At 74.9% G+C, this 81,555-nt stretch carries 75 protein-coding genes and 1 riboswitch (1 of these 76 running past the window's edge); of the genes, 42 read left to right on the top strand and 33 right to left on the bottom strand.

The window, feature by feature from the left end; translation table 11 throughout:
* Together ACI79L_RS12070 and ppgK are read right to left on the bottom strand one after the other, a co-directional pair.
* Positions 1-974, bottom strand: partial view of an RNA polymerase sigma factor gene (locus ACI79L_RS12070; RefSeq protein WP_456937019.1) — the 5' portion only. It extends 403 nt beyond the left edge of the window; the window shows 974 of its 1,377 coding nt (coding positions 1-974); the start codon lies at positions 972-974; its stop codon lies off the left edge, out of view.
* Between the two features lie 248 nt (positions 975-1,222).
* Entirely contained in the window at positions 1,223-1,975 is a 753-nt protein-coding gene (gene ppgK, locus ACI79L_RS12075) for a polyphosphate--glucose phosphotransferase (RefSeq protein WP_456937020.1), read from the bottom strand.
* A 51-nt stretch (positions 1,976-2,026) separates the two neighbouring features.
* Here ppgK and ACI79L_RS12080 point away from each other — a divergent pair, with 51 nt between their 5' ends.
* Positions 2,027-2,839, top strand: coding sequence for an inositol monophosphatase family protein (locus tag ACI79L_RS12080; protein WP_456937021.1), 813 nt, complete (start codon positions 2,027-2,029; stop codon positions 2,837-2,839).
* 64 nt (positions 2,840-2,903) lie between these two features.
* Here the strand turns inward: ACI79L_RS12080 and ACI79L_RS12085 are convergent, their stop codons facing one another.
* Together ACI79L_RS12085 and ACI79L_RS12090 are read right to left on the bottom strand one after the other, a co-directional pair.
* The gene (locus tag ACI79L_RS12085; protein ID WP_456937022.1) at positions 2,904-3,440 is read right to left on the bottom strand and encodes a LytR C-terminal domain-containing protein; all 537 of its coding nucleotides are present in this window, start codon (positions 3,438-3,440) and stop codon (positions 2,904-2,906) included.
* An 85-nt stretch (positions 3,441-3,525) separates the two neighbouring features.
* Complete coding sequence (locus ACI79L_RS12090) at positions 3,526-4,569, bottom strand: phosphotransferase family protein (protein ID WP_456937023.1); 1,044 nt, start codon at positions 4,567-4,569, stop codon at positions 3,526-3,528.
* Between the two features lie 310 nt (positions 4,570-4,879).
* Between ACI79L_RS12090 and ACI79L_RS12095 the strand changes: the two genes are divergently transcribed.
* The 7 genes from ACI79L_RS12095 to ACI79L_RS12125 are packed head-to-tail and all read left to right on the top strand — an operon-like array spanning position 4,880 to position 9,491.
* Positions 4,880-5,182 (top strand): DUF4193 domain-containing protein, encoded by a 303-nt coding sequence (locus tag ACI79L_RS12095; protein ID WP_204693870.1) that lies wholly within the window; start codon positions 4,880-4,882, stop codon positions 5,180-5,182.
* Between the two features lie 40 nt (positions 5,183-5,222).
* Positions 5,223-6,149: a hypothetical protein gene (locus tag ACI79L_RS12100; protein WP_456937024.1), complete on the top strand. Its 927-nt coding sequence runs from the start codon at positions 5,223-5,225 to the stop codon at positions 6,147-6,149.
* Between the two features lie 50 nt (positions 6,150-6,199).
* Positions 6,200-6,655, top strand: coding sequence for a dUTP diphosphatase (gene dut, locus ACI79L_RS12105; protein WP_456937025.1), 456 nt, complete (start codon positions 6,200-6,202; stop codon positions 6,653-6,655).
* Position 6,656: 1 nt separating this feature from the next.
* Positions 6,657-7,376: a DUF3710 domain-containing protein gene (locus tag ACI79L_RS12110; protein WP_456937026.1), complete on the top strand. Its 720-nt coding sequence runs from the start codon at positions 6,657-6,659 to the stop codon at positions 7,374-7,376.
* The gene (locus ACI79L_RS12115) at positions 7,373-8,194 is read left to right on the top strand and encodes an alpha/beta hydrolase family protein (RefSeq protein ID WP_456937027.1); all 822 of its coding nucleotides are present in this window, start codon (positions 7,373-7,375) and stop codon (positions 8,192-8,194) included. The genes ACI79L_RS12110 and ACI79L_RS12115 overlap by 4 nt, the downstream gene beginning before the upstream one ends.
* On the top strand, positions 8,191-8,568 hold the full coding sequence (locus tag ACI79L_RS12120) for an OB-fold nucleic acid binding domain-containing protein (RefSeq protein ID WP_456928660.1): 378 nt from the start codon (positions 8,191-8,193) through the stop codon (positions 8,566-8,568). Before ACI79L_RS12115 ends, ACI79L_RS12120 begins: the two co-directional genes overlap by 4 nt.
* On the top strand, positions 8,565-9,491 hold the full coding sequence (locus tag ACI79L_RS12125; RefSeq protein ID WP_456937028.1) for a DUF3159 domain-containing protein: 927 nt from the start codon (positions 8,565-8,567) through the stop codon (positions 9,489-9,491). The genes ACI79L_RS12120 and ACI79L_RS12125 overlap by 4 nt, the downstream gene beginning before the upstream one ends.
* On the opposite strand, the gene ACI79L_RS12130 is transcribed toward ACI79L_RS12125, so the two are convergent.
* Together ACI79L_RS12130 and ACI79L_RS12135 are read right to left on the bottom strand one after the other, a co-directional pair.
* Complete coding sequence (locus ACI79L_RS12130) at positions 9,488-10,153, bottom strand: potassium channel family protein (protein ID WP_387990860.1); 666 nt, start codon at positions 10,151-10,153, stop codon at positions 9,488-9,490. The genes ACI79L_RS12125 and ACI79L_RS12130 overlap by 4 nt on opposite strands.
* The gene (locus ACI79L_RS12135; protein ID WP_456937029.1) at positions 10,153-10,833 is read right to left on the bottom strand and encodes a potassium channel family protein; all 681 of its coding nucleotides are present in this window, start codon (positions 10,831-10,833) and stop codon (positions 10,153-10,155) included. The genes ACI79L_RS12130 and ACI79L_RS12135 overlap by 1 nt, the downstream gene beginning before the upstream one ends.
* A 154-nt stretch (positions 10,834-10,987) precedes the next feature.
* Here ACI79L_RS12135 and ACI79L_RS12140 point away from each other — a divergent pair, with 154 nt between their 5' ends.
* The 4 genes from ACI79L_RS12140 to ACI79L_RS12155 all read left to right on the top strand — a co-directional run bounded on the left by ACI79L_RS12140 (position 10,988) and on the right by ACI79L_RS12155 (position 15,183).
* Positions 10,988-13,033, top strand: a complete 2,046-nt coding sequence (locus tag ACI79L_RS12140; protein ID WP_456937030.1) for an APC family permease — start codon at positions 10,988-10,990, stop codon at positions 13,031-13,033.
* On the top strand, positions 13,026-14,342 hold the full coding sequence (locus ACI79L_RS12145) for a class I SAM-dependent RNA methyltransferase (protein ID WP_456937031.1): 1,317 nt from the start codon (positions 13,026-13,028) through the stop codon (positions 14,340-14,342). The genes ACI79L_RS12140 and ACI79L_RS12145 overlap by 8 nt, the downstream gene beginning before the upstream one ends.
* Before the next feature lie 47 nt (positions 14,343-14,389).
* Positions 14,390-14,617, top strand: coding sequence for a DUF4177 domain-containing protein (locus ACI79L_RS12150; protein ID WP_387990871.1), 228 nt, complete (start codon positions 14,390-14,392; stop codon positions 14,615-14,617).
* Positions 14,618-14,805: 188 nt separating this feature from the next.
* A complete protein-coding gene (locus ACI79L_RS12155) occupies positions 14,806-15,183 on the top strand; it encodes a hypothetical protein (protein ID WP_456937032.1) in 378 nt (125 codons plus the stop codon).
* 46 nt (positions 15,184-15,229) lie between these two features.
* Here the strand turns inward: ACI79L_RS12155 and ACI79L_RS12160 are convergent, their stop codons facing one another.
* Positions 15,230-16,414, bottom strand: a complete 1,185-nt coding sequence (locus ACI79L_RS12160; protein WP_456937033.1) for an ROK family protein — start codon at positions 16,412-16,414, stop codon at positions 15,230-15,232.
* A 215-nt stretch (positions 16,415-16,629) separates the two neighbouring features.
* Between ACI79L_RS12160 and dxs the strand changes: the two genes are divergently transcribed.
* Both dxs and ACI79L_RS12170 read left to right on the top strand, forming a co-directional pair.
* Positions 16,630-18,549 carry a 1-deoxy-D-xylulose-5-phosphate synthase gene (dxs, locus tag ACI79L_RS12165; RefSeq protein WP_456937034.1) on the top strand — a complete coding sequence of 640 codons (1,920 nt, stop codon included), beginning with the start codon at positions 16,630-16,632 and terminating at the stop codon, positions 18,547-18,549.
* 84 nt (positions 18,550-18,633) lie between these two features.
* A complete protein-coding gene (locus ACI79L_RS12170) occupies positions 18,634-18,939 on the top strand; it encodes a thiamine-binding protein (protein WP_456937035.1) in 306 nt (101 codons plus the stop codon).
* A gap of 78 nt (positions 18,940-19,017) precedes the next feature.
* On the opposite strand, the gene ACI79L_RS12175 is transcribed toward ACI79L_RS12170, so the two are convergent.
* Both ACI79L_RS12175 and ACI79L_RS12180 read right to left on the bottom strand, forming a co-directional pair.
* On the bottom strand, positions 19,018-21,102 hold the full coding sequence (locus ACI79L_RS12175) for a 3-hydroxyacyl-CoA dehydrogenase NAD-binding domain-containing protein (RefSeq protein ID WP_456937036.1): 2,085 nt from the start codon (positions 21,100-21,102) through the stop codon (positions 19,018-19,020).
* 73 nt (positions 21,103-21,175) lie between these two features.
* A complete protein-coding gene (locus ACI79L_RS12180; protein WP_456937037.1) occupies positions 21,176-22,381 on the bottom strand; it encodes a thiolase family protein in 1,206 nt (401 codons plus the stop codon).
* Between the two features lie 242 nt (positions 22,382-22,623).
* Here ACI79L_RS12180 and ACI79L_RS12185 point away from each other — a divergent pair, with 242 nt between their 5' ends.
* From ACI79L_RS12185 to ACI79L_RS12195, 3 genes are all read left to right on the top strand, one after another.
* A complete protein-coding gene (locus ACI79L_RS12185) occupies positions 22,624-23,721 on the top strand; it encodes a sugar ABC transporter substrate-binding protein (RefSeq protein WP_456937038.1) in 1,098 nt (365 codons plus the stop codon).
* Between the two features lie 83 nt (positions 23,722-23,804).
* Positions 23,805-24,611, top strand: a complete 807-nt coding sequence (locus ACI79L_RS12190; RefSeq protein ID WP_456937039.1) for an ATP-binding cassette domain-containing protein — start codon at positions 23,805-23,807, stop codon at positions 24,609-24,611.
* A gap of 3 nt (positions 24,612-24,614) precedes the next feature.
* Positions 24,615-25,901, top strand: coding sequence for a sugar ABC transporter permease (locus ACI79L_RS12195; protein WP_456937040.1), 1,287 nt, complete (start codon positions 24,615-24,617; stop codon positions 25,899-25,901).
* Between the two features lie 65 nt (positions 25,902-25,966).
* Here ACI79L_RS12195 and ACI79L_RS12200 read toward each other — a convergent pair whose 3' ends face one another.
* On the bottom strand, positions 25,967-27,154 hold the full coding sequence (locus tag ACI79L_RS12200; RefSeq protein ID WP_456937041.1) for an HRDC domain-containing protein: 1,188 nt from the start codon (positions 27,152-27,154) through the stop codon (positions 25,967-25,969).
* A gap of 225 nt (positions 27,155-27,379) precedes the next feature.
* A complete protein-coding gene (locus ACI79L_RS12205; protein WP_456937042.1) occupies positions 27,380-28,012 on the bottom strand; it encodes a DUF3000 domain-containing protein in 633 nt (210 codons plus the stop codon).
* Between the two features lie 76 nt (positions 28,013-28,088).
* On the opposite strand from ACI79L_RS12205, the gene hemE reads away from it, so the two are divergent.
* The 4 genes from hemE to hemQ are packed head-to-tail and all read left to right on the top strand — an operon-like array spanning position 28,089 to position 31,704.
* On the top strand, positions 28,089-29,144 hold the full coding sequence (gene hemE, locus ACI79L_RS12210) for a uroporphyrinogen decarboxylase (RefSeq protein ID WP_456937043.1): 1,056 nt from the start codon (positions 28,089-28,091) through the stop codon (positions 29,142-29,144).
* On the top strand, positions 29,141-30,508 hold the full coding sequence (gene hemG / locus ACI79L_RS12215) for a protoporphyrinogen oxidase (RefSeq protein ID WP_456937044.1): 1,368 nt from the start codon (positions 29,141-29,143) through the stop codon (positions 30,506-30,508). Before hemE ends, hemG begins: the two co-directional genes overlap by 4 nt.
* A 22-nt stretch (positions 30,509-30,530) precedes the next feature.
* Positions 30,531-30,965: a hypothetical protein gene (locus ACI79L_RS12220; RefSeq protein WP_456937045.1), complete on the top strand. Its 435-nt coding sequence runs from the start codon at positions 30,531-30,533 to the stop codon at positions 30,963-30,965.
* A gap of 22 nt (positions 30,966-30,987) precedes the next feature.
* Positions 30,988-31,704 (top strand): hydrogen peroxide-dependent heme synthase, encoded by a 717-nt coding sequence (hemQ, locus tag ACI79L_RS12225; RefSeq protein ID WP_456937046.1) that lies wholly within the window; start codon positions 30,988-30,990, stop codon positions 31,702-31,704.
* Between the two features lie 106 nt (positions 31,705-31,810).
* On the opposite strand, the gene msrB is transcribed toward hemQ, so the two are convergent.
* The 3 genes from msrB to ACI79L_RS12240 are packed head-to-tail and all read right to left on the bottom strand — an operon-like array spanning position 31,811 to position 35,055.
* Positions 31,811-32,230: a peptide-methionine (R)-S-oxide reductase MsrB gene (gene msrB, locus ACI79L_RS12230; RefSeq protein ID WP_456937047.1), complete on the bottom strand. Its 420-nt coding sequence runs from the start codon at positions 32,228-32,230 to the stop codon at positions 31,811-31,813.
* Between the two features lie 40 nt (positions 32,231-32,270).
* Positions 32,271-32,927, bottom strand: a complete 657-nt coding sequence (locus ACI79L_RS12235) for a response regulator (protein WP_456937048.1) — start codon at positions 32,925-32,927, stop codon at positions 32,271-32,273.
* Positions 32,911-35,055: a histidine kinase gene (locus tag ACI79L_RS12240; protein ID WP_456937049.1), complete on the bottom strand. Its 2,145-nt coding sequence runs from the start codon at positions 35,053-35,055 to the stop codon at positions 32,911-32,913. The genes ACI79L_RS12235 and ACI79L_RS12240 overlap by 17 nt, the downstream gene beginning before the upstream one ends.
* 174 nt (positions 35,056-35,229) lie before the next feature.
* On the opposite strand from ACI79L_RS12240, the gene ACI79L_RS12245 reads away from it, so the two are divergent.
* Both ACI79L_RS12245 and ACI79L_RS12250 read left to right on the top strand, forming a co-directional pair.
* Positions 35,230-35,868: a hypothetical protein gene (locus tag ACI79L_RS12245; RefSeq protein WP_456937050.1), complete on the top strand. Its 639-nt coding sequence runs from the start codon at positions 35,230-35,232 to the stop codon at positions 35,866-35,868.
* Positions 35,869-35,942: 74 nt separating this feature from the next.
* The gene (locus tag ACI79L_RS12250) at positions 35,943-36,422 is read left to right on the top strand and encodes a hypothetical protein (protein ID WP_456928635.1); all 480 of its coding nucleotides are present in this window, start codon (positions 35,943-35,945) and stop codon (positions 36,420-36,422) included.
* Positions 36,423-36,491: 69 nt separating this feature from the next.
* Here ACI79L_RS12250 and ACI79L_RS12255 read toward each other — a convergent pair whose 3' ends face one another.
* Entirely contained in the window at positions 36,492-36,695 is a 204-nt protein-coding gene (locus ACI79L_RS12255) for a cold-shock protein (RefSeq protein ID WP_387990932.1), read from the bottom strand.
* A 242-nt stretch (positions 36,696-36,937) separates the two neighbouring features.
* On the opposite strand from ACI79L_RS12255, the gene ACI79L_RS12260 reads away from it, so the two are divergent.
* Positions 36,938-37,147 carry a hypothetical protein gene (locus ACI79L_RS12260; protein WP_456937051.1) on the top strand — a complete coding sequence of 70 codons (210 nt, stop codon included), beginning with the start codon at positions 36,938-36,940 and terminating at the stop codon, positions 37,145-37,147.
* A gap of 58 nt (positions 37,148-37,205) precedes the next feature.
* Here ACI79L_RS12260 and ACI79L_RS12265 read toward each other — a convergent pair whose 3' ends face one another.
* Positions 37,206-38,921, bottom strand: coding sequence for a GmrSD restriction endonuclease domain-containing protein (locus ACI79L_RS12265; protein WP_456937052.1), 1,716 nt, complete (start codon positions 38,919-38,921; stop codon positions 37,206-37,208).
* A 100-nt stretch (positions 38,922-39,021) separates the two neighbouring features.
* Positions 39,022-40,134: a methyltransferase domain-containing protein gene (locus tag ACI79L_RS12270; protein ID WP_456937053.1), complete on the bottom strand. Its 1,113-nt coding sequence runs from the start codon at positions 40,132-40,134 to the stop codon at positions 39,022-39,024.
* Between the two features lie 187 nt (positions 40,135-40,321).
* On the opposite strand from ACI79L_RS12270, the gene ACI79L_RS12275 reads away from it, so the two are divergent.
* The 4 genes from ACI79L_RS12275 (at position 40,322) to ACI79L_RS12290 (ending at position 45,753) form a co-directional block, all read left to right on the top strand.
* Positions 40,322-40,933: a hypothetical protein gene (locus ACI79L_RS12275; RefSeq protein WP_456937054.1), complete on the top strand. Its 612-nt coding sequence runs from the start codon at positions 40,322-40,324 to the stop codon at positions 40,931-40,933.
* A gap of 107 nt (positions 40,934-41,040) precedes the next feature.
* Positions 41,041-42,297, top strand: a complete 1,257-nt coding sequence (locus ACI79L_RS12280) for an NAD(P)/FAD-dependent oxidoreductase (RefSeq protein ID WP_456937055.1) — start codon at positions 41,041-41,043, stop codon at positions 42,295-42,297.
* A gap of 484 nt (positions 42,298-42,781) precedes the next feature.
* Positions 42,782-43,561: an enoyl-CoA hydratase/isomerase family protein gene (locus tag ACI79L_RS12285; protein ID WP_456937056.1), complete on the top strand. Its 780-nt coding sequence runs from the start codon at positions 42,782-42,784 to the stop codon at positions 43,559-43,561.
* Between the two features lie 350 nt (positions 43,562-43,911).
* The gene (locus ACI79L_RS12290) at positions 43,912-45,753 is read left to right on the top strand and encodes a BCCT family transporter (RefSeq protein WP_456937057.1); all 1,842 of its coding nucleotides are present in this window, start codon (positions 43,912-43,914) and stop codon (positions 45,751-45,753) included.
* Between the two features lie 119 nt (positions 45,754-45,872).
* Here ACI79L_RS12290 and ACI79L_RS12295 read toward each other — a convergent pair whose 3' ends face one another.
* The gene (locus ACI79L_RS12295; RefSeq protein ID WP_456937058.1) at positions 45,873-47,045 is read right to left on the bottom strand and encodes an NAD(P)/FAD-dependent oxidoreductase; all 1,173 of its coding nucleotides are present in this window, start codon (positions 47,043-47,045) and stop codon (positions 45,873-45,875) included.
* Complete coding sequence (locus ACI79L_RS12300; protein ID WP_456937059.1) at positions 47,042-47,365, bottom strand: bifunctional 3-phenylpropionate/cinnamic acid dioxygenase ferredoxin subunit; 324 nt, start codon at positions 47,363-47,365, stop codon at positions 47,042-47,044. The genes ACI79L_RS12295 and ACI79L_RS12300 overlap by 4 nt, the downstream gene beginning before the upstream one ends.
* Before the next feature lie 125 nt (positions 47,366-47,490).
* On the opposite strand from ACI79L_RS12300, the gene ACI79L_RS12305 reads away from it, so the two are divergent.
* The 8 genes from ACI79L_RS12305 (at position 47,491) to ACI79L_RS12340 (ending at position 58,616) form a co-directional block, all read left to right on the top strand.
* Entirely contained in the window at positions 47,491-48,291 is an 801-nt protein-coding gene (locus tag ACI79L_RS12305; protein ID WP_456937060.1) for an IclR family transcriptional regulator, read from the top strand.
* Between the two features lie 194 nt (positions 48,292-48,485).
* A complete protein-coding gene (locus ACI79L_RS12310) occupies positions 48,486-49,607 on the top strand; it encodes an aromatic ring-hydroxylating oxygenase subunit alpha (protein WP_456937061.1) in 1,122 nt (373 codons plus the stop codon).
* A gap of 217 nt (positions 49,608-49,824) precedes the next feature.
* On the top strand, positions 49,825-51,141 hold the full coding sequence (glyA, locus tag ACI79L_RS12315; protein ID WP_456937062.1) for a serine hydroxymethyltransferase: 1,317 nt from the start codon (positions 49,825-49,827) through the stop codon (positions 51,139-51,141).
* The gene (locus tag ACI79L_RS12320) at positions 51,138-52,370 is read left to right on the top strand and encodes a sarcosine oxidase subunit beta family protein (protein WP_456937063.1); all 1,233 of its coding nucleotides are present in this window, start codon (positions 51,138-51,140) and stop codon (positions 52,368-52,370) included. The genes glyA and ACI79L_RS12320 overlap by 4 nt, the downstream gene beginning before the upstream one ends.
* A 44-nt stretch (positions 52,371-52,414) precedes the next feature.
* Positions 52,415-52,693 (top strand): sarcosine oxidase subunit delta, encoded by a 279-nt coding sequence (locus ACI79L_RS12325; protein ID WP_456937064.1) that lies wholly within the window; start codon positions 52,415-52,417, stop codon positions 52,691-52,693.
* Complete coding sequence (locus ACI79L_RS12330) at positions 52,690-55,560, top strand: 2Fe-2S iron-sulfur cluster-binding protein (protein WP_456937065.1); 2,871 nt, start codon at positions 52,690-52,692, stop codon at positions 55,558-55,560. The genes ACI79L_RS12325 and ACI79L_RS12330 overlap by 4 nt, the downstream gene beginning before the upstream one ends.
* Positions 55,553-56,143 carry a sarcosine oxidase subunit gamma gene (locus ACI79L_RS12335; RefSeq protein WP_456937066.1) on the top strand — a complete coding sequence of 197 codons (591 nt, stop codon included), beginning with the start codon at positions 55,553-55,555 and terminating at the stop codon, positions 56,141-56,143. Before ACI79L_RS12330 ends, ACI79L_RS12335 begins: the two co-directional genes overlap by 8 nt.
* A 4-nt stretch (positions 56,144-56,147) precedes the next feature.
* Positions 56,148-58,616 carry a GcvT family protein gene (locus ACI79L_RS12340; protein ID WP_456937067.1) on the top strand — a complete coding sequence of 823 codons (2,469 nt, stop codon included), beginning with the start codon at positions 56,148-56,150 and terminating at the stop codon, positions 58,614-58,616.
* Positions 58,617-58,667: 51 nt separating this feature from the next.
* Here the strand turns inward: ACI79L_RS12340 and ACI79L_RS12345 are convergent, their stop codons facing one another.
* On the bottom strand, positions 58,668-59,336 hold the full coding sequence (locus tag ACI79L_RS12345) for a GntR family transcriptional regulator (protein ID WP_456928597.1): 669 nt from the start codon (positions 59,334-59,336) through the stop codon (positions 58,668-58,670).
* 139 nt (positions 59,337-59,475) lie between these two features.
* On the opposite strand from ACI79L_RS12345, the gene ACI79L_RS12350 reads away from it, so the two are divergent.
* Together ACI79L_RS12350 and purU are read left to right on the top strand one after the other, a co-directional pair.
* Complete coding sequence (locus ACI79L_RS12350) at positions 59,476-60,849, top strand: L-serine ammonia-lyase (RefSeq protein ID WP_456937068.1); 1,374 nt, start codon at positions 59,476-59,478, stop codon at positions 60,847-60,849.
* A 10-nt stretch (positions 60,850-60,859) separates the two neighbouring features.
* Complete coding sequence (gene purU, locus ACI79L_RS12355) at positions 60,860-61,708, top strand: formyltetrahydrofolate deformylase (protein WP_456928595.1); 849 nt, start codon at positions 60,860-60,862, stop codon at positions 61,706-61,708.
* A 294-nt stretch (positions 61,709-62,002) separates the two neighbouring features.
* On the opposite strand, the gene ACI79L_RS12360 is transcribed toward purU, so the two are convergent.
* The 4 genes from ACI79L_RS12360 to ACI79L_RS12375 form a co-directional block, all read right to left on the bottom strand.
* Positions 62,003-62,278 carry a type II toxin-antitoxin system RelE family toxin gene (locus tag ACI79L_RS12360; RefSeq protein ID WP_456937069.1) on the bottom strand — a complete coding sequence of 92 codons (276 nt, stop codon included), beginning with the start codon at positions 62,276-62,278 and terminating at the stop codon, positions 62,003-62,005.
* Positions 62,275-62,550, bottom strand: a complete 276-nt coding sequence (locus ACI79L_RS12365; protein ID WP_456937070.1) for a type II toxin-antitoxin system Phd/YefM family antitoxin — start codon at positions 62,548-62,550, stop codon at positions 62,275-62,277. The genes ACI79L_RS12360 and ACI79L_RS12365 overlap by 4 nt, the downstream gene beginning before the upstream one ends.
* Before the next feature lie 32 nt (positions 62,551-62,582).
* Positions 62,583-63,155, bottom strand: a complete 573-nt coding sequence (locus ACI79L_RS12370; RefSeq protein WP_456937071.1) for a hypothetical protein — start codon at positions 63,153-63,155, stop codon at positions 62,583-62,585.
* A gap of 134 nt (positions 63,156-63,289) precedes the next feature.
* The gene (locus ACI79L_RS12375; RefSeq protein ID WP_456937072.1) at positions 63,290-63,814 is read right to left on the bottom strand and encodes a ferritin; all 525 of its coding nucleotides are present in this window, start codon (positions 63,812-63,814) and stop codon (positions 63,290-63,292) included.
* Between the two features lie 98 nt (positions 63,815-63,912).
* Here ACI79L_RS12375 and ACI79L_RS12380 point away from each other — a divergent pair, with 98 nt between their 5' ends.
* Positions 63,913-64,098 carry a hypothetical protein gene (locus ACI79L_RS12380; protein WP_456937073.1) on the top strand — a complete coding sequence of 62 codons (186 nt, stop codon included), beginning with the start codon at positions 63,913-63,915 and terminating at the stop codon, positions 64,096-64,098.
* 51 nt (positions 64,099-64,149) lie between these two features.
* On the opposite strand, the gene ACI79L_RS12385 is transcribed toward ACI79L_RS12380, so the two are convergent.
* The 9 genes from ACI79L_RS12385 to glgX all read right to left on the bottom strand — a co-directional run bounded on the left by ACI79L_RS12385 (position 64,150) and on the right by glgX (position 76,573).
* The gene (locus tag ACI79L_RS12385) at positions 64,150-64,368 is read right to left on the bottom strand and encodes a hypothetical protein (RefSeq protein ID WP_387993576.1); all 219 of its coding nucleotides are present in this window, start codon (positions 64,366-64,368) and stop codon (positions 64,150-64,152) included.
* A gap of 307 nt (positions 64,369-64,675) precedes the next feature.
* Positions 64,676-65,743, bottom strand: coding sequence for a DNA polymerase domain-containing protein (locus ACI79L_RS12390; RefSeq protein ID WP_456937074.1), 1,068 nt, complete (start codon positions 65,741-65,743; stop codon positions 64,676-64,678).
* A 27-nt stretch (positions 65,744-65,770) separates the two neighbouring features.
* Positions 65,771-67,339, bottom strand: coding sequence for an alpha/beta hydrolase (locus tag ACI79L_RS12395; RefSeq protein WP_456937075.1), 1,569 nt, complete (start codon positions 67,337-67,339; stop codon positions 65,771-65,773).
* A gap of 49 nt (positions 67,340-67,388) precedes the next feature.
* On the bottom strand, positions 67,389-68,459 hold the full coding sequence (locus ACI79L_RS12400; RefSeq protein WP_456937076.1) for an ATP-dependent DNA ligase: 1,071 nt from the start codon (positions 68,457-68,459) through the stop codon (positions 67,389-67,391).
* A 9-nt stretch (positions 68,460-68,468) separates the two neighbouring features.
* Positions 68,469-69,251: a dihydrofolate reductase family protein gene (locus ACI79L_RS12405; RefSeq protein WP_456937077.1), complete on the bottom strand. Its 783-nt coding sequence runs from the start codon at positions 69,249-69,251 to the stop codon at positions 68,469-68,471.
* Entirely contained in the window at positions 69,251-71,002 is a 1,752-nt protein-coding gene (treZ, locus tag ACI79L_RS12410; protein WP_456937078.1) for a malto-oligosyltrehalose trehalohydrolase, read from the bottom strand. Before treZ ends, ACI79L_RS12405 begins: the two co-directional genes overlap by 1 nt.
* A 110-nt stretch (positions 71,003-71,112) precedes the next feature.
* Positions 71,113-71,712, bottom strand: coding sequence for a transglycosylase family protein (locus ACI79L_RS12415; RefSeq protein ID WP_456937079.1), 600 nt, complete (start codon positions 71,710-71,712; stop codon positions 71,113-71,115).
* A 3-nt stretch (positions 71,713-71,715) separates the two neighbouring features.
* A riboswitch (cyclic di-AMP (ydaO/yuaA leader) is annotated at positions 71,716-71,850 on the bottom strand.
* A 248-nt stretch (positions 71,851-72,098) separates the two neighbouring features.
* Entirely contained in the window at positions 72,099-74,471 is a 2,373-nt protein-coding gene (gene treY / locus ACI79L_RS12420) for a malto-oligosyltrehalose synthase (protein WP_456937080.1), read from the bottom strand.
* Positions 74,468-76,573, bottom strand: a complete 2,106-nt coding sequence (gene glgX, locus ACI79L_RS12425) for a glycogen debranching protein GlgX (RefSeq protein ID WP_456937081.1) — start codon at positions 76,571-76,573, stop codon at positions 74,468-74,470. The genes treY and glgX overlap by 4 nt, the downstream gene beginning before the upstream one ends.
* 506 nt (positions 76,574-77,079) lie before the next feature.
* Between glgX and uvrB the strand changes: the two genes are divergently transcribed.
* The 3 genes from uvrB (at position 77,080) to ACI79L_RS12440 (ending at position 81,397) form a co-directional block, all read left to right on the top strand.
* Positions 77,080-79,197 (top strand): excinuclease ABC subunit UvrB, encoded by a 2,118-nt coding sequence (gene uvrB, locus ACI79L_RS12430; RefSeq protein ID WP_456937082.1) that lies wholly within the window; start codon positions 77,080-77,082, stop codon positions 79,195-79,197.
* Positions 79,198-79,463: 266 nt separating this feature from the next.
* Positions 79,464-80,573 (top strand): TerC family protein, encoded by a 1,110-nt coding sequence (locus ACI79L_RS12435; RefSeq protein ID WP_456937083.1) that lies wholly within the window; start codon positions 79,464-79,466, stop codon positions 80,571-80,573.
* 230 nt (positions 80,574-80,803) lie between these two features.
* Positions 80,804-81,397: a TerD family protein gene (locus ACI79L_RS12440; RefSeq protein ID WP_456937084.1), complete on the top strand. Its 594-nt coding sequence runs from the start codon at positions 80,804-80,806 to the stop codon at positions 81,395-81,397.
* Positions 81,398-81,555: the final 158 nt, after the last annotated feature.

Here is an 81,555-nt window from a genome sequence, read left to right on the forward strand (position 1 = left end):
GTGGGCTCGCGGCCCAGGTCCTGGAGCAGCTCGCGCTGGATGCGGCCGAGCTTGTTGATGACCTCGACCATGTGCACCGGGATGCGGATGGTGCGGGCCTGGTCGGCCATCGCGCGGGTGATCGCCTGCCGGATCCACCAGGTGGCGTACGTGGAGAACTTGTAGCCCTTGGTGTAGTCGAACTTCTCGACGGCGCGGATCAGGCCGAGGTTGCCCTCCTGGATGAGGTCCAGGAACGCCATGCCGCGGCCGGTGTAGCGCTTGGCGAGGGAGACCACCAGGCGGAGGTTGGCCTCCAGCAGGTGGTTCTTGGCGCGCTCGCCGTCGCGGATGATCCAGTTGAGGTCGCGGCGCATCTGCGGGGAGAGCTTCTGGCCCTCCTCCTCGACCTGGCGCATGCGCTCGGCGGCGTACAGGCCGGCCTCGATGCGCTTGGCCAGGTCGACCTCCTCCTCGGCGTTGAGGAGGGCGACCTTGCCGATCTGCTTGAGGTAGGCGCGGACCGAGTCGGCCGAGGCGGTGAGCTCGGCGTCCTTGCGGGCCTGCCGCAGCGCCTCGGACTCCTCCTCGTCGTCCCACTCGAAGTCGCCGCCCTCGGCGGTGGCCTCCTCGGCGGCGGGCGCCTCGGCCTCCGCGCCGTCGGGGCCGGCGACCACGGTCTCGTCGATCGACAGGCCCTCGGCGCCGGCGTCGACCACGGCCACGGCGGCGTCCCCGGAGGCGACGGCGGTCAGCACGGTGCCCTCACCGGTACCGGGGGAGGGGCTGATGCTCGGCTTGGCGGCTCCCTTCGGCGCGGCCGGCTTGGCCGTCTTCGCCGAGGCGGCCCGCTTGCGTGCGGCGGGCTTGGCCGGCGCGTCGTCGGCGACCCCGACGGTGGCGCTGGCCCGGGGAGACCGGGTGCTCGCGGCGACCGTCTTCGAGCGGGTGCTGCTCGCGGCGGCGTCGTCCGGTGCAGGCTTGTCGGCGGGCACTCAGGATCCTTCCCGTGCTGGGTGCGTTCCCCGGGGGCGGTGTGACTCCCGGGCAGCGGCCCCTGCCGTCGGCCGCGGAGCGGGGAGGGCCCCAGTGTCCGGCACGGTGTTTCGCCGCTGTTCGGACGGGGGATGACTCCCGGCTGGGTGGTGACGGGCTGGGGCTCTTCCATTGTAGCGACGGGAGCCGGTGTGACCACCGCCTCGAACGGCGCGGGATCGCCCGGAAGGGCGGGGCCGTGCCCCGGTCAGGGCTCGAGCCGCTCCGCGGCGGCCAGCGCGGCCCCGACGATGCCGGCGTCGTTCTGCAGCTGGGCGGGCACCACCGGCGTCCGCGTGCTCAGCAGCGGCACCCACTTGTGCGCCTTCTTGCTCACCCCGCCGCCGACGATGATCAGGTCGACCCAGAGCCCCGCCTCGAGCACGTCGAGGTAGCGGTCGACCCGCTTGGCCCACTGGGGGTAGCTGAGGTCCTCGCGCTCGCGGGCGGCCGCCGACGCGCGCTTCTCGCCGTCCTCGCCGTCGACCTGGATGTGCCCGAACTCGGTGTTGGGCACCAGCCGCCCGTCGACGAACAGCGCGCTGCCGATGCCGGTGCCGAAGGTGAGCATGAGGACGACGCCGTCCTGGCCCCGGCCGGCGCCGTAGCGCATCTCGGCCAGCCCGGCGGCGTCGGCGTCGTTGAGGGTCTCGACGGTCCCGGGCACCAGCGCGCTCAGCCCCGCGTCGACGTCGGTGCCGATCCAGGCCTTGTCCATGTTGGCGGCGGTGTGCGCGACCCCCCGCTTCATGACCCCGGGGTAGGTGACGCCGATGCGGCCGGTCCAGCCGAAGGACGACACGATGCCCGCGACGACCTCGTAGACCGCCTCCGGCGTCGACGGCTGGGGCGTCTCCACCCGCACCCGCTCGCCCACGAGGGCACCGGCCTCGAGGTCGACCAGGCACCCCTTGATGCCGCTGCCGCCGATGTCCACGCCGAACCCCTGCACGGCGGTCACCCTAGTGACCGGGACCGCACCCCGGGTGGCGGCTCGGGCAGGATCGCCCGGGTGAGTGCCCCGCCGCCCCCCGCCGAGCTGCTCGACCTCGCCGTCGCGACCGCCCGGGAGGCGGCCGACCTGGTCGCCCGCGAGCGCGGGTCGGCCGCGGCCGCCGTCGACGTCAAGAGCAGCCCCACCGACGTCGTCACCGCCGTCGACACCGCCTCCGAGCGGCTGATCACCGGCCGGCTGCTCGCCGCCCGGCCCGACGACGGCCTGCTCGGCGAGGAGGGCGCCTCCCGCGGGGGCACCAGCGGCGTGCGGTGGGTGGTCGACCCCATCGACGGCACCGTCAACTTCCTCTACGGGCTGCGCGGGTACGCCGTGTCGATCGCCGCCCAGGTCGACGGCGTCACGGTGGCCGGCGCGGTGCTCGACGTCCCCACCGGGGAGCTGTTCACCGCCACCGCCGGCGGCGGGGCGTTCCTCTCCACCCCGGCGCGGCCGGAGCCGGTGCGGCTGGCCGGCAACCGGCCGGCGTCCCTGGGGCAGACGCTGGTGGCCACCGGGTTCGGCTACCGGGTGGAGCAGCGGCGGGCCCAGGGCGCCGTCGTCGCCCAGCTGCTCCCCGAGGTCCGTGACATCCGCCGGCAGGGCTGCGCGTCGCTGGACCTGTGCTCGGTGGCCGCCGGGCGGGTGGACGCCTACTACGAGCTGGACCTCGAGCCCTGGGACCACGCCGCCGGCGCGCTGGTCGCCGCCGAGGCCGGGCTGGTGGTCACCGGCCTGCCCGGCCGGCCGTTCGCCGAGCCGATGGCGGTCGCGGTCCCGGAGACGGTGGCCGGGCCGCTGCTCGCGCTGCTCGACCGCCTCCACCCGTGAGAGGAAGGACCCTCCTGCCCCCCCACCGCTCGCACGCTCGCGGCGGGACCCTGCAGGAGGGCCACTAACAGGCGGCCTCGGCGCTGGCGATCGGGGTGAGCGTGGCCGCGACCTGGTCGGCCGTGGCCAGCCCGGTGAACTGCGGGCCGATCACCAGGTCGACGCGGGCGTCGGCGCGGGTGTCCTGGTAGGCGCCGGCGTCCGGGAGGAACAGCGACAGGTACCGGGCGGCGTCGGTGCCGCGCGCGCCGTGCCGGATCTCGCCCGGGCCGGTCACCTCGCGGTCGGTCGGGTCGTTGGCGACCTCCTCGACGACGAAGCCGCGCGCGGTCAGCTCGCCGGCGACCTCCTGCGCCTTGCCCGCGAGGTCCGAGGCGTTGTAGACGCGCACCGTGACCGTGCTGGGGTCCAGCGACGGCGGCGCCGCCTCGGCGGTCTCGCACGCCGCGGCCTGCGCCGCGTCGCGGACGCCCTCGTCGGAGAAGACCTTCCACCACACCCCGAGCGCGCCCAGGGCCAGCACCAGCAGGAAGACCAGCGGCGGCAGGTAGCGACGGTCCTTGCGGGGACGCACCGGCGGGGTGGCGGTGCTGGTGCTCACGGTCGTCCTCCTCGGCGGCGACCCGGAGGGGTCCGGCGGGCCGCGCCAGGTCGGGTCGCGCGGAGTCTAGGCGGGCCCTCCGGCCTCAGAGGGCACCGTCCTCCAGCGCGGCGCGTCCCAGCTCGACGCACGGGTCGATGCGGTCGGCGTAGCCGGAGGTGTCCTTGCCGGCCATCGCGCCGGCGGCCGAGCGGGCCACGATGCCGGCGACGATCGCGGCGAACTTGAAGAAGGCGAACCCGACGTACCAGTCGAGGTCGGAGAGGTCCACGCCGCTGCGCTGCGCGTAGCGCTCGGCGATCTCGCGGCGGGTGGGGAAGCCGGGCAGCGTCGTCACCGGGCTGAGGACCGGGCGGGTCTCCCCGGCCTCGGGCCAGTAGACGAACAGCATGCCGATGTCGGTGAGCGGGTCGCCGAGGGTCGACATCTCCCAGTCGAGGACGGCGCGGATGACGCCGGGGCGCTCGGGGTCGAGCAGGCAGTTGTCCAGCCGGTAGTCGCCGTGCACGATCCCGCTCCGCTGGGTGGCGGGCACGGTCTCGGCCAGCCGCTCGGCGAGGGCGTCCATCTGCGGGCGGTCGCGGTCGCGCGTGGCGTCCCACTGCTTGGTCCACCGGCGCACCTGCCGGGCGAGGAAGCCCTCGGGCCGGCCGAAGTCGCCCAGGCCCACGGCCTCGGCGTCGACGGCGTGCAGGTCGGCCAGGACGTCGATCAGCCCGTCGCCGATCCGCCGCCGCAGCTCCGGGGTGTCGGCGTAGCCGGCCGGGATCTCGTTCACCACGTGCAGGCCGACGACCCGCTCCATGACGTAGAACGGCGCGCCCAGCACCCCGGTGTCGGTGCACAGGTGCAGCGTCCGCGGCACCGGGACCGACGTCGGCCCGAGCGCGGAGACGACCTTGTGCTCGCGGACCATGTCGTGGGCGGTGGCCAGCACGGCGCCCGTCGGGGGCCGCCGCAGGATCACCGCGTCGTCGGCCGTGCCCCCGGCCGGGGTCACGACGTAGGTGAGGTTGGACATGCCCGCCGCGATCAGTTCGACGGTCACCTCCCGCCAGCGCTCGTCGTTGAGCACGGAGGCGAGATACGGACCGACGACGGCGGGGTCAGCTCCCACGGGACTCGACACGGGCGGCAGGGTAACCTCCGGCACTCCGCCTCCCGACCGCCCGCCCGGGCGGGTCCCGGCGCCCCGGACGGGCCGTCGTCCGTCCTCGTGTGTCCCGCGCGGACAGGCGGGCACAAACCGGGGCCGCACGGCGTTGGGGGGCTGCCGGTCCCGCACTCAGCCGACCCCGTGGTCGGCCGGGAACAGGTCCGGTCCCGTGACCAGCGGCCGCCCCCGGGCGGCCGGCCAGGCCGACGGCGGACCCCGCCGCCGTCGGACGAGGCGGGCGCCCCGCGCGTCCGCGAACTACCCCGGAGGAGGGGCACACCCCATGGCCACCGACTACGACGCCCCGCGCCGCAACGAGGCCGACGAGCTCGGCGAGGACTCCCTCGAGGAGCTCAAGGCCCGTCGGGCGGAGGCCCAGTCGGCCTCGGTCGACGTCGACGAGACCGACTTCAACGAGAGCCTCGAGCTGCCCGGCGCGGACCTGTCCAACGAGGAGCTGACCGTCCGCGTGCTCCCGAAGCAGGAGGACGAGTTCACCTGCTCGCGGTGCTTCCTCGTGCAGCACCGCAGCCGGCTCGCCGCCACCCGCGGCGACCAGATGTACTGCCGCGACTGCGCCGCATAAGCAGCACCGCCGCGATGGCCGGACACGGGGGGAGCAGCCGATGACCGATCCGAGGGAGCGCCTCGGCGCGCCCCGCGACGTCCCGCCGCCCCGGCCCGTGCAGGACGCGGCGCGGCCGGGGCCGGACCGGTCGGGGGACGGTCCGGCCTGGCTGTCCGAGGACACCGGCCTGGGGCGGGCGGCCCGCACGGTCGCCGACGCCGTGACCCGGCTGCTCGGCGGGGGCGCCGACGAGGCGCCCGCCCCCGGGCAGCCGGACACCCGGCGGTCGGCCGCCGGCGTCCTCCGCGACGTCATCACCGCCCTGGGCGCCGCCGCGGCCGGCGCCGCCCGCCGTCCGGGGTCACCCGGCGAGGGCGGGCCGGACGACGACGAGGCGGGCCGGGGACCGATCGGCGTGCTCGGCGAGCTGCTCGCCGCCGCCGCTCCCCGGCTGCCCATCCGCGACGCCGCCCGGCTGCGCGCCGCCTACCCCGGGAGGTCGGACGAGGAGATCGCCGACGCCCTCGTCACCCGCTCGGCGCGGCTCACCGCCGCGGTCGGCGCGGCCACCGGCGGACTCTCCGCGGCCCACTGGTTCATGCCCGGGTCGCTGGTGGCCCTGCCCCTGGAGCTCGGCGCCGAGACCCTGCTCACCGCCGGCGTCGAGGTCGTCCTCCTCGGCGAGCTGCACGAGCTCGCGGGCCGGCCGGCCGGCGGCACCGCCGCCGAGCGCGCCGCCGCCTACCTCTCCAGCTGGACCCAGCAGCGCGCCGTCGAGACCGGCGCGCGGGAGGGGCTGGGCGTCGTCCTCGGCACCGCCGGGTTCCGCGCCCTGCGCCGCCGGCTGTCCCGCCGGATGGCCCGCGGCCTCGGCTCGGCCGCGCCGCTGTTCGTCGGCGCGGCGCTCGGCGGCCGCGGCAACCTCAAGGCCACCGAGACCCTGGCCCGCCGGGTCCGCGCCGACCTGCGCCGCGGTCCGGCCTGAGGTCCCGGCCGGTCCGCCGACCCCGCCCCGGCGCGGTTAGGGTCGCCGTCGTGGCCGACCCCCTCGAGGTCCCCGTCCGGCTGACCGCGGCGGGGGCGACACCCCCGCGCTACGCGCTGCCCGGCGACGCGGGCGCCGACCTCACCGTCACCGAGGACGTGCACCTGGCGCCGTTCGAGCGCGCGCTCGTGGGCACCGGCGTGGCCGTGGCCATCCCCGAGGGCTACGCCGGGTTCGTGCACCCGCGCTCGGGCCTCGCCGCCCGGCACGGCCTGAGCCTGGTCAACGCCCCGGGCACCATCGACGCCGGCTACCGCGGCGAGATCAAGGTGAACCTCGTCAACCTCGACCCGGCCACCCCGCTGACGCTGCGCGCCGGTGACCGGGTCGCCCAGCTGGTGGTGCAGCCGGTCGTCACCGCCCGCTTCGTGCCGGTCGAGACGCTGCCGGAGAGCGTCCGCGGTGAGGGTGGGCACGGGTCCACCGGCGCGGGACAGGAGGCCTGAGATGCCCTTCGGACGACGGCGCAACCGGATCGACCGCAGCCTGCGCGAGCGCGGCGTCCCGCCCGAGCCCCAGCACCGCGAGCGCGACGTCGAGGAGACCACCGGCCCCTACGACGAGGCCGACGCCCCCGACGACGGGGCGCCCCGCGTCGACCTGGGCGCGCTGCGGCTGCCCGCCGTCCCCGGGACCGAGCTGCGGGTGGACCTCAACCAGCAGCAGAAGGTCATCGGCGCGACCCTGCGCTACGGCGACTCGCTGCTGCAGCTGTCGGCCTTCGCCGCGCCCCGCGCCGCCGGCATCTGGGACGACGTCCGCGCCGAGCTCGCCCGCAGCGCCTCCGGGCAGGGCGGGCGGCTGCACGAGACCGAGGGCCCGTTCGGCCCCGAGCTGGCCGGCACCGTCGTGGTGACCCCGCCGGCCCAGCCCGGCGGCCCCCCGCCGAAGCCGGTGCGCCGCGCCGCGCGCTTCCTCGGCGTCGACGGTCCCCGCTGGTTCCTCCGCGGGATGATCAGCGGCCCGGCCGCCGAGTCGCCCGAGGCGGCGGCGGTGCTCGAGGACGTCTTCCGCAAGGTCGTCGTCGTCCGGGGCACCTCGCCGATGCCGGTGCGCGAGCAGCTGCCGCTCACCCTCCCGCCGCAGGCCGCCGCGCAGCTGGCCCGCCAGCAGCAGGCGGGGCAGCAGCCGGGCCGCCCGCCGGCCCCGCCGCGGCCGACCGCGTGACCCCCGCCGTCGTCGCCTACGGCCCGCACCCCGACCAGTTCCTCGAGCTGACCCTGCCGGAGCGGCAGGACCCGGCGCCTGTCGTCGTCGCGCAGGACCCGGCGCCCGTCGTCGTCGTGCTGCACGGCGGGTTCTGGCGGACCGCGTACGGCATCGAGCTGGCCCGACCGCTGGCCGCCGACCTCGCCGCGGCCGGGTACGCCGCCGTCGCCGTGGAGTACCGGCGGGTCGGCAGCGGCGGCGGGTGGCCGGCCACCCTGGAGGACGTCGCCGCGGCGCTCGACGCGCTCCCGGACCTCGCGGACGCCGGCCGGCTGGACCTCGGCTCGCTCACCGTCGTCGGGCACTCCGCCGGCGGGCACCTGGCCGCGTGGGCCGCCGGGCGGGGGCGGCTGCCGGCCGGCGTGCCCGGCGCCGCACCGCGGGTGCGGGTGACCGCGGCGGTCCTGCAGGCCGGCGTCGTGGACCTGGGCCGGGCGGCGGAGCAGCGCCTGGGCCGCAGCGCCGTCCAGGAGTTCCTCGGCGGGGAGCCGGGGGAGGTGCCCGGCCGCTACGCGGTCGCCGACCCGGTCGGGCTGCTGCCCACCGGCGCCGACGTGCTGTGCGTGCACGGCACCGACGACGACGTCGTGCCGCCCGAGCAGTCCCAGCGGTACGCGGCGGCGGCCGCGGACGCCGGCGACCGGGTGACGGTGCGCACCGTCCCGGGCGGTCACCGGGTGCCCATCGACCCGGCGGGGGAGGCCTGGGCGGTGGTCCGCGCGTGGCTGGGGGAACGCGCCGCCGGCCGGGTGCGCAGCACTACCCTGGAACCGTGACACAGACCCGTCCCGGCGGCTGGCTCGCACGCACCCTGCAGCGGCTGACCGCCGACGACTCCACCATCGACGCGCAGGAGCTGCGCGAGGAGTCCGACCGCGCCGGCTGCGAGCCGGTGAGCGCCTGCCGCAAGGGGGCGGTGGTGACCGTGACCGGCCGGCTCAAGTCGGTCGTCTACACCCCGCGCGAGACGGTCCCCACCCTGGAGGCGGAGCTGTTCGACGGCTCCGGCTCGGTCACCCTGGTCTGGCTGGGCCGCCGGCGCATCCCGGGCATCGAGCCCGGCCGGACGCTGACCGCCCGCGGCCGGTTCGCCAACTTCGACGGCCGCAAGGTCATCTACAACCCCTGGTACGAGCTGAGCGCGGGGTGATCCCGGCGGCCGACGACGACGGCCGGCGCGATCCCGGGGGAGCAGCACCGCACCAGGAGCCCACGCACGCGGACGGCACCACGACCGAGGACACGGGCCGAGGGGTCACCTTCGACCGGCACATGGTGCTGGAGCAGCTCGGCGGCTGGCGCGGCATGGTCGACGCGACCCTGCCTACGCTGGCCTTCATCGTCGCCAACGCGATCGGCGACCTGCGCACCGGGATCTGGGCCGCGATCGGCGCCGCCGTCCTGATCCTGCTCGTCCGGCTGGTCCGCCGGGAGAGCGTGCAGCAGGCGTTCAGCGGCCTGTTCGGCGTCGCGGTGGCGGTCGCCATCGCCGCCGCCTCGGGGCAGGCGCGCAACTACTTCGTGCCGGGCATCATCCGCAACGCCGTCATCGGCGTCGTGCTGCTGGGCTCGGTGCCGCTGCGCCGGCCGCTGGTCGGCGTGGTGGCCGAGTGGCTCGCGCCGAGCCACCTGGGGTCGATGGCCGCACACTCGATGCCCGGCCTGCGCCGCCGCGTCGACAGCGCCCGCGCCCGGCTGCACCACCAGCCGCCCCCGCCCCCGCCCCCGCCGGAGCCGGCGCCCGCGCCGTCGGGGCGCCCGGTGGACCCGGAGCCCGAGCGGCACTGGCGCGACGACCCGCGGATGGTTCGCGCCTACGGCTGGCTGACCGTCGTCTGGGCGCTGACGTTCCTGCTGCGCGTCGCCGTGCAGACGCCGCTCTACCTCGCCGACGAGGAGGACCTGCTCGGCGTCGCCTCGCTCGTCCTCGGCCTGCCGGTGACCGCCGCCGCCCTCGCGCTCACCCTCTGGGTCGTCACCCGCCTGCACCGCCACCGCGTGGAGACGGTGGAAGGACCTCGTCCTCCCCACCCTTCGCAGGCTCGGGGCGGGCCCCGGGACGAGGCCGGTTAGAGGGCGGTCGGCGAGAGGACCTGCTGCAGCTGCTCCTCGACGTCGGCGTGCGTGACGAACAGCAGCTCGTCGCCCACCTCGAGCGGCTCGTCGGGGGTGGGCGTGATGACCCGGTCGCCGCGCAGCATCGCCGTCAGCACCGTCTCCCGCGGCAGCGGCACCTCGCGCAGCGGCCGGCCGGCCCACGGGGTGTTCTCGGCGAGGGTGATCTCGACCAGGTTGGCCGCGCCCTTGCGGAAGCTCATCAGCCGGACGACGTCGCCGACGGTCACCGCCTCCTCGACCAGCGCGGCGAGCACCCGCGGGGTGGAGACGGCGACGTCGACGCCCCACGCCTCGGTGTAGAGCCACTCGTTGCGCGGGTCCTTGACCCGGGCGACGACGCGGTTGACCGCGAACTCGGTCTTGGCCAGCAGCGAGACGACGAGGTTGGCCTTGTCGTCGCCGGTGGCCGCGACGACGACGTCGCAGGTGGCGAGCTGGGCCTCCTCGAGGGAGGAGACCTCGCAGGCGTCGGCCTGCACCCACTCCGCGCCCGGCACCGCGCGGGTGCGGACCTTGCGGCCGTCCTTCTCGATGAGCATCACGGTGTGCCCGTTGTTGAGCAGCTCCCCGGCGATGGAGCGGCCGACCGCCCCGGCGCCCACGATGGCCACGCGCATCAGGCCCTGCTCCCCTCGGGGTGCTCGACCGTCTGGTGCACGCGGTCGGAGATCTCGTCGGTGGCCGCGACGACGAGCTGGTCGCCGTCCTGCAGCACGGTGGAGGGGGTGGGCAGCTGCGCCTCCCCGAAGCGGACCAGCCAGGCGGCCCGGGCGCCGGAGGCGGCCTCGAGCTCGGAGAGCTTGCGGCCCACCCAGCCGTCGGTGACGGTCACCCGCATCAGCAGCACCCGGCCGGTGGGCTCCCGCCAGATCTCGCTGACCTTCACCGACAGCAGCTCCCGCAGCAGCCGGTTCACCGTCCACGGCACGGTCGCGACGCTCGGGATGCCCATCCGCTCGAACACCTCGGCGCGCTTGGAGTCGTAGATCCGGGCAACCACGTGCTGGACGCCGAAGGTCTCCCGCGCCACGCGCGCGCTGATGATGTTCGAGTTGTCGCCGCTGCTGACCGCGGCGAACGCGCCGGCGGAGTCGATGCCGGCGTCGAGCAGCACCTGCCGGTCGAAGCCCAGGCCGGTCACCTGCCGGCCGGTGAACTCGGGCCCCAGCCGGCGGAAGGCCTCCGGGTCCTGGTCGATCACCGCGACGCTGTGGCCGATCTGCTCCAGCCGCCGCGCGATGGCCGAGCCGACACGGCCGCAGCCCATGACGACCACGTGCACGTGTCGCTCCCGCATGCCTCGCACGGGCGCCGTCCGCCCGCGGTCCAGGGCGCGAAGCTACACCCGTCCGCGGGCGGTCCGGGGGTGCGCCCGGATCACGTGCCCCCTCCGGGCGGGGCGCCCGGCGCGGGGCGGCACCGGGTGCCCCCGCGTCCGTACCATCGCCGCCGTGCCCAAGCTGTCCGACCTCGGACAACTCCCCAAACGGCTCGTCGTGGGCCGGCCGGTCCGCAGCGACCGCGCAGGGGAGTCCCTGCTCCCGAAGTCCCTGGCCCTGCCGATCTTCGCCAGCGACCCGCTCTCCTCCGTGGCCTACGCCACCCAGGAGATCCTCATCGTCCTGACGCTGGCCGGCACCGCGTTCCTGTTCCTCGCGCCGTGGCTGGCCGTCGTCGTCGTGCTGCTGCTGGCGACCGTCGTGCTGTCCTACCGCCAGGTGGTGCACGCCTACCCCTCGGGCGGCGGCGACTACGAGGTCGCGATGAAGAACCACGGCCAGTTCGCCGGGCTCACCGTCGCCAGCGCGCTGCTGGTCGACTACGTGCTCACCGTGGCCGTGTCCGTGTCGGCGGGCACCGACAACATCATCTCGGCGTTCCCCGCGCTCAACGAGCACCGCGTGCTCATCGCCGTCGGGCTGGTGGCGCTGCTGGCGGCGACCAACCTGCGCGGGGTGCGGGAGTCGGGCAAGACGTTCGCCGTCCCGACGTACCTGTTCGTCGCCGGGATCATGGTCATGATCGTCACCGGGCTGATCCGCGACTTCTTCACCGACTCCCCGGTCATCGCCGAGAGCGCCGGCTGGTCGGTCGTGCCCGAGGCGGGCTACGACGACCTGGGCGGCGTCGCGCTGGTGTTCTTCGCGCTGCGCGCCTTCGCCTCCGGGTGCACCGCGCTGACCGGGGTCGAGGCCATCGCCAACGGCGTCCCCGCGTTCCGCCCGCCGAAGTCGAAGAACGCCGCGACGACGCTGGCGCTCATGGGCGGGATCGCCGCGACGATGTTCGCCGGCGTCACGGCGCTCGCCCTCTTCGGCGACGTCCGCTACGCCGAGAACACCTGCGACCTCGTCGGCTTCCCGGGCGACTGCGAGACCGACCCCCAGCGCACGGTCATCGCCCAGCTCGCCGCGGCCACCTTCGGCGGCGACCAGTCGGTCGGCTTCTTCTACATCCAGGCGGCCACCGCGCTGGTCCTCATCCTCGCCGCCAACACCGCCTTCAACGGGTTCCCGCTGCTGGGCTCGGTGCTCGCGCAGGACCGGTTCCTGCCCCGCCAGCTGCACACCCGCGGCGACAAGCTGGTCTACAGCAACGGCATCCTGCTGCTGGCCGGCTTCGCGGCGCTGCTCATCCTGGCGTTCGACGCCGACCCGAACCGGCTGATCCAGATGTACATCGTCGGGGTCTTCACCAGCTTCTCGATCGGCCAGTGGGGCATGGTCCGGCACTGGAACCGGGAGATCCGGCTGTCGAACGACGCGGCCGAGAAGCGGCGGATGCGCCGCTCGCAGGTGATCAACACCATCGGCGGCAGCCTGACCACCGTCGTGCTGCTGATCATCGTGATCACGAAGTTCACCCGCGGCGCCTACCTGGTCATCCTCGTGATGCCGGTGCTGTTCGTGCTCATGAAGGCGATCAACCGGCACTACTCGCACGTGGCCGAGCAGCTGGTGCCCGACACCGACGCCCGCCTGCTGCCCAGCAAGGTGCACGCGATCGTGCTGGTGTCCAAGGTGCACAAGCCGACGCTGCGGGCGCTGGCCTTCGCCCGCGCCACCCGGCCCGACGTGCTGACCGCGCTGACGGTCAACGTGGACCCGGGCGACACCCGCTCGCTGCAGGCGGACTGGGAGCGCTACGACGTCCCGGTCCCGCTGACGGTGCTGGAGTCGCCGTACCGGGAGATCACCCGGCCGGTCGTCGACTACGTCAAGGGCATCCGGCGGGACAGCCCGCGGGAGCTGGTCATCGTGTTCGTGCCGCAGTACGTCGTCGGCCACTGGTGGGAGAACGTTCTGCACAACCAGAGCGCGCTGCGGCTGCGCGCCCGGCTGCAGTTCCAGCCCGGCGTCATGATCACCACGGTGCCGTGGCAGCTGGAGAGCTCCATCGGCCGCGGCGACGAGGACGACCGGCGTGCCGGCCCCATGCCCGGCGACCTGCGCCGCGGCCTCACCGACGACCAGGTCGAGGCCACCCCCTATGGCTGACCGGCGGCGCCGTCCGGCGGCCCGCTCGGCGCGGCCGCCCCGGCCCGACCGGGGGGCGGGGTGGACCGGCCGGGAGTTCGAGGTGACCGTCGGCCCGGTGGCGCACGGCGGGCACTGCGTGGCCCGGCACGAGGGCCGGGTGGTGTTCGTCCGGCACGCGCTGCCCGGGGAGCGGGTGGTCGTCCGGGTCACCGAGGACCGCCAGCCCGGCTACTGCCGCGCCGACGCCGTCGAGGTGCTCGAGGCGGCGCCCGACCGGGTGGAGCGGCCCTGCCCGCACAGCGGCCCGGGGCGCTGCGGCGGCTGCGACTGGCAGCACGTCTCCTGGGAGGGGCAGCGGCGGCTCAAGGCCGACGTCGTCCGGGAGCAGCTCACCCGGCTCGGCGGGGTGGACGCCGCCGACCCGGTGCTGGCCGGTCTCGCCGTCGAGGCGCTGCCCGGCGGGCCGCTGCGCTGGCGGTCGCGGGCGCGGTTCGCGGTCGGCCGGGACGGGGTGCCCGGGCTGCGCCGGCACCGCTCGCACGACGTGCACGTCCTCGACGACTGCCCGATCACCGTGGAGCCCGCCGCGCGGGCGGTGCTGGCGCGGCGCTGGCCCGGCGCCGGTGCGGTGGACGTCGCCGTCGACTCCGCGGGCACGGTGACCACCACGCGGCTGGACCGCCGCGGCGTGCCGACGTCGACCCGCGTGCTGCGGGCCGGCGACGACGTCCCCGCCGAGCCGGCCGGGCGGGCCGGGCGCCACGCCGCCGGGCGGGACTGGGAGGTCGAGGGCACCGGTTTCTGGCAGGTGCACGAGTCGGCCGCCGACGCGCTCGTGGGCGCGGTGTCCGCGCTGGCCGGCGTGCGGCCGGGGGAGACCGTGCTCGACCTGTACGCCGGCGCCGGTCTGTTCGGCGGCGCGCTGGCGCCCGGGGTGGGGGAGTCCGGCCGGGTGGTGTGCGTGGAGGCCGACGCCGCCGCGTGCGCCGCCGCGGAGGTCAACCTGGGGGACCTGCCGCAGGCCGAGGTGTGGCAGGGCGAGGTGGACGCCGAGGGGCTGACCGGGCTGCTGGAGGAGCTCGGCGGCGCGCCCGACGTCGTGGTGCTCGACCCGCCGCGCGCCGGGGCGGGCGCCGCGGTGAGCCGGGTGCTGGCCGGCACCGGGGCGCGCGCCGTCGTCTACGTCGCCTGCGACCCGGCGTCGCTGGGCCGCGACGTCGCCGCCTTCACCGGCGCCGGGTACCGCCTGGCCGCCCTGCGCGCCTTCGACGCCTTCCCGATGACGGCGCACGTGGAGTGCGTCGCCCTGCTGGTGCCCACCGCCTGACCGGCTGACCGGGCACCCGGTCCGGGGCCTTCGTTACGGTGCTCTCCGTGACCACCTGGGAGTACGCCTCGGTCATCACGGCCAACGACACCGAGTCGCAGCGCGCGGGGGTGAGCGTCAAGCTGCCCGGCGGCTCGCTGGAGCGGCAGCAGGGGGACACCAGCTCGGTGCTCAACCGGCTCGGTGGCGAGGGCTGGGAGCTGGTCAGCTACCACTCGAGCGGCGCGGGCACCTGGGGCTTCGAGCAGTTCTGGCTCAAGCGCCAGAGGGACTGAGCGCGCCCTCCTCGAGTCGATCACCGGCTGCGTGCACGCGACCCGCGCCGACACTCCGGTGCGGGCGGCACGCAGCCGATGATCGACGGAGGGGGCCACCCAGGTACACCGGTCGCGCCGGCGTCGGTGATCACGACCGGGTGACGACGGCGCGCCTGCGGTCGAACACGTGTTCGACCTGCGGCAGGATGCCGGACGTGGCTGCGAGCGTGCCTCCGGGCTGGCCGGAGCAGGTGCGGCCCCCGGGCGCCCCCGACTGGGAGCACACCGCGGTGGCCTGGCTGTTCGACCTCGTCCCGCCCGACTACCGCGCCCACGAGGTGCTGCGCCGCTACCCGCTGCTGCTCGCCCGGTTCGCCGGCGACCACGTCGCGGCCGGCCTCGAGGCGGCGCGGGCGGGCTGGCGCACGGTCCGCGTCGAGCTGGCCGACCACCTGCCGCCGGACGCCATCGAGGCCGCCGTCACCGCCTACGAGCGGGAGGGCGCGCGGCTGGCCGCGGCGGCGCGCGGCGTCGAGGTGGTCGCCGGGGCGCTGCGCGGCGAGGTCTGGGTCCCCCGCCTGTAGTAGTGGCACCCGGGGGCCCGGTCGTCGTCCGCGGGCCCCCGGGGCCCTAGCCGGTCAGCCGGTCGGCCTCCCGGAGTGCGACCGCCAGCGCGCCGAGCACCTCCGCGCGGGCCCCGAGCGAGCCGGGGACCACGGTCAGCTGCTCGGCCGCGGCGGGGATGGCGGACTGCTCGAGCGCCCGCCGCAGCGGGTCGACGAGCAGGTCGCCGGCGGTGCCCAGCTCGCCGCCGACGACGATGCGGTCGGGGTTGAGCACGTTGACCAGGCCGCCGAGGACGAAGCCGACCGAGGCCCCGGCGTCGGCGATCAGCCGCCGGCAGGCCTGGTCGCCCTCCTGGGCGCCGGCCACCAGCGACCGCAGGTCGGTGTGGTGCGGGGCGGCGGTCCGGATGGCCCGCAGCAGGGCGGTGCCGCCGGCGGTGAGCTCCAGGCAGCCGCGGTTGCCGCAGCGGCACAGCGGGCCGGCCGGGTCCAGGCTCACGTGGCCCATCTCGCCGGCGGTGCCGGAGACGCCGCGCAGCAGGTCGCCGTCGATGACCAGCGCCCCGCCGACGCCGGTGGCCATCTTCAGGTAGAGGGTGGCGCGCGAGCCGCGGCCGGCGCCCCAGCGGACCTCGGCGACGGCGCCCAGGTTCGCGTCGTTCTCCACGATCACCGGGACGCCGAGCCGCTCCTGGAGTGCCGGCGCCGGCGTCCGGCCCGACCAGGTCGGCAGGATGTTGGACCGCGCCACGGTGCCGCGCGCGCTCGCCGCCCGGCCGACCACCGGCGTCGGCAGGCCGACCACCGCGCCGACGACGTCCTCGGTGCAGGCGCCGGCCCGCCGCAGCTCGGCCCGCACCTGCCCGGCCACGGTGTCGAGGACCGCGTCGGAGTCCAGGTCGGCGACCGGCAGCGTGGTCGTCTCCTCGCCGACGATCTCGTGCGAGAGGTCGGCCACCGCGACCCGGACGTGGGTGCGCCCGATGTCGACCCCGACGACGACGCCGGCCCGGCGGGTCAGGTGCACCAGCCGCGCGGGCCGGCCGCCGGTCTCGACCGCGCCCGCGTCGTCGCCGGGTGCCACCAGCCCGCGGTCGACGAGGTCGGCCACGTAGCCGGACACCGTGGCGCGGGACAGCCCGGTCCGCTCCACCAGCTGCGCCCGCGTCGAGGGCCCGCTCATCCGCAGCGCCTCGACCAGCCGCCGCGAGGGGCCCGAGAGGTCGGGCAGCCACGGGCGGGGGTCCATGGCGGGCATCGTCCGAGCGCGTCCGTGTTCTGTCAATCACCGACGGAAGGGAGGGGCAACGGTCGGGTGGGCGGGCTGCGGGGCGTCGGGAGTGACGGAACCGTCCCGTCTCGGCCCCGGCTCGGCAGGAGGTCCGCGCCGCCGCGCGACTACAGTGGGTCGGCGGCCGTCGGAGGGCCGTGCCCCGCCGCCGACAGAGAGGACACCTCCTCCCCGTGTCGCTCCTGCGCTCGCTCCGCGACCCCGCAGACCTCCGGGCCCTGCCCCCCGAGCAGCTGCCCGCGCTGGCCGCGGAGATCCGTGACGCACTGGTCACCAGCGTCGCCCGCACCGGCGGGCACCTCGGGCCGAACCTCGGCGCCGTCGAGCTCACCATCGCGCTGCACCGGGTCTTCGAGTCCCCGCACGAGCCGATCGTCTTCGACACCGGCCACCAGGCCTACGTGCACAAGATGCTCACCGGCCGGATCGAGGGCTTCGACCGGCTGCGCCAGCGCGGCGGGCTGTCGGGCTACCCGAGCCGCACCGAGAGCGAGCACGACTGGGTCGAGAACAGCCACGCCTCGACCGCGCTGTCCTACGCGGACGGGCTGGCCAAGGCCTTCGCCGTCCGCGGGGACCAGCGCCCCGTCGTCGCCGTCGTCGGCGACGGCGCGCTGACCGGCGGCATGGCCTGGGAGGCGCTGAACAACATCGCCGCCGCCCAGGACCGGCCGGTGGTGATCGTCGTCAACGACAACGGCCGCTCCTACTCGCCGACCATCGGCGGCGTCGCGGACGCGCTGGCGACGCTGCGGCTGCGGCCCGGCTACGAGCAGGCGCTGCTGGCCATCCGTCAGGCGCTGCACAAGGCCCCGGTCGTCGGGTCGGCGCTCTACGACGCGCTGCACGGCCTGAAGAAGGGCGTCAAGGACGTCCTGGCGCCGCAGGGGATGTTCGAGGACCTCGGCCTCAAGTACGTCGGCCCGGTCGACGGCCACGACGTCGAGGTGCTGGAGTCCGCGCTGCGCCGGGCGCGGTCGTTCGGCCGCCCGGTGATCGTGCACGCGGTCACCACCAAGGGCTTCGGCTACCCGCCGGCCGAGACCGACCAGATCGACGCCTGGCACGCCACCGGCGTCTTCGACCCCGACAGCGGCACCAGCCCCGCGGTCGCGCGCGACTGGACGACGGCGTTCTCCGACGAGCTGGTGCGCATCGGCGCCGAGCGGGCCGACGTCGTCGCCGTCACCGCGGCGATGCTGCACCCGACCGGCCTGGCCGCCTTCGCCGAGCGCTACCCCGAGCGGACCTACGACGTCGGCATCGCCGAGCAGCACGCGCTCACCAGCGCGGCCGGCATGGCGATGGGCGGGCTGCACCCGGTCGTCGCGGTCTACTCGACCTTCCTCAACCGGGCCTTCGACCAGCTGCTCATGGACGTCGCGCTGCACCGCCAGCCGGTCACCGTCGTCCTCGACCGCGCCGGGGTCACCGGCACCGACGGCGCCTCGCACAACGGCATGTGGGACATGTCGATCTGCTCGGTCGTGCCGGGGCTGCACCTGGCCGCGCCGCGCGACGAGCCGACCCTGCGCGAGGCGCTGCGCGAGGCGGTCGCCGTCACCGACGCGCCGAGCGTCGTCCGCTTCCCCAAGGGCCCGCCGCCGCTGGACATCCCGGCGCTGGAGCGGCGCGGCCCGGTCGACGTGCTGCGGCGCGGCGAGCGCGAGGAGGTGCTGCTGGTCGCCGTCGGCGCGATGGTGCCGATGTGCCTGGCCGCCGCCGAGCGGGCCGCCGACCACGGCATCGAGGTGACCGTCGTCGACCCGCGCTGGGTGCTGCCGGTCTCCGACGCGCTCGTCGAGATGGCCGCCGCGCACCGGCTGGTCGTCACCGTGGAGGACGGCGGCCGGGCCGGCGGCGTCGGGACGACGCTCTCTCAGGCGCTGCAGGACCGCCAGCACGACGTCCCGGTGCGCGCGCTGGGCCTGCCGCAGGCGTTCCTCGAGCACGGCAGCCGCGGCCAGGTGCTGGCCGACTGCGGCCTGACCGAGCAGGACGTCGCCCGCCGGATCACCGAGTGGACCGCGGTGCTCACCGAGCGGGCCGAGCAGCAGCCGGCCGCCGAGCCCGTGGACGGCGCCCAGCAGTAGTCGAAGGACCCCGTCCCCCTCACCCCTCGCACGCTCGGGGCGAGCCTCCGGACGGGGCCGTTCCAGGGCTGCAGGAGGGCCGACATGCCAGGGAACGGAGTGCTCGTGCAGGTCATCGCGGAGATCCAGGTCGCGCCCACGCCGGCCGGGACGCCGGAGGACCCGCACGCCTTCGTCGAGGCCGCCGTCCGGGTGATCCGCGCTTCCGGGCTGCGGCACGAGGTCGGCGCCCTCGGCACGACGCTCGAGGGCGACGCCGACGCGGTGTGGGCCACCCTGCGGGCGGCGCACGAGGCGATGCTGGCCGCGGGCGCCACCAGCGGCATCTCGCACGTGAAGGTCGCCTCGGTCGACCGGACGATGGAGTCGCTCACCCGCAAGTTCCGCTGAGACGGCGAACGGCCCGGGCCCCTTGCGGGGACCCGGGCCGTCGTCGTCCGGTGTGCACTTCCGCGGAAGTGCACGGGATCAGGCGGGGAGGCCGGCCACGCCCCTCGGCAGGAACCGCGAGCCGGTGACCGCCTCGGAGACGCCGGTGCGGTCGAGGTAGGCGGAGATGCCGCCCAGCCAGAACGGCCAGCCGGCGCCCAGCACCATGCACAGGTCGATGTCCTGCACGGCCTGGACGACGCCCTCGTCGAGCATCAGCCGGATCTCCTGGGCCAGTGCCCGCACCGCGCGGTCGCGGACCTCGTCCTCGGTCAGCGGGGAGTCGCCCTCGTCGATGCCGGCGAGGTCGGGGTCGACGACGCCGGGCTCGGAGTAGACGCTGGTCTTGCCCAGCTCGACCATCTTCCGCAGCCCCTCGCCGACGGCGAACCGGTCGGGGAAGGCCTCGTGCATCCGCTCGGCCACGTGCAGCGCGACCGGCGGGCCGACCAGCGTGAGCAGCTCGAACGGCGACATGGGCAGGCCCAGCGGGTCCAGCGCCCGGTCGGCGACGGCCACCGGCGTCCCCTGCTCGACGGCCGAGGTGACCTCGCCGAGGAAGCGGGTGAGCAGCCGGTTGACGACGAACGCCGGGGCGTCGGCGACCAGCACGCAGGACTTCTTCAGCGCCTTGCCGACGGCGAAGGCGGTGGCCAGCGCGGCGTCGTCGGTCTGCTCGGCGCGCACGACCTCCAGCAGCGGCAGGACCGCCACCGGGTTGAAGAAGTGCAGGCCCACGACCCGCTCGGGGTGCTCGAGCTTGGAGGCCATCTCGGTCACCGACAGCGCCGAGGTGTTGGTGGCCAGCACGCACTCGGGGGAGACCACGGCCTCCACCTCGGCGAACACCTGCTGCTTGACCGACATCTCCTCGAACACGGCCTCGATGACCAGGTCGGCGTCGGCGAAGACGGCCTTGTCCAGCGCCCCGGTGACCAGGCCCTTGAGCCGGTTCAGCTTGTCCGCCGAGAGCCGGCCGCGGCCGGCGAGCTTGTCCAGCTCCCCGTGCACGTAGCCGACGCCCTTGTCCACGCGCGCCTGGTCGACGTCGGTGAGGACGACGGGCACCTCGAGCCGGCGCACGAACAGCAGCGCCAGCTGCGAGGCCATGAGCCCGGCGCCGACGACGCCGACCTTGGTGACCTTCCGCGCCAGCGACCTGTCCGGCGCGCCGGCCGGCCGCTTGGCCCGCTTGTTCACCAGGTCGAACGCGTAGAGCGAGGCGCGGAGCTCGTCGCTCATCAGCAGGTCGGTGAGCGCCTGGTCCTCGGCGGCGGTGCCGGCGGTGAACGCCTCGCCGTCGACGCCGTCGCGGGCCAGGTCGAGCAGCTCGACGGCGCGCAGCGCGCCGGGGGAGGCGTTGCGCGTGCGGGCGGCGACGATGCCGCGGGCCCGCTCGATCGCGGCGTCCCAGCCCGACCGGTCGGCCTCGGGGCGGGGAACCGTGACGTCCCCGGTGAGGACGGCGGCGGCCCACTCCAGCGACCGCTCGAGGAAGTCGGCGGGCTCGAACAGCGCGTCCGCGATCCCCAGCTTCGCGGCCCGCGGGCCGGAGGTGACCTTGTTCTGCGCCAGCGCGTTCTCGACGATCACGGTGACCGCTAGGTCGATCCCGATCAGGTCCGGCAGCAGCTGCGTGCCGCCCCAGCCGGGCACCAGCCCGAGGAAGACCTCGGGGAAGGCGACGACGGCGGTGCTGGCGATCGTCCGGTAGGTGCAGTGCAGCGCCAGCTCCAGGCCGCCGCCGAGCGCCGCGCCGTTGACGAACGCGAACGTGGGGACGCCGGCGTCCTTGAGCCGCCGGAACACCCGGTGGCCGGTCGCGGCGATCTCGCGGGCGGCCTCGGCGGAGGTCACGGCCGGGACGCCGGAGAGGTCCGCGCCGACGGCGAAGACGAACGGCTTGCCCGTGACGGCGATGGCCGCCGGCGCCGGGGTGTGCGCCGCGATCTCGTCGAGCGCGGCGTCCAGCGAGGCGAGCCCGCCGGGGCCGAAGGTGGACGGGCGGGTGTGGTCGTGCCCGTTGTCCAGCGTGATCAGCGCGATCTCCCCGGCCAGGCCGGGCACCCGCAGGTACCGCACCTTGGCGGCGGTGACGACCTCGTTCTCGAAGACGGCGGTCACTTGCACTCCTCGCTGGCGCTCGTCGGCTGCGTGACCGCAGGTGCTGTGCTCATCGGTTCGCTCGCGAGCTCGCTCACGCGGCCGCACCCTCCCAGTTGGTGTTCTCCCAGATGACGGTGGCGCCCATGCCCAGGCCCACGCACATGGCGGTCAGGCCGTAGCGGACGTCGGGGCGCTCGGCGAACTGCCGCGACAGCTGGGTCATCAGGCGGACGCCGGAGGAGGCCAGCGGGTGGCCGACGGCGATGGCGCCGCCCCAGGGGTTGACCCGCTCGTCGTCGTCGGCGATGCCGAAGTGGTCGAGGAAGGCCAGCACCTGGACGGCGAAGGCCTCGTTCAGCTCGAACAGGCCGATGTCGTCGATGGTCAGGCCGGTGCGGGCGAGGGCGCGCTCGGTCGAGGGGACCGGGCCGACGCCCATGACCTCGGGCTCGACGCCCGCGAAGCCGTAGCCGACCAGCCGCATGCCGGCGGTCAGGCCCAGCTCCTGCGCGACCTCCTCGGCGGCGAGGATGCAGCCGGTGGCGCCGTCGTTGAGGCCCGCGGCGTTGCCGGCGGTCACGTGCCCGTGCGGGCGGAACGGCGTCTTGAGCGTGCCCAGGCCCTCGAGGGTGGTGTTCGGCCGCGGCGGCTCGTCGGCGGTGGCCAGGCCCCAGCCGTGCTCGGCCGAGCGGGTGGCGACGGGCACCAGCTCGGGGCCGATCTGCCCGTTGGCGACGGCCTTGGCGTACTTCTGCTGGCTGGCCAGCGCGAACGCGTCGGCGCGCTCCTTGGTCAGGTGCGGGAAGCGGTCGTGCAGGTTCTCCGCGGTGGAGCCCATGACCAGCGCCGAACCGTCGACGAGCTTCTCGCTGAAGAACCGCGGGTTGGGGTCGGCCCCCTCGCCCATCGGGTGGCGGCCCATGTGCTCGACCCCGCCGGCGATGGCGACGTCGTAGGCCCCGAAGGCGATGCCGCTCGCGGTGGTGGTGACGGCGGTCATCGCGCCGGCGCACATGCGGTCGATCGCGTAGCCGGGCACCGACTTCGGCAGCCCGGCGAGCAGCGCGGCGGTGCGGCCGATGGTCAGGCCCTGGTCACCGATCTGGGTGGTGGCGGCGATGGCCACCTCGTCGACCCGGTCGGCCGGCAGCGCCGGGTTGCGGCGCAGCAGCTCGCGGATCACGCGCACGACCAGGTCGTCGGCGCGCGTCTCCGCGTAGATGCCCTTCGGGCCGGCCTTGCCGAAGGGGGTGCGTACGCCGTCGACGAAGACGACCTCACGCAGCGAGCGGGACATGGGACCTCCGCAGCAGGGGGAGCCGGCCCGGGCACGGGGACGGCGCAGGTGAAGTTACCCGTCGGTAACAGCGGCTCCAAGCACGACCCGACCCGGGCGGGGCACCCGGGCCCGCGTCACCTCACCCGGACGGAGGTCACGGTCCGGCAACGCCACCGACCCGGGCTTGCAACCCGTGTGACCAGGGGCGCATATTGGCCGCCGCACTTCTGCAGATTCCCGACGGAACGGTGGACCCATCCATGGCGCGACGGCGCACCACGATGACGGCCCTGGCGGCCGCCCTGGTCTTCAGCCTCGCTGCGTGTGGCAGCGACAGCGGCGGCGACAGCGGCGGCGGCGGCGGTGGCGGCGAGGCCGCCGGCAAGGTCGGCGTGATCCTCCCCGACACCGAGTCCTCGGTGCGGTGGGAGAACTTCGACCGCCCCTACCTCGAGGCGGCCTTCGAGGAGGCCGGTGTCGAGTACGACATCCAGAACGCCGAGGGCGACGCCCAGCGGCAGGCGACCATCGCCGAGCAGATGATCACCGAGGGCGCGACCGTCCTCGCGATCGTCAACCTCGACTCGGCCTCCGGTGCGCAGATCCAGGAGCAGGCCGCCCAGGAGGGCGTCCAGACGATCGACTACGACCGGCTCACCCTCGGTGGCTCGGCCGAGTACTACGTCTCCTTCGACAACACCGAGGTCGGCCGGCTGCAGGGCCAGGGCCTGCAGCAGTGCCTCGAGGCCAACGGCGTCACCCAGGGCAACATCGCGTTCCTCAACGGCTCGCCGGACGACAACAACGCGACGCTGTTCTCCTCGGGCGCGCACGAGGTCCTCGACCCGCTGACCCAGTACACCCAGGTCGCCGAGCAGGCCGTGCCGGAGTGGGACAACCAGCAGGCCGCGACGATCTTCGAGCAGATGTACACCCAGGCCAACGGCAACATCCAGGGTGTGCTGGCCGCCAACGACGGCCTCGCCAACTCGGTCATCCAGATCCTCGGCCGCAACAACGCCGCCGGGGCGAACAACGTGACCGGCCAGGACGCCACCGTCGAGGGCCTGCAGAACATCCTCAACGGTGACCAGTGCATGACGGTCTACAAGTCGGTCCGCGACGAGGCGAACGCGCTGGCCGAGCTGGCCGTCTCGCTGATCAACGGCGAGGAGGGCGAGACCACCGGCACCGTCGAGGACACCGAGGGCGGCCGCGACGTCCCGTCGGTCCTGCTCACCCCGCAGGCGATCTTCCGCGACAACGTCAAGGACGTCGTGGACGACGAGTTCGTGACCGCCGAGGAGCTGTGCACGGGCGACTTCGCCGCCGCGTGCCAGGAGCTCGGGATCTCCTAGTGGTCTCCAGCCGCCGGGGCGCCCATCATGGACGCCCCGGCGGCTGCTGCCGTAGCCCCACCAGCTCGACCGAGAGGCCCGGTGTGTCCGCTCCCACCGACCGTCCCCAGGACGGCACCCCCACCCTGGAACTCCGCGGCGTCAACAAGAGCTTCGGCGCCATCCAGGTCCTGCACGACGTGCACATGAAGGTCTACCCCGGCCAGGTCACCGCGCTCGTCGGCGACAACGGGGCGGGCAAGAGCACCCTCATCAAGTCCATCGCCGGCATCCACCCCATCGACTCCGGCGAGATCGTCTTCGAGGGCCGGCCGGTCACGATCGGCGGCCCGCGTGACTCCGCCGCCCTCGGCATCGAGGTCGTCTACCAGGACCTCGCCCTGGCCGACAACCTCGACGTCGTCCAGAACATGTTCCTCGGGCGCGAGCGCAAGAGCGGCATCCTCCTCGACGAGACGTCCATGGAGGTGGCCGCCCGGGAGACGCTCGCCAAGCTCTCCGTCCGGACCCTGAAGTCCGTGCGCCAGCTGGTGGCCAGCCTCTCCGGTGGCCAGCGCCAGACGGTCGCCATCGCCAAGGCCGTGCTCTGGGAGTCCAAGCTCGTCATCCTCGACGAGCCGACCGCCGCCCTCGGCGTCGCGCAGACCCGGCAGGTGCTCGACCTGGTCCGGCGGCTGGCCGACACCGGCCACGCCGTGGTCTTCATCAGCCACAACATGGTCGACGTCTTCGAGGTGGCCGACCGCGTCGCCGCCCTGTACCTGGGCCGGATGGCGGCCGACGTGCCGATCTCGCAGGTCGACCGCCCCCAGGTGATCGAGCTCATCACGGCGGGCCGGTCGGGCAACCTGGGCATCGCACCCGCCGACGCCGCGGCCGTGGAGGTCTGACCCGTGTCCAGCACCATCTCCACGCCGACCAGCTCGCAGGAGCCGGGCGGCGCCCCGTCGGGCTTCGAGGCCGACCGCAGCGCGGACACCCTCGGCGCGACCGTCCGGGCCTACCTCGACCGGGTCCGCGGCGGTGACCTCGGCGCGCTGCCGGCCATCCTCGGCATCGTCGTCCTCGGGCTGCTGTTCTTCGCGCTGCGGCCCGAGACCTTCCTGACCCCGCGGAACATGGCCAACCTGGCCGACCAGGCAGCGCCGATCATCATCCTGGCGATGGGGCTGGTCTTCATCCTGCTGCTGGGCGAGATCGACCTGTCCGCCGGCGTGGTCAGCGGCGTCTGCGCCGCGGTCATGGCCAAGCTGCTCGCCGACGCCGGCTCACCGTGGTGGATCGCGGTCCTGGCGGCCATCGCCACCGGCGTGGTCATCGGCCTGTTCACCGGCAGCCTCGTCGGGATGGTCGGCATCCCGTCGTTCGTCGTGACCCTCGCGCTGTTCCTGGGCTGGCAGGGCTTCACCCTGCGGCTCATCGGCGAGGGTGGCACGGTGCCGGTGCGCGACCCGGTGATCTCGGCGATCAGCGACAAGAACGTGCCGGTCGCGCTCGGCTGGGTCCTCGCCCTGCTGACCATCGCCGCCTACGCCGCGCTGCAGCTCAACCGGTTCCGCGTGCAGAAGGCCAAGGGCCTGGCGCACGCCCCGCTCGCGGTGGTGCTCGTCCGGATCGGCGTGATCGCCGCGGTCGTCGTCCTGGTGACGGCGGTCCTGAGCGTCGACCGCGCCCCGGCTCCCGGCGTGGTGCTGGCCGGCATCCCGTACGCGATCCCGCTCGTGGTCATCCTGCTGCTGTTCCTGACCTTCGTGCTCGGCCGGACGGGCTTCGGCCGGCACGTCTACGCGGTCGGCGGTAACGCGGAGGCCTCCCGGCGCGCCGGCATCAACGTCACGAGGATCCGCGTGAGCGTCTTCGTGATCGGCTCGACGCTGGCCGCGATCAGCGGCATCGTCGCGGCGGCCCGCCTCGGCTCCGTGGCGCCGGGCTCCGGCGGCGGAAACACGCTGCTCTACGCCGTCGGCGCCGCGGTCATCGGTGGCACGAGCCTCTTCGGTGGCCGGGGCCGGGTGCGTGACGCCGTCCTCGGTGGCCTGGTCGTGGCGATCATCGCCAACGGCCTGGGCCTGCTGGGCACCGAGGCCTACCTGAACTTCATCATCACCGGTGGAGTCCTCCTGCTGGCCGCCAGCGTCGACGCGCTGGCCCGGCGGCGGGCCGCGGCCACGGGGCACTAACTCCGCGAACGCACGACGAGGGGCGGTCCCGGCTCAGGCCGGGGCCGCCCCTCCGTCGTCGCGGGTCAGGCGCGGGAGAGGGCGTCGGTGAGCAGGTCGCGGGTGAGCCCGACCTGCCACTCGCGGGCGCCGCCGGCGCGCAGGGCCGCGGCCACCGTCCCGGCGTCGCGCGGCTCGGGCGGGGTCCACATCAGCCGGCGCACCAGGTCGGGGGAGAGGACGTTCTCCACCGGCACGCTGAGCTCCTCGGACAGGGCCGCGAGGGCCTTGCGCGCGGTCTGCAGCCGGGTGGCCGCCGCGGGGTCGCGGTCGGCCCAGCGGTTGACCGGCGGCGGCCCGTCACCGGGGCGGCTGTGCGGCGGGAGCTCCGCCTCCGGCAGCGCCCGGCCGCGGGCCAGCGCGCCGAACCAGGTGCCCACCAGCCGCCGGTTGGCCCGGCCGCGGAAGACCGGCAGCTCCAGCAGCGCGGCCTCGGTCTGCGGATCGGCCTGGACGGCGGCGACCATCGCGGCGTCGGGCAGCACCCGGCCGGGGGCGACGTCGCGGCGGCGGGCCAGGTCGTCGCGCGCCTGCCACAGCGAGCGGAGCATGCCGAGCTGACGGCGGTTGCGCAGCCCGTGCACGCCGGACGTGCGCCGCCACGGGTCCTGCCGCGGCGCCGGCGGGCCGGCGGCGAGGATGGCGGCGAACTCCTGCCGCGCCCACTCGGTCTTGCCCTGCTCCTCGAGCAGCGCGGCGAGTGCGTCGCGGAGGTCGACGAGCACCTCGACGTCGAGGGCGGCGTAGACCAGCCACTCCTCGGGCAGCGGGCGGGTGCTCCAGTCGGCCGCCGAGTGCCCCTTGACCAGCGAGTACCCGAGCAGCGACTCGACGACGGCGGCCAGCCCCACCCGCGGCAGCCCGGCGAGGCGGGCGGCCAGCTCGGTGTCGAAGACCCGGCCCGGGACCATGCCGATCTCGGCCAGGCACGGCAGGTCCTGGTTGGCGGCGTGCAGCACCCACTCGGCGTCGGCGATCGCGTCCTGCACGACCGAGAGGCCCCCGAGCGGGACGGGGTCGACCAGCCCGGTGCCCGCGCCGGCGCGGCGCAGCTGCACCAGGTAGGCGCGCTGGCCGTACCGGTAGCCGGAGGCGCGCTCGGCGTCGACGGCGACCGGGCCGGTGCCCGCCCGCAGGGCGTCGGCGTAGCGCGCGAGCGCGTCGGGGGTGTCGACGACCGGCGGCAGGCCGTCGCGCGGGGCGAGCAGGGGCACCGGGGCGGGCGCCTCCGGAGCGGACTCCGGGGCGGTCTCCAGGCCGTCGAGGGGGAGGGGCTCGGTGCTCAGTTGCCGTCCACCTACCCGCCGTCCCGTCCGTACGCGCCACCGGTCCCGCCGGCTCCCGGGGTGTGCGGGCCGAGCGGCGCGGACCCGGGGGAGTGCGTCCCGTCACCACCGATGGTAGTGACCGCGGCGGACCGGCCGGTCAGGGGGCGGTGGTCAGGGCGTGCCGGGGACCGGACCGGACGGGCCCAGCAGCGCGACGCCCGGCGGCGGCAGCCCGGCCGCGTGGGCGAGCACCTGCAGCCAGGCGTCGAGGTGGCGGCCGAGCGCGGTGTCCTCGGCGGTCCACGAGGCGCGGAGCTCGACGTCGACGGTGTGCTCGGGACCGGCGAGGTCGCCGAAGCGGGTCGAGGCGGTGCGGGTGACCGTGCCGCCGAGCGCGTGCGAGGCCGCGCCGCACTCCTGCAGGGCGTCGGTCAGCCAGCTCCAGGCGACCTCGGAGAACATCGCGTCGTCGACCATGTGCTCGTCGGTGCTCGCCGACAGGTACCCGACGCAGCGGGTGGTGCCGTCCCAGGCCTCGTGGCCGTCGGGGTCGTGCAGCACGATGAACCGGGCGACGGCCACCTCGACCTCGTCGTCGCCCTCTCCCTCGACGACCCGCGCGGCCAGCGCGTGCGCGTAGGGCGCCAGGCGCTGCGGCGGCGGGATCGTCTCGAGGACGACCTCGGGGCGCACCCGCACCGCGGCCAGGGACTCCAGGCCCGCGACGAAGGCGGCCGGACGGTCGTCGGAGCCCGCACGCGCACCGGACCCGTCCCGGGACCCGGCCAGGCTGTGTGGCTCCACGCTCGCAGGGTAGGGGCCGCGGGCCCGGTCTGTCTCGGACGCGCCGCCGCTGCGGGGTCTGGGAGGATCGGGCGTCGTGAGCACCGCACCCGCCGTCCCGCCGTCCCCCGCCGACTCGGACCTCGTGCGGGCCGCCCGCGGCCTCCCCGTCGGCCGGACGCCGGTGTGGTTCATGCGGCAGGCCGGCCGGTCGCTGCCGGAGTACCGGGCGCTGCGCGCGGGGACGGCGATGCTCGAGGCCTGCCAGGACCCCGACCTGGTCACCGAGATCACCCTGCAGCCGGTCCGACGGCACGGCGTGGACGCCGCGATCCTCTTCTCCGACATCGTGCTGCCGCTGGTGGTGGCCGGGGTCGACATCGAGATCAAGCCCGGCGTCGGCCCGGTGGTGGCGAGCCCGGTGCGCACCGTCGCCGACGTCGACGCGCTGCCCGACCTCGAGCCCGACCGGCTGGAGTTCCTCGCGACGGCGGTGCGCCGGCTGGTCGCCGAGCTCGGCCCGACGCCGCTCATCGGCTTCGCCGGGGCGCCGTTCACGCTGGCGACCTACCTGATCGAGGGCGGCCCGTCCAAGGAGCACGCCCGCACCAAGGCCTTCATGTACGCCGAGCCGGAGGCGTGGACCCGGCTGCTCGACCGCCTCGCCGTCTCCGCCGCGACCTTCCTGCGCACCCAGATCGACAACGGCGCCGCGGCGGTGCAGCTGTTCGACTCCTGGGCCGGCGTGCTGTCCGCCGCCGACTACGGCACCCGCGTGCTGCCGCACTCGCGGGCGGTGTTCGACGGGCTCGGCGACCGGGACGTGCCGCGCATCCACTTCGGCGTCGGCACCGGCGAGCTGCTCGCGCTGATCGGCGACGCGGGGGCCGACGTCGTCGGCGTCGACTGGCGGGTGCCGCTGGACGAGGCCGCCCGCCGGGTGGGGCCGCAGCGCTCGCTGCAGGGCAACCTCGACCCGGCCGTGCTGCTGGCCGACCGGGGGACCGTCGACCGCGAGGTGCGCCGCGTCGTCGAGCAGGGCCGCGCCGCCCGCGGGCACGTGTTCAACCTCGGCCACGGCGTCCTGCCCGAGACCGACCCCGGCGTGCTCACCCACGTCGTCGAGCTGGTGCACGAGCTGTCCGTCCGATGAGCCGGGTCGTCGTCGTCGGGGCCGGCATCGCCGGGCTGACCGCGGCGTTCGAGTGGCGCCGGCGGCGGCCCGCCGACGAGGTCGTCGTCGTGGAGGCCGGCGGGCGGATCGGCGGCAAGCTCGACCGGGTCGAGCTCGCCGGCGTCTGGTACGACACCGGCCCCGAGGCGGTGCTGGCCCGGGTGCCGGAGGCGGTCGAGCTGGTCGAGGACCTGGGCCTGGCCGACCGGCTGGTCGCGCCGCACACCACGCAGGCGTCGATCGTGCTCCCCGACGGCCGCCACCCGCTGCCCCCGGGCACCGTGCAGGGCGTGCCGACGTCGGCCGACGGGCTGGCCGGCGTGCTCACCCCCGACGGCGTCGCGCGGGTGCGCGCGGAGGCCGACCTGCCGCCGCTGCGCCTGGAGGGCGACGTCTCCGTCGGCGGGCTGCTGCGCGCCCGGCTGGGCGACGAGGTGGTCGACCGGCTGGTCGAGCCGCTGCTCGGCGGCGTCTACGCCGGCCGCCCCGACGACCTCTCGCTGGCGGCGACCATGCCCGCGCTGGCCGCCGAGCTCGCCCGCGCCGACTCGGTGCTCGCCGCCGCGCTCGCCGCCCGGGACGCCGGCGCCCGCAGCCGCGGTGACGCCGACGGGCCGGTGTTCGTCACCGTGGCCGACGGGATCGGCGCGCTGCCCGCCGCGCTGGTGGCGGCGTCGGGCGCGCAGGTGCGGCTGCGCACGCCGGCGCACGCGATCCGCCGCGCGGGCGGCCGGCTGGAGGTGGCGGTCGGGCCGACCGCGGCGCCCGAGGTGCTGGCGGCCGACGCCGTCGTCGTCACCGCGCCGGCCGGGAAAGCCGCGCGGCTCCTGGCCGGGGTGGCGCCGGACGCCGTCGAGCCGCTGCGCGGCATCCCGTACGCCTCGATGGCCGTCGTCGCGATGGCGTTCCCCGCCCAGCCGGTCGACGCCGGGTCGGGGCTGCTCGTCCCGCCGGTGACCGGGCGGCTCGTCAAGGGCGTGACGGTGTCGTCGTCGAAGTGGCCGCACCTGTCCGGCGACGGCCTGCTGCGGGTGCGGGCGTCGGTGGGCCGCTACGGCGACGAGGTGCAGCTGCAACGGGACGACGACGACCTGACCGCCGCGGTGGTCGCCGACGTCGCCGACCTGCTCGGCCTCGAGCGCCGGGAGCCGGTGGAGGCGCGCCTGGTGCGCTGGGGAGGCGGGCTGCCGCAGTACCTGGTCGGGCACCCGCAGCGGGTGGTGGCGGTGCGCGACGCCGTCGCCGCGGTGCCGGGGCTGGCGGTGGCGGGCGCGGCCTACGACGGCGTCGGCGTCCCGGCGTGCATCCGCGGCGCGCGCCGGGCCGTGGAGGCCCTGGCCTGACCTGGGCTGACAGGCTGTGCCGGTGACCTCCTCCCTCGTCCTGCGGACCGCCCTGCTCGGGGTCGCCGCCGGCGGCCGCAGCTCCCTGGGCCTCGCGGTCCCCGCGCTCGTCGCCTCCCGGCGCCGGCCGGTGCGGCTGGCCGCGCTCGCCGCCGTCGCGGGGGAGCTGGTGGCCGACAAGCTGCCGGCCACGCCGTCCCGGACGATCCCGCCGAGCGTCGCCGTCCGGCTCGCGGCGGGCGCCGGTGGCGGCGCGCTGCTGGCCCGCCGGCAGGGCGGCCGGCTGCTGCCGGCGCTCGCGGGCGCGGCCGGTGCCGCGGCGGGGACCCTCGGCGGCGCGCGGTGGCGGCGGCTCGCCGGGCGGCGGGTGCCGGACCTCGCGGCGGCGCTCGCCGAGGACGTCGTCGTCGTGACGATCGCCTCGCTGGCCGGCCGGGGGAGCGGCGCCCAGCGCTGACCGGCCGCGCGACAATGGGGGCATGAGCGAGCAGACGGAGACCAAGAGCGTCGGCAAGCGGGCCACCGAGCTCAACGCCCTCATCCGCTACACGATGTGGTCGGTGTTCCGGCTCGCCCGGCCGCTGGCCGACGACCGGCGGACCGCCGCCGCCGACGAGGTCGCCGGGCTGTTCGAGGAGTTGGCCGGCAAGGGCGTCGTCGTCCGCGGGACCTACGACCTCGCCGGGCTGCGCGCCGACGCCGACCTCATGGTCTGGTGGCACGCCGAGTCGCCGGAGGCGCTGCAGGAGGCCTACACCCGGCTGCGCCGCACCCAGCTCGGCCGCGCGCTGGAGCCGGTGTGGTCGCAGATGGCGCTGCACCGCCCGGCGGAGTTCAACCGCAGCCACATCCCGGCGTTCCTCGCCGACGAGGAGCCGCGGCGCTACGTCTGCGTCTACCCGTTCGTGCGGTCCTACGAGTGGTACCTGCTGCCCGACGAGGAGCGGCGGGACATGCTCAAGGAGCACGGCATGCAGGCCCGGCCCTACCCGGACGTGCGGGCCAACACCGTCGCCTCGTTCGGCCTCGGCGACTACGAGTGGATGCTCGCCTTCGAGGCCGACGAGCTGCACCGCATCGTCGACCTCATGCGCGACCTGCGCGCCAGCCGCGCCCGCCGGCACGTGCGCGAGGAGGTGCCGTTCTACACCGGCATGCGCAAGCCGGTCGCCGAGCTGGTCCGCGACCTGGCCTGAGGCCGGCCCGCGGATGATCAGCTGACCTGATCATGCTGCGTCCTGGCTCACCGTGGGAGGTGAGCCAGGACGCGTCAGCGTGAGCCAGGACGGCGTCCGGAGCCGGTCACCCCTCGGCGGGGACCAGCCGGATGGACACGGAGTTGATGCAGTAGCGGTCGCCGGTCGGCGTCTGCGGGGCGTCGTCGAAGACGTGGCCGAGGTGGCTGTGGCAGGTGCCGCAGAGGACCTCGGTGCGGACCATCCCGTGGGTGCGGTCCTCGCGGAGCACCACGTTGTCCGCCGACGACGGCTCGTAGAACGACGGCCAGCCGCAGTGCGAGTCGAACTTGGTCTGCGAGCGGAACAGCTCGGCGCCGCAGGCGCGGCAGGCGTAGACGCCGACGGTCGTCGTGTCGACGTACTCCCCGGTCCACGGCCGCTCGGTGCCGGCCTGGCGCAGCACCGCGTACTCCTGCGGGGACAGCTGGGCGCGCCACTCCTCCTCGCTCTTGGTCACCTTCGGCTGCGAAGCGGACGTCGTCATGCCCGGGAGAACGGCCCGGGTTCCCGCCGGATTCCCCGCCTCACCGGCCCAGGCCCGCCTCCCGCGCCCGCACGATCGCCTGCGCGCGGTCGGTGACCTGCAGCTTGGTCAGCACGTTGGAGACGACGTTGCGCACCGTCTTCGGCGACAGGTACAGCACCGCGGCGATCTGCGCGTTCGACCGCCCCGCGGCGACCAGCTCCAGCACCTCGCGCTCGCGGGCGGTCAGCTGCGGGAACGCCGTCTCCGGCCCGGCCGGGCCGGCGGTGAAGAACTCGGCGATCCGCCGGGCCAGCGCCGGGCCGAACACCGCCCCGCCCGAGGCGACGGTGGTGATCGCGCGGACCACCTCCTCCTGGTCGGCGCCCTTGAGCAGGTAGCCGCGGGCACCGGCGCGGACGGCGGCGAACACCGTCCCGTCGTCCTCGCTCATGGTCAGCACCACCACGCCCACCGACGGCGCCTCCCCGGCGATCCGCCGGGTGGCCTCGATGCCGTCGAGCAGCGGCATCTGCACGTCCATCACCACGACGTCGGGCAGCTGCTCGCGCACCACCTCGACCGCGGCCGCGCCGTCGGCCGCGGTGCCGACCACCTCCAGGCCCGGTACCGAGCCGAGCAGCAGCGCCAGCCCGTCCCGGTAGACCGGGTGGTCGTCGGCGACGACGATCCGCAACGCCTCATCGGGCTCGGTCACCCGTTGCTCCTCCCTCGACGGGCAGCACCGCCCGCACCTCCGTCCCGCCGTCGGGCGGGCAGCTCACCGTGCACCGGCCACCGAGCTCAGCGGCCCGCTCCCGCAGCGACACCAGCCCGACGCCGGCCGCCCGGTCGGGCGCGATCCCGACGCCGTCGTCGGCCACCGCGACGACGAGGTCGCCGCCCGTGCGGGCCAGCGTGACCCGCACGCGGGAGGCGGCGGCGTGCCGCGCCGCGTTGGCCAGAGCCTCCGATGCGATCCGGTAGGCGGCCACCTCGACGGCGGCCGGCAGGTCGGCCGGGCCGTCGGCGTCCACGGTCACCATGACCGGCGCGGGGAGCAGCCGCTCGGCCTGCTGGCGCACCGCCCCGGCCAGGCCGAGGTCGTCGAGCGCGGGCGGGCGCAGGTCGTGCACGAGCCGGCGGACGTCGGCCAGCGCGGCGGAGACGTCGTCGCGGGCCTGGCGCAGCAGCCGGTCGGCGTCCTCGGGGCGGGCGGCCGCGAGGTTGCGGGCGGTGTCGATGCGCAGCACCACGGCGCCCAGCGAGGGGCCGAGCCCGTCGTGCAGGTCGCGGCGCAGCCGGCGGCGCTCCTCCTCCCGCGCGGTGACCAGCTGCTCGCGGCTGGCCTGCAGCTGCGCGGCCAGCGAGCTCGCGCGGGCGGCCGCGGCGGCCTGCCGGACGACGTCGGCGAGCAGCCGCTCGTCGCGGGTGACCAGCTGCGCGCGGACGCCGTCGCGGGGGAGCAGCAGCCGGCCGACCTGCTCGCCGCGGTAGGCGATCGGCAGCGACTGCACCGCGGTCGGGCGGGTGCCGTGCTCGGCGACCAGCCGGCCCCCGTCGGCGGAGTCCACCTCGACGCCGACGTACGGCGTGCGGAACGCCCCGGCGATCCCGGCGGCGACCGCCATGAGCTGCTCCTCGGCGCCGTCGGAGCGCTCCAGTCGCTCGGCCAGGCCGGAGACGACGCGGTAGGGGTCCTCCCGCTCGCCGAGCACCCAGCGGCGGACCAGCCGCCACAGCGGCGCGCGCAGCGGTACGTAGACGCCGGCGACGAGCAGCAGGGTGAGCAGCGTGGCGTCGCGCCGGCCGAGGGTGTCGCCGAGCAGGGCGCCGGCGGCGGCGAGCACCAGCAGGTCGAGCAGCACCACGCCGACGGCGAGGCCGCCGTAGACCAGGGTGCCGCCGAGCAGCCGGTCGACGTCGACCGCGCGCGGCCGCAGCACGCCCACCGCCACCGCCGACCCGGTCAGCGCCACGGCGGAGGCCAGCGCCAGGGTGCTCGGGTCGGCGGGCAGCAGCAGCGTGGCGAGCATGACGAGGACGTCGACGACCGCGGCCCACAGCAGCCAGCGCATCCGGGTGCGGTCCTCGCCGTCGGCCCGCCGGTACCGGGCGACCACCGACGCGGCCGGGACCGCGATCCCCAGCACCGCCAGCGGGAAGCCGATCCGCAGCAGCGGCAGCGCGACGGCGGCGGGCAGCGGCAGCGAGGTGAGGTCCAGGTCGAGGGCGCCGTAGGCGGGCGCGATCGCCGTCCCCTCGTCGGCGGTGAAGGCCACGTCCGCGGGGACGACGAGCAGCAGCGCCGGCAGCAGCGCCGTCGAGGCGAGGCCGGCCATGCTCAGCGGGCGCCACCGGCCGCCGGGCAGCCGGCCGTCGGGGTAGAGCAGGAGCAGCAGCGGCAGCCCGAGCAGCAGGGCCGAGCCGAGCCGCTCGACGGTCCAGAACGCCAGGCTGCCGCCGGCCCGCGGGGTGCCGTCCTGCAGCGACCACGACACCCACGACTCGGCGAGCCCGTCGACGGCCCAGAACGCGGCCGTGCCCGCCACCACCCACGAGACGGCGTTGCGCGGCGCGCGCAGCAGCAGGAGCGCCGCGGGGACGGCGAGCGCGAGGCCGGGCAGGGTGGCCGGCCAGCCCGGCTCCCGGCCGAGCGCCGTCCGCACCGCCGAGGGCGTGGTGGCGTCGAGGACCGCGGCGGTGACCGCCGAGCCGACGACCACGGCGAGGACTCCTGCGGCCGCCGTCGTCCGGGCCCACCGCCGCCCGCCGGCACCGGGCTGCCGGTGGAAGGGCTCCGGTGCCGGATCGGTCCGCCCGTCCACCGGGGCCTGCGCCTGCACGCGCGCATCCTCGCCTGCCGGTGTCCCGATGGGCACGAGGCAGCCGTCCCGTGTCCCCCGGGACACGGGACGGGACCGGATCCGTGGCGGCGGGCCCTGGGTGCCCGGGACGCGTCCCCGCGACGGTCCTCCCCGAACGGCGCACACGGCGCCGCACGACGACGGAGGACCCCGATGTCCCTCACCACCACCCCCGCCCCCGCCCGCACCGACCTCGCCGCAGCCACCGGCACCCGGCCCGCCGCCTCGATCCGCTCGGTGCGCACGGCCGGGATCGCGGTGACCACCGGCTCCGCCTCCTGGGCGGCCGCCTGCGCCCTGCTCGGGACGACGCCGCCGGCCGGTACCTGGCAGGCCGCGGTGGTCAACCTGACGGCGTTCGCCTTCCAGCTCGGTCTCGTGTTCCTGGTGTCGGCGCAGATGCGCACCGGGGCGATCGGCACCGGCCGGCTGGCCCGGACCCTGCTGCACGTCGAGCACGCGCTGCTCGCGGTGGCGATGGTGTCGTCCCTGATGTGGGCCCTGACGCCCTCGCTCTACGACACCGGCTTCTTCGTCGTGATCGACCTGTTCTGGCCGCTGTCGATGCTCGGCATGGCCGCCATCGGCGTCCGCATCGCGATCGCCGGGCGGTGGACGGGCGTGGCCCGCTTCTGGCCGACGGTCGCCGAGAGCTGGGCGCCGGTCACCGTGCCCACGGCGTTCCTGCTGCCCTCGGTCACCCAGTACGTCGGCGCCGCCCACCTGCTCGTCGGCTACGTGGTCCTCGGGATCGTCCTGGCCACCCGCCCGCACCTGACCGGCGCGCGCTGATCCCCGACCGCGGCGCCCCGCCCTCCCGTGACCCGGGTGGCGGGGCGCCGTCGCGTGCGGCGGAGACTTCCCGGGTGACACCTCCTGGCCAGCCGCCGCTCGACCGGCCCCTGCCCGACACCTGGTTCCGCCGCGACCTGCCCGTGCTGCGGGCCATCGCCCGGCTGGTCGACGAGCCGAAGCACGGCGGCGCGCCGTACCTGCTCGGCTCCGTCGTCCCCGGCAGCGGGCTGCCGAAGGCCGACGTCATCGCCGCGGCCAAGGCGCTCGCCGCCGCCGGCTACATCGAGCCGCTGACCAACCACGCCGGCGACATCGTCCGCATCACCGGCATCTCCGCCGAGGCCCGTCGGCTCGCGGGGCTGTGGCCGACCCCGCAGGGGGAGTGGGAGCGGCTGCTCGAGCAGGCGGCCACCCGCGCGGAGAAGGCGCCGACCGACGTCGAGCGGCAGCGCTGGCGGGCCTTCGCCGACGCGGCGCAGGCGGTGGGGCCGGACGCGGGGGCGCTGTTCATGCAGGCGCTCGTCGGCGGCTACGTGCCCCGGGCCCGCTGAACCGGTCCCGGACGCGACAGCGCCCCCGCCCGGGGGACCGGACGGGGGCGCTGGCGGAGGCTCAGGCGATCAGAGCGGGGTGACGTTCGCCGCCTGCGGGCCCTTCTGACCCTGCTCGACGTCGAACGAGATGCGCTGCCCCTCGTCGAGCGTGCGGTAACCGCTGGTCTGGATGGCCGAGTAGTGGACGAAGACGTCCGGTCCGCCACCGTCAGGGGTGGCGAAGCCGAACCCCTTCTCCGCGTTGAACCACTTGACAGTTCCTTCGGGCATTGCGCTCGCTCCTAGCTGCGATGGTGCATCGGGGTCCTGCCAGTGCGCAGGGCCTTCCCGACGGGCAGACCATAGCCGTCTCGACCCCTTCCGGTCGCCCCGGGGCGCGCGCGTCGGCTCCCGGACCTGCCGGGACCGGTCTTGCGGGAATCGTGCGGTTCCGCGGAGAGAGGCCTGCGGGAGGCCGGTCAGGGTGGGCGGTGCCGGGACGGACCCCGGCCCGCCGACCCGAGGAGCCCGTCATGGAGACCACCGCGCGTCCCACCGAGCCGCTGGTGCTCGTCGAGATCGCCGACCTCGATGCCGCCGACCTCGACGCCCTGCTGGCCGCGGAGCTGGAGGAGCGCCCGGTCGAGTTCGCCGAGCTGCTCGCCGACGTCCTGCGCTCCACCGGCACCGCCGCGGCCCTGGCGCACCGCCTGGGCGCGCACGCCGCCCTGCTCGCCGACTGAGCACCCCTCGATCTCGCCGGCCCGACCCGCGCCACGGGGGTGGGGGTCGGGCCGGCGGTCACGACTCGCAGCCGACGCCGTCGTCGTCGCGGTCGAACTTCTCGTCCCAGCCGGGGTCCCCGGGGTGGATGGGAGCAGCCCCGGCGGCGCGGACGGCGTCGCAGTTGGCGTAGCTGACCGAGGTGTCGGGCACGGGCGCGGGTACGGGCACGGGAGCAGGGGCCGGTGCAGGAGCGGGTGCCGGGGCCGGCGTGGTCGGGCGGGTGGTCGTGGGCGCCGGGGTGATCGGCGCCGGGGTGGTCGGCGCCGCCGTCCGCGGCACGGCGGCGACCACGCCGCCGGGCAGCGGCTCGGCGGGGCAGGTGCTCAGCACGGTGGCGATCGCGTTGCGCTCGGCCTGGGTCATCCAGAGTCCGTAGCTGACCTTCACCGCCACCTGCCGGGCCACGTACGCGCAGCGGTAGGAGCGGTCCGGCGGCAGCCACGTCGCGGCGTCGCCGTCGCCTTTCTGCATGTTCAGCGGCCCGTCGACGGCGAGCAGGTTGAGCGGGTCGTTGGCGAACCGGGCGCGGCGGCCGCCGTCCCACTGCTGGGCGCCCTTCTGCCACGCGTCCGACAGCGCGACGACGTGGTCGATCTGGACGTCGTCGCTGGTGGTCTGCCCGCGCTGGAAGGCGATGGTCCGGCCGGAGTAGGGGTCGTCGAGGGTCCCGGTCAGGACGACGCAGTCCCGGGTGCCCGGCCTGAACGTCTCGCCGGTCAGGTCGCGGGCGAGGACGTCGTTGCGGGTGTCGCAGCCGTTGCGGTCGGTGTCCACCCAGCCGTTGCCGAACAGGTCGCGGTCGTAGCCGGTGCGCGGCGCCCGGCCCTGCACCGGGACGGCGGCGAGGGCGGCGAGCGCGGTGGTGGGGGCGGCGGACCCGACGGCGTCGTCGGTGGCGTCGTCGGAGAGCAGCCCGGTGGCGGAGTCGACCGCGGGGACGGCGGTCTCGGCGGTCTCCGACTGCTCCAGTGCCTCCTCGGCGGCCTCGGTCGCGGCCTCCGCGGCGGCGCTCTCCTCGGCCGCGGAGGTGGTGGGCGCGGCCGCGGAGGTGCGTGCGGGCGCCGAGGCGGCGGTCGGCTCCGCGCGCGGCGCCGTCGCCCCGCCGACGACGACGGCCGCGAGGCCCGCCGCGACCACGGCACCCCCGACCCGGCGGGAGGCGATGAACGCCCACCGCGCCCGGCCGGTGACGACCGCGCCGAGGCCGACGAGCAGCGCCACCAGGCCCAGCGCGAGCAGCCCACCGGGCAGCCCCGAGCCGGCGACCCCGGCGACCACGACCAGCACGGCGACCGCGGCGGCGACGCCGAGGACCGCCCGCTGCCGCCGGTCCCGCGAGGGGACCGGCGGGAGGACCGGGGGCAGGAACGGCGCCGGCGCGCGGTCCGCCTCGGCGGAGAAGGCCACCAGGACGTCGAACGGGTCGCTGCCGGCGAAGGGGAACCGGACGTCCACCCGGGTCGCGTCGGCGCCGGGCAGCGCGGCGGCGAAGGCGCGCTCCGCGGGGGAGGGCGAGGTGAGCTGCCGGCCGTCGACCAGGAGCGTCACGCTGCGCCCCGACGGCGCGCGCCGCACCAGGCGCAGCGTGGGCTCGTCCCCCCACGGCTCCGGCGCGACGTCGTAGCCGAGGGCCGCGGCCTTGGACACCACCGCGCGCATCGGCGTCCCCGGCGACCGTCCGGTGTGGTGCCGCAGGACGGCCTGGACGGCAGGGTCGGACAACGACGCCATGTGTGCGCTCCCCGTGGTGTGCTCCGGTGCACCGGCCCGCCATCATCCGACGTGCGGACCCACCGGTACAGGAACCGCAGCGGCCCCGGGGCGCGTGGGGTCAGAGTGGCGAGCCGTGACCTGCCGGCGGCGTGCGGGCGACGTACACGGAGTCGAGCGGGTCGTCGGGGACCTCGTGCACCTCGACGTCGACGAAGCCCGCGGCGGCGAGCATCTGCCGGGCGCGCTGCTCGCCCCACACGGTGCCGAGGCCCGCGCCGCCCTGGGCCAGCGAGACGGTCAGGCAGTGCAGGGTGCTGACGCCGTACAGCCAGGGGGCGAACGGGTTGCCGAGGTTGTCCTCCAGCGCGCTGGCGGCCCGGATGTCCATCATGAGGAAGACGCCGCCGGGCTCGAGGGCGCGGCGGATCCGGGCCAGCACGCCGGCCGGGTCGGCCTGGTCGTGGATCGCGTCGAACGCGAGGACGGCGCCGAACGGCGGGTCGACCGGCACCTCGGTCGCGTCGCACACCTCGAACGCGGCGTTGGCCAGGCCCTGGTCGGCCGCCTCGGCGCGGGCGCGGGCGATCGCGTCGGCGGAGAAGTCGTAGCCCACGAACTCCGAGCGGGGGTACGCCCGCGCCAGCAGGTTGATCGCGTGCCCGGTGCCGCAGCCGACGTCGGCCACGCGGGTGCCCTCGGCCAGCCGCTGGGGGAGCCCGCCGGCGAGGGGCACGACGTCGTCCAGGAGGTGGCCGTCGAACAGGCCGCGGTTGCCCTGGTCCATGACGTCGGTGAACTCCGGCCGGAACGCGCTGTAGGGGACGCCGCCGCCGGTCCGGAAGGCCTCGGCGACCTCGCCCACGTGGCGGCCGAGCAGCCCGGTGATCCGGCTCAGCGGCGCGAGGTTCAGCGGGCCGCCGCCGGTCAGGCACGCGGCGTGCTCGGCGGGCAGCGCGTAGCGGCCGGTGGCGGGGGAGTACTCGACGATGCCCGCGGTCACCAGCCCGCCCAGGCACTCGCGGACGTAGCGCTCGGCCAGCCCTGCCCGCGCGGCGATCTCGGCGCTGGTGCCGTCGCCCGCGGCGAGGGCCTCCAGCAGGCCGGTGCGGTACCCGAGGTCGATGAGCAGGGTGACCAGGCTGTCGGTGTAGGCGGACATCAGCCGGCCGGCGAAGGCCTCCACCCGGGCCGGGTCGAGGGTGCGCGGCGCGGTGTGCGTGTCGGCGGTCATCGGGGCTCCGCTCGGTGCGTCCCCCGTGCGACGGCCCCCGTGCGACGCCCGGACGCTAGACCCGCCGGCGGACCGGGAGAAGGGCCCGTGGTCCACCGGGCGCGGACCCATCGACCCCGGTGCCGCCCGGTCGTAGCGTTCGTGGTCCCACGGGGGCCGGACAGACGCCGTCGGCGGGAGGCTCGCCATGTTCGCTCAGGTCATCCAGGGCAGGACGACGGACACCGAGGCCGTGTTCTCGGCCGTGGAGGACTGGGTGGCGCACCTGTCGCCCGGCGCGGAGGGGTGGCTCGGCAGCACCACCGGCGTCACCGACGACGGCTGGTTCGTGACGGTCGTCCGCTTCGAGTCGGCCGACGCCGCCCGCCGCAACTCCGACCGCCCCGAGCAGGGCCGGTGGTGGGAGGGGGTCCGGCACCTGTTCGAGGGCGAGCCCACGTTCCTCGACAGCGAGGACGTCACCGCGGACGTGTACGGCGACCCGGACCGGGCCGGCTTCGTCCAGGTCGTGCAGGGCCAGGTCACCGACGTCGCGCGCGCGAGGGAGCTCCTGGGCCAGGCGCCGCGGGAGCTGATGGCGGAGTTCCGGCCCGACGTCCTGGGCTCCCTGCTGATCGCCCACGAGGACGGGCGCTGGGTCCAGGTCGGCTACTACACCTCGGAGGCCGAGGCCCGCGAGGGCGAGCGCAGGGAGCCCCCGGCGGAGTGGCGGGAGGTCATGGAGGAACTGACGCGGCTGGCGAAGGAGCCGCCCACCTACCTCGACCTCCGCGGGCCCCTCCTGCACTCGCCGGGCTGAGCCGCCGGCCCGGGTGCCGCGCCCGCACCGGGTCCTGGTGCCCTGTCCCGGCCCCCGGGAGCGGTCTACGTTCGCGGGTGCCGGCTCTCCCGTCGGGGCGGTGCGACATGACCGAGCGCCCGTACGACGTCATCGTCGTCGGAGCCCGCTGTGCGGGCTCCACGACCGCGATGCTGCTGGCCCGCCAGGGCCACCGGGTCCTGGTCGTCGACCGGGCCACCTTCCCCAGCGACACGGTCTCGACCCACCTGGTCCACCCCCCGGGGGTGGCGGCGCTGCGGCGCTGGGGTCTCCTCGACCGGGTCGTCGCCTCCGGGTGCCCGGCGATCGACACCTACGCGTTCGACTTCGGGCCCTTCACCCTCGCCGGGGCGCCGGGCACCCCGGAGAGCCCGGTCGCGTACGCCCCGCGGCGGACGGTGCTGGACGAGCTGCTGGTCGAGGCGGCGGCCGGGGCGGGCGCCGAGGTCCGGCAGGGCTTCCCGGTCGACGAGCTGCTCGTCGAGGACGGCGTGGTCGTCGGGGTCCGCGGCCACGGCCGGGACGGGCGCCGCCCGGTCGACGAGCACGCCCGGGTGGTCGTCGGCGCGGACGGCCTGCACTCGCTCGTGGCCCGGGTCGTCCGCCCGGAGCAGTACCGGGAGCACCCGCCGCTGCTGTGCGGCTACTACGCCTACTGGAGCGGCCTGCCGATGCACGGCCGGTGGGAGGCCTACGACCGCCCGGAGCGGGCCTTCGCCGCGTGGGCCACGAACGACGACCTGACGCTGGTCATCGCGGGGTGGCCGTACCGGGAGTTCCAGGCCAGGAAGCGAGACCTCGAGGGCACCTACCTGCAGACGCTCGACCTGGCTCCGCCGTTCGCCGAGCGGCTCCGTGCGGCCACCCGGGAGACCCGCCTCGTCGGTGCGATCGTGCCGAACTACCTCCGCACGCCCCACGGGCCCGGCTGGGTCCTGGTCGGCGACGCCGGATACAACAAGGACTTCGTCACGGCGCAGGGCATCCAGGACGCCTTCCTGGACGCCGAGCTGTGCGCCGGCGCGCTGCACGAGACCCTCACCGGCGGGCGCCCGTTCGACGTCACGCTGGGCGAGTACCACGCCCGCCGGGACGCCCGCGTCCTGCCGATGTACGAGTTCACCCTCCAGTTCGCGTCCCTGGAGCCGGCGGCGCCGGAGCTGCAGCAGCTGCTCGCCGCCGCCTCCGGCAACCGGGAGGCGATGGACCGGTTCGCGCGGGTCAACGCCGGGGTCGAGTCACCGGCGGACTTCTTCGCGCCGGACAACGTCGAACGGATCCTGGCCGCGGCGCAGCGGCCGCCGGGTCCCCGTGCGCCGGACGGCCCGGTCGCGGTCGGCTGACCCCGCACCCGCCGGGCCCCGCCCGGTCCGGTCGGGGCCGGTCGAACAGCAGGGTGTCGAGCAGGACCAGTCGCTCCCCGGTGCCGCTGAACACCACCTCGGTGCTGACCACGAAGCTCGGCAGCCGGACCGGGTGTCCGCGGCTGCCGGCCACCTCCGCGCCGCGCGCCTCGACCGGGCCGTGCAGCTCCGCCAGCGGGACCGCGGGGGCCGGCGGGCGGACCGCGCCGAGGGCCTCGGCGAGCTGGCGGGCGGTGCCGCTGGGCACGTCGGGCCTGCCGGCGCTCGCCCTCGCTGCGCGACGCCGGCGCCTCCGACAGCGCCCGGCCGGCGGCGGACCGGGACACCCCCGCGGTGAGCGGCAGTTCCTCCGCGGCGTCGACGGCGGCCAGGATGGGCGGGCGCGGTCCAGCCGGTCACGCCGGCGAAGCAGACCCGGATCACGGACCGACCCCAGGGTCGACACCTCGCGGAGGAGCCCGGCATGAGCACGGTCGAGTACGAGCAGCGGGACGACGTCGCGCGGATCCGGCTGGCCGACGCGGAGCGGGGCAACCCCCTCACGCCGGCGACGGTCGCTGAGCTGGGCCGCGCCGTGCGCCGGGCCCGCGCCGACGATGTGCACGTCGTGGTGCTCTCCGCCGCCGGCCGGACCTTCAGCGTCGGCGGGGACGTGTCCGCCTTCGCCGCCGCCGAGGACGTCGAGCAGATGGTCGACGACCTGGCCGAGTCGCTGCACCGCGTCGTCAGCGACCTGCACCGGATGGACGCGGTGGTGGTCTCGGTCGTGCAGGGCACCGCGGCCGGCGCCGGGGTGCCGCTGGCCGCGGCGGCCGACCTCGTGCTCGCCGCCGGGTCGGCGCGGTTCACCCTCGCCTACACGCGGATCGGCTTCTCCCCGGACGGCGGCAGCACGCTGCTGACGGCCTCGGTCGGGCTGCACCGGGCGCTGCACCTGGCGCTGCTCAACCCCGTCCTGTCCGCGGAGGAGATGCGGGCCATGGGGCTGGTGACCCAGGTCCACCCGGACGCGGAGCTCGACGCGGCCGTCGAGGACGTGGTCGCGGCGCTGCGGTCGGGCTCGCGGACGGCGCAGGTGGCGGCCAAGCGCCTCCTGCGGGAGACCGCCACACCCGCCGCGGAGGCGGCCCTGCGGCGCGAGACCCTGTCGATCCGGGCGCTGGCCGGGGGTCCCGACGGTCGGGAGGGCGTGGCGGCGTTCCTCGGCAAGCGCCCGCCGCGCTTCCCCAGCAGCACCCCCTGATCCCGGCGCAGGGGCCTCCGACCGGCCCTTCCCCGCCACCCCGACCGGGGTCGGGAACGGCTCCCGGCGGCCCCGTCACGGCCGGGTGGCGCGGCGCGGCCGGGGTGCCAGGCTGTGGTGTGCGTCACGTCCGACCCTTGTCCCTCCGGCGGAGCTCTGGTTCCCTCTTCCGAAGTGGGTCTCGAATGACGCAACAGTGATTGGGGGACGTCATGGTGGAACCACGCGAACCCATCCCGCCGTCGCGCCGGCCGGACCGGTCCGAGGCGGTGGAGGCCGGTCCGGCGGAGGCCGGCGGCGGCGCAACCCGGGAGGACCGCCCCGTCGTCGTCCACGCCACGGACGTCACCGTGACCGGGACCCACCCGGCGATCGCCGAGCCGCCTCCCTGCGTCGCCGACCGGTACTGGGCGGTCGACCGGGTCCTGTTCGCCGTCGCCGCGGCGATGGCGCTGGGCTTCGTCGCCTGGGGGTTCGCGACCCCCACGGGCCTCGGCACCGCCAGCAGCTCGGTCCTCGGCTGGATCACCGGCAACCTCGGCTGGCTGTTCGTCCTGCTGGCCTCGGCCTTCGTCGTGTACGTGATCTGGCTGGCGGCCGGCAGGTACGGGCGCATCCCGCTCGGGCGCGACGACGAGCGGCCGCAGTTCCGCACCGTCTCGTGGATCGCCATGATGTTCAGCGCCGGCATGGGCATCGGGCTGATGTTCTTCGGGGTCGCCGAGCCGGTGTCACACTTCGTCGCCCCGCCGCCGCTGACGACCGGGGCCGAGACCTCCGAGGCGATCCAGACGGCGATGGCGACCACGCTGTTCCACTGGACGCTGCACCCGTGGGCGATGTACGCCGTCGTCGGCCTGGCGATCGCCTACGGCACCTTCCGGCGCGGCCGCCGGCAGCTGATCAGCTCGGCCTTCATCCCCCTGCTCGGTGAGCGGCGGGCCACCGGTCCGGCCGGCCGGGTCATCGACGTCCTGGCGATCTTCGCGACGCTGTTCGGGTCGGCGGCCTCCCTCGGTCTCGGCGCCCTGCAGATCGGCAGCGGGGTCGAGATCCTCGGCTGGGCCGGGGACGTCGGCAACGGCGTCCTGGTCGCGATCATCGCGATCCTGACCGCCGCCTTCGTCGCCTCGGCCGTCTCCGGCATCGAGCGCGGGATCCAGTGGCTGTCCAACACCAACATGGTGCTGGCCCTGCTGCTCGCGGTGTTCGTCTTCGTCGTCGGCCCGACGATCTTCATCCTGAACCTGCTGCCCGACGCGGTCGGCAGCTACTTCTCCGACCTCGGCGAGATGGCCGCGCGCACCGAGGCCACCGGCGGCGACCCGATGGCCACCTGGCTGCGCGGCTGGACGGTCTTCTACTGGGCCTGGTGGATCAGCTGGACGCCGTTCGTCGGGCTGTTCATCGCGCGCATCAGCCGCGGCCGGACCATCCGGCAGTTCGTCACCGGCGTGCTCCTCGTGCCCAGCCTGGTCAGCCTGGTGTGGTTCGCGGTGTTCGGCGGGGCCGGGATCGCCGCCCAGCGCAGCGGCGTCGACGTGGCCGGCCAGGCCACCACGGAGGGCCAGCTGTTCGCCGTCCTGGAGCAGTACCCGCTGGCCACCGCCGCGACCGTGCTCGTGATGGTCCTGGTGGCGATCTTCTTCGTGTCCGGTGCGGACGCCGCCTCCATCGTCATGGGGTCGCTCTCCCAGCGGGGCACGCTGGAACCGAGCCGCTGGGTCGTCGTCTTCTGGGGCGTGGTGATGGGCTCCGTCGCGGCGATCATGCTGCTCCTGGGGGAGGACGGCGCCGCCCTGACGGGGCTGCAGAACCTGACGATCATCGCGGCGCTGCCGTTCGCGCTGGTGATGGCGGCGATGGCGGTGAGCCTGGTCAAGGACCTCCGACGTGACCCCGTCGTGCTGCGGGGCAGCTACGCCACCCTGGCGATCGAGCAGGCCGTGGTCGACGGCATCAAGCGCCACGGCGACGACTTCGTCCTGGTCGTGGAACCCGCCCCGAGCGCTCCGGGTGCGGCCGGGGTGCCGGCGCCGTCGTCCCCGGCCGACGCCGAGCCGGAGAGCCGGCGGCCGGTCACCGCGACGGGCAACTTCGTGGTGCCGCCGGGGGGCACGGCCGTCCCCGCCCGGGAGCCGGGCCAGTCCGAGGCGGAGTCGATCGGCCGGCCGCTCGGCCCGCGCGACTGACGGGCCCCGCCGCCCGCCCGCTCCCGGCCGCACCGCCGGGGGCGGCCGGGAGCGGGCGGCCGGTCCCGGCGGTGCGGCCGGCCCGGCGCGTGCTCTCGGCCGGAGGGACCGGCCAGGACTCAGGAGGCGGTCGGCACGGCAGCGCGCAACTGCCGGCGCCACCGGGTGAACAGGCGCGGCTGGTCCATCCCGAGGACGGCCACGGGGCGTCCCTCGCGCTCGTAGACCACCAGGAAGCAGCGGTCGGCGCAGCTGCCCTCCAGCACGCGGGCGACGTCGCCCTCGCGGCGCGAGCCCGCGAACTGGATGCGGGTGCCGTACTGGTCGGACCAGAAGTACGGCACCGGCGCCGGCGCGGGCGTCCCGGTGCCCAGGAGCGTGGCGACCGCGGTGGCCGGCTGCTCGAGGGCGCTGGTCCAGTGCTCGGTCCGGACGTGCCGCTCCGCGGCGGGCGACCACGCCGCGGCGCAGTCGCCGACCGCGACCACGCCCGGGGTGTCCGTCGCGCCGCGGGCGTCGGTGAGGACGCCGTCGCCGAGGGCCACGCCCGACCCGGCGAGCCACTCGGTGTTCGGGACGGCCCCGATCCCCACGACCACCACGTCGGCGGGCAGCCGCGTGCCGTCGGTGAGCTCGACGGTCTCGACCCGGCCGCTGCCGACGAGCCCGGCGACGCCGGTGCCGGCCAGCAGGCGGGTCCCGTGGTCCGCGTGCAACCCGGCGCAGACCGCGCCCATCTCGGCGCCCAGCGGGCCGGCGAGCGGAACGGGCAGGGCCTCGACGACGGTGACCTCCAGCCCCAGCCTGCGGGCCGTGGAGGCGACCTCCGCCCCGATGAAGCCGGCGCCGATCACCACGAGGCGGCCGCCGGCGGCCAGGTCCTCGCGCAGGGCGATCGCGTCGTCCAGGGAGCGCAGCACGTGCACGCCGGCGAGCCGCTCGCTGCCGGGCAGGCGCCGGGCGCGGGCGCCGGTGGCGACGACGACGCTGTCCGCGCGGACCTCGCCGCCGTCGTCCAGCAGCACCGAGCGGCCGGCCCGGTCCAGGCCGACCGCCCGGGTGCCCAGCCGCCACTCGAGGTCGAGGCCCTCGTCGTCGGGCGTGCCCAGGGCGACGTCCTCCAGCGACGCCGCGCCGGCCAGGAACTCCTTGGACAGCGGCGGGCGGTCGTAGGGGGCGTGCGGCTCGTCGCCGACGACCACGACCCGGCCCTCGTAGCCCTGGTCCCGCAGGGCGCGGGCCGCGGAGAGGCCGGCCAGGGAGGCCCCGACGACGGCGACCGTGGAGGTCACGCGGCCCCCTCCTCCCCGACGTCCGCGGGCTGGACGTACAGGAGGCCGTCCTCGACCACGACCCGGTGCGTGCGGACCGGCGTCCTGGCCGGCGGGCCGGACACCTTCCCGGTGCGCAGGTCGAAGCAGGAGGCGTGCAGGGGGCACTCCACGGCGCAGCCCTCCAGCCACCCGTCGGCCAGCGAGGCGTCCTGGTGGGTGCACGTGTCGTCGATCGCGTAGAACTCGCCGTCGACGTTGAAGACCGCGATGGGCTCGTCGGCCTCGACGCGGATCGCCTCGCCGGGCGGCAACGCGCTCGTGGGGCAGACCGGGATCATGGGCGCTCCAGGCTCACTGTTGCGAATGTTGCAACGATGCGCTGATAGCGCAACAGCATGGAGGTGTGACGTCGCCCCGTCAAGAGACGGGCCGACCCCCGCCGCCCGCCACCTACGCTGAGGTCATGAACGGGCCGCAGGAGGAGAACGGGGAGCGGAGTTCGGTCGCCGTCGTCCAGTCCGTGGACCGGGCCCTGAGCGTCCTGGAGATCCTCGCGGCCCAGGGGGAGGCCGGGGTCACCGAGATCGCCGCTGACCTCGGGGTGCACAAGTCCACCGCCTTCCGGCTCGTGGCCGCGCTCGAGAACCGGGGCTTCGTGGAGCAGCTGGCCGACCGCGGCAAGTACCGGCTGGGCTTCGGCGTCGTGCGCCTGGCCGGCGCGGCCGCCGCGCAGCTGGACATCGCCCGGGAGGGGCGGCCGATCTGCCAGGCGCTGGCCGCCGACCTCGAGGAGACCGTCAACATCGCCATCCTCGACGGCGATCGCGCCGTGAACGTCAGCCAGGCCCGCGGGCCCGCGGCGCTCAGCACGCACAACTGGGTGGGGCAGGGCACCCCGCTGCACGCGACGTCGAGCGGCAAGGTGCTCCTGGCCCACGCGCCCGACACCGTCCGCAAGGGCGTGCTCTCCCGCGACCTGCAGCGCTTCACCGCCGCCACGGTCACCGACCCCGAGGCGCTGCGGCAGGAGCTGGACCGGGTCGTCGAGCGGGGCTGGGGTTCCACGGTCGAGGAGTACGAGGTCGGGCTCGACGCCGTCGCCGCGCCGGTCCGGGGTGCGGACGGGGACGTGGTCGCCGCCCTCAGCGTCTCCGGGCCGTCCTTCCGGATGGGCCCGGAGGACTACCCGGCGATCGCCCGGCGGGTGGTCGCCGGCGCCGACGAGCTGAGCCGGAGGCTGGGCTTCTTCCGCCAGCCCCGCTGACCCGGCGGCGTGCGCCCCGGGGATCGGCGCACATCCGGACTGTTGCATCTGACGCGATGCGCTGATTAATGTGCAACACACCGGTCGTCTGGACCCGCTGCGGACGGCGACCGGGGTTCGTCGCAGGCGATGCGTCGTGCGACGTCGAGCGTGTCCTCCACGCTGCACCGCCCGACGGAACCCCGAGGTGCCGTATGACCACCACCGACCGGCCCGCGAGCCTCATCCCCACGCTGCCGGGCCACTACTACACCGACCCCGCCGTCTTCGCGCTGGAGCAGTCCCGCGTCTTCGAGGACATGTGGTTCGGCGCCGTGCGCTCGAGCGACCTCCCGACGCCCGGGTCCTTCAGGAAGGTCCAGGTGGGGCGGGAGAGCGTGCTCGTGGTCCGCAGCCGGGACGGGCGCCTGCGGGCGTTCCTCAACGTCTGCCGGCACCGCGGCGCGCAGATCTGCACGGAGGACCAGGGCACGGTCAAGCGGGCCTTCCAGTGCCCCTACCACGCCTGGACCTACGACCTCGAGGGCAAGCTGGTCGCGGCTCCCAACCTGACGAAGATGCCCGACGTCGACCGCGTCGCGTACGGCCTCGTGCCGGTGGCCCTGCGCGAGTGGCTGGGCTACGCGTGGGTGTGCCTGGCGGCGGAGCCCCCGTCCTTCGAGGACGAGGTGGTGGGTGCCGTCGCCGAGCGGCTCGGGGACGCGCGGGCGATCGAGCGCTACGAGCTCGACTCGCTGTCGGTCGGTCGCCGCATCACCTACGACGTCCGGGCCAACTGGAAGCTCGTCATCGAGAACTTCATGGAGTGCTACCACTGCGCGACGATCCACCCGGAGCTCACCGAGGTGCTCCCCGAGTTCGCCGACGGGTACGCCGCGCAGTTCTTCGTCGGCCACGGCGCCGAGTTCGGGGACGACGTCCAGGGCTTCACCGTCGACGGCGGCGAGGGCTTCGACCGGCTCCCGGGCGTCGAGGAGGACCAGGACCGGCGCTACTACGCCATCACGGTCAAGCCGACCGTCTTCGTCAACCTGGTGCCCGACCACGTCGTCTTCCACCGGATGTTCCCGGTGGCGGTCGACCGCACGATCATCGAGTGCGACTGGCTGTACTCGCGCGAGGTGGTCGAGTCGGGCCGGGACGTGAGCCGGTCGGTGGAGCTGTTCCACCGGGTGAACGAACAGGACTTCGCCGCCTGTGAGCGGACCCAGCCGGCCATGTCCTCCCGCGCCTACGCCGACGGCGGGGTGCTGGTGCCCTCCGAGCACCACATCGGGCTCTTCCACGAGTGGCTGACGCAGCGACTGTCGGGCTGACCCGGCACGTTCCGCCGGGGGCCGGGAGGGCGACGTCCTCCCGGCCCCACCGTCGTCCCGCCGGCGCGGGGCCCGTCGAACGTCCGCGGGCCTGACGGCGAGCTCGACCGGCCCGGGCTGCGTGTGCCCGTCCTCTTGACCCCGGCCGACTGCCGTCCTACGGTTGCACGACTGATATACCAGTCATCGCACGATCCCCTGACAGGGAGGACCCGGCATGGCCGTCCAGGTCGACACCGCTCCGTCCGCGGCGGCCGGCGTGCTCGACCGGCCGCTGGCGGACACCGACCCGGAGGTCGCCGCCGCGATCTCCGCCGAGCTGACCCGGCAGCAGACCACGCTGGAGATGATCGCCAGCGAGAACTGCGCCCCGGTGGCGGTCATGCAGGCCCAGGGCTCGGTGCTGACCAACAAGTACGCCGAGGGCTACCCGGGCCGGCGCTACTACGGCGGCTGCGAGCACGTCGACGTCGTGGAGCAGCTGGCGATCGACCGGCTGACGTCCCTGTTCGGGGCCGAGTACGCCAACGTGCAGCCGCACTCCGGCGCCCAGGCCAACGCCGCGGCGATGTCCGCCCTGCTGGAGCCCGGCGACACCGTCCTGGGGCTGGACCTCGCCCACGGCGGCCACCTGACCCACGGCATGCGGCTCAACTTCTCCGGGAAGCTCTACGACGTCGCCGCCTACCACGTGCGCCGCGAGGACCACCGGGTCGACATGGCCGAGGTGGCCGAGCTGGCGCGGGAGCGGCGGCCCAGGCTGATCATCGCCGGCTGGTCGGCGTACCCCCGCCACCTGGACTTCGCCGCGTTCCGCCGGATCGCCGACGAGGTCGGCGCCTACCTGATGGTGGACATGGCGCACTTCGCCGGGCTCGTCGCCGCCGGGCTGCACCCCTCCCCGGTGCCGCACGCGCACGTGGTCACCTCGACCACCCACAAGACCCTCGGCGGCCCGCGCGGCGGGTTCGTCCTCGCCACGGCCGACCTGGCGAAGAAGTTCAACTCCGCGGTCTTCCCCGGCCAGCAGGGCGGCCCGCTGGAGCACGTGATCGCCGCCAAGGCCGTCGCCTTCAAGCTGGCCGCGCAGCCGGCGTTCCGGGAGCGCCAGGAGCGCACCCTCGCCGGCGCCCGGATCCTGGCCGAGCGGCTGCTGGCCCCCGACTCCCGCGCGGCGGGCATCGGCGTGGTCAGCGGCGGCACCGACGTCCACCTCGTGCTCGTGGACCTGCGGGAGTCGGAGCTCGACGGCCGGCAGGCCGAGGACCGGCTGCACTCCGTCGGCATCACCGTCAACCGCAACGCCGTGCCCTTCGACCCCCGCCCGCCGATGGTCAGCTCGGGCGTGCGCATCGGCACCCCGGCGCTGGCCGCCCGCGGCTTCGACGTCGACGACTTCGCGGAGGTGGCCGACGTGGTCGCCGCCGCGCTGCGGCCCTCGGTGGACGGGGAGGTGCTCGCCGGCCTCCGCGCGCGGGTGACCCGGCTGGCCGGCCGCCACCCGCTCTACCCCGACCTGACGGAGGTCCCGTGAGCCCCCGCACCCCCGGCGCCGACCTGCCCGAGCACCCGGACTCCCTCTGGCGCGACGCGGACCCGAAGCGCTCCTACGACGTCGTCGTCGTCGGCGGCGGCGGGCACGGCCTGGCCACCGCCCACTACCTGGCGCAGAACCACGGCATCACCGACGTCGCGGTGCTGGAGAAGGGCTGGCTGGCCGGCGGCAACATGGCCCGCAACACCACGATCATCCGGTCCAACTACCTGTGGGACGAGAGCTCGGCGATCTACGAGCACTCGCTGAAGCTGTGGGAGGGGCTCGAGGAGGACCTCGGCTACCCGATCCTGTTCAGCCAGCGCGGCGTGCTCAACCTCGCCCACACCCTGCAGGACGTCCGCGACAGCGTGCGTCGGGTCGAGGCCAACAAGCTCAACGGCATCGACGCGGAGTGGGTCGAGCCGGACGAGGTCCGCAAGCTCTGCCCGGTCGTCAACACGTCGGCCGACATCCGCTACCCGGTCCTGGGCGCGACGTACCAGCCGCGCGCCGGCATCGCCAAGCACGACTACGTGGCCTGGGGCTTCGCCCGCCGGGCGCACCAGGCCGGCGTCGACCTCGTCCAGGACTGCGAGGTCACCGGCTTCGCCACCGACGGCGACCGGGTCACCGGGGTGCACACCTCCCGCGGCACCATCGCCGCCGGCAGGGTCGTCCTCTGCGCGGCCGGTCACACCTCCGTGCTCACCGACATGCTCGGCATCCGCGTGCCGCTGCAGAGCCACCCGCTGCAGGCGCTGGTCTCCGAGCTGCTCGAGCCGGTGCACCCCACGGTCGTCATGTCGAACGCGGTGCACGTGTACGTCTCCCAGGCGCACAAGGGCGAGCTGGTCATGGGCGCCGGCATCGACTCCTACAACGGCTACGGCCAGCGCGGCGCCTTCCACGTCATCGAGCGGCAGATGGCCGCCGCCGTCGAGCTGTTCCCGGTGTTCGCGCGGGCGCACCTGCTGCGCAGCTGGGCCGGCATCGTCGACGTCAGCCCCGACGCCTCACCCGTCGTCGGCCGTGCCGGCTACGACAACCTCTACCTCAACTGCGGCTGGGGCACCGGCGGGTTCAAGGCCACCCCCGGCATCGGCTGGGCCCTGGCGCACACCGTCGCCCACGACGAGCCCCACCCCTTCGTCGCCCCGTTCGGCCTCGACCGCTTCGTCACCGGCGCGCTCGTCGACGAGCACGGCGCGGCCGCCGTCGCCCACTGAGCCGTCGCCCACCGAGCCGTCGCCCACTGATCGAGGAGTCCTCCGTGCAACTCATCGCGTGCCCGTGGTGCGGCCCCCGCGAGGAGGTCGAGTTCGCCTACGGCGGGCAGGCCCACGTCCCGTACCCGGACGACCCCGCCGGGCTCTCGGACGAGCAGTGGGCGCACTACGTCTTCTTCCGCGGCAACACCAAGGGCCGCTTCGCCGAGCGCTGGCACCACAGCGTCGGCTGCCGCCGCTGGTTCACCGCGATCCGCGACACCGCCACCTACCGCTTCGAGCGCGTCTCCCGCCCCGACGACCCGAGGCCGGTGACCCCGTGACCGGCCCGTTCCGCACCGCCGAGGGCGGCCGCATCGATCGCGGCACCACCGTCGAGTTCACCTTCGACGGGCAGACCCTCCCCGGCCACCCCGGCGACACCCTGGCCTCCGCACTGCTCGCGAACGGCCGGCACCGGGTCGCCACCAGCGTCAGGCTCGGCCGGCCCCGGGGCATCGCCGCGGCCTGGGCCGAGGACCCGGGCGGGCTGGTGCAGATCGAGGAGCCCTTCCCCGAGCCGATGCTGCTGGCCACCACCGTCGAGCTCTCCGACGGGCTGGCCGCCTCCGGCCTGCCGGGACGGGGCCGTCTGGCCGACGTCCCCGACTCCGCCCGCTACGACGCGGTCCACCACCACGTCGACGTGCTGGTCGTCGGCGCCGGACCCGCGGGGCTGGCCGCCGCGCTCACCGCCGCCCGGGCCGGGGCCCGCGTCGCGCTGGTGGACGAGCAGTCCGAGGCCGGCGGCTCGCTGCTGTCGGGCACCGACCGGCTCGACGACGCCCCGGCGCCGGACTGGGTGGCGGAGGCGGTCGCGGAGCTGGCCGCGCACCCGGAGGTGCGGCACCTGCAGCGCACCACCGCGTTCGGCAGCTACGACGACGGCTTCGTCCTGGCGCTCGAGCGGCGGACCGACCACCTCGGGACGGCCGCGCCCCGCCACCTGTCCCGGCAGCGGGTGTGGCGGTTCCGGGCCCGCAGGGTGGTCGTCGCGACCGGGGCGCACGAGCGCCCGGTCGTCTTCGCCGACAACGACCGCCCCGGGACCATGCTCGCCGGCGCCGCCCGCACGTTCCTGCACCGCTACGGCGTGCTGCCCGGCCGCGAGGCCGTCGTCTTCACGACCAACGACAGCGCCTACGACGCGGCCCTCGACCTCTCCCGGGCCGGGGTGCGGGTGCAGGCGGTGGTCGACGCCCGGCCGGCGGGCTCGCCGCGCCGGTCCGAGGAGTGCGAGCGGGCCGGGATCCGGGTCCTGCCCGGCGCCGTCGTGACCGGCACGCGGGGCGTCGAGCGGGTGACGCACGCCCTCGTCGCCCCGTACGCCGACGGCGAGGCCGGCGTGAGCAGCGCGATCCCCTGCGACCTGCTGCTGGTCAGCGGGGGCTGGAACCCCGCGGTGCACCTGTTCAGCCAGGCCCGCGGCCGGCTCCGCTACGACGAGGCCCTCGGCGCCTTCCTCCCCGGGGAGGAGCTCGACGGGCTGGCAGTCGCCGGCTCGGCCGCCGGCGTGACCCACCTGGCCGGTTGCCTGGCCGACGGGCAGCGGGTGGCCCGCGCGGCCCTGACCTCGCTGGGGATCGCGCCGGCGGGGGAGGACCGGCTGCCCACCGCCCCGGAGCCCGTCCCGCCGGCCGCGCCCCTGGTGCTGTGGCGGGTGCCGGACACCTCCGGCGCCGACGGCAGCACGCAGTTCGTCGACCTGCAGCGCGACGCGACGGTCGCCGACGTCGTCCGCGCGGTCGGCGCCGGCCTGCGCTCCATCGAGCACGTCAAGCGCTACACGACCATCGGCACCGCGCACGACCAGGGCAAGACCTCCGGCGTCCTCACCTCCGGGATCGTCGCCGAGCTGCTCGGGGTCCCGGTGCAGGACACCGGCACGACCACGTTCCGGCCGCCGTACACCCCCGTGGCCTTCGCCGCGCTGGCCGGCCGCGACCGCGGCCGGCTGTTCGACCCCGAGCGGGTCACCGCCCTGCACGGGTGGCACGTGGCGGCCGGGGCGGTCTTCGAGGACGTCGGGCAGTGGAAGCGGCCCCGCTACTACCCGCGCCCCGGGGAGGACATGGCGGCCGCCGTCCTCCGCGAGTGCGCCGCCGCCCGCACCGGCGTCGGCATCCTCGACGGCTCCACCCTCGGCAAGATCGACGTCCAGGGCCCCGACGCCGCCGTCCTGCTGGACCGGCTCTACACGAACCTGATGAGCAGCCTGAAGGTCGGCTCGGTCCGGTACGGCGTCATGTGCGGCGTCGACGGCATGGTCGTCGACGACGGCACGGTGCTGCGCCTGGCGGAGGACCGCTTCCTCGTCCTCACCACCACCGGCGGCGCGGCGAAGGTCCTCGACTGGATGGAGGAGTGGCTGCAGACCGAGTGGCCGGACCTGCGGGTCCACTGCACCTCGGTCACCGAGCAGTGGGCCACCCTCCCCGTCGTCGGCCCCCGCTCCCGCGACGTCGTCGGCGCCGTCTTCCCCGAGGTGGACGTCTCCGCCGAGGCGTTCCCCTTCATGACCTGGCGGGACACCGGCCTCGAGGGCGTGCCGGTCCGGCTGGCCCGGATCAGCTTCTCCGGCGAGCTGGCGTTCGAGGTCTACGTCAACCCCTGGTACGCGGTCGCGGTGTGGGAGCGGCTGCTCGAGGCCGGCCGCCCGCACGGCATCACGCCCTACGGCACGGAGACGATGCACGTCCTCCGCGCGGAGAAGGGCTACCCGATCATCGGGCAGGACACCGACGGCACCGTCACCCCGCACGACCTCGGCATGGCCTGGGCGGTGTCGAAGAAGAAGCCGGACTTCGTCGGCAAGCGCTCGTTCGCCCGGCCGGCCAACCAGGACCCGTCGCGCAAGCAGCTGGTCGGGCTGCTGCCGGTGGACCGGGAGACCGTGCTGCCGGAGGGCTCGCAGATCGTCGAGTTCGCCGCCGACGGCGAGCTGCCGCCCCCGCCGGTCCCGATGCTGGGCCACGTCACCTCCAGCTACCGCAGCGCCGAGCTCGCCCGCCCCTTCGCGCTGGCCCTGCTCAAGGGCGGCCGGGACCGCATCGGCGACACCGTCCACGTCCCCGTCGACGGCACCCTCGTCCCGGTCGAGGTCACCGGCTCGGTGCTGGTCGACCCGGAAGGAGCTCGCCGCGATGGCTGAGCTGACCCGCACCCACCCCCTCGAGGCGTGGACCGGCGCCTTCCAGGGGCTGCCCGGGACGATCGGCATCACCGCCGAGCCGTTCGTCGCGACGGTCGACGTCCGGCTCGGCGCGGTGGACGCCGCGGCGACGGCGGCACTCGGCGTCGCGCTGCCGACGACCCCGAACACCTGGGTGCCGGCCGGCGCCGGGCGGGCCGTCTGGCTCGGCCCCGACGAGTGGCTGCTCACCAGCACCACCGAGGCCCCCGAGGAGCTGGAGGCCCGGGTCCGCGCCGCCGTCCTGCCGCTGGGCGGCTCCGCGACCGACGTCTCCGCCCAGCGGATCGGCCTGCGGCTCACCGGTGCGCGGGTGCGCGACGTCCTGGCCAGGGGTTGCGCGATCGACCTGCACCCGCGGGTGTTCGGCCGGGGGAGCAGCGCCCAGAGCACGCTGGGCCGGGCGGGCGTCGTCCTGCTCGGCCTGTCCGACACCGGCGACGACGTCGTCGTCCTCGTCCGGTCGTCCTTCGCCGGCTACCTGGCCGACTGGCTGCTCGACGCGGCCCTCGAGTTCACCCCCACCACCGCTGGTCAGGAGTAGAGCCATGTCCACCACGCCTCGTGTGGTCGTCATCGGAGCGGGCATCGTCGGCGCCAACCTGGCCGACGAGCTGACCGCCCGCGGCTGGGACCGGGTCACCGTGGTCGACCAGGGCCCCCTCCCGCTGACCGGCGGGTCCACCTCGCACGCCCCCGGGCTGGTCTTCCAGACCAACGCCTCGAAGACGATGACCGCCTTCGCGAGCTACACGGTCGAGAAGCTCCTCGGCCTCGACGTCGACGGCGCCTGGTGCTTCAACCAGGTCGGCGGCCTCGAGGTGGCCACCACCCCGGAGCGGCTGGCCGACCTGCACCGCAAGCAGGGCTGGGCCACCTCCTGGGGCGTCGAGGCGCGGGTGGTCGACGTCGACGAGTGCGTGCGGCTGCACCCGCTGCTCGACGCCGGCCGCATCCTCGGCGGCCTGCACGTCCCCACCGACGGCCTGGCCAAGGCCTCCCGGGCGGTCGTCGCCCTGGCCCGCCGCGCCGAGGCGCGGGGCGCCCGCTTCCGGGGCTCGACCCGGGTGACCGGCATCGAGCAGGCCGGCGGCCGGGTGACCGGGGTCCGGACCCCGGACGGCGTCATCCCCGCCGACGTGGTCGTCTCCTGCGCCGGCTTCTGGGGCCAGGAGCTCGGCGCGATGGTCGGGATGGCCGTCCCGCTGCTGCCGCTGGCCCACCAGTTCGTCTGGACCGGTCAGGTGCCCGACCTCGTCGGCCGCAACGACGAGCTCACCGAGGCGAGCCTGCCGATCCTGCGCCACCAGGACCAGGACCTCTACTTCCGGGAGCGCGCCGACCGTCTCGGGATCGGGTCCTACGCCCACCGGCCGATGCCGGTCGACCTGCGCGAGCTGCCCCAGGACGACGGCGTCCGCGAGTCCGCGATGCCCTCGATGCTGCCCTTCACCGAGGAGGACTTCGCCCCGGCCTGGGAGCAGAGCCGGCTGCTGCTGCCCTCGCTGCGCTCGGCGAAGGTCGACACCGGCTTCAACGGCGTCTTCTCGTTCACCCCCGACGGCGCCCCGCTGGTCGGGGAGTCGCGGGACGTCGCCGGCTTCTGGATCGCCGAGGCGGTCTGGGTGACGCACTCGGCCGGGGTGGCCCGCTCGGTGGCCCAGCTGCTCGTCGACGGCCGCAGCGAGGTCGACCTGCACGGCTGCGACGTGCACCGCTTCGAGGACGTGCAGCTGGCGCCGGAGTACGTCAGCGAGACCTCGCAGCAGAACTTCGTCGAGGTCTACGACGTGGTCCACCCGCTGCAGCCCCGGCTCTCGCCGCGCGACCTGCGGGTCAGCCCCTTCCACGCCCGGCAGCAGGAGCTCGGCGCGGTCTTCCTCGAGGTCGCCGGCTGGGAGCGGCCGCACTGGTACGAGGCCAACGCCGGCCTGGTGGACGAGCTGCCCGCGGAGTGGGTGCCGCCGGAGCGCGACGCGTGGGCGGGGCGGTTCTGGTCCCCGATCGCGGCGGCCGAGGCGTGGCGGACCCGCACCGCCGTCGCGATGTACGACATGACGCCGCTCAAGCGGCTCGAGGTCAGCGGCCCCGGCGCCCTCGCCCTGCTGCAGCGGCTGACGACCGGCGAGATGGACAAGTCCGTCGGGTCGGTGACCTACGCGCTCGCCCTCGACGAGGCCGGCGGCATCCGCAGCGACCTCACCGTGGCCCGGCTCGGGGAGCAGCTGTTCCAGGTCGGCGCCAACGGCCCCCTCGACCTCGACCACCTCCTGCGCCAGGCGCCGGACGACGGCAGCGTGCTGGTCCGCGACGTCACCGGCGGCACCTGCTGCATCGGCCTGTGGGGCCCGCGGGCCCGCGACCTGGTCCAGCGGGTCAGCACCGACGACTTCTCCCGGGACGGGCTGAAGTACTTCCGCGCGAAGCGGGCCCGCATCGGGGGAGTGCCGGTGACGGCGATGCGCCTGTCCTACGTCGGCGAGCTCGGCTGGGAGCTCTACGCGAGCGCCGACACCGGCCGGCGGTTGTGGGACGTGCTGTGGCACGCCGGCCAGGACCTCGGGGTGGTCGCGGCGGGCCGCGCGGCCTTCAACAGCCTGCGGCTGGAGAAGGGCTACCGCGCCTGGGGCCACGACATGACCACCGAGCACGACCCGTACGAGGCCGGTCTCGGGTTCGCCGTCCGCCGGCAGAAGCAGGCCGACTTCGTCGGGCGGGCGGCGCTCGCCGGCAGGAGCGAGGACACCGTGACCCGCCGGCTGTCCTGCCTGACCGTCGACGACGGCCGCAGCGTCGTCCTCGGTCACGAACCGGTCCGCGTCGACGGCGTTCCGGCCGGCTACGTGACCAGCGCGGCGTTCGGGCACACCGTCGGCAGGCCGATCGCGTACGCCTGGCTGCCGGCCTCGGCGACCGTCGGCACGAGGGTCGAGATCGAGTACTTCGGCCGCCGTGTCCCGGCGACCGTCGCCGCCGAGCCGCTCGTCGACCCGGAGATGACCCGCATCCGCGGCTGAGGGGAGACCCCCGTCGCCGCCCCGCGCGAACGGCGGGGGCGGGGTGTCGGCTCAGATGACGGCGCGGATCGTCCGCTCGAAGCCGAGGACGTGCTCGCGGGCGAGGTCGTCGGCCCGGTCGGCGTCCCCGGCGGCGATCGCCCGCAGCAGCTCCACGTGTTCACGGACGTGCACGTCCACCGTGGGGAGCCGGTCGAGGAACAGGCAGAAGATCCGTGTCGCCAGGTTGTCGTAGCGGATCAGGACGTCCTCGAGGTGGGGGTTGCCCGCGGCCCGGTAGATGGTCCGGTGCACGGCGAGGTCCCACCGCATGAGCTCGGCCCGGTCGACCTCGGCGACGTCCAGCTGCTCGATGTGCGCGGCCAGCTCCTCGAGGCCGGCCGCCCCGGTCCGGGGGGCGCGCTCGGCGGCCCGGCGGGCGGCCAGCGGCTCGAGCTGCGCCCGGATCTCGGAGATGTGCGCCAGGTCGGAGATGTCCATGCCGGTCGCGAACGTGCCCCGCCGCGGGTAGGACACCACGAGCCGGTCGCCCTCCAGCCGCTTGAGCGCCTCGCGGACCGGGGTCCGGCCCACCCCCAGCGCCCCGGCCAGCTCGTCGTCGTCGATCGGGTCGCCCGGCCGGATGTCCAGCATGATCAGCCGGTCCCGGATCGCCACGTAGGCCCGGTCCGCCAGGGAGGTGGCGGCCGAGGGGTCCGACTCCAGCGGTGCGGCGGTCACGCGCAGATCGTAGAGGCGGACGGCCATCGGGTCTTGCCTCGCCAGAGGGATCGACATACCGTGATCCTAGTACTGATATACCAATCCCCTGTTCACTTCTGTGGCAGTTCACGTCGCGGTGGGGGAGAGGGAGGCACGGGTGACCATCAGCGCCTTCGACCTCTTCAGGGTGGGGATCGGCCCGTCCAGCTCACACACCGTCGGGCCCATGCGGGCCGCCCGCGCCTTCGCCGCCCGCCTGGCCGGGGAGGGGCTGCTCGGGCGGGTGGCCGGCGTCCGGTGCGAGCTGTTCGGCTCGCTCGGCGCCACCGGGCACGGCCACGGCACCGTCCCGGCCGTCGTCCTCGGCCTGGAGGGCGAGCAGCCCGACCTCGTCGACCCGCGCGCGGCCGGGCCGCGGGTCGAGACCGTGCGCCGCGAGGGCCGGCTGCTGCTGGCCGGCACGCGCCCCGTCGCCTTCTCGGTGGACGACGACGTGGTTCTGCACCGGCGCCGGCGGCTGGACTTCCACAGCAACGGCATGCGCTTCGTGGCCGTGGACGCCGCGGGCGCCCCGCTCTGCCGCCGCGAGTACTACTCGGTGGGCGGCGGCTTCGTCCTCGACGAGGACGAGGCGCGCGCCCCGGTGGCCGTCGAGGTCGGCTCGCCGGTGCCCTTCCCCTTCCGCACCGGCGAGGAGCTGCTGGCGCACACCCGGGAGACCGGGCTGCGGATCAGCGACGTGGTGCTGGCCAACGAGCTGACCCGGCGGAGCGAGGCGGAGGTCCGCGCCGGGCTGCTGCACGTCTGGGCGGTGATGCAGGAGTGCGTGGACCGCGGCACCCGGACCACCGGCGTCCTGCCCGGGGGCCTCGCGGTCCGCCGGCGCGCGGCCGCGCTGCGCGCCCGGTTGGAGACGGGCGCGGACGAGACCGACCCGCTGCGCGCGATGGAGTGGGTCACCCTCTACGCCCTGGCGGTCAACGAGGAGAACGCCGCCGGCGGGCGGGTGGTCACCGCGCCGACGAACGGCGCCGCCGGCATCGTCCCGGCCGTCCTGCACTACTACCGCGACTTCGTCGGCTCCTGCTCCGAGGACGGGGTGGTGCGTTTCCTGCTCACCGCCGCGGCGATCGGGCTGCTGTTCAAGGAGAACGCCTCGATCTCCGGCGCGGAGGTGGGCTGTCAGGGCGAGGTCGGCTCGGCCTGCTCGATGGCCGCCGCGGGCCTGGCCGAGGTCCTCGGCGGGACGCCGGAGCAGGTGGAGAACGCCGCCGAGATCGGCATCGAGCACAACCTCGGCCTCACCTGCGACCCGGTGGGCGGGCTGGTGCAGATCCCGTGCATCGAGCGCAACGCCGTCGGCTCGATCAAGGCGATCACCGCGGCCCGCATGGCCGTGCGCGGGGACGGCCGGCACCACGTCCCGCTCGACACGGCCATCAAGACGATGCGCGAGACCGGCGCCGACATGAAGGACGCCTACAAGGAGACCGCCCGTGGCGGGCTGGCCCTCAACCTGGTCGAGTGCTGAGGAGGCACCCGTGTCCCACCCGTTCACCCTCACGCTCAGCTGCCAGGAGCGCCCCGGCATCGTGCACGCGGTCAGTTCGTTCCTGTTCGAGCACGGCTGCGACATCGTCGAGCACCAGCAGTTCGACGACGCGGTCCGCGGCCAGCTGTTCCTGCGGACGGCGTTCGTCTGCGCGCAGGACACCGACGCCGACCGCCTGTCGGAGGGGTTCCGTGCGGTGGCCGACGAGTTCGGCATGGCGTACCAGGTCACCGGCGGCCAGCCGCAGCGCGTGCTCGTCATGGTGTCCAGGCTCGGCCACTGCCTCAACGACCTGGTCTTCCGGTGGCGGGCCGGCAGCCTCGGCGCCGACCTGGTCGCCGTGGTCTCCAACCACGAGGACCTGCGCCCGATGGCCGAGGCGGCCGGGCTGCCGTTCTCCCACGTGCCGGTGACGCCGGCGACCAGGCGCGAGGCCGAGGCGCGGCTGCTCGAGCTGGTCGACGAGCACCGGGCCGACCTGGTCGTGCTCGCCCGGTACATGCAGGTGCTCTCCGACGAGACGTGCGCCGCCCTGCACGGCCGGATGATCAACATCCACCACTCGTTCCTGCCGGGCTTCAAGGGCGCCAAGCCCTACCACCAGGCCTTCGACCGCGGCGTGAAGCTCGTCGGCGCGACGGCCCACTACGTCACGCCCGACCTGGACGAGGGGCCGATCATCGAGCAGGAGGTCATCCGCATCGACCACACCTTCGACCCGCGCGCCCTCGCCACGGTCGGCCAGGACGCCGAGGCCCTGGCCCTGTCCCGGGCGGTGCGCTGGCACAGCGAGCGGCGGGTGCTGCTCAACGGCAACAGCACGGTCGTCTTCCGCTGATCCCGGCCGACCGCAGGCGCGGCATCCTGCCGGGCCCCCGCTCCCAACGGGCCGCTCGACGCGCTGACCTGCGCTCTCGTGGCCACGGGCGGACCGGCGCGGGACGCCGGGTCAGGCGTTCTCGTCGGCCGGCTTCCGGGCCCGGACGGCTGGACCCGCATCGGCTCGCCCGGCATCTTCGGGGAGCGAACCACGAAAGCGCTGTTCAGACCGGCACAACCGCAGGTCGGCGTCGAGCGTCAGTGGGTGGGTTGTCGGGCGAATTGTCGCGTCCGGACCGGCACGGAGTATCGGTCAGCCGTAGACGTCGGCGCGGTGCGAGATGCGCACGACCCTGACGAGGACCTCGTCGTCGTGGATCGAGTAGATGACGCGGTACTGGCCCCGTCGCGCGGACCAGTAGCCCTCGAGATCGAAGCGCAGCGGCTTCCCGACGCGGTACGGGTCCGCAGCCAGCGGCCCGAAGAGGAAGTCGACGACCGCGACAGCCACCGGCTCGGGGAGGTCGCGCTCGATGGCGCGCTTGGCCGCTGCCGAGAGGACGACGGTGTGGCGAGGAGGGCCGGTCACCGCCGGCGGGCCGCGAGTGCGGCACGCACTTCAGCCTCGCCGTAGACCTCACCGGCGGCCATCGCTGCCTCGGCCTGCCTGATGTCCGAGCGTGCTCGGGGATCGGAGAGGATCTCCAGGGTCTCCATCAGGGACTCGTAGTCCTCGACGGCGAGGATGACCGCGACCGGGCTGCCGTTCCTGGTGACCGTGACGCGCTCGTGCGTGCCGGCGACCTCGTCGATCACCTGGCTGAAGTGCGCCTTGACCGCCGCCAGCGACTGCACCGTCATGACCTCAATCGTGGTCAGATGGCCGGCTGTGGTCAAGGAGCGGCACCTGACAGGTCACACGGAGGGTTGGCGCCGAAGGGCGAGGTGCCGATCTGCTCCTCTACGGCGCGCATGGCCGTCGGGTCGATCCCTGGCAGTGCCGCCAAGGGTCGGTCGAGGTCGGGGATCACGAGCAGCGACGCCGTGGAGATGAGCGCGGTGACGCCGAGAAGAGTCCACCGCAGGCTCGGGTGGATGTCGCGGCCGGCGAGCGCGGCCGTGGACGCGACGGCGATGGCGACGCAGCAGATCAGGAGCGCCGTCGCGATGGCCGGCACCGATGGCACGGCCTCGGCGAGACGGTCCCACCGCGCTGTGACGCGGCCGCGCTCGGCGGCCACGACCTGGGCCACCAGGGTCTCGCTGATGCCGGCCTGCTGCGCCCGGACGACCGCGGCCGCGACCCGCGCGTCGGCGTTCCTGGAGATCGACGACGTGTGGCGAGTCGCCTCGAGCGAAGCCCACCCCGGCCGTGCGACGGCGCGGGCACAGCAGCGCAGCAGGCCGCCGAGGTCGGGACCGGTCGGCGACGGGAGGAGCGCCGCCCCTCCGGCTTCCGTCGCCACGGCGCCGGCCTCGTCGTCGGCGGCGTCGTGGTGTCCTCGTACGACGAGAACGTCTGCACGAGGACGAACGCCGGCACGAGCGCGACGAGGATGCGTACCGGGGCCAACAGGTCGGTCAGCGGGATGCCCTCGGCTCAGCCCCCTGCCACCGGTGGTGCGGTGGGGTCGGCCGCCTCGGTCGTGACTTCCCGGAGCACGTAGTCCTCGATGGCCTCCAGGTCGTGGGTGGAGCGTTTCACGATCGTGAGCAGGTCGCTCATCTTGCTGACCTCCTCGATCTGCTCCTTGATGAACCACTGCATGAACTGGTCGGAGGCGAAGTCGTTCTCCCGCCGCGCGATCCCGATCAGCGCGCCGATCTGCTCGGTGACCCGCTTCTCCTGCTCCAGCGCCAGGGCGACCGGCGCGACGACGTCGGGGAACTCGTTGACCGGGGCCGCGACGGCGGGGATGCGCACCGGCGCGTCGGAGTCGAGCAGGTAGCGGACCATCATCATGGCGTGCTGCCGCTCCTCGAGCGCCTGGTCGAAGAAGAGCTGTGCCGTCCGGGGCATGGTCAGCTGGTCGAAGTACACCGCGCAGGAGACGTACTGCTGGTGCGCGGCGAACTCGTTGCCGATCTGCGTGTTCAGCAGCTCGACGAAGGCGGGGGCGGCCATCGGGACTCCCGGACGTGTGCGGTGGCGGTCACCGGACGTTAACCTGTGACCCGCCGGTGCCCGTGGATCACCCGCAGAGGGAAGGCTAGCCTCACCGGGTGGCCAAGTCGGCGGGCATGCCCAAGAAGAAGTGTTGCCAGGCCAGGCCGCGCTGCAAGCGGTGTCCCCTCCGCGCCCTCGCCGAAGGGACGCTCCCGCCGGGCTACACGGTCAAGAAGCGCCGCCTGGTCAAGCTGGACAAGGCCGACAAGGTGCTCGCCAAGAGCAGTCGGAAGGCTGCCTGATCCCTCCCTCCCCACCGCGCCGCCGGGCGGTGGTCAGCCGGCCTTGCGTGGTCACGGGCCCGTGTCAGCGCTGATGCGGGCCGCGGCCGCCGGGATCCAGTCGTGACTGGCATCGAGTCCCTCGGCGGTAGCTGCGGCGCGCAGGGTCGCTGCCGCCGTCTCGGGTGGCTGGCCCATCGCTCGATCTCTTGCCAGTTCGTACACGGCGAGCGCCTTCAGGCGCTGCTCGAGCGGTAGGCCCGCCAGCAGGCTTCTCCAGTCGTCCTCCACCCGTGAGGTCGTGCCCTCCGACACGCGGACCATGCCGGTCGTTCGGTCAGGATCACTCGCGAGGAGGGGAGCCGATGGTCCCGCCCTCCGGAGCGCTGACGGCCTTCACCATCGACCGGGTCAGCAGGCCGGCCGCGACGGCCGCGGCAGCCGCGATCGCGGACCGGAGCAGACGGTCTCTGACATCCATGGCGACCTCCGGAGGGAGAGGTGTGCGACGGAGCGACGGGGGAGTGCGCGAGCAGCACCGGAGGACGGGGGGTGCCTGTCGAGTGAGCGCTGCGCTCCGCTTGCGTCGAGCGCCGGATCACTCGTTTGCACTGGCAGGCCGCCTGGCGCGGCTGGGCTGCACGCGCATCGGCTCGCCCGGCATCTTCGGGTAGTCCGGCGGATAGGGCAGGTCGCCCAGGCCCTGGTCCGCGGCCTGGCGCTCGGCGAGTTCGAGCAGCGGCTCGATGGAGTAGGCGTGCCCGGCCAGCCCGGCGTGCTTGTCACCGACCGCCCGGAAGCGCTCCGGCATGGTCAGCACGGTGAAGTCGAACGGCGAGACGTCGGGCAGCTCGTCCCAGTCCAGCGGGGCGCTCACCGGCGCGTGCGGCTTGGGCCGGATGGAGTACGCCGAGGCGATCGTGCGGTCCCGGGCCATCTGGTTGTAGTCGATGAAGATCTTCTCGCCGCGCTCCTCCTTCCACCACGACATCGTCACGCGGTCGGGCAGCCGGCGCTCCAGCTCGCGGCCGAACGCGATCACCGCGCGGCGCACGTCGGTGAACGTCCACCGCGGCTGGATCGGCACGTACACGTGCACCCCGCGGCCGCCGGAGGTCTTCGGCCAGCCCTCCATGCCGAGCTCGTGCAGCAGCTCCCGCACGTGCGGCGCGACCCACACGGCGTCGGCGAAGTCGGTGCCGGGCTGCGGGTCCAGGTCGATGCGGATCTGGTTCGGGGACTCGACGTCGGTCCGGTCCACCGGCCACGGGTGGAAGGTGAGCGTGCCGAGGTTGGCGCACCACGCGACGACGGCGACCGAGTCCGGCGCGATCTCGTCGGCGGTCCGCCCGCTGGGGAAGGTGATGTGCGCCGTCGGCACCCAGTCGGGCGCGTTCTTGGGCACCCGCTTCTGGTAGAAGGCGTCGCCGGTGTTGTCCATCCGGGTCGACAGCCGCGCGCCCTCGAACACGCCGCCGGGCCAGCGCTCCAGCGTCGTCGGCCGGTCCCGGAGGGCGAACAGGATGCCCTCGCCGACGCTGACGAAGTACTCGACGACGTCGATCTTCCGGATGCCGCGCTCGGCGAAGTACGGCTTCTCCGGGTTGGAGACCCGCACCTCGTGCCCGTCGACGGTCAGCGTGACCGCGTCCCTGCTGCTCGCCATCCGCTCAGCTCCCCGGTCCGGGGCGGCTCAGGCCGGGCACGTCAGCCCGTCCTGGGGCGCCGTGAGGTCGATCAGGTAGGCGTTGACCGCCGCGGTGACGCAGTCGGTCTTCGGGTAGGCGGTGTGCCCCTGGCCCTGCCAGACCAGCAGCGTGCCGGCGGTGAGGTCCTCGGCCATGTCCTCGGCGCCGGGCAGTGGCGTCACCGGGTCCCCGGAGGTGCCGACGACGAGGATCGGCGCGCTGCCCTCGGCGTCCCGCTCGGGCAGCGGCGTGCGCGCGGCGTCCCACACGCCGCAGGTGTAGAGGCTGGAGGCGACCTTGGCGCCGAACAGCGGGTACCGCTGCGACCACTCCTGAGCCAGTTGCAGCACCTCCTCCTCGGAGAACGCCTCGTCGTCGGGGGTGTCGGCGCAGCTGATCGCGAAGTCGGCGTCGAGCCGGTTGGTGTACGTGCCGTCCTGGAGCCGGCCGGCGGAGGAGTCGGCGATCGAGAAGAGGCCCGCCGCGTCGCCGTTGCGCGCGGCGGCCAGCGCCTGCGAGAGCTGCGGCCACGACCCGGTGTCGTAGAGGGCCGCGGTGACGGCGGTGAGGACGACGCCCGGAGTCGCGGTGCGGGTCTCCCCGGGCCGGCTGCTCGGGATGGGCGTCGTCGCGGCGGCGGTCAGCAGGTCCTGCACGAACGTCCGCGGGTCGGCGCCGACCGGGCACCCGGAGACCAGGGCCACGCAGTCGGCGGCGAACGTGTCGAACCCGGCCTCCAGCCCGGCCGCCTGGGCCTCGGCGTCGGCCTGCGGGTCGGCGTCGGGGTCGACGGCGGCGTCGAGGACCATCGCGCGCACGTTCTCCGGGAACAGCTCGGCGTAGGTGGAGCCGAGCGTGGTGCCGTAGGAGTAGCCGAGGTAGCTCAGCTGCTCGTCGCCCAGTGACTCGCGCAGCAGGTCCATGTCGCGCGCGGTGTCGACGGTGTTGAACGTGCCGAGCGCGTCGCCGTACTCCTCGGCGCAGGCGTCGGCGGCCTCGTCGGTGAGCGCGAGGACCTCGTCCATCTGCTGCTGGGTGGTCGGCCGCGGCTCGGCGGCGACGATGCGGTCCTTGAGCTCGGTGGGGATGCACTCGACCGGCGTGGACAGGCCGACGCCGCGCGGGTCGAAGCCGACCAGGTCGAAGCGGCGCAGCACGTCCTCGGGCAGCGACAGCGCCAGGCTCAGCGCGGCGTCGGCGCCCGAGCCGCCGGGACCGCCCGGGTTCACCAGCAGCGAGCCGATCCGGTCGGTCTGCCCGGCCAGCTTCGCGCGGACGAGGAACAGCGGCAGCGTCGCGCCCTCGGGGTCGTCGTGGTCGATGGGCACCTCGGTGCGGCCGCACTCGAAGGCGAGGTCGCGCTCGCTGCCCGGTGTCCCGGCGATGAGCTCGGTGATCTGCGCGTCGCAGTCGGTCCAGGTGATCGGCGCGGCCTCCGGCTCGGCCGGCGTCGAGGAGGCGGCCGACGACGAGGCGTCCGCCGAGTCCGGGCCCGAGTCCGAGAAGGAGCTACAGCCGGTGACCGCCAGGAGCAGCCCTGTCGAGGCGGCGAGGATGCCGCGGCGCAGACGCATGCTCACGACGGTAGGAGGCGCGCCGCGCCGGCCGTCCCGCAGGTGCCGGTCACCCGTTGAACACCTCGGCCAGGTCGTAGCGGACCGGGACCTCGAGCTGGTCGTAGGTGCAGCTCTCCGGCGTCCGGTCGGGCCGCCAGCGGAGGAACTGCCCGGTGTGCCGCAGCCGCCGTCCCTCCAGCTGGTCGTACTTGATCTCGACGACGAGCTCCGGGCGCAGCGGCACCCAGGACAGGTCCTTCTTCGCGTTCCACCGGCTCTGCGCGCCGGGCATCCGGTGCTCGCCGTTCTCCTGCACCTCGGCGTTCGCCCAGTCCTGCCACGGGTGCCCGTCGAGCGCCTGGGCCCGGTAGGGCGCCAGCTCCTCGACCAGCTCGGCGCGCCGCGCCATGGGGAACGACGCCGCGACGCCGACGTGCTGCAGGCCGCCGTCGTCGTAGAGGCCGAGCAGCAGCGAGCCCACGACCGGCCCGCTCTTGTGCCAGCGGAACCCGGCGACCACGCAGTCGGCAGTGCGCACGTGCTTGACCTTGGTCATCAGCCGCTGGTCGGGGCCGTAGGGAAGTTCGGCGTCCTTGGCGACGACGCCGTCGAGGCCGGCGCCCTCGAACTCGTCGAACCAGCGCTGCGCGATCGCCGCGTCCCGGGTGACCGCGGTGACGTGCACCCGCTCGTGCCGGCGGTCCAGCACCTCGCGCAGCCGCCGCCGGCGCTGCGCGAACGGCGTCTCCATCAGCGACTCGTCCCCGAGGGCCAGCAGGTCGAAGGCGACGAAGTGCGCCGGCGTCTGCCCGGCCAGCAGGTCCACCCGCGACTTCGCCGGGTGGATGCGCTGCAGCAGCGACTCGAAGTGCAGCCGGTCGCCCTGCGGCACGACGATCTCGCCGTCGACGACGCAGCGCTCGGGGAGGGCCTCCTTGACCGCGGCCACGACCTCGGGGAAGTAGCGGGTGAGCGGGCGCTCGTTGCGGCTGCCGAGCTCCACCTCGTCGCCGTCGCGGAAGACGATGCAGCGGAAGCCGTCCCACTTGGGCTCGTAGAACAGCCCGTCCCCGGTCGGGAGCTTCGTCGTGGCCTTGGCCAGCATCGGCTTGACCGGCGGGAGCACGGGCAGGTCCATGCAGGTCAGTCAACCAGCGGACCCCCGCACCGGCAGACCACCGTCGACCGGACGGGTGGCGGGCGGGACTCGGTCCACCGCGTAGCGGGTGAACAGGACGCCGTCCTCCTCGAGCACCTGCACCAGCCGCGGGCGGACGACGTCGCGCAGCGCCCGGTCCAGCAGCCGCGCCTGCCCGCCGACCAGCGCCGGGGAGACGGTGAGGTCCAGCTCGTCGACGACGCCCGCGTCCAGCGCCGCCGACAGCAGCGACGGCCCGCCCTCGCACAGCACCTGCTCGAAGCCGCGGTCGGCGAGCCGGTCCAGGGCGAGCGGCAGGTCCACGTCGGCGTCCCCGCACACCAGCACGTCCACCCCGGCGTCGGCCAGCGCGGCCCGGTGGGCGGCGTCCGCCGCGGCGCACGTCACCAGCAGCGTGGGCGGCCGCGCCAGCCGGCCCCCGGGCGCGAGCGAGGCGCGGCGCGACACCACCGCGACCGGCAGCTCCGGCGCCCGGCCGAGCGCCGCGCGCCGCCGCCCGACCGGCGAGTCCGCCGTCACCGGGCCGTAGCCCTCGCCGGCCGCCGTCCCGTGCCCCACCAGGACGACGTCGGCCAGCGCGCGCAGCGTCGAGAACACCCGGCGGTCGCCGGGCGAGCCGAGCCCCGCGCTGACGCCGTCCACGGTGACCGCGCCGTCGAGCGAGGCGACGAAGTCCACGCGGAGCGAGCGCCCGGGCGGCAGCGCGTAGGCCTCGGCCAGGTCGTCGTCGGTCAGGTCCGCCCCGTCGGGGGAGGGGAGCAGCCGGCGCATCAGCTGGTGAGGACGGCCGCGCTCTCGGCCGGGACGGTCACCGTCGCGCCGTCCACGGACGGCTCGTCGGCGGTCGCGAACAGCACCCCGGTGGCCGGGCGGTCCAGCTCCACCTGCTGCGGCTGCCCGGACAGGTTGGCCACCACCCGCAGCGCACCGCGGTGCACCACGAGCACGCGGTCGTCGTCGTCCCAGCCGACCTCGACCGCCGACAGGTCGGGGTCGACCAGGTCCGGGTGCCGCCGGCGCAGCGCCAGCAGCGTCCGGTGCACCTCGAGCAGCCGCGCGTGCGGTTCCCGGCCGGGCTCGGACCAGTCCAGCTTCGAGCGGCGGAAGGTCTCGGGGTCCTGCGGATCGGGCACCTCGTCGGCGTCCCAGCCGTGCTCGGCGAACTCGTTCTTGCGGCCCTCGGCCGTCGCGCGGCCGATGTCCGGGTCGGTGTGGCTGGTGAAGAACTGCCACGGCGTCGAGGCGCCCCACTCCTCGCCCATGAACAGCATCGGCGTGAACGGGCCGGTGAGCACCAGGGTCGCGCCGACGGCGAGCAGGCCGGGGGACAGCGTCGCCGAGACGCGGTCCCCGATGGCGCGGTTGCCGACCTGGTCGTGGTCCTGCAGGTAGCCGAGGAACTTCCAGCCGGGCAGCCGCGCGGTGTCCACCGGCCGGCCGTGGGAGCGGCGGCGGAAGCTCGACCACGTGCCGTCGTGGAAGAAGGCGCCGGTGAGGGTCTTGGCCAGCCCCGCGAGGCCGGCCTCGGCGAAGTCGCCGTAGTAGCCCTGGCCCTCGCCGGTGAGCGTCGCGTGCAGCGCGTGGTGGAAGTCGTCGCTCCACTGGGCGTGGATGCCGGTGCCGCCGGCCACCCGCGGGGTGACCATCCGGGGGTCGTTCAGGTCGCTCTCGGCGATGAGCGTGAGCGGCCGGCCGACCGCGACCGAGAGCCGGTCGACCTCCTGCGCCATCTCCTCGAGCACGTGGGTGGCGCGCTCGTCGACCAGCGCGTGGACGGCGTCCAGCCGCAGCCCGTCGACGTGCATGTCGCGCAGCCACATCAGGGCGTTGTCCAGGATGTACCGGCGCACCTCGTCGGAGTCCGGCCCGGACAGGTTGACCGACTCGCCCCAGGTGTTCGCGCCGCCCTCGCTGAAGACCGGCATGAACAGCGGCAGGTAGTTCCCCGACGGGCCGAGGTGGTTGTAGACGACGTCCTGGATGACGCCGATCCCGCGCTGGTGGCAGGCGTCGACGAAGCGCTGGTAGGCCGCAGGGCCGCCGTAGCTCTCCTGCACCGTGTACCAGAGGACGCCGTCGTAGCCCCAGTTGTGGGTGCCGTCGAAGCCGTTGACCGGCAGCAGCTCGACGAAGTCGACGCCGAGGTCGGCGAGGTGGCCCAGCCGGTCGATGGCCGAGTCGAGGGTGCCCTCGGGGGTGAACGTGCCGACGTGCAGCTCGTAGACGACGCCGCCGGCCAGCGGGCGCCCGGTCCAGGCGCTGTCGCCCCACGCGTACGCCGACGGGTCGAACCGGCGGGACAGCCCGTGCACGCCGTCGGGCTGGCGGCGCGAGCGCGGGTCGGGGCGGGGCGTGTCGTCGTCGCCGAGCAGGTAGCCGTAGTCGGACTCCGGGCCGGCCTCGGCCTCGGCCCGCCACCAGCCGTCGTCGTCGCGGCGCATGTCGTGCACCGTGCCGTCGACCTGCAGGCGCACGCGCTCGGGCACGGGCGCCCAGACGGCGAACTCGACGGGTGCGGACATGCGGGGGCCTCCCAGCGGTAGTGCGGCTGACCGGTCCCTCTTGCCCGCTGCGGGCGCGGTCAACCGCGAGCGGCGGCCGGGGGAGCGGGTCCCCCGGCCACCGCCACGGGTCACGGCAGCTGCAGCTCCTGCCCGACGTAGATCTTGTTCGGGTCGCCGACCGTCCCGCTGTTGGCCGACCAGAGGGCCTTCCAGCCGCCCTCGACGCCCTGGGCTCGGGCGATCTTGCCCAGCGTGTCGCCGGACCGGACGGTGTACGAGCCGCCGGAGGCACCGGCGGCGGACTCGCCGGCGCGGGCGGCCGGGGCGGGCTCGGCCGGGGCGGGCGCGGCGGCGGGCGCGGCGGCCGGCGAGCCGGCCTCCGGGGCGTCCGGGTTCAGGCCCTTGCCGCAGGTGGGCCAGGCACCCGGGCCCTGGACGTCGAGCGTGCGCTCGGCGACGGCGATCTGCTGCGCCTTGGTGGCCAGGTCGGCGCGGGCGGCGTACTCGGTGCCGCCGAAGGCCGCCCAGGTGGACTGGCTGAACTGCAGGCCGCCGTAGTAGCCGTTGCCGGTGTTGATGCTCCAGTTGCCGCTGGACTCGCACTGGGCGACGGCGTCCCAGTCGTTCGGGGAGGCGGCCGAGGCCGGGCCGGCGGCGACGCCGATCGCGGCCGCGGCCACGCCGGTCGTCACGAGGGCACGGCGGAGCAGGGACGTGGACGTGCGCATGGGGGATCTCCGATCCGCCGCCTGCGAGGTGAGCTGTCGGGTTCGGAGCGATCGGTGCCCCGGCCGCGCAGAGCGCGGCTTCACCCCGAGGCGCTGCGTCCGGTCCCCCCGTGACCGCGGTGCAGGCGCCGAAGTGGGTCCCCCACCCCCGTCCTGGCTGTGCAGGAGGAACGGAGCCCGGCGGACGGGGTTCGGCGGACCGGCTCCGGCACGCGGCAGTCATTGGCCCGCGTGCGGGAGCAAACGTAACGGCCGCATCACGAGACGGCACACCCGCCCCACTCGTCACGGCGTGTCGCCCGGCGTCCCCGCGGCGGCGCGCGCCCGGCGGCCGGGGGGTGGTGCAGGACTCGGCGGCGCCGGCCGGCGCCGCCGTGACCTCCGTCTCATTCCCGGACGAGCAGGGCCACCGGCAGCCGGGCCAGCAGCTCGCCGACGGGCGCGCCGCCGGCGTCGGAGACGACCCGCGTGCCGGTGAGCACGTCGCGCCAGGCGCCGGTCGGCAGCGTCAGCGCGGTGTCGCCCCAGCCGGTGGCGGCCAGCGCGACCGGCAGCCGGGTCGCCACGGTCACCGCGCCGCCCTGCTCCCCGGACCCACGGTCGAAGGCGACGACGTGCTGCGCGGCCGACCCGGTGGCGGCCACCGGGGTGTAGCCGGTGAACAGCCCGGGCTCGTCCCGCCGCAGCCGCAGCGCCCGCGAGACGACGAGCAGCTTGGCCGCGCCGGTCTCGTCGACCTCGGGCACCTCCCCGCCGTCGAGCCGGGCCAGCAGCGCGCGCCGCTCGTCGTAGTCGACCGGGCGGCGGTTGTCGGGGTCGACGAGCGAGTGGTCCCACAGTTCGGTGCCCTGGTAGACGTCCGGGACGCCGGGCATCGTCAGCTGCAGCAGCTTCTGCGCCAGCCCGTTGGACCGGCCGGCCGGGGCGATCCGCGCGACGAACGCCTCGATCTCGCGGTTCGTGGCCTCGTCGTCGAAGGCGGCGTCGACCATCGCGTGCAGCTGCGCCTCGAACGCCTCGTCGACGTCGGTCCACGTGGTCGACTGCCCGGCCTCGCGGGCGGCCTTCTCGGCGTAGGCGTGCGCCCGCTCGCGGGACAGCGGCCAGGCGCCGACCAGGTTCTGCCACACCAGGTGCGCCAGCGGCCGGTCGGGCAGCGGGTGGCGGGACAGCCACCCGCGGACCAGGTCCGCCCACTCGGTCGGCACCTCGGCGAGAACGGCCAGGCGGGCCCGGGTGTCCTCGCTGCGCTTGGTGTCGTGCGTGGTGAGCGTCGTCATCGACTCCGGCTTGCGCTCCAGCCGCCGCGCCTGCGCCTCGTGGAACTCCTCCGGGGTGCTGCCGAAGCGGGCGGGGTCGCCGCCGACCTCGTTGAGCACCGCGAACCGCGCCCACCGGTAGTAGGCGCTGTCCTCGACGCCCTTGGCCATCACCGGGCCGCTGGTCTGCTCGAACCGGGTGGCCGCCTCGGTGCCGGCCTGCGCCAGCACCGGGTGCAGGGCGTCCACCGCGGCGACCAGGTCGGGGCGGCGGTCGCGGACGTCGCCCACGGCGGCGTCGAGGTGCTCGCGGCCGTCGGGCAGGTAGGTGCGGTAGACGGAGAACGAGGCCAGCAGCTCGGCCAGCGCCTCCTTCTCCGTCTCGACGTCGACGCCCGGCAGCTCGCCGATCACCCGCACCAGGCGGGCGACCTCGGAGCCGAGGATGCCGTCGGTGACCTCGCGCTTGCAGGCGTGCACCAGCTGCCCGTAGTCGACCGCCCGGCCGGACAGCTCGGTGTCCAGCGCGGTCAGCGCCGCCTCGCCGGCCGGGTCGACCAGGACGTCGTCGACCTCGGCCAGCGCGTCGTAGCCGGTGGTGCCGGCCGCCCGCCAGCTCTCCGGCAGGTCCTCGCCGGGCTCGAGGATCTTCTCGACCACCGTCCACCGGCCGCCCGACGCCTCGGCCAGCCGGTCCAGGTAGCCCTTCGGGTCGGCCAGGCCGTCGGGGTGGTCGATCCGCAGCCCGTCGACGGCGCCCTGCCCGACCAGCCGCAGCACCAGCTCGTGGGTGGCGCGGAAGACCTCCGGGTCCTCCACCCGCAGCCCGGCGAGGGTGTTGATGGCGAAGAACCGCCGGTAGTTGAGGTCGGCGTCCGCGCGCCGCCAGTCGACCAGCTCGTAGTGCTGCCGGTCGTGCACCTCCTGCGGCGTCCCCTCGCCGGTCCCCGGGGCGAGAGGGAAGCGGTTGTCGTAGTACCGCAGCTCGCCCGTGCCGTCGGGGGTGGGGACGACCTCCAGCTTCTCCACGTCGTCGGCCGAGCCCAGCACCGGGATGCGGATCCGGCCGTTGCCGAAGTCCCAGTCGACGTCGAACGCGGGCGCGTGCGCGCTGTCGCGGCCGTGCTGCAGCACGTCCCACCACCACGGCGCCTCGGCCGGGTCGGCCACGCCCATGTGGTTGGGCACCAGGTCGAGCACCAGGCCCAGCCCGTGCTCGTGCAGCGCGGCGACGAACCGGTCGAAGCCCTCCTGCCCGCCCCGCGGCTCGTCGACGTGCGCGTGGTCGACGGTGTCGTAGCCGTGCGTGCTGCCGGCGGCCGAGCGCAGCAGCGGGGAGGAGTAGGCGTGGGTGACGCCGAGGTCGGCGAGGTAGCCGGCCACGGCGGCGGCGTCGTCGAGGGTGAACTCGGCGGTCACCTGCAGCCGGTAGGTCGCCGCGGGGGTGGCCCGCCGGCGCTCGACAGCGTCGTCGGACTGGCTGTCGTCGGGCTGGCTCACGGGGCGGCCTGCAGCACGACGGTGGCGCGGGCGGCCACCGTGACGACGTCGCCGGCCTTGACCTGCACCGGCTCCACCTCGCCCATCTCGGCGGTGTCGACGACGACCGTCCAGCCCTCGGCGTACTCCGACGGCGGCACGGTGAAGTCGATCGGCTCGTGGTGGGCGTTGAACGCGAGGTAGAAGCAGTCGTCGACGACGTCCTCGCCGCGCTCGTCGGTCTCCCGGATGCCGTGGCCGTTGAGGTACATGGCCAGCGACTTCGCGAAGCCCGCGTCCCAGTCCTCGTCGCTCATCAGCTCGCCGGACGGGGTGAACCAGGCGACGTCCTGCACCGGGTCGCCCTCCTCCCGGCGCACCGGCCGGCCGTGGAAGAACCGGCGGCGGCGGAACGTCGGGTGCTCGGTGCGCAGCCGGGTGACCAGCTTGGTGAACTCCAGCAGCCCCTCGTCGACCGACTCCCAGTCGATCCAGGTCAGCTCGGAGTCCTGGCAGTAGCCGTTGTTGTTGCCCCGCTGCGTGCGGCCGAGCTCGTCGCCGTGCAGCAGCATCGGCACGCCCTGGCTGAGCATCAGCGTGGCGAGGAAGTTCCGTCGCTGCCGGGCGCGCAGCGCGAGCACCTCGGGGTCGTCGGTCTCGCCCTCGACCCCGCAGTTCCAGCTGCGGTTGTGGCTCTCGCCGTCGTTGTTGTCCTCGCCGTTGGCCTCGTTGTGCTTCTCGTTGTAGGAGACGAGGTCGTCGAGGGTGAACCCGTCGTGCGCGGTGACGAAGTTGATGCTCGCCACCGGCCGGCGCCCGGAGTGCTTGTAGAGGTCGGCCGAGCCGGAGATCCGGCTGGCGAACTCGCCGATGGTGGCGTCCTCGCCGCGCCAGAAGTCGCGGACGGTGTCGCGGTACTTGCCGTTCCACTCGGTCCACAGCGCCGGGAAGTTGCCCACCTGGTAGCCGCCGTCGCCGACGTCCCACGGCTCGGCGATGAGCTTCACCTGGCTGACGACCGGGTCCTGGTGCACCAGGTCGAAGAACGCCGACAGCCGGTCCACCTCGTGGAACTGGCGGGCGAGGGTGGAGGCGAGGTCGAAGCGGAACCCGTCGACGTGCATCTCGGTGACCCAGTAGCGCAGCGAGTCCATGATCAGCTGCAGCGACTGCGGGTGCCGGACGTTGAGCGAGTTCCCGGTGCCCGTGGTGTCCATGTAGTACTGCTCGTCGCCCTCGACCAGCCGGTAGTAGGCCCGGTTGTCGATGCCCTTGAACGACAGCGTCGGGCCGTTGTGGTTGCCCTCGGCCGTGTGGTTGTAGACGACGTCGAGGATGACCTCGATGCCCGCCTCGTGCAGGGCCCGGACCATGCCCTTGAACTCCTGCACCTGCTGGCCGTCGGTGGCCTGGGCGTACTCGTTGTGCGGCGCGAAGAAGCCGATCGTGTTGTAGCCCCAGTAGTTGCGCAGGCCCTTCTGCAGGAGCGTGTCGTCCTGCACGAACTGGTGCACCGGCATGAGCTCGATCGCGGTGACGCCGAGGGACTGCAGGTGCTCGATGACCGCCGGGTGCGCGATGCCGGCGTAGGTGCCGCGCAGCTCCTCGGGGATCCGCGGGTGGGTCATGGTCAGGCCCTTGACGTGGGCCTCGTAGATGACCGTCTTGTTGTAGGGCGTCTTCGGCGGGCGGTCCACGCCCCAGTCGAAGTAGGGGTTGATGACGACGGACTTCGGCATGTGCGGCGCCGAGTCGTCGTCGTTGCGCTCGCCGCTGCCGAACCGGTAGCCGAAGCAGGCCTCGTCCCAGTCGATCGCGCCGTCGATCGCCTTGGCGTAGGGGTCGAGCAGCAGCTTGTTGGGGTTGCAGCGCTGCCCGTTCTCCGGGTCGTACGGGCCGTGCACGCGGTAGCCGTAGCGCTGCCCGGGCTGGATGCCGGGCAGGAAGGCGTGCCAGACGTAGCCGTCCATCTCCGGGAGCCGGATCCGCTCCTCGTTGCCCTGCTCGTCGAACAGGCACAGCTCGACCTTGTCGGCGACCTCGCTGAACAGGGCGAAGTTGGTCCCGGTGCCGTCGTACGTGGCACCCAGCGGGTAGGCGGTTCCGGGCCACACCTGGGTCATCGACGTGTTTCCTCCTGCGCGGGCGCCCCTCGGTGGTCCAGGGCGCGGTGGCCCCCCGCCGCGGCCGTCGGAGGGGGGTCGGGGCACACGGGTGCCCGCGCGCTCCTTAGCCCCATCCGGGCGGCTCCACACCTGACGCGGCGCACATCACGGCGGCGGCCCGGCGGAGGGCCTCGGGGACGACCCGGGGACGACCCCGGGGACGACGACGCCCTCCGCGGCGGGGGCCGCGGAGGGCGTCGTGTGCGGGTCCGGCGTGCCCCGGCGCGGGGCCGGGCACACCAGGTACCGAGGCGCGGGGCGCCGGGGTCCGACCTCGTCCGGGCATCCCGGGTGGCACTGGTCCCCGGCGCGGCACCGCGCCTGCAGGAGGGCACGCTAGCGGGTCCGGGGGTCGAGCACGAGCACGAGGGTGACGCGTCCGCAAGCGACACGCCCCGTCGGTCCCGTGATCACCATCCGTCACTCGCGGCGTCCTGTCACCGGGCGGTCGTACCGTCGTCCCCGTGCGCGCGACCTCCGACATCCGGCCCACCCAGGGGCGTTTCCGCGTCGTCAGCGAGTTCCAGCCCTCGGGCGACCAGCCGGCGGCGATCAAGGCCCTCGCGGAGCGGGTGAACTCCGGCGAGAGGGACACCGTGCTCCTCGGCGCCACCGGCACCGGGAAGTCGGCCACCACGGCGTGGCTGATCGAGCAGGTCCAGCGGCCCACCCTGGTGATGGCGCCGAACAAGACGCTCGCCGCGCAGCTGGCCAACGAGTTCCGCGAGCTGCTGCCGGACAACGCCGTCGAGTACTTCGTGTCGTACTACGACTACTACCAGCCCGAGGCGTACGTCCCGCAGACCGACACCTACATCGAGAAGGACTCCTCGATCAACGAGGAGGTCGAGCGGCTGCGCCACTCGGCGACCAACAGCCTGCTCACCCGGCGGGACGTCGTCGTGGTCTCCACCGTCTCCTGCATCTACGGCCTGGGCACGCCGCAGGAGTACGTGGACCGGGCGCTGAAGATCTCGGTGGGGGAGGAGCGCGACCGCGACGACCTGCTGCGCACCCTGGTCACCGAGCAGTACACCCGCAACGACCTCGCGTTCACCCGCGGCACCTTCCGCGTGCGCGGCGACACGATCGAGGTCTTCCCGGTGTACGAGGAGCTCGCCGTCCGGATCGAGATGTTCGGCGACGAGGTGGAGCGGCTGTACTACCTGCACCCGCTCACCGGCGAGGTCGTGCGCGAGGTCCGGGAGCTGTTCGTCTTCCCGGCCAGCCACTACGTCGCCGGCCCGGAGCGGATGGAGCGGGCGATCCGCACCATCGAGGCCGAGCTCGAGGAGCGGCTGGCCGAGCTGGAGAAGCAGGGCAAGCTGCTCGAGGCGCAGCGGCTGCGCATGCGCACCACGTACGACATCGAGATGATCCGCCAGGTCGGTTTCTGCTCCGGCATCGAGAACTACAGCCGGCACATCGACGGGCGGGCGCCGGGCAGCGCGGGTGCCTGTCTCATCGACTACTTCCCCGACGACTTCCTGCTCGTCATCGACGAGTCGCACGTGACCGTGCCGCAGATCGGCGGCATGTACGAGGGCGACATGAGCCGCAAGCGCACGCTGGTCGAGCACGGCTTCCGGCTGCCCTCGGCGATGGACAACCGCCCGCTGAAGTGGGAGGAGTTCACCGACCGGATCGGCCAGGCGGTCTACCTGTCGGCCACCCCGGGCCCCTACGAGCTCGGCCGCACCGGCGGCGAGTTCGTCGAGCAGGTCATCCGCCCCACCGGTCTGGTCGACCCGGAGGTCGTGGTCAAGCCGACCAAGGGCCAGATCGACGACCTGGTGGGCGAGATCCGCGAGCGCACCGAGAAGGACGAGCGCGTCCTGGTCACCACGCTGACCAAGAAGATGGCCGAGGACCTCACCGACTACCTGCTCGAGCTCGGCATCAAGGTCCGCTACCTGCACTCGGAGGTCGACACCCTGCGCCGGGTGGAGCTGCTGCGCGAGCTGCGGCAGGGCGAGTACGACGTGCTGGTCGGCATCAACCTGCTGCGGGAGGGCCTCGACCTGCCCGAGGTGTCACTGGTGGCGATCCTCGACGCCGACAAGGAGGGCTTCCTCCGGTCGACCACCTCGCTGATCCAGACCATCGGCCGCGCGGCGCGCAACGTGTCCGGCGAGGTGCACATGTACGCCGACAAGGTCACCCCGTCGATGGCGCAGGCGATCGACGAGACCAACCGGCGCCGCGAGAAGCAGATCGCCTACAACACCGCCAACGGCATCGACCCGCAGCCGCTGCGCAAGAAGATCGTCGACATCCTCGACGGCATCTACCGCGAGTCCGAGGACGCCGAGGCCGCCACCGAGCTGATCGGCGGGTCGGGCCGGCAGCAGTCGCGGGGGAAGGCGCCGGTGCCGGGGCTGTCGTCGAAGGGCCGGTCCAAGGCCGGCGCGATCGACGTCCAGGGCCTGCCACGCTCGGAGCTGGCCGACCTCATCACGCAGATGAACGAGCAGATGCTGGCCGCCGCCCGGGAGCTGCAGTTCGAGGTGGCCGCCCGGCTGCGCGACGAGCTCGCCGAGCTGAAGAAGGAGCTGCGCCAGTTCGACGCCGCCCACGCCTGACGCGGGGGCCGGCGCGGGCGTGACCTGACGTCGGCCGGCCAGGGAGAGGGGCGCCCGGGAACCCTGGGCGCCCCTCGTCCGTTCTGCCCTGTGACTCCGCCGGGAGCGCTGCGCCGTGCCCGGGGAGCCGTGGAGGGGAGTATCCCGCCCGCGGTGACGTCGTCAGCACGGGTACGCGTACCCCGGCGTCACCGGCCGGCCGCGGTCGCGGCCGGTGGGAGAGACCTCCGGTGCTGACTGCTGCCAGTGGACCGGAGGTACCTGCGTTGGACGTCCCCTTCTTCGTCTGGGCGATCACGATCGCCGCCATCGTGGCCATGATCGTCTTCGACTTCATCGGCCACGTGCGGACGCCGCACGCCCCGTCGTTGAAGGAGGCGGCCACCTGGTCGGCGGTGTACGTCGCGATCGCGGTGCTGTTCGGCGTCGGCGTGTGGGTCTTCGCCGGCGGCACGTACGGCGGGGAGTACTTCGCCGGCTACATCACCGAGAAGAGCCTGTCGGTCGACAACCTCTTCGTCTTCGTCCTGATCATGGCCAGCTTCGCGGTGCCCCGGGAGCTGCAGCAGAAGGTGCTGCTGTTCGGCATCGCGTTCGCCCTGGTCCTGCGGACGGTGTTCATCTTCCTCGGCGCCGCGGCGATCGAGAACTTCAGCTGGGTCTTCTACCTGTTCGGCGCGTTCCTCATCTACACCGCGATCGCCCAGGCGCGGGCCGGCGGGGACGAGGACGAGGAGTTCCAGGAGAACGGCTTCCTGCGGCTGGTCCGCCGGGTCGTCCCGACGACGCCGGACTACCACGGCGACCGGATGACCACGCGGCTGGACGGCAAGCGGTACATCACCCCGCTGGCCATCGCCCTGGTCGCCATCGGCAGCGCCGACATCCTCTTCGCCGTCGACTCGATCCCGGCGATCTTCGGGCTGACCGAGGAGACCTTCCTCGTCTTCACCGCCAACGCCTTCTCGCTGCTGGGCCTGCGGCAGCTGTTCTTCCTCATCGACGGCCTGCTCGACCGGCTGGTCTACCTGCACTACGGCCTGGCGGTCATCCTCGGCTTCATCGGGGTCAAGCTGCTGATCCACGCGCTGCACGAGAACGAGCTGCCGTTCATCAACGGCGGCGAGCACGTCACGGCCATCCCGGAGATCCCGACCTGGCTGTCGCTGTCGGTCATCGTCGTCACCCTGCTCGTCACCACGGTCGCGAGCCTGGCCCGCAGCCGCCGCGACGCCCGCGAGGCCGTGCCGCACGCCGAGCCCGCGCGGGGAGCCGCGGCGGTGGCCGGGGAGACCGGCGTCCCCACGGTGCGGCACGAGCCGGGGGAGCGCCCCGCCGCGACGCCGACGCAGGGCACCGACGGCCGCCCCGGGTGACGCGCGGGTGACCACCGGGAGGACGGCAGGCCGACGATGCCGGTGTGCCTGTTGCTCCCGGTGATCGTGCGGCACGATCCAGGACACGTCCGCTCCGCGGGGTGCCCGACCGGCACCCCGCGCAGCGGTGCCGGGGGACGCGCCGGGCACTCCGCCCGCGTCCCCCGGCGGCGCCGGTCCATCCGGTGTCCAGTGCAGCGGCGACCGCCGCTGCGCTCCCCGACGGTGACATGGGAGTCCAACTGATGGGTGTCAGCCTCTCCAAGGGCGGGAACGTCTCGCTGACCAAGGAGGCGCCGGGCCTGACCGCGGTGAACGTCGGCCTCGGCTGGGACGTCAACACGTTCTCCGGGGGCGACTTCGACCTCGACGCGTCGGCGATCATGCTCGACGCCAACGGCAAGGTCACCCCCGACGACTCGGGCTTCGTCTTCTTCAACAACCTGCGCAGCCCCGACGGCTCCGTCGTGCACGTCGGTGACAACCTCACCGGCCAGGGCGAGGGCGACGACGAGGTCATCCAGGTCAACCTGGCCGGCGTGCCGCCGACCTGCGACAAGATCGTCTTCCCGGTGTCGATCTACGACGCCGACAACCGGAAGCAGAACTTCGGCGCGGTGCGCAACGCGTTCATCCGCATCGTCAACCAGGCCAACGGCCAGGAGATCGCCCGCTACGACCTCACCGAGGACGCCTCGGTCGAGACCGCCATGGTGTTCGGCGAGCTCTACCGCAACGGTCCCGACTGGAAGTTCCGGGCCGTCGGCCAGGGCTACGCCTCCGGCCTGCGCGGCATCGCCCAGGACTTCGGCGTCAACGTCTGACCCCCGCCGGGCCCGGACGCGCACCCGCGTCCGGGTCCGGCCCCCCGGCGGGGGGGGGGGGGGGGGGGGGGGGGGGGGGGGGGGGGGGGGGGGGGGGGGGGGGGGGGGGGGGGGGGGGGGGGGGGGGGGGGCGGGGGGGGGGCGCGGGGGCGGCGGGG

Source organism: Geodermatophilus sp. SYSU D00684, from assembly GCF_054050455.1.

Coding starts and splice junctions, on each gene's coding strand:
- ACI79L_RS12095 (WP_204693870.1), top strand. CDS start 4,880: ATGGCCACCGACTACGACGCCCCGCGCCGCAACGAGGCCGACGAGCTC.
- ACI79L_RS12100 (WP_456937024.1), top strand. CDS start 5,223: ATGACCGATCCGAGGGAGCGCCTCGGCGCGCCCCGCGACGTCCCGCCG.
- ACI79L_RS12110 (WP_456937026.1), top strand. CDS start 6,657: ATGCCCTTCGGACGACGGCGCAACCGGATCGACCGCAGCCTGCGCGAG.
- ACI79L_RS12130 (WP_387990860.1), bottom strand. CDS start 10,153: ATGCGCGTGGCCATCGTGGGCGCCGGGGCGGTCGGCCGCTCCATCGCC.
- ACI79L_RS12135 (WP_456937029.1), bottom strand. CDS start 10,833: ATGCGGGAGCGACACGTGCACGTGGTCGTCATGGGCTGCGGCCGTGTC.
- ACI79L_RS12145 (WP_456937031.1), top strand. CDS start 13,026: ATGGCTGACCGGCGGCGCCGTCCGGCGGCCCGCTCGGCGCGGCCGCCC.
- ACI79L_RS12155 (WP_456937032.1), top strand. CDS start 14,806: ATGCCGGACGTGGCTGCGAGCGTGCCTCCGGGCTGGCCGGAGCAGGTG.
- ACI79L_RS12160 (WP_456937033.1), bottom strand. CDS start 16,414: ATGGACCCCCGCCCGTGGCTGCCCGACCTCTCGGGCCCCTCGCGGCGG.
- ACI79L_RS12170 (WP_456937035.1), top strand. CDS start 18,634: ATGCCAGGGAACGGAGTGCTCGTGCAGGTCATCGCGGAGATCCAGGTC.
- ACI79L_RS12180 (WP_456937037.1), bottom strand. CDS start 22,381: ATGTCCCGCTCGCTGCGTGAGGTCGTCTTCGTCGACGGCGTACGCACC.
- ACI79L_RS12185 (WP_456937038.1), top strand. CDS start 22,624: ATGGCGCGACGGCGCACCACGATGACGGCCCTGGCGGCCGCCCTGGTC.
- hemG (WP_456937044.1), top strand. CDS start 29,141: ATGAGCCGGGTCGTCGTCGTCGGGGCCGGCATCGCCGGGCTGACCGCG.
- hemQ (WP_456937046.1), top strand. CDS start 30,988: ATGAGCGAGCAGACGGAGACCAAGAGCGTCGGCAAGCGGGCCACCGAG.
- msrB (WP_456937047.1), bottom strand. CDS start 32,230: ATGACGACGTCCGCTTCGCAGCCGAAGGTGACCAAGAGCGAGGAGGAG.
- ACI79L_RS12245 (WP_456937050.1), top strand. CDS start 35,230: ATGTCCCTCACCACCACCCCCGCCCCCGCCCGCACCGACCTCGCCGCA.
- ACI79L_RS12255 (WP_387990932.1), bottom strand. CDS start 36,695: ATGCCCGAAGGAACTGTCAAGTGGTTCAACGCGGAGAAGGGGTTCGGC.
- ACI79L_RS12260 (WP_456937051.1), top strand. CDS start 36,938: ATGGAGACCACCGCGCGTCCCACCGAGCCGCTGGTGCTCGTCGAGATC.
- ACI79L_RS12265 (WP_456937052.1), bottom strand. CDS start 38,921: ATGGCGTCGTTGTCCGACCCTGCCGTCCAGGCCGTCCTGCGGCACCAC.
- ACI79L_RS12270 (WP_456937053.1), bottom strand. CDS start 40,134: ATGACCGCCGACACGCACACCGCGCCGCGCACCCTCGACCCGGCCCGG.
- ACI79L_RS12275 (WP_456937054.1), top strand. CDS start 40,322: ATGTTCGCTCAGGTCATCCAGGGCAGGACGACGGACACCGAGGCCGTG.
- ACI79L_RS12280 (WP_456937055.1), top strand. CDS start 41,041: ATGACCGAGCGCCCGTACGACGTCATCGTCGTCGGAGCCCGCTGTGCG.
- ACI79L_RS12285 (WP_456937056.1), top strand. CDS start 42,782: ATGAGCACGGTCGAGTACGAGCAGCGGGACGACGTCGCGCGGATCCGG.
- ACI79L_RS12300 (WP_456937059.1), bottom strand. CDS start 47,365: ATGATCCCGGTCTGCCCCACGAGCGCGTTGCCGCCCGGCGAGGCGATC.
- ACI79L_RS12305 (WP_456937060.1), top strand. CDS start 47,491: ATGAACGGGCCGCAGGAGGAGAACGGGGAGCGGAGTTCGGTCGCCGTC.
- ACI79L_RS12310 (WP_456937061.1), top strand. CDS start 48,486: ATGACCACCACCGACCGGCCCGCGAGCCTCATCCCCACGCTGCCGGGC.
- glyA (WP_456937062.1), top strand. CDS start 49,825: ATGGCCGTCCAGGTCGACACCGCTCCGTCCGCGGCGGCCGGCGTGCTC.
- ACI79L_RS12335 (WP_456937066.1), top strand. CDS start 55,553: ATGGCTGAGCTGACCCGCACCCACCCCCTCGAGGCGTGGACCGGCGCC.
- ACI79L_RS12340 (WP_456937067.1), top strand. CDS start 56,148: ATGTCCACCACGCCTCGTGTGGTCGTCATCGGAGCGGGCATCGTCGGC.
- ACI79L_RS12365 (WP_456937070.1), bottom strand. CDS start 62,550: ATGACGGTGCAGTCGCTGGCGGCGGTCAAGGCGCACTTCAGCCAGGTG.
- ACI79L_RS12375 (WP_456937072.1), bottom strand. CDS start 63,814: ATGGCCGCCCCCGCCTTCGTCGAGCTGCTGAACACGCAGATCGGCAAC.
- ACI79L_RS12390 (WP_456937074.1), bottom strand. CDS start 65,743: ATGGCGAGCAGCAGGGACGCGGTCACGCTGACCGTCGACGGGCACGAG.
- ACI79L_RS12395 (WP_456937075.1), bottom strand. CDS start 67,339: ATGCGTCTGCGCCGCGGCATCCTCGCCGCCTCGACAGGGCTGCTCCTG.
- ACI79L_RS12400 (WP_456937076.1), bottom strand. CDS start 68,459: ATGGACCTGCCCGTGCTCCCGCCGGTCAAGCCGATGCTGGCCAAGGCC.
- ACI79L_RS12405 (WP_456937077.1), bottom strand. CDS start 69,251: ATGCGCCGGCTGCTCCCCTCCCCCGACGGGGCGGACCTGACCGACGAC.
- treZ (WP_456937078.1), bottom strand. CDS start 71,002: ATGTCCGCACCCGTCGAGTTCGCCGTCTGGGCGCCCGTGCCCGAGCGC.
- ACI79L_RS12415 (WP_456937079.1), bottom strand. CDS start 71,712: ATGCGCACGTCCACGTCCCTGCTCCGCCGTGCCCTCGTGACGACCGGC.
- glgX (WP_456937081.1), bottom strand. CDS start 76,573: ATGACCCAGGTGTGGCCCGGAACCGCCTACCCGCTGGGTGCCACGTAC.
- ACI79L_RS12440 (WP_456937084.1), top strand. CDS start 80,804: ATGGGAGTCCAACTGATGGGTGTCAGCCTCTCCAAGGGCGGGAACGTC.